The organism is Klebsiella sp. 28, from assembly GCF_018223905.1.
Lineage (GTDB): Bacteria > Pseudomonadota > Gammaproteobacteria > Enterobacterales > Enterobacteriaceae > Klebsiella > Klebsiella pneumoniae.
This window is the reverse complement of the sequence record NZ_JAGRQY010000009.1, coordinates 1-111,693: the sequence shown is the minus strand read 5'-3', so window position 1 is coordinate 111,693 and position 111,693 is coordinate 1. Positions and strand designations below refer to the sequence as shown.

The following is a 111,693-nucleotide window of genomic DNA, read 5'->3' as shown; positions in this document are numbered from 1 at the left end:
ATCAGGCTGTACAGCGAATAGAAGCCGCAGATCATCAATAACATGCCGGTTACTGTGGCGAGATACCAGCCGGCGACCAACGGCCAGGCCAGACAACAGGCTCCGCAGATAAACAGCAATACCGCCATCAGGCAGGCATGCCGTTTATATCGAATGAAGACGCGTGGGCTAAACGCATTTAAGGTGTAATGGCTAAACATAAACATAATTGCTCCGCAGATCCCGGTTGGCGGCCTGACGCTGAATAAAAAGCGTGAGGGTTTATTCAGCGGGCCAAAAGAAAGGTCTGAGGAAAATAGTAGGCCGCGCGATCGGCAGGCGTAAATAAGAGCGCCGAGGCCACTTTATACGCCTGGTCTGACAGCTGTCAGACCAGGCCCGCAATATTACTTCCGGGCTCTGATTCTCAATGCCCACGATATTTTTTAAGCTGGCTGCGTTTGGTGATGCTTACCGATTTTAATCAGGAGTCAACGATGAAAAAAGTCATTCTGGCGAGCCTGCTGGCAACCATGATGAGTACCTCTCCGGTATGGGCAACAGATAGCGCGACGGCAGCGCCAGCCGCGGCAGCCACGACGCAGGTACAGAAAGAAGCCGCCGATGTGCTGCAGGTGGCGGTGCAGGGCGCGAATGCGATGCGCGACATCCAGTTCGCCCGTCTGGCGCTGTTCCATGGCCAGCCGGATAGCGCCAAAAAACTGACAGACGACGCCGCCGCGCTGCTGGCCGCCGATGATGCCAGCTGGGCGAAGTTTCTGAAAACTGATGCTAAAGCCAAAATGATCGCCGATCGCTATGTGATCATTAACGCCTCTATCGCCCTGTCTGAAGACTATGTGGCCACGCCGGAAAAAGAGAGCGCTATCCAATCCGCCAACGAAAAGCTGGCGAAAGGCGATCAGAAAGGGGCTATCGATACCCTGCGTCTGGCCGGTATTGGCGTGATTGAGAACCAGTATCTGATGCCGCTTAACCAGACCCGTAAGGCGGTAGCGCAGGCGCAAGAACTGCTGAAAGCCGGTAAATATTACGAAGCGAATCTGGTGCTGAAGGGCGCTGAAGAGGGCATTGTGGTGGATAGCGAGATGCTGGTGGCAGGCAACTGATACTTGTTCCACCCTGAGAGAGCGCAGAGGAAAAAACTGACAAGGATGTCCCCTTAACGCTCGGGCAGGCGGACTGCCCGAGCGGAACGGCTAGCGGCCGATCAGGGCGTCGATTTCGCCATCGATCTCGCGCATGATGCCGGTGATGCGCTGTACCACCTCCAGACAGCTTGCCGGCGTCAGCGAATCAGGCCGCTTTGCCTCAAAAGGGGCGCACAGTTGTTGTAGCGCAGTAATCCCCAGAATTTGTGCTGAACCGTGCAGACGGTGCAGCGCCCGCAGAAAGATCTGCGGCTCATGCCGGGCGATTGCCTGTCCGGCAGCCTGTAAATCCGCGGCCGACGCATCGCGGAACGTCTCCAGCATCTCATTCATCAGCGCCTGGTCTCCCCCCGTATTCTCGCTCAGCACGCTGAGCTTCAGGTGCCGGGTAGCGTGAGGTGATGCGCGGCCCACCGCTAAACGGCTGAGCTCATGACTCAGCGTCTGGACCGACACCGGCTTAAACAGACACATATTCATGCCGCTGGCCAGACACGCCTCCCGCGACTGCGGCAGCGCGCTGGCAGTCACGCCCCAAATTACCAGGCCCGGATAGCGACGGCGTAGCGAGGCCGCCAGCGCCAGGCCATCTTTCTTCGGCATATTGAGGTCCGTTATCAGCAGATCGTAATGTTTGCTGGCGAGCTTATTCTCTGCCTCTTCACCGTCGCAGGCTTCATCGACGCTATAGCCGATAGTGCTGAGCTGGCGCTTGAGCAGTAGCCGGTTGGTGGGGTGATCGTCCGCTATCAGTATCGCCAGCCCGGGTAGAGCCTGCGGTCTGGCGGGCGACGCCTGCGGCGCGTGGATCGCGCAGCGGCTCGCCTTGACCGGCAGCGTGATGGTGAAAGTGGTCCCCACACCCGGACGGCTGACCATCTCCAGGCGACCCTGCATCAGCGCAACCAGCTCTTTGCAAATGACCAGCCCCAGTCCGGAGCCGGTCTGCTGGCGTCCCTGGCGCGCCTGGACATAGCGGTGGAAGAGGGTGGCCTGCTCTGCTTCACTGATCCCGCAGCCGCTGTCGCTAACCATGAGGGCCAACTCTCCCTGTGTCTCATTCGCCGGCGTCAGCCGGCAGGAGACCTGAATTGCGCCTTCGACGGTAAACTTCAGCGCATTGCCGATGAGATTATTGAGGATTTGCCGTAGCGCCTGCGGGTCGACCCACAGCATGGTCCCTTCCTGCAGCGCGTTATGGTAGTGCAGATCGATGCCCTTTTGCTGCGCCAGCGCGTCGAAGGTATGACACTGCTGCGACACTAACTGTGCGACATCGCTCCACTGCGGGGTAACCTGGTATTTTCCCGATTCAATCTTGTCGATATCAAGAATATTGCCGATAAGTCCCAGCAGGGTTTGCGCCGTCGACCCCGCCAGCTCGATCGCCTCTTTACGCTGGCCGACGTTCAGCTCAGGTTTCGCCAGCAGCTCCAGAAAGCCGACGATGGCGCTCACCGGCGTGCGCAGCTCGTGGCTCATGCTGGCCAGAAAGCGGCTCTTGGCTTTTGTCGCCTGAATCGCTTTGTCTTTTTCGCGCTCCAGCGCACAGGAGAGGGCCTCCTTCTGCGCCAGCTCCTCCTCGAGCCGCTGCTGGGAGTCTTTACGTTTGCGCACTTCCCGACACAGAGAGAGTCCCCAGCCGAGGCTGATGGCGATCAGCACCAGCGCAAAGGCGATCAGCTGGTAAAACTGGCGGCTGTACTGGCTCCAGTTCTCTATTTGCTGACTGGAGATTTTCGACCACTTCTCGGTCATCTGCAGAATATCCCGTGGCGGAATAACCTGCAGCGCTTTGTTAAGAATGGCGGCCAGCACCGGTTCATCGCGCGGGATGGCCAGCCGAATGGCCGCGACGGGGAGTCCATCAATGCGGGTGTAGTGCAGACCCTGTGGATAGTAGTGGTCGATCATATAGCGGGCGGAAAGCTCCGAGGCTACGGCGGCATCCACTTCGCCTTCCTCTACCATCTTCATGGCGACGCCAACGTTATCCGTTTCCACCCAGTTAATCAGCGGAAAACGCGCTTTCAGATCATGGGCGGCGATAGGCCCGACCGGCAGGGCGATCCGTGCCGAGCGCGTCAGCAGATGCTGGTCGGGGGCGCTGCCGCGGGCGACCAGCACAAAGGCCACGTTAATGAGCGGATCGCTGAGGGTGACGTAGGCCTGCGGCTGTGGGGTCAGGGTGGCGGCGGGCATGATCGCCCAGTCCTCTTTTTCCATGCGCTTTGCCAGAGCCTGACGGTTGCGCACCAGAATAGGGTCAAACTGCAGGCCGGTCTGGAGTGAGACAATATTCAGCATATCGGCCATGATGCCGCGCAGTTCATCCTCGTTATCCACCAGGGTAAATGGCGGAAAATAGGGGTTCACCAGCAGGCGGACGCGACGATGCTTCTGCAGCCAGCGCTGCTCTTCGGGGCTAAAGGTAAGCGGGGTATTGAGAAACGACAGATCGCCACGGTTGAGCCAGTTTTGCATGATCCGCATCGCGGTGTCGCTGTCCACGGCATGGATAAAACGGTCGAAGAGTTGATGCAGCTCTGGCCGATCGTCACGGGTGACAAAGCGGTTGTGTTGCTCCTGCTGACGAAAATAGTGCGCGATAACCAGCGATTGCGAGAAATATTTCGAGATGCAGTGGCCAGTGGTGATGTTGTTGCCGATAAAATACTGATTCTCGCCGCTGACCACCGAGGCGAGAGCCTGATAGTCGCTATCATAAAGGGTGATTTTGGCGTTGGGAAACGCCTGCTGAATAATATCGAAAAAAGCGCAATCGCGGGTGCAGGCCAGCGTGACGCGGCGGTCAGTGGTCAGCGGCGGCAGAGGGGATTTCAGCGAGGTGACCAGCGTCGGCCAGGTTTTAAGCAGCGGCGCGGATTGATCCAGGCCCGGGGCGAGCGCATCCCGGTGCGCCACCTGAGTGAGCAGGGTATCCACCTGGCGGTCGGCCAGGGCGGTGAGCGCCTGCTGCTCGGTGTCATACTGGCGGATAATCACCTTCAGTCCGAGGCTGTGCGCCATCAGCGCCAGATAGTCGGCGTTAATGCCCTGATAACTTTTCTCGTCGCCGTCATAGACGATGGGCGTCCTCTCGGGAAGCCAGGTCCCGACGGTCAGCGTAGGCTGCGCCGCCAGCCATGCTTTCTCCTTACCGCTAAGCGGGATATCGATCGCCGCGATATGAGAATGGCTCTTCAGCTCCAGCTGTTTCATGGCATACGCGGCAGGCGAGAGGCTCAGCGCCAGCCCGACAACGACGGATAAAATAAGACGAACCGCCATGCCATCACCCTATTTTATTGCGTTGCGCAAAGTCATATAGCTCAAGCAGGGTGCTGCAGCCTAATTTATCCATCAGACGGACCTTATAGGTACTTACCGTTTTATTGCTGATATTCATTTTGCTGCCGATGGTGGTGTAGTCGACGCCGCTGAGAATATAGCGGAACACCTTCATCTCCTGCGTTGACAGCGTATCCAGCCGGTCCTGATCGGTGATGCCGTGGGTGCAGAAGCGTTCCAGTGAAAAGGGGAAATAGCTGTAGCCATTATTGGCTGCGTCGATTGCGGCGAGGATATTATTCATTCCCTCTTTTTTACTCACAAAACCATTTGCTCCGCAGTCGGCGCTGCGTTTGCCGTAGAACAGTTCATTCTTAGCGGAAATGATGATGATTGTTCCCTGGTAGCGGCGTTTGCGCAGCTGCTCCAGCACCTCGATACCGCTGAGCTCCGGAATATCGACGTCGACGATGAGCAGGTCAGGCTGCATGCTTTCCGCGGTCTGCACGGCATGAGCGCCGCTGTCGAGCTCTGCCGCGACGGTAATACCGTTGCTGTCGAGAAGGTTGCGAATGGCGATACGTGCCAATGGATGATCGTCAATGATTATCGCATTCATGGGGGCGTAAATCCTGATATGAAAAAAGAAGGGCGATGCCTGGTGCAGGTGCGGCGGGGGTTATTTTTATCGATGCCGTTATAAGGCGTAATTGTAACACAAATCGTTTTGGGCCAGGGAAATATTGTGGAGCTGAGCCAGACGAATATATTTGCATAGCTGGATGACAGCTGTAGGAACGGGCGTTCACTTGCTTCAGCGCGGTCTGCTGTTAAAAAAAATGCAAACGATTAATCTGCTCTTATTAAGGTGAGTTCTCGGGAATATCGTCCGGCGACAACTGGCAGGTAAAATAATAACAATGGCGAAAGAAAAACGCGCCTTCTGGCGAAAATGGGTTTGGAAACATCTGATGGTAGGAATAACAGTACTGGCAATGAGTAGCGCCGCGGTGGGAAAGGATGTCGTCCCCGATGAGGCGCGGACCCGAGATATGATGCGCTGTCAGGATTATCTGCAACTGGATCCGCGCGCCTGGACGCCGATGGTGATTTGGCTGATGAACGATCCTTTTTCACTGGAGCCGCCGGAGTGGACCGACTTCCATGAAGCCGAGCTGGTGCTGACGCCGATCCTCACCGAAATCTGCCGTCAGGAGCCGGATGTCTGGCTCACCTCGCTGCGGGAACGGCTCAATTCTTATCAGCAGGTGCGGTCACTGAACTAAGCGACCGCGGTAAAACGGCAGAAAAAGTGACTAAATGGGCAGTTAGCGGCCTTCTTCTGCGCAAAGGCTCAGCAGCGGCCCGCTTTCTGCGACAGGGCGTCGCAGGTTTTGCTCGCTAGCGTCGGGTTGGCGCCGGCGCAGATGGCATTCAGAGGCGCTGTCATCTGCGCGCTTTCACATTTATTTCCCGGTGGCAGAAAAATTCAGCGTTAATCCAACGCCGACCTCGTTAATTTTGATAAAACGCGCCAGGCTAACCTTCGCCGCAAGATCGGTACAATGGCACGGATAGACGGAGTCTGGGGACAATACTTTAAGGTAATCCCCTGTCTGCGTGAGGCGATCTTCATCAGCATTTTGCAAATGGAACCCGCCAATGACCGAAACAATGTGTTTTTCTCCGGTAACCTGTTTTGCATATTCAATAATGTTAGCTATTCCCGCGTGAGAACAGCCTGTGACTACCACCAGTCCATCTTCTGTTTTTATTGCCAGCGCAGAATCATCCATAACGTAATCATCTGTAATTTCGCTTTTATCATCCACCGTTTGGCCTACCGGTGTCAGCATCTCAAATTTATTGTCCCTTGGTATTTGACCGAGGAAGATAATGTTTTCAGTGAGTGGATAAGGTTTTTTGCTGCAAATTTTGTCAAAAAAGGGATCATTTTGATCGAATCTGTAGTTTATCCCGATGGCTTTTGCATCAAAGTATTTTGGGGTTAATGCATCTGGGTGACAGATTAAGTTTATCTTTCTTTCAGGAATGAAATTTATCCGGTCATAATATTGAACTAAATGATTTAGCCCCCAGGTATGATCGTTATGCCCATGAGAAAAAACGATGCTATCGATACTGGTTAAATCAATTTTCAGCGTCTGCGCATTCTTCAGGAAAACATCCGAATATCCGGTATCGAAAAGGATTTTTTGACCATCATACTCAATCAGATAAGACACACCAGGTTCACCGATAAGGTACCTGTCAATTAATGTATTATTATCAACCAGAACCGTCAATCTCATCAGCCAATCCTCGATGTGGAGCCAATAATATAAAAAACTACATCTTTCTATTCTGGACTGGTGTTATGCCACATTCATTGCGGATAAGCAATTCACCAACATTTGTCATGAAAGACAGGGCTGACCAGATACCGCCGGGAAAAGAATGAGCTTAACTAAAAAAGTTGCATAGTGCCGTTTCTCGCTTGCGTTAGCCTTTTATGCAACCGCGGCCATGCTCATCACAAGGGAGACGGTAGTCATGCAATCGCTGTCTTTCATCCCTGACAACATAACCGGTCTAAGGGCATACCGATATCGCGCCATGCCCTCATAGTCGACCGATGGAACGCTACCGTCAAGCCGAACCGTTCGACATCAACGCTCCTGAGGGCAGTAGGAATAGGAATGCGCAGTTATCCGCATCGCTGACCTGACTTGAGAAACGTCGTATCCAGTAGCCTTGCTAATACTGATATATCTTATTTCCATTAGTTATTAATGAATCATTGACAGTGTTTTGCTGAACTGATTCAGCTAATGGCTCGCAGGATAATGTTTTGTAAAAATTATGTGATTAAAATTTAAGGGTTTGTAGTAAGCTCTAAAGATAGAAAGATCGTCTGGATTTTATCCGCTACCTTGAAGGGATTAATAAATCTGCGTTATAAATTAATCGCACTATTTAGAATACAATGGAAATATCTGAATGAACAATTCAGATAAATAGTGAAATAAATCTTATTATGCTGGTAGCTTCAGGACAGGGTATGTTTATGAAGAATGGAATTATTCTATCAATCGCAGATCGTATCAAAGACGCGTTTCCCATACCAACAGACGAATTCAGAAAAAGGCTTGAAGAGGACTGTTATGTAATATGGAAGTTGCCGCAATTTTATACCTGGCAAATCACCCTATCCTCCATCATTCCCGCCTGTACTGATTATATTGAAGCAATAAATGCAGAGGTACATGGCGCTTATGGTTCTGCCCGCCATTAAAACCAATGGTGAAATCATTCGCAAAGTTCTGTTTGTCACCGTGGGTGCGATGATGGTGACGCTTTCAGTAAAATATTTTACAGGAGTATGAAATGGCAATGGTCAATGAAAATATCGTCATTCGTCTGGCGCAAGACGTAGACATCCCTGAGGTGAAACAACTGCTGGAGCGCTATCACGCAAAAAATCTTGCAGGCGAGCAACGGGCGAATGGATTTGTCACCACCGATATGACGGAGCAGCAATTAAGCGAACTAAGTTCAGCCGAAAGTGGTGTGGTGATCGCCGTTGATCGTTCATGTGACAAGGTCATTGGTCTGCTGCTCGGCGGATCGTGGGAATTTCTCAGCCCGTGGCCCATGTTTAAATACATGGCAAGTATTCTCAACGAATATCGCTACCAGGGGGAAAAACTGGATGCAGTAAGCTCATATCAGTATGGCCCTATCTGCGTCGCAGAAGAGTATCGTGGCCGGGGCGTGGGCGAGATGCTGCTTGAGTATCAGCGCAAGGTGTTTGCACCGCGTTATCCCGTCATCGTTACCTTTGTCAATGTGCTGAACCCGCGCTCGTATGCGTTTCATACCCGCAACCAGTTCGAAGACGTCGGTTTCTTTAACTTCAATGGCAATAAGTACCACATGATGGCATTACCGACCTCCTGAGCGTTGGGCTGAAATAGTGCGGTATACCCGGCGGGCGTCTTCGGCGCCTGCCGGTATAAGCATAGGTCCAGGTTTGGCCGGTGGCTGACCGATCTCTGCTATTTTGAGGGCGTCTGGAAAAGGAAAAGGGCCTACGTTTGCACATAAACCCTTGATATCTGGGGGCCCCTGTTGGGTTTGAACCAACGACCAAGCGATTATGAGTTCCTACCGGAACAACCGAAAATCAATAGGTTGCGTTATTTATCATTGACATAGATTGCCACTATTTACCAATGATTACCAATTATTCGCCATTTCTACCGCCCCTTAATTTAGCCATCAAGTTGCAATTTGTTATTAGTCTTATGTGACTTAATACATACCGGCTTTTACTGTGCTCAAAGTGATTGACCTGTAAGGCTCGCTCCAAGAATAGATTCAAAGTGAGAGAACTAGGTATGCGGGAAAGAAAATGGCTATCAATGATTCAGGCGATTATACCAATATGAACTCCTCCCTGAAAACAGTGCCAAGCTAAACCAGAAGTCTCCGGAAAGACGAAGATCTCTGATTTAGCACTACACTGAATTTGGGCCAGGGTCAGAAAACTTGAGCAATTAAAAATAGCGTGCAACTAAAACAGGGATTCTTACATTAGCTACTCAACCCATAAATAACATTGCTATTCAAACACTAACTGATATATCCCGTATTTTCATCCTATTGTGCGAGTCAGTAGTTGTATCTATGAGGGACACAAGGGATTCATTATGCACTGGTTTCATGAAAGGGTAACTCAGCCTATCCGAACAAGTCTTTAGAAATCTTGAACGCATTTTAGTTTAGTTGAAGTCTAATTTTTGATCGATTCAAAAAGGCTTTTTCAGGGTGAAAAAGCCTTTGTAAAGCTGAAAAAATGCAAATACTGGGACTATAAGATCTCGCCTACAGGGAGTGGCATCATATTCTGTTAACGAAGTTTACTTATTGTTCTGTGCAGTAAAAAGCAGGAGTAAATTCTTTAACAAAAATGTACCCACCGGGTTTTTGTGCGTATACTTGAAAACTGGTGCGGGCCCCATGTTCAGTATAGAATTCTGGAAGCAACTTTTTTAGACCATCTGGGCCTGCAGTATCTTGTAATGATATAGTAGTGGTTGTATTTTCAAGATAAACTCCCTCATTAATACGCTTATATTTGAAAAGAACAGTTCTGCTTATACTAAAAATACCTTTATTACCGTTATTCAGCACGCCAGATAAATTTGCTACTCCTTCATGACCAAGGAAAGAGTATTTCAAACGAATGGACAGTAGTTGATGCTCTTTATGAACATTAATGATAGCATCACAAGTCATTGTATCTGAGTGTTGTGCCTTCCATTCAGTCCAGTTGTCGATTGCCAACGAAACAAAAGTGATAAATAGGATAATTGCGGTAATTGAACCGACTATATTCATTCGAGATAGTAATCTGATTCGCATTCTTCCCCCGGCAGGAAAGTCCCGATACAGCGTATTACTGACATCCTTTGTATCGGATAGACTGAAGATAAGTATAAAGTTTCTCCTTCTTCACAGTCAGGAGGGTTCTGTTTTAGCAATTCATTTAATTCATGTTCATTCAGCAGGGCTGGATCTGTATATATGTCGCAATTTTTAACTTTAAGCTTTGTTTTTGTATAATGACTAAAGTAATTTTCCCTCTTTAAATTGTGAGCAGTATAGAACATCAGGATGCAGAAAAACAAAAGTAGCAGATTAGTTATCAGTATCATACCGTGCTTGTACCGGTTTTTTTTGATGATACCTTTTTCTTCTAACTGCTTAAAGTTATTTAGAAAGTGCTCATCAGCAGTGTTAATAGCTTCAGATGTGCTGAAAGGTATGTTCTTGGTGCCATTTATAGGTTCCAGGCAATTACTCACTGAAGTTACTATTGGGGTTATATCTAACCCATTGTCTATAGTTACACCTTTCCCATAATGAGTTGAAATTAGGCGTTTACCGGCACCTACTTTTTCCAGGCCTCTTCTGAGGTTCAGCATGTTTTGATAAAAAGTATTACTGCTAACAATCACTCCACGCTTACCCCACACTAGCTCTTTCATTTCATCTCTTGAGATCACTCTACCTTGATTCTCTATCAGGATCTTAAAACATTCTGATGCTGTACTCAGGAGGGTTACAGTTCGCCCATCAATTACATTACGAAGAGTATTTTCATTAGGACAAAAATGAATGTTACCTTCAATTGTGTATAAAGTCGGTTCTGAATGACACACCGACTCCTCTTCAAGCATGTTGCGCTCCTGTTAAGCAAAAAGAGAGGTTTTACTTAGTAAATCTTGTAATCAGGTTAATATAAGGAAAAATCTTAATCAAGATCAAGTTTAACCAGTTGATTTATCTAGGTAGTTGTGTTGGTTCTTAAGATTCTTTATCGCTTTTTCATATCAGCATCCTTATTACAAATGAGTTGTGTTGCAAAATTGTTAAATTTTATGTGTTGTACAAAGTCTATCGTCAAGGGATAAGAATCTCAATTTAAACTTAAGACTATTCTTTCATTTTTTTGGGGAGCTATCCGAGGGTAATCTTTGGGAAAGCCATCGTACAGATGATGCCAATTTCCATCTGCTGAGTTCAGCAGTGCTTATTTGTGACATAAGGAACATCCTGCGTTGAGGATAGCTGAAGGCGGTTAAATGAAGATAGTCGTTATTAGTGACAACTTTTTTTTTCGGAACGCGTTCGCTACGACTATTAAATCTAGTAAGACGGTAATGTCTGAGGATGCCTTTATTGTGAGCTCAAAGAGTTATGATGGAGCTATTGTGATCATCAGTATCGCAAATAAAGATGTCATGCTTAAAATTCTGGGTGAAGTAATGAAAATGAATGTGCTCAAAATATTTTTAGAACCGTTGCATTGGCCATCTAGAATGAATGTATTTAAAATGCACAATGTATATATAGTTCCCTACAGAATGAAACTAAATCAGTTTATAGAGACTATAGAAAGTTGTATGTTGGCATTGGCAAGCGTGATAAGCATCAATCCAGAAAAGATAAGAGGTTCGGAATGGAGCACGATGCTATATTTAATGAGCGGTATTTCAAACCGTCAACTTGCTTATATGCTTAAGACTTCAGAAAAAACCCTAAGCGGGAGAGTAAACAACTTAGCTATCAAACTCGGTTTGGTTGGTTTTAATAAAGCTTTGCAATTGAGAGCAATGAATTTGTTTTACCTGATTTATACCTTAAATAAGCCAGCTGAAAAAAGAAACTATTTTATGAAACAGCAAAAGGCCATTTTAGAATCTGTCAAAAAATGGTTTGCAATTGTGTAGTTTTTTATATTGGTTATGTGGCTGTTTTTTGATTTTTATTAATAAGCCATACTCAATTCATTTGTTGTGTATGGGATCCGTTGATATTGGCAAAAGGAAAAAGATGACATTAATTATACGATGATTTTTATTGTTAAGTAACATGCAGTTATTGAATTAGATGAAATTGAGTACATGACTAATTTTACTGAAAATAAGGGTTTTTTATGAATGCAAAAATTTTTGTAATTGCAGCGATGTCTGCTCTATCTTTAAGCTCCGCCGCGGCTTTGGCTAATACCACCACCGTTAATGGCGGTACAGTGCATTTTAAAGGCGAAGTCGTTAACGCAGCTTGTGCAGTAGATGCTGGTTCCATCGATCAAACTGTTCAGCTTGGCCAAGTTCGTTCGGCGAAACTGGCTACGGCAGGTAGCACTAGCTCCGCTGTTGGCTTCAATATTCAGTTAGACGATTGCGATACTTCCGTTGCTACCAAAGCGTCTGTTGCTTTCTCCGGTACCTCAGTTGATACAACTAACACCAGCGTTCTGGCGCTTCAGAATTCTGCTGCTGGTAGCGCTACCAATGTAGGCGTACAAATCCTTGATAAAACCGGTACCCCGCTGGCACTAGATGGAGCATCCTTCAGTGCAGCGACCACGTTGAACGACGGCACCAATATCATTCCTTTCCAGGCTCGTTATTACGCCACTGGCGCGGCGACAGCGGGTACTGCTAACGCTGACGCCACCTTCAAAGTGCAATACGAGTAATTTCAATATCAGACAGGGATGCGTTTTGGGCCAGGACGGCCCGTTATCCACAACGGGATTGGGGTAATAACGTGCAAGGAATGAAAACAGGTTTCCTGATGTTTCTGCTACCCCCGCTGGCGCTAGCTGGTGATCACTGGAACGTCATGGTAGCTGGGGGAAGTTTGCAATTCCATGGGGTCATTATTGCAGAGTCTTGCCGCGTGGAAGTAGGTGATCAGCAGATGACTGTGAATATGGGGCAAGTCAGCAGTAATCGCTTTCATTCAACAGGGGAGGATGCCAGCCCTGTGCCATTCGATATACACCTTCAAGATTGTAGTACAAAGGTCAGCCAGCAAGTCGGAGTATCGTTTCGCGGCGTAGCTGATGGAAAAAATCCAGATGTGCTCTCTGTAGGGGAGGGGCCGGGCATCGCTACTGGCATAGGTATCGCGTTTTTTAATAAAGAAGATCAGCTGATTCCCTTGAATGGTCCACCTTCCCTCTGGCAGAGGCTCTATACCGGTCCAACCACACTACATTTTGTAGCCAAGTATCGGGCAACTGGTAAGCAGGTCACTGGGGGGATGGCAAACGCACAAGTATGGTTTTCTCTCACCTACCAGTAATAAACCTGCGGACATTTGACAAATAGGTAATACCGTAAGCACAAAAGGAGTGAATGTGAATAAAAGATTGCGAATTACAAGAAGATTTTGGGTGGGGCTCTTTTTACTAGCCACAAGCAGTTATTCGACCATGGTACAGGCTGGTGTCGCGCTCGGTGCTACCCGGGTTATTTATCCAGCTGGACAAAAACAAGTGCAGTTGGGTGTAACAAATAATGATGATAGTAATACCTATTTGATCCAGTCTTGGATAGAAAATTCTGAAAATGAAAAAGATGGTCGTTTCGTCATTACACCACCACTTTTCGCTATGCAAGGAAAAAAAGAGAATATTTTACGGATTATTGACGCTACTAATAACCAGTTGCCGCAGGATCGGGAAAGTTTATTTTGGGTTAATGTTAAAGCCATCCCATCAATGGACAAATCCAAACTTAGCGATAATACCTTACAGTTAGCGATTATCAGTCGCATTAAACTCTATTATCGTCCGGCGAAATTAGCGCTAGCGCCTGATCAAGCAGCGGAAAAGCTCACTTTTAGCCGCAGTGGATCATCGTTGACGCTTACGAATCCTACTCCTTATTACCTGACGGTGACCGAGCTCAACGCCGGAACCCGGATACTGGAAAACGCGTTGGTGCCGCCGATGGGTAAAACTTCAGTTAAATTGCCTCCAGATGCTGGTAGCCGCATCACTTATCGCACAATTAATGATTACGGAGCACTGACTCCAACGATGAATGGTGTATTGCGTTAATGTCGGAGCGGTCCGTTGGCGGGCCACGTCACAAATAACAATAAGAACTGACAACCGGGCGAATTCAGACCGGAGGGACTATGTCACATCTCAAATATGGACTGGACCGTTTTGGTTCCTCTAGCACAAGGTTTCTTCCTTGCGCTATCTCTGCTATGGCTAAACTCTTTATGGCGTTCTTTTTTATTCTGTCGGAGGGGCATGCGCAGACAGAGATCTATTTCAACCCGCGCTTTTTAGCTGACGATCCTGCTTCAGTGGCGGATCTGTCTGACTTTGAAAATGGACAGGAGGTACCGCCCGGCACTTACCGCGTCGATATCTACCTGAACGATGGATTTATTACCACGCGCGATGTCACCTTTAACCTCGGCGAAAAAGGTCATGGATTAGATCCTTGCCTGGCCCGCAGCCAGCTGGCTGGGATGGGCGTGAACATCGAGGGGATAAAAGGAATCGATCGCCCTACCGCCGATACCTGCGTTCCGCTAACCAAACTTATAAACGGTGCGACGACTCATTTTGATGTTGGTCTGCAACGGTTATATCTCACCGTACCTCAGGCTTTTATGGGCAATCGTGCGCGTGGCTATATTCCGCCCGAACAATGGGATGCCGGCATTAATGCTGGATTGCTCAACTATAACTTCACTGGTAACAATGTGCATAACGATACCGGCGGCGGCAGCAATTATGCTTGGTTAAACTTGCAAAGTGGACTTAACCTCGGTGCCTGGCGGCTACGCGATAATACTACCTGGAATTACACTAGTGACGACGGTACTTCACGCAACAAAAATAAGTGGCAACACGTTAATACTTGGCTGGAGCGCGATATTACGCCCCTACGTTCACGCCTGACCCTAGGAGATAGTTATACCAATGGAGATATTTTTGACGGCTTCAATTTCCGTGGTACTCAACTCGCCAGTGATGACAACATGTTGCCGGATAGCCAGAGAGGCTTTGCGCCAGTAATCCATGGTATTGCCCGTAGCACTGCTCAGGTCTCTATCAAACAAAATGGCTATGAGATTTATCAGAGTACAGTACCGCCTGGTCCCTTCGCAATTAACGATCTTTATGCTGCGAGTAGTGGTGGCGACCTACAGGTCACAATTAAAGAAAACGATGGTACCCGTCAGGTCTTTAGCGTGCCGTGGTCAACGGTACCCGTGCTACAGCGTGAAGGGTATACCCGCTATGCGTTGACAGCCGGAGAGTATCGTAGTGGCAACGTTCAGCAGGAAGAGCCTAAGTTCTTTCAGGGGACTGTTTTACATGGTTTACCCACCGGATGGACAATTTATGGTGGCGCTCAACTTGCTGAACGTTACCGAGCCGTGAACCTCGGCATGGGAAAAAATATGGGTGATTTTGGTGCCCTTTCACTGGACATTACTCAGGCGAACGCCACGTTGTCTGACTACAGCGATCATCAGGGACAGTCAATTCGCTTTCTGTATAACAAGGCGCTGAGCGATGTAGGTACTAATATCCAGTTAGTGGGTTATCGCTATTCTACAAAAGGTTATTACAATTTTGCTGATACTGCCTATCGCCGGATGAGCGGTTACGACGTACAGACTCAGGATGGCGTTATTCAGGTGAAACCGAAATTCACTGATTACTACAACCTTACCTGGAACAAGCGCGGCAAAGTACAGGTGAATGTTACCCAACAGTTAGGACGTACTGCCACGCTTTATTTGAGCGGCAGCAATCAAACCTACTGGACAACAGGTAAGGCAGACCAGCAGTTGCAAGCAGGACTGAGCGCCGCGGTTGAAGATATCAACTGGACGCTAAGTTACAGCCTGACCAAAAACGCTTGGCAGCAAGGACGTGACCAGATGCTGGCGGTTAACGTCAATATTCCATTTAGTCATTGGCTTCGTTCTGACAGCCAATCCTTATGGCGCCACACCTCCGCTAGCTACAGTATGTCACACGATCTTAATGGCCGAATGACCAATCTGGCCGGGATTTACGGCACTCTTCTGGAAGATAACAACCTGAGCTATAGCGTACAAACTGGCTATGCCAATGGAGGAGAAACCGATACTAGCAGCACTGGCTATGCCGCACTGAACTACCGTGGCGGCTACGGTAGTGCCAATCTTGGCTACAGTCGCAATGATGGATTCAGGCAACTCTATTATGGCGTCAGTGGAGGCGTGCTGGCTCACGGGGACGGTGTGACCTTAAGCCAACCGCTGAATGATACAGTGGTACTAGTGAAAGCGCCGGGTGCGGATGGGGTCAAAGTGGAAAACCAGACCGGTGTGACCACCGACTGGCGTGGTTATGCGGTTGTGCCTTACGCCACTGAGTATCGGGAAAACCGAGTGGCTCTTGATACCAATACACTTGCAGATAATGTTGACCTTGATGATGCAGTAGTCAGCGTGGTGCCCACCCACGGCGCGATTGTGCGAGCAGATTTCAAAGCCCATGTTGGTGTCAAGTTGCTGATAACCCTGACCCGTAAAGGTAAACCGGTACCGTTCGGTGCAATGGTGACTTCAGGCAGCAGTCAGAGCGGCAGTATTGTAGCTGATAACGGTCAGGCCTATATGAGTGGCATGCCGCTTGCTGGAAGCCTACAGGTTAAATGGGGTGAAGGGGTGGGAGCTAGCTGTGTGGCCCGTTACCGCTTGCCGGAGGAGAGTCAGCGGCAGTCGCTGAGCCAGCTATCGGCAGAATGCCGTTAAGGAACGCATGATAATGGATACACCACTTAACCTTCTGAGAGCTGCACTGATCTTAATCTGTGCGAACGCTTTTGCGGCTGACAGTACCATATCAATCAGCGGCTATGTGCGCGATAACGCTTGTGCGGTCGCCATCGAATCGAAAGAATTTACCGTCGACCTGATGAATAATGCTGTGAAACAGTTCAGTGCCGTTGGATCTGTCACTCCAGCGTTACCGTTTCGCATCGTGTTATCACCTTGCGGCAGCTCGGCTACGGCAGTGAAAGTTGGCTTTACCGGCACTCCGGATAGCAATAATGACAAACTTTTAAAAATCGATAGTGATGCTTTTGCCGCATCGGGGATGGCGGTACAGATCCTGGACAATCAGCAAACGATGCTGCCCATAAATGCGGCTGCATCATCAATCGCTTGGACGAATTTGACACCTGGGCAGACCAATATCTTGGGTTTTTATGCGCGGCTGATGGCAACCCGTGTACCAGTCACCGCTGGCCATGTTTATGCGACAGCAACCTTTACCCTTGAATTCCAGTAACCGGAGGTTTTAATGAAATATCGATTTGCAGGAGCGCTACTGGTGGGGTTACTGTCCATGAGCGTCAGCACGTCACAGGGCGCCGATATCAACATTACGGTGAACGGTCGAGTGGTGGCCAGGCCGTGTAATATCGCAACTACCAACGCTAGTATAGATCTCGGCGATCTCTTTACCTTCAGCCTAAAGTCAGCTGGTTCCACTTCAGCGTGGCACGACACGGCGCTTAGTTTAACCAACTGTCCAATTGGCACCTCGCGGGTGGTCGCTACCTTTAGCGGTATGGTGGACAATACAGGTTATTATAAAAATCAGGGAACAGCGGGCAATATTCAGCTCGAATTGCAGGACGACAGCGGTAGGAGACTTAATAATGGGGCAGCGAAGTTAGTACAAGTTGACGATAGCTCTCAGTCGGCGAGTTTTCCGCTCAAGGTACGGGTACTATCTGTGAAAGGTGGTGCTACCCAGGGAACTATTCAGGCGGTTATTAACGTCACCTACAGCTATGCTTGAGCAAGGAGAATATGTGAATGAATAAACTTATCCCTCAGTTTACCGTCTTGCTATTAGCAGGCTGGTCTATCAATGTTTGGGCATTTTCTTGTATGGATGCTTCAGGCCAAACTCTTCACAGTATGGCTGGTCCTGGTTCTGTGAATGTATACGTCAATCTTCAGCCCACTATTGCAGTAGGGCAGAACTTAGTTGTTGATATTTCCCGTTCAGTGGTGTGTAGGAATGATGCTCCTACACATCGTAATGATAATGTTATGATGCTTTTTGGTTCGATGTATGGTGGGGCTCTATCTAACTTTACTGGTACTCTTCGATACTATGGCTCTTCCTATACTTTTCCATTGAGAAGCGCTACATCTCCTCATAATTTTACATCAGGTAGTTATGTACCCTGGAATACTCAGCTTTACTTAACTCCAATTTCTGCAGCGAGTAGTGTCGCGATTAAAGGTGGTACGAGATTCGCACAGTTAGTAATGTATCAGGTAGGGTCTGATATTACGAGCGGAGGTAATATTCAGACCGTAAAATTTACATGGAACTTATACTCAATGAGAGATGTAGTCGTCCCTACTGGTGGCTGCGATGTTTCTGCCAGAGATGTCACAATGACGCTTCCTAATTATCCGGGATCGATGGCCGTGCCGGTTACCGTTCATTGCGCACAGAATCAAAATCTTAGTTACTATCTCTCCGGTACGACTACAGATAGTGCAAATTCGATATTTGCTAACACTGCTTCTGCCTCTCCAGCACAGGGCGTTGGCGTGCAAATGACACGTAATGGAGCGATTGTTTCTGCAAACAACACTATCTCTTTGGGGACGGTAGGCCCTTCACCGGTGAATCTCGGTTTAACTGCGAATTATGCCCGTACCATAGGTCAGGTTACTGCGGGAAATGTTCAGTCCCTCATCGGAGTAACATTTATCTATCAGTAAATTTACGGTCAGTGAAAGATATATAATATTCTGTTTTACAGCTTGAAAAATTCAATGTCGCCATTTGGATATATATATTTACGGCGTCGTCCAAACTCTACTTTAAGTAAAGATCTTCAGGATTAATAATGATGGTTGAGTCTTTTACGCAGCAGGTCAACTGCTTTACGGATAGCCGAAAAGAATGCCAGGCAGTGCAAGCTTTGGCCACGCCCACCCCTTTTGAAAGCGAGCTAGTTCATGCCATTCAGAACGGTCAGGTCTATCCTGTCTTCCAGCCCATTGTCGATATCCATCTGCATATTAAAGGCATTGAAGTGCTCTCGCGTTGGCGAAAGGACGGCGTCGTTCTGCTACCAACCGAGTTTCTGCCGAACATACAGTCAGAAGCCATTTGGTTCTCGCTTACAGCTTTCGTTCTGCAAGAAGCGGTGCAGGGTATCAATCGCTATCAGGGCGAATTTTATTTTACCGTCAATATACCGACCTGCATCGCGCACCATCACCATCTTATCTGTTTGATGGAAACTGCATGGTTGCAGTTGCATAATCCGCTGTGGGCCGATTGTCTGGTGTTAGAATTTGCTGAAACTGTCGACCTCACACAACAAGGAAATACGATAGCGAATATGCGGAAAATTCAAGAACGAGGCTTTCGTATCTTTCTTGATGACTGTTTTTCGCAAAACAGCGTGATTTTTCCGATAAGGTTGGCACGTTTTTGCGGTTACAAACTGGATAAGAGTATTATTAACGATTTCCAACGCGACCCACATGCTATGGCATTGATAAAAAGTCTTATCTATTACTGCCAGTTAACGCAGAGCGATTGCATCGCAGAGGGGGTAGACAGTTTGGAAAAGTTCAATAAATTGAAGGGGATGGGGTTGGTTTTTTTCCAAGGCTATTTGTTTTCGCAGCCGGTTGAACTTGAACACATGATGTGCATGATAAAGAAATCTAAAGATTGTTTTAATATTCAATAAATTGATAAAAGTAATTGTTGTATGTGCATATTGCCAGACTTTTCTTGTTAGTTTTAACGATACCGGAGTTATCTTTTATCGATTGCTGCGCTGAAAATGGGAATAAAGGACGAGTTATTCTGGTTTTGTTAACTTAACGGGATGTTTACAAAGCATCAATGTCAGAGAATTGCCTGGCGGTTTGTGCAGCTGTCCTGTCGCCATCCCATTACGAGGCAACAAAAAAGCCACTCGAAAAAGTGGCTTTTTTGTTTGATTTTAAAGCTAAAATTTGGTGGCCCCTGTTGGGTTTGAACCAACGACCAAGCGATTATGAGTCGCCTGCTCTAACCACTGAGCTAAGGGGCCGTGGCGAGGGATTATAAAGTAACTGGCGATTGCAATCCAGCGTAAAGCGCGCAGCTGCTGTTTTTATAAGCAATGCATTTTCAATCCTTTATAATCATGTTTTAGCCATACAGCCGGAGAAAACATGATTAGCGATATCCTTGCGCCGGGCCTGCGCGTTGTCTTTTGCGGTATCAACCCGGGGAAGTCCTCCGCCCATACCGGCTTTCATTTTGCCCATCCTGGCAATCGCTTCTGGAAGGTCATCCATCAGGCCGGGTTCACCGATCGGCAGCTCAGGCCGGAAGAGGAGCTGCAGCTGCTGGATACGCGCTGCGGCATCACCATGCTGGTAGAGCGTCCGACGGTGCAGGCCAGCGAGGTCGCCTTGCAGGAGTTACGCAGCGGCGGCCGTGAGCTGGTGCGGAAAATTGAGGAGTATCAGCCGCAGGCCCTGGCGGTGCTCGGCAAGCAGGCCTTCGAGCTGGCCTTTAACCAGCGCGGCGCGAAGTGGGGGAAACAGGCTATGAGCATCGGGACGACCCAGGTGTGGGTGCTGCCTAATCCCAGCGGCTTAAACCGGGCGACGCTCGATAAGCTGGTGGCGGCCTATCGTGAACTGGACGATGCCCTGGCAACCCGCGGCCAGTAGCGGAGAGAGGCGACTTTCCCGGGATGGCCACCTGAACGCCATAAAAAAAGCTCCCCGCAGGGAGCTTTTTAACAGGCTGTAGACGATGCCCCGCGACGATTAATCGTCGAGGAAGCTACGCAGCACTTCAGAACGGCTCGGGTGGCGCAGTTTACGCAGCGCCTTCGCTTCGATCTGACGGATACGTTCGCGGGTAACGTCGAACTGTTTACCCACTTCTTCCAGCGTGTGGTCGGTGTTCATGTCGATACCGAAACGCATACGCAGCACTTTCGCTTCACGAGCGGTGAGGCCGGCCAGCACGTCATGCGTTGCCGCGCGCAGGCTCTCGGTGGTAGCAGAATCCAGCGGCAGCTCGAGGGTGGTATCCTCGATGAAATCCCCCAGATGCGAATCTTCATCGTCGCCGATCGGCGTTTCCATGGAGATAGGCTCTTTGGCGATCTTCAGCACTTTACGGATTTTGTCTTCCGGCATCAGCATACGCTCAGCCAGCTCTTCCGGGGTCGGTTCACGGCCCATCTCCTGCAGCATCTGACGGGAGATACGGTTGAGCTTGTTAATGGTCTCAATCATATGCACCGGAATACGGATGGTGCGCGCCTGGTCCGCGATAGAGCGGGTGATGGCCTGACGGATCCACCAGGTGGCGTAGGTCGAGAACTTGTAGCCGCGACGGTATTCGAACTTATCGACCGCTTTCATCAGACCGATGTTGCCTTCCTGAATCAGGTCGAGGAACTGCAGACCGCGGTTGGTGTATTTCTTGGCGATAGAGATAACCAGACGCAGGTTCGCTTCAACCATCTCTTTCTTCGCACGACGGGCTTTCGCTTCGCCGATGGACATGCGACGGTTGATATCTTTAACCTGCTCGATGGTCAGGCCGGTCTCTTCTTCAATCTGCTGCAGCTTCTGCAGGCCGCGCTGCACATCTTCTTTCACTTCCAGCAGCTTCTCAGACCACGGCTTGTTCATTGCCACCGCGGCGTTGAACCAGGTTTCGCTGGTTTCGTTGCCGGTGAACAGGGTGATGAAGTTTTTCTTCGGCATTTTGCACTGCTCAACGCACAGCTTCATGATGATACGTTCCTGAGTACGAACGCGATCCATCATGCTGCGCATGCTGTTGACCAGGTAATCGAACTGCTTCGGCACCAGGCGGAACTGCTTGAAGACTTCAGACAGCTTCAGGATCTCTTCCTGGGCGGCGGCATGGCTACGACCTTTGGCTTTGATGGTGTCGCGCGTCAGCTCGTACTGGGTACGCAGCTCGGCGAATTTCTCACGGGCCAGCTCTGGGTCGATGCTGTTGTCGTCATCGCTGTTGTCGTCGGCGTCTTCATCTTCGTCTTCGTCTTCGTCGTCATCCATCTCTTCCTGAGACAGCTCGGAGCCAACGTGGGTGGCGGTTGGCGCCATATCTTCTTCGGCGTTCGGATCGACGAAACCGGTGATCAGATCGGACAGACGGGCTTCTTCCGCTTCAACGCGGTCGTACTGCTCAAGCAGGTAGGTGATCGCTTCCGGATATTCGGCAACGGAGCACTGCACCTGATTGATGCCGTCTTCGATGCGTTTGGCGATGTCAATTTCGCCTTCACGGGTCAGCAGCTCTACGGTACCCATTTCACGCATGTACATACGCACCGGGTCGGTCGTGCGCCCGATTTCGGATTCCACGCTGGAGAGCACCTGCGCGGCGGCTTCGGCAGCATCTTCATCCGCGGTGTTTTCGGCAAGCATCAGATCATCGGCATCCGGTGCTTCTTCCATCACCTGAATACCCATGTCGTTGATCATTTGGATGATGTCTTCGATCTGATCGGAATCGACGATATCTTCCGGCAGATGGTCATTGACCTCGGCATAGGTCAGATAGCCTTGCTCCTTACCACGTTGGACAAGAAGCTTCAGCTGTGACTGCGGGTTTTGCTCCATAAGACGGTATCCACACTTAATTCGTTTGATTGGTGTCGGCAGACGGGCTGTCGACATTTAAAGCGAGGGCGTACTTATATTATTGCCGCTGCGCCTCTGCGCGGCTGTCGGGGGCTTCCCGATCGATACTCGGCACTTAAGCCGTTAAATACTTTTCCTTCACGTTGTTCTGCGTTTTCTTACTGCTTTGATACAACGTGAAGGATATTGTCTGTCATTTATTTTTTCGCCAGCTCCTGGCTGATGGTCCAGAGCTCCCGGCGTTCTTCACTGCTTAAACCGTGTGTGCGATCGCGAGCTATCAACTCTTCCTGTCGCAGTTCCAGCAGTGAATCAAACATATGGTTGAGCGAGTCGGTGAAGGTTTGTTCAGCGATGTCTTTATCTGCTATATCGTCCCACATCGACAGTTTTTCAAGGGTTGCCGCCTCTTTTGTGCCGCGATATTGCTCTAAAAGTTGCCCGGTTGTCAGACCAGGCTGCGCCAGACAGCTCTTCACCAGTTCGCTGAACAGGCTCAGTCCCGGCATTTTGCGCGAGTCCAGTCCCTCCAGCGGCGGGACTAACGGCGCCAGATCCGGGTTTTGCACCAGCAGTCCTATCAGTATACGCATGGTCGTGCGTTTTAGCTGCGGTGCGGGACGCGGCGCGCCATTTTCCGCCTGTTTTGGCATTAATCGTTCAAGCTGCGCGTCATCTAAAATGCCCAGCTTATTGCCCAACTCCTGACGCAAATAGATGCGCAGCGTTTCGCCCGGGACCTGGGTTATCAGCGGCAGCGCCAGCGTGCTCAGCTGCGCGCGCCCGTCCGGAGTACTCAGATCGACCTGCGGCAGCAGGCTGTTAAACAAGAACGTGGAGAGCGGCTGAGCCTGCTCCATCCGCGCCTCGAACGCCGCTTTGCCCTCTTTACGCACCAGCGTATCCGGGTCTTCGCCGTCAGGCAGAAACATAAAGCGTAGCTGGCGACCATCGGTCATGTACGGCAGCGCCGTCTCCAGCGCGCGCCAGGCGGCATCGCGGCCGGCCCGGTCGCCGTCGTAGCAGCAGATGACGTTATTCGTCACCCGGAACAGCAGCTGGATATGGTCGGCCGTGGTCGAGGTACCCAGCGAGGCCACGGCATAATTAATGTCGTACTGCGCCAGCGCCACGACGTCCATATACCCTTCGACAACCAGCAAACGCGGTGGTTCGGGGTTATCCTGCTGCGCTTCATACAGGCCATACAGCTGGCGGCCTTTATGGAATATGTCGGTTTCCGGGGAGTTCAGATACTTCGGCAGGGCATCGCCCAGCACCCGTCCGCCAAACCCAATCACCCGGCCTCGCTTATCGCGGATGGGGAACATCACCCGTTCGCGGAAGCGGTCGTAACTGCGTCCCTGATCGTTGGTGACCAGCATGCCGGCATCAATAAGCGACTGGCGGTTTTCCTGATTGCCGCCAAACCGTTTTAAAACGTTATCCCAACCTGGGGGAGCATAGCCGATGGCAAAGCGCGTAATCACCTCGCTGCTTAACCCCCGTTTCGCCAGGTACTGGCGCGCAGGATCGGCGGCGGGCTGCATCAGAGACTGTTGATAAAACGCATTCAGACCATCCAGTAACTGGTAGAGGTTCTGCCGTTGATGGCGCTCTATCTGGCTGGGTCCGTTGCCTGCTTCATAAGGCACTTCGAGGTTGTGCATGGCGGCCAGCTCTTCGACCGTTTCCACGAACTCGAGCTTGTCGTAGTTCATCAGGAAGTCGATAGCATTGCCGTGCGCCCCGCAGCCGAAGCAGTGGTAAAACTGTTTTTCACCGTTGACGGTGAAAGAGGGGGTTTTTTCGTTATGGAACGGACAGCACGCGTGAAAATTTTTGCCCTGCTTTTTCAGCTTTACCCGCGCATCGATCAGATCGACGATGTCGGTTCTGGCAAGCAGATCGCTAATAAATACACGTGGAATTCGTCCAGCCATAAGCCCCGTTATTTCTGATGACTATAAACGAAAATAAGCCGCGCATTCCTTTCGGAAGCACGGCCTTACAACTACAACTCGGTCTGAATTGAGAGCGTCGCTCTCAACAGATTAGTACAGACGAGTACGGCGTGCGTTTTCGCGAGCCAGTTTCTTCGCGTGACGTTTCACTGCAGAAGCTTTAGCGCGCTTACGTTCGGTAGTCGGTTTTTCATAGAACTCACGACGACGAACTTCCGCCAGAACACCTGCTTTTTCGCAGGAACGCTTGAAGCGACGCAGAGCTACGTCGAACGGCTCGTTTTCACGTACTTTAATTACCGGCATGTGCCTCTCACCTTTGATTAATTCGGTTTGCCGCTGGCCGCAATGCCAGCTTATTTCAAAATGGTGCGGAATTTTACTGCAACTACTGCTGCTTTGTAAAGCACCGGCGCCTTTTTTGAAAGGGACTTTTATAAGGGTGAGGAGTATACACGAAGAGAGCACCGGGGGTGAGCAAAGTTTTACATCGCCGGTCATTGGACCTACACTGCGCGGTATTGAAGCGAGGTAAAACAACTCATGCGTGTACTGGGCATTGAAACATCCTGCGATGAAACCGGCATCGCGATTTATGACGACCAGCAAGGTCTGTTAGCCAACCAATTGTATAGTCAGGTGAAACTGCATGCGGATTACGGCGGCGTGGTGCCGGAGCTGGCATCGCGCGACCACGTGCGCAAAACGGTGCCGCTGATCCAGGCGGCGCTGAAAGAAGCCGGTCTGACGGCGAAAGATATCGACGCCGTCGCCTATACGGCGGGTCCAGGCCTGGTCGGCGCGCTGCTGGTCGGGGCGACCGTTGGCCGGTCGCTGGCCTTCGCCTGGAACGTGCCGGCGATCCCGGTACACCATATGGAAGGGCATCTGCTGGCGCCGATGCTGGAAGATAATCCGCCGGCGTTCCCGTTCGTCGCGCTGCTGGTTTCCGGCGGCCACACCCAGTTGATTAGCGTCACCGGTATTGGTCAGTATGAACTGCTGGGCGAGTCGATTGACGATGCGGCGGGCGAAGCCTTTGATAAGACGGCGAAACTGCTGGGACTGGATTATCCCGGCGGGCCGATGCTGTCGAAAATGGCGTCCCAGGGCACCGAAGGCCGCTTTGTCTTCCCGCGGCCGATGACCGACCGTCCGGGGCTGGACTTCAGCTTCTCCGGCCTGAAGACCTTCGCCGCCAACACCATTCGCAGCAACGGCGACGATGAGCAAACCCGCGCCGACATCGCCCGGGCGTTTGAGGATGCGGTCGTCGATACGCTGATGATTAAATGTCGCCGCGCGCTGGAGCAAACCGGCTTTAAGCGTCTGGTGATGGCGGGAGGCGTGAGCGCCAACCGTACCCTGCGGGCGAAGCTGGCGGAGATGATGCAAAAACGCGGCGGCGAGGTGTTCTACGCCCGCCCTGAGTTCTGTACTGACAACGGCGCGATGATCGCCTACGCCGGCATGGTGCGTCTGCAAACCGGCGCCAAAGCCGAGCTCGGCGTGACGGTTCGCCCGCGCTGGCCGCTGGCCGAGCTGCCTGCCGCCTAACGCATCCTGAAACAGGCCGACGTCACGTCGGCCTGCCTTCCTGACTACTCCATACTTTTACATAGCGAGCAGATGGCTCCCTGATGCTTGTGCGAGTGCATCACGTCCGGGCGCTCGTACTCTTCCTCACAGCTAACGCATTGATACACGGTGGTGGAGGCGTTCCCCGCCGCGTCATAGCGCGGCTCGGCGATGCCGTCATCCACCTGCTTAATATAGTAGCGCCCGCGGGTAAGGAGCCCCATCAGCGGGGTCATGACAAAGGCGACGACCAGCGCAATCAGCGGCGAGAACGGCGCCAGCGTCGCCCCCAGCAGACCGAAGAAGGCGCAGATCGACAGCCCGGCGGCCAGACCAAAGGAGACCACGCCCACCGGGTTAACGTTGTAGATCATGCCGCGACGATACTCCGGCTGCGCCGGCGCCAGCTTGAGCAAGCCTTTATTAAAGGTGATGTCGGTCGCCACCACCACGACCCAGGCGATGGCGAAGTTGGAGTAAAAGCCGAGGATCCATGACAGGGCGCTGAACATATCGCCCTCCATCAGCGCCAGGGCAATCGCCAGGTTGACCACCACAAAAATAATCCGTCCCGGATAGCGTTTGGTGGTGCGGGTCCAGGCGCTGGTCCACGCCAGCGAGCCGGAGTAGGCATTGGTGACGTTAATTTTGATCTGCGAGATCACCACCAGCACCACCGCCAGCGTCAGGGCCAGCCAGCCGGGCACCAGGTTATCGAAGACGCTGACGAACTGCTGCACCGGTTCGGTATTGTGCACCGCCGGGAAACGGGTCAACAGATAGAAGCCGAGGAAGGCGCCGATGATCTGTTTGATCGCCCCTAACACCACCCAGCCCGGGCCGGCGGAAAAGACCGCCAGCCACCAGCTTTTACGATTCTCCGCGGTCTTAGGCGGCATAAAGCGCAGGTAATCAATTTGCTCGCCAATCTGCATGATCAGCGACAGGCATACCCCGGCGCCGAGCATGATGGCGGTAATATCCACCGTCGACGCGCTGTTTTTACCGGCGAAATGCAGGAAGCCGTCCACCAGCTGCGGATCTTTGACAATCAGCCACACCACCGGCACCACCATCAGCACCAGCCACAGCGGCGTGGTCCACACCTGCAGGCGGGTCAGGGCTTTCATGCCATAGACCACCAGCGGGAGCACCATCAGGGTGGCGATCAGATATCCCATCCACAGCGGGATCCCGAGGCCCACCAGCAGGCCCTGGGCCATGATCGAGCCTTCGAGGGCGAAGAAGATAAAGGTGAAGCCGGCAAAAATAATGCTGGTGATCACCGAGCCGAAATAGCCGAAGCCGGCGCTGCGGGTGATCAGGTCAAGGTCAATGTTGTAGCGCGCGGCAGTGATCGCCAGCGGAATGCCGGTGAGGAAGATCACCAGCGCCGCCACCAGGATCGAATAGATGGCGTTGCTGGTGCCCCAGGCCATACCGATGCTGGCGCCGATGGAAAAGTCGGCCAGATAGGCGATGCCGCCCAGCGCGGTGACCGCGACGACGCCCGGACCCCAGCGGCGAAAGCTCAGCGGGGCGTAACGTAAGGTGTAATCTTCTAAGGTTTCCCGGGAGCCGGAAGTCCGCGTTGTCGCGGGTAATTCAGGGTTAAGATCCAGTGATGACATAGTCATTCCTTAATGGTTAGGCATGACTTGAATTAGCAAACCTTATGCCATATTGCAGGGCAGGCGTGGCGCGGAGGTGGAGGCAGGATGATATAAAGAGAGAGCAGAGGCTGCACCATCCGGACGCGCTTGCGCCCGGCTGGTGCAACAGGCCTATTTGCCAAGCATGCCTTTGTCTTCGAGGAAGGCGATAATGGTGCTCAGGCCGTCGCCCTGCTTCAGATTGGTGAAGGTCCATGGGCGATCGCCGCGCATACGCTGGGTATCGCTCGCCATCACCTCCAGCGACGCGCCCACATAGGGGGCAAGGTCGGTTTTATTGATCACCAGGAAATCGGATTTGGTGATCCCCGGTCCGCCTTTGCGCGGGATCTTCTCCCCTTCGGCCACATCGATGACGTAGATGGTCAGATCCGCCAGCTCCGGGCTGAAGGTGGCGCTCAGGTTATCGCCGCCGCTTTCCACGAAGATAAGGTCGAGGTTACCGAACTTTTCACTCAGCGCTTCCACGGCGGCGAGGTTCATTGAGGCATCTTCGCGGATCGCCGTATGCGGGCAGCCGCCGGTTTCCACACCGACGATGCGTTCAGGCGCCAGCGCGCCCGCTTCGGTGAGGATGCGCTGATCTTCTTTGGTATAGATGTCGTTAGTGACCACCGCCAGCTGCCAGGTATCGCGCATCGCTTTACACAGTGCTTCCAGCAGAGCGGTTTTACCGGAACCGACCGGGCCGCCGACGCCGACGCGCAGCGGGTGTTTATAAGAGTTCATGGCTTCTCCTAGGAACGGAATAATCGAGAGTATTGGGTTTCATGCCGGGCAGAGGCGATGGCGGCGAGCGGGGTGGCCGATCCGATATCGCCGTCCGGCGCGGCCAGCGCGCGGGGCATCTCGGCCGCGTAGTGGTCACAAAGACGTAAAATCAGCTGCTGGGCGGCCTGCTGGCCGAAGGGGACCAGCTTGACGCCGGCCATCACGGCGCTCTCAATCCAGCTATAGCCCAGGCTGAGGGCCATCTCGGGCAGGGCGATACGCCAGCGCACGCCGAGCCAGGCCATCCCGGCGAGCTGACTTTGCTGGCACAGGGAGCGCCACGGCGGCGGACAGTCCGGCTGCCAGTCGCTCAGCAGACGGGCAAACGCCGCGCCGCGGTTGCGCTCTTCCTCCCGCAGTTCACGAGTTTCCCGGCAGGCCAGCAGATAGGCGGTCCAGCGCTGGGCCGCAGCGATATCGCCTTGTTCGCAGGCGCGGTACAGGCGGGCGAACAGCGGCAGGTCAACGGTAAAAAAGCCTTCCGTCATCTGGCGTCGCTGCCAGCGCTCGAAGGCCGCGACGTCCGGCACCCAGCCGGCTTCCACAGCCCACTCCAGCCCCTGGGACCAGCTGTAACCCCCTACCGGCAGGTTGCTGCTGGCCAGCTGCATCAGCCGCAGGCGTTGTTCCGCTGTCGACATGCTAGTGGCTGTGAGCGTGGTGGTCATGATGAGCATGATGATGACCGTGGCTCTCGCTGGCGTAAGCGCCGGCTTCCGGCTCGAACGGCAGCTGGCCAAAGGTCACCGTCAGGCCGAACTGGCGCAGCATATCGTCCAGCACGTGATCGTGATGGTAGCGCAGCTCGCCCGGCATAATCTGCAGCGGCACGTGACGGTTGCCGAGGTGGTAGCAGGCCTTCGCCAGCATAAAGGGATCGTCGCAGCGCACTACCGACACCCCTTCATCAGCGGCAATCACCTGCACAAACTCGGTGCCTTCTTCGTTGCTGAGCACATCGCCGCCGCGCAGCAGCAGGCCGCGGGGCAGCAGCAGGCCGGCTTCCCGGCCATCGTTGAGGGTGACCTTAACCCGGCTTTTGACGCGAACATCAATCGGCAGCGTAACGCTGGCGGTCGCGGCGGCGGGGATCTCCAGACGTTGAGTTAAATAAAGCATCCGCTCTCCTTAAAACAGAATCTATGGTCACTCCCGTTTTTGCAACACCGATTTTGACGACAAGTTGGCTTGCTTGAATCTATCCGGCGTCTGAATGGGATTTTATTCCCGCGCCTCGATGAGTTCCGCGCCTGATGAACCTCCAGAAAATATACGGCTTCAATGAGCCTTTCCGTTTTACAGGTTCCTCAACAGGCCGGTGGGCCGTTAGTATCATCAATATCAGTATTCGCAAAACCAGATGAATGATTGTTTAAACTGGTGTATTTCTGCCTTTATGCTTCGTAAGTTTGCTGTCGCGCCGTCAGTGCCCAGGCTATTCTGGCCAGCTTGTTTGCCAGAGCACAGGTGACGACAAAGTTGCTTTTCCGACACAACAACTCCCTGACCCAGTCGGCCAACTTGCCAGACTGGTGTTCCAGTTTTTGTATGAATACCCTGGCACACTGAACCAACAAAGTTCGGATCTTTTTGTTGCCCCGCTTGCTAATCCCTAACAATGTCGTCCGACCTCCCGTGCTGTACTGTCGGGGTACCAGCCCTGTTGCCGCCGCAAAGTCACGGCTGCTGGCGTACTGCTTCCCGTCGCCAATCTCAGTTGAAATAGTACTGGCAGTCAGCGTTCCAACGCAGGGAATACTCAGCAAGCGCTGTCCAACCTCATCTTCGTCCAACTTTCGTTTCAACTGAGATTCCAGATCTTTAATCTGCTCAACAAGATAGTGATAATGCTGTTGTAATTTCAGCAGTAACTGGCTGAGATAAAGAGGCAAACTACTGTCCTCAAGAAGGGTACTCAGTCGACTAATAACGGCAGCACCTCGCGGAACGCTGATACCAAATTCCAGCAGAAAAGCATGCATCTGATTAGTTGTTTTCACCTTATCCTGAACCAGGGATTCACGGACACGATGCAGAGCTCGCATTGCCTGCTGAGATTCGGTTCTGGGCTGCACGAAACGCATAGATGGACGTGATGCTGCTTCACAGATAGCTTCAGCATCAACGAAGTCATTTTTGTTGCTTTTAACGAATGGGCGGACAAATTGCGGTGATATCAGCTTTGGAAAATGCCCTAACTCTTCCAGCTTGCGTGCCATAAAGTGAGAACCGCCACAGGCTTCCATCGCGATGGTTGTTGCCGGGCATGTCGCCAGAAATTCGATTAGCTTTGGTCGGGTGAATTTTTTACGGTAAACGGCCTTCCCACGATGATCCTGACAATGAATATGGAAAGAGTTCTTACCCAGATCGATACCAATAAGCGCAATGTTTTCCATGATGGTTCTCCGAATGAAAGCCTGTCCTCAGCATAGTACTGGGAAGGAGGGAGTGACCATCTCATTAAATATCGTTGCGCCATCGGCAGAACGTCTGCCGGCTCGCTGGTGATAAGTTCGCCATCCACCCGCACCTCATAGGTCTGGGCGTCGACGGTGATGTTAGGCTGCAGGCTGTTGTGCACCATGTCGGCTTTCTGCACCGTACGGCAGCCTTTCACCACGGCGATCGCGCTGCGCAGGTTCAGCCGCTCGGCAACGCCATTGGCTGCCGCCGCCTGCGACAGGAAGGTGAGGCGGCAGTGATGGCGGGCGCTGCCCAGCGCGCCAAACATCGGGCGGTAGTGCACCGGCTGCGGGGTCGGAATAGAGGCATTGATATCGCCCATCGGCGCGATGGCGATCATGCCGCCTTTGATCACGGTGGCCGGTTTCACGCCGAAGAAGGCTGGTGACCAGACCACGAGGTCAGCCAGCTTACCCACCTCAATGGATCCGACTTCGTGTGCGATGCCGTGGGTCAGCGCCGGGTTGATGGTGTATTTGGCGATGTAGCGCTTCACGCGGAAGTTGTCGTTATCCCCGGTCTCCTCCGCCAGCGCTCCGCGCTGCACCTTCATGCGATGCGCCACCTGCCAGGTGCGGAGAATCACTTCTCCGACGCGGCCCATGGCCTGCGAATCGGAGGAGGTGAGCGAGAAGGCGCCGAGATCGTGCAGCACGTCTTCCGCAGCGATGGTTTCCCGGCGAATGCGCGACTCGGCAAAGGCCACGTCCTCGGCGATGTCCGGGTCCAGATGGTGGCAGACCATCAGCATATCGAGATGTTCATCGATGGTGTTGAGGGTGTAGGGCAGCGTTGGGTTGGTGGACGACGGCAAAATGTTCGGGTGGGCGCAGGCGGTGATGATGTCCGGCGCATGGCCGCCGCCGGCCCCTTCGGTATGGAAGGTGTGGATGGTGCGCCCGCCGATGGCGGCGAGGGTGTCTTCCACAAAACCGGATTCATTCAGGGTGTCGCTGTGCAGGGCGACCTGGACGTCCATTTCATCGGCGACGGTTAACGCACAGTCGATCGCCGCCGGGGTGGCGCCCCAGTCCTCATGGATCTTCAGGCCAATAACGCCCGCCGCCACCTGCTCGCGCAGGGCATCCGGCTGAGAAACGTTTCCCTTGCCCAGCAGGCCGATATTGACCGGCAGGCTGTCGGCCGCCTGCAGCATGCGTGAGATATACCACGGGCCCGGGGTGCAGGTGGTGGCATGGGTGCCCGCGGCCGGGCCGGTGCCGCCGCCGACCATGGTGGTCACGCCGGAGACCAGCGCCTCTTCCGCCTGCTGCGGACAGATCCAGTGAATATGGGTATCGATCCCGCCGGCGGTGACAATTTTTCCTTCGGCGGCAATCGCTTCCGTCGCGGCGCCGATGGGGATGGTGACGTTGGGCTGGATGTCGGGGTTACCGGCTTTGCCGATGGCGAAGATCCGGCCGTCCTTCACGCCGATATCGGCCTTAACGATCCCCCAGTGATCGACGATCAACGCGTTGGTGAGCACCAGGTCGACACAGTCGGCGGCCAGCATCTGCCCCTGGCCCATGCCGTCGCGGATCACTTTGCCGCCGCCGAATTTGACCTCTTCCCCGTAGGTGGTCAAATCGTCCTCCACCTCGATCCACAGCTCGGTATCCGCCAGGCGCACCTTGTCGCCGACGGTTGGGCCGAACATATCGGCATAGGCCTGGCGTGAAATATTACTCATCGTTTACCTCCAGAGGGCCCATAACCTCGCCGCGGAAGCCGAAGACGGCGCGGTGACCAGCGAAGGCCACCAGCTCGACCTCGCGTTTCTGGCCGGGTTCAAAGCGTACCGCCGTGCCCGCCGGGATATTCAGGCGATAGCCGGCGGCCTGCTGACGGTCGAACTTCAGCGCCGGGTTAACCTCGGCGAAATGGTAGTGCGAACCGACCTGAATCGGCCGATCGCCGTGGTTCTCAACGACCACGCGACAGGTTGCCCGGCCGGTATTCAGGGCTATCTGACCGGGCTTAACGTGATATTCACCGGGGATCATGGCGCTACCTCAGATAATCGGGTTGTGAACGGTGACCAGCTTCGAGCCGTCCGGGAAGGTGGCTTCGACCTGGATATCCGGGATCATTTCCGGGACGCCCTCCATCACCTGCTCGCGGGTCAGGACGTGACGGCCTTCCTCCATCAGCGAGGCCACGCTTTTGCCGTCCCGAGCGCCTTCCATAATAAAGGCGCTGATCAGGGCCACGGACTCCGGATAGTTGAGCTTCAGGCCGCGGGCCAGGCGACGCTCCGCCACCAGCGCGGCGGTAAACAGCAACAGCTTGTCTTTTTCTCGGGGGGTCAGTTCCATAACGTTCTCTTAAGTCAGCCAGATTCGGGGAAGTACGGGAGATTTGCCGGTAAGATGAGGGCGCAGAAACTGCCATACGTCGCGCATCACCCGCTGGCAAATCAGATTATCGTCACTGAGGAAACGCACCGTCAGCAGGCGGTCGGTCAGGCTGGCGCCGGCGTAGAGACCGAGCGGCGCCAGCGCGTCGCGCACCCCGTCGAGCAGGGCATCGGTAGCCGGATAGCACAGCAAAGTGCCGACCCAGGGACGTTCGGCGACGCTGGAGAGCTCTCCCTCCTGCAGCTGCAGGCGCTCGACCAGCAGCGGCTCATCGTCCACCCATACCTCCAGCCGGTTGCTGAGGGTGCCGTGGCTGAAGGTTTCGCCAATCACCGGGCGGCCAAGGCAGAGCAGATCCCAGGCCAGCAGCCTGCTGGAGGCGCAAAGATGAAAGGTAGTGAACAGCCGGGCATTCGCCCCGGGAAAGAAGATGGCATCCTGCGGGAGCCACTCCAGGGTCGCCTGCGGGGCAAGGGTCAACTGCTGGCGAACTAGCGCTTGCGCGCCGCTGCTGCGGTAAAACTTGCTGGCGCCAGGCATGGTTATCAGCGTATGGCAGCCGGGGGCAAGGTGCGCGCTAATTGTCAGCTCATCACCGCCGACGATGCCGCCGGGCGGGTGAAGCAGATAGAGGTGACAGGTCTCTTCTTCCGGGTAAAACGGGCGCTGGACGGTCAGCGGGCCGACGTGTTGGGCGCTGGCGAGAACGGTCTTGCCGCCGGCCTGCTGAAAGCGGAGATCCAGCGTGGCCTGCCAGCCTTTTTTGAGTGGTGGTAACACGGTGCCGTGCAATGTTGCGCCCCTGCAAAATCAAGATAAAACAGCAGCAATGAGTATTGATCGGCGGGAGTTTATCCCGGTCATACGAAACGCTTATGTCATCCGTAACCCGGAGCGTCGCGACGGGCGCGAGGGGAAAGCGGCATAACCGCTCCGGATTATTCACCCGGATAATCTTTGCCGTCAATATCCTGATCCGCAGCCTGGGCGCGGCGGAAAAGGCGGCGGATCGGGTTGCGCTGCGCCGCCAGCCGCCAGCGCAACTTTTGCCTTTCCATGCTGCTAACGTATTGTTACAAAAGGGGGAGGCGGCGATGATCGCCTTTGATGGCGAGGAGGCGTAAAAGGGCGGATGAAAGGCGCGATTAGCGCAGGGGAGTTCCCCGGCTGGCGGAGCCAGGAGGGGAGATTACTTCTGCTCTGGCGTTTTTTTCTTCTTCACGCGGGTCCAGATTTTGCTCTCCTGGCGGCGCCACAGACGCTGAATGTTGTCGTGATGGCGCAGGAGGATCAGGCAGGAGAGCATCGACACCGGAAAGGTGTACTGCGGTTTGAACCACCAGACGTAGAACGGGGCGATCAGCGCGCTGACGATAGCGCCCAGGGAAGAGTAACCGCTGAGCAGGATGGTCAGCAGCCAGGTCCCGGCCATCACCCCGGTCAGATCGAGCCCGATGGGGGCGATAGCGCCGAAGGCCGTGGCGACGCCTTTACCGCCGCGGAAATGAAAGAAGACTGGCCAGATATGGCCCACGCAGGCGGCAATCGCCACTAACCCCAGCCAGAACGGCGTAAGGCCCAGCGCCCAGGCGCCCCACACCGGGAGCATGCCCTTCAGCACATCAAAAATAAGTACCGCTACGGCCGCCCCTTTTCCGCCAATTCGTAGTACGTTAGTGGCCCCGGGGTTGCCTGAGCCGCTGTCGCGTGGGTCGGGCAGGCCAGCAAGGCGACATACCAGAATGGCGCTGGAAATGGAGCCGCAGAGGTAGGCGAGGAGTACCAGTCCAGGCGCGATTGCACTCATAACGCTGTTCCGTTTTGAAAATGTCGTTGTATTCTCTGCATCTGTGGATAATACGCATAATTCGCCGGAAGTGGTATCCGGTTTAGCTAAAAAGCAGGCAGGGCGTGATGGATATTGTATTTATAGAGCAACTTTCGGTAATCACCACCATTGGTGTTTATGACTGGGAACAAACCATTGAGCAGAAGCTGGTGTTCGATATCGAAATTGCATGGGATAACCGCAAGGCGGCCGCCAGCGATGATGTCAGCGATTGCCTCAGCTATGCTGATATCAGCGAGCGCGTGATCGCGCATGTGGAGGGGGGGAAATTTGCGTTAGTGGAGCGGGTGGCGGAAGAGGTGGCCGACCTGCTGCTGGAAACATTCCAGTCGCCATGGGTGCGCATAAAAGTCAGCAAACCTGGCGCCGTGGCTCGCGCGGCAAACGTCGGGGTGATTATTGAACGTGGCCTTAATCTGAAACAAAACTTTTCAGGTCATACTTGTTAAACAAATTGCGTTTATACCGGTCATAGCATCCGGTCATCAGGCAATTTTACTGGCGATGTCCTTCCAGAACGGTGGACGAATCCGTGTGTACTTCCTGTACGCTGCGGATTACGCGCGCTCTGGCAGCCGGGTTATGCCTGTTGAACGATACCGTGTTCCTGGTTTTTTTCATTTTACTTTTTTAAAGGGTTTAATTGGATGAGCGATATACACTCGCTGCTGGTGGCGGCAATATTGGGTGTGGTTGAGGGTTTGACAGAGTTTTTACCTGTTTCCAGTACCGGTCATATGATTATTGTTGGTCACCTGCTGGGGTTTGAAGGTGATACCGCAAATACCTTTGAAGTGGTGATTCAGTTAGGTTCGATACTCGCCGTGGTGGTGATGTTCTGGCGTCGCCTGTTCGGCCTGATCGGCATCCATTTCGGGAAACCGCCGGCGCATGAAGGCCAGGGCAGCGGCCGTTTGTCGCTTATCCATATCCTTCTCGGCATGATCCCCGCGGTGGTGATGGGGCTGATTTTCCATGACACCATTAAATCCTTGTTTAACCCGGTGAACGTGATGTACGCCCTGATTGTCGGCGGCGTATTGCTGATTGCAGCGGAAGTGCTGAAGCCGAAACAGCCGCGCGCGGTCGGGATTGACGATATGACCTACCGTCAGGCGTTCGTCATCGGCTGCTTTCAGTGCCTGGCGCTGTGGCCAGGTTTCTCCCGCTCGGGGGCGACTATCTCCGGCGGCATGCTGATGGGCGTCAGCCGCTATGCGGCCTCGGAGTTCTCTTTCCTGCTGGCGGTACCGATGATGATGGGCGCCACCGTGCTGGACGTCTACAAGAGCATCGGCTTCCTGAACATGGGCGACGTCCCGATGTTCGCCGTCGGCTTCGTGATGGCGTTTATCGTGGCGCTGATTGCGATTAAAACCTTCCTGCAGCTGATCAAACGGATCTCGTTCATTCCGTTCGCTATCTACCGCTTTATCGTCGCGGCAGCGGTGTACGTGGTCTTCTTCTAAGGCCTGCGCCCTCAGCCTTGCGGCTGGGGGCAACGCTGTTCCTTCCACTGCGCTACCGCCGCAATTCTCCGCCGCGTCAGCTCCTCGCGAATTTCCGCCCCTTTAAAGCCCGCCGCCACGACCTCTTTAGTGGAGACCGACTGCGCCACTTCCCAGGCCTCCAGCAGCAGGCGCCCCTGCGGGTAATCGCTGGCCTCGAAACCGGTGCGTCCGCGGACGTCGGCTTCGCTGGTGAGCGCGATCTGCTGCACGCGCTGCGGTTTGCGCCACGCGTCAATGTTGTCGAAGAGTTTGACGAGGGTTTTCGGCTGCAGAATCGGCAGGGTGTGGATTAGGTCATGGTACTCCGCCACCAGTTTCGCGAGATCGCGGATATCGTTCGGCACCCGCAGACGCGCGCAGAGCTGCTCCACCAGCTTGACTCCCGCCGGACCATGGCCGTGGTGACGCGGCCAGAGCGCCTTCGGCGTCAGCCCTTTGCCGAGGTCATGGCACAGGGTGGCGAAACGTACGTCGACATCCGGCGACAGCATCGCGGCCATCGTGACGGTCATCAGGGTGTGCAGGCCGGTGTCGATTTCCGGATGCCATTTCGCCGGGGCCGGCACGCCGTACAGGGCGTCAATCTCCGGGAACAGCACCTTGAGAGCCTGACAGTCGCGCAGCGTCTGGAAAAAGACCTGCGGGTTGCGAGTAGTTAATGCGCTTTCCGTCTCCTTCCACACCCGCTCCGGCGTTAAATGCGCCAGCTCGCCGGCCTCAACCATCGCGGCCATCAGGGCCTGGGTCTCTTCGGCAATGCGAAAACCGAGGTGGGCGTAGCGGGCGGCAAAGCGCGCGACGCGCAGCACGCGCAGCGGATCTTCACTAAACGCGGGAGAGACATGGCGCAGCAGGCGCTGACGGAGATCGTTCTGTCCGCCGTAGGGGTCGATAATTGCGCCGTCGGCATCCTGGGCGAGGGCATTGACCGTCAGGTCGCGGCGCAGCAGATCGGCTTCGAGGGTGACGTCCGGGGCGGCATAGCAGGTAAAACCGGTATAGCCCGCGCCGGATTTGCGCTCGGTGCGGGCCAGGGCATACTCTTCCCGGCTTTGCGGATGGAGGAACACGGGAAAATCGCGGCCTACCTGTTGATAGCCCGCGTCTAGCATCTGTTGCGGGGTGGCGCCCACCACCACCCAGTCTCGGTCTTTGACCGGCAGCCCTAACAGCGCGTCACGCACCGCGCCACCGACCAGATAACTCTTCACGCCTGATTCTCCCGTATCCGTTTTTCGCAAGATGATACGTAAGTCTGGCAGAGAAGACGAATTAGTTCATCCACCGGTCTTTACGTTTGCGGCTTGGCACCAGATGCGGCAGCACCAGACCGAGCAGCAGACCGACGCCCAGCACACCGCCGCCGTACATAAACCACTGCATGATAATGGTGCGCTGTTTATCATCAAGCTGCAGATTTGCCGCATTCACCTTCTTCTGCGCGACAACCAGCTCGTTTTTCAACTTTTGGTTCTCGTCCTTCAGCGCGTTAATCACGCTGTCGCTGCCGGCGACTTTCTTCTGCATATCCGCCGTGCGCTGGTTCCAGGTGGCATCGATGTTATTCAGCTTATCGGTCAGCGTTTTGACCTGGTTTTCCAGATCCGGGACGCGGGTGCGCAGGCTGGGCTCGTTGCTCAGCTCTTTCAGCGGGATCCAGGCGGTACGGCCGTTGCTGTCGCGAATTTGCGCGTAACTGGTGCTGTCGTTCGTTTGCAGTACCGACACTTCTTCCCCGGCGTTGATGGTGCCGACCAGACGATAATTATCGCCCGGGCCGCTGCGAACCCAGGTGTTCAGCTCATCGGAAACGTAGCGCTTTTCTTCTGCGTGAACCGCCGTAGCGGCGCTAAGCGCGAGCAAAGTAAAAGTAATCAGGCGTAATTTTGGCATCAGGTCATCGTTTGGTCATAAAAAGTGGAACGATAGTAGAGGCATCGCCAGAGCGACGCAAAGTTTTCCGCCACAATCGGAATCATCCAGGAGGTGGCCCGGCAAAAAGCGCGTTGCATGGCGATTCACCGCAAAATACTATCTACTGACAAAAAATATTGTCGTAAGTTCGCCGCAATTTGTCGGCGCAGCACAGAAGCGGAAGAATTCAGTCATGGCTCAAGAAATCGAACTCAAGTTTATCATCGCTCAGGATGGGGTAGAGACGCTGCGCGAGCAGCTCAATGCGCTCGAGGCGAAACATACGCCCGCGGGCCAGTTGCTGAACATTTATTACGAAACCGCCGATAACTGGCTGCGTCGTCACGATATGGGGCTGCGCATCCGCGGCGATCAGGGGCGTTATGAGATGACGCTGAAAATCGCCGGTCGGGTGGTCGGCGGCCTGCACCAGCGCCCGGAATATAATATTCCACTGGATAAACCGGAGCTGGCGCTTGAGCGCCTGCCGGCGGAGGTCTGGCCGCAAGGGGAACTTCCGGCCGCGCTGGCGGAGCACGTCCAGCCGCTGTTCAGCACCGATTTTGCCCGTGAACGCTGGGTGATCCAGGAAGGAAAGAGTGAGATTGAGATTGCCCTCGATCGCGGCGAAGTCAAGGCGGGCGAACATCAGGAGCCGATCTGCGAACTGGAGCTGGAGCTGCTCGCCGGGGAGACCGCCGATCTGCTGCGCCTCGCGCATCGTTTGCTGGAGAGCGGCGTCCTGCGTCAGGGGAGCCTGAGCAAAGCCGCGCGCGGGTATCATCTGGCGCAAGGTAACAATGAGCGTCCGGTGACCCGGCTGGCGGTGCTGCCGGTGGCAGCGAAGGCCAGCGTGGAGCAGGGGCTGGAGGCGGCGCTGGAGAGCGCCCTGGCGCATTGGCTGTATCACGACGAGATCTGGCTGCGCGGCAACGCAAAAGCCAAAGCGGAAATTCTGCTGGCGATAGCCCGCGTGCGCCATGCCCTCGTGCTGTTTGGCGGCATCGTGCCGCGTAAGGCGACCACCCACCTCCGCGCGTTGCTGAACGACGCCGACGCCGTTCTGCTGGCTGCGGACACCGCCGACGAAGCGTTATTCCGCACCGAGGTCGTTGGCGCCAAACTGGCCCTGACCGAATGGCTGGTCCAGCGCGGGTGGCGTCCGTTCCTCAACGAGGCGGGAGAGAAAAAAATAGCCGGCTCGTTCAAACGGTTTGCCGATATTCACCTCTCGCGGGTGGCGGCCGAGCTGCGCAGCGCCGTGCAGCATCTGGCGGTAGAAGATGCCGCTGACCAGTTGCCGAAGCTGTCCCGCGACATCGACAGCGTCCAGCTGCTGGCGGGCGCCTATGGCGACGCCGTCGCGCCCTGGCTGGAGAACTGGCAGGAACTTCAGCGTGCGATAGAGCATGACGACCGCAGCGTGTTTGAATATTTCCGTCGCCAGGCGCTGGCTGCCGAGCCGTTCTGGCTGCATAGTGGAAAACGATAATTACAGGCCAGGGAGCCCTTATGATGCCGCTTTCTCCGCAGTTACAGCAGCACTGGCAGACGGTCGCTGACCGTCTGCCAGCGGATTTTCCCGTTGCCGAACTGAGCCCACAGGCCAGGTCGGTGATGGCGTTCAGCGATTTTGTCGAACAGAGTGTGATCGCTCAGCCGGGCTGGCTGAATGAGCTTGCGGACTCCGCGCCGGCGGCGGAAGAGTGGCGGCATTACGAAGCCTGGCTGCAGGAGCGCCTGCAGGCCGTCACTGACGAAGCGGGGTTGATGCGAGAGCTGCGTCTCTTCCGCCGCCAGATGATGGTCCGCATCGCCTGGGCGCAGGCGTTGTCGCTGGTGCGCGAAGAAGAGACGCTGCAGCAGCTGAGCGTCCTGGCGGAGACCCTGATTGTCGCCGCCCGCGACTGGCTGTACGCCGCCTGCTGTAAGGAGTGGGGAACGCCATGCAATGCCGAAGGTCAGCCGCAGCCGCTGCTGATCCTCGGCATGGGAAAGCTGGGCGGCGGCGAACTGAACTTCTCTTCCGATATCGATCTGATCTTTGCCTGGCCGGAGCATGGCGCCACCCGCGGCGGCCGTCGCGAGCTGGATAATGCCCAGTTCTTTACCCGCCTGGGGCAGCGGCTTATCAAGGCGCTGGATCAGCCGACGCAGGACGGCTTTGTTTATCGGGTGGATATGCGCCTGCGGCCGTTTGGCGACAGCGGGCCGCTGGTGCTCAGCTTTGCGGCGCTGGAAGATTATTACCAGGAGCAGGGGCGGGACTGGGAACGCTACGCGATGGTGAAAGCGCGGATCATGGGCGATAACGACGGCGCCTACGCCAGCGAACTGCGCGCGATGCTTCGCCCCTTCGTCTTCCGCCGCTATATCGACTTCAGCGTGATCCAGTCGCTGCGTAACATGAAAGGCATGATCGCCCGTGAAGTGCGGCGTCGCGGGCTGAAAGACAACATCAAGCTCGGCGCCGGCGGCATTCGTGAAATTGAATTTATCGTTCAGGTCTTTCAGCTGATCCGCGGCGGTCGCGAACCTGCGCTGCAGCAGCGCGCGCTATTGCCGACACTGGCGGCGATTGATGAGCTGCATCTGCTGCCGGAAGGCGACGCGACGCTGCTGCGCGCGGCCTATCTGTTCCTGCGCCGGCTGGAAAACCTGCTGCAAAGTATCAACGATGAACAGACCCAGACCCTGCCGCAGGATGAACTGAACCGCGCCAGACTGGCGTGGGGGATGCATACCGATGACTGGGAGACGCTGAGCGCGCAGCTGGCGAACCATATGGCCAACGTACGGCGGGTGTTTAATGAACTGATCGGCGATGACGAGGCTCAGTCGCCAGATGAGCAGCTGGCCGAGTACTGGCGCGAGCTGTGGCAGGATGCGCTGGAAGAAGATGACGCCAGTCCGGCGCTGGCGCATTTAAACGACGCCGACCGCCGCAGCGTGCTGGCGCTGATTGCCGATTTCCGCAAAGAGCTGGATCGGCGCACCATCGGCCCGCGCGGCCGCCAGGTGCTGGATCAGCTGATGCCGCATCTGTTGAGCGAAATCTGCTCGCGCGCCGATGCGCCGCTGCCTCTGGCGCGGATCACGCCGCTGTTGACCGGGATCGTCACCCGCACCACCTATCTTGAACTGCTGAGCGAATTCCCCGGCGCGCTGAAACACCTGATTACGCTCTGCGCGGCATCGCCGATGGTCGCCAGCCAGCTGGCGCGCCACCCGCTGCTGCTGGATGAGCTGCTGGATCCCAACACCCTCTATCAGCCGACGGCGACCGATGCCTATCGCGACGAGCTGCGTCAGTATCTGCTGCGGGTGCCGGAAGAGGATGAAGAGCAGCAGCTGGAGGCGTTGCGCCAGTTCAAGCAGGCGCAGCAGCTGCATATCGCGGCGGCGGATATCGCCGGCACCCTGCCGGTGATGAAGGTCAGCGATCATTTAACCTGGCTTGCCGAAGCGATCCTCGACGCGGTGGTGCAGCAGGCATGGGGGCAGATGGTGGCTCGCTACGGCCTGCCGACCCACCTGCACGATCGCCAGGGGCGCGGCTTCGCCGTCGTCGGCTACGGCAAGCTCGGCGGTTGGGAGCTGGGCTACAGCTCCGATCTCGACCTGGTGTTCCTCCATGACTGCCCGGCGGAGGTGATGACCGACGGCGAGCGGGAGATTGACGGCCGTCAGTTCTACCTGCGGCTGGCCCAGCGGATCATGCATCTGTTCAGCACCCGCACCTCGTCCGGTATTCTTTACGAAGTGGACGCCCGGCTGCGCCCTTCCGGCGCGGCGGGGATGCTGGTTACCACCGCTGACGCGTTTGCCGACTATCAGCAGAACGAGGCCTGGACGTGGGAGCATCAGGCGCTGGTGCGCGCCCGCGTGGTCTATGGCGACCCGGCGTTGCAGGCGCGCTTTGACGCCATTCGTCGCGATATCCTGACCACCCCGCGGGAGGGCGCAACCCTGCAGACCGAGGTTCGCGAGATGCGCGAGAAGATGCGCGCCCACCTCGGCAACAAGCATCCCAATCGTTTTGATATCAAAGCCGATGCCGGCGGGATCACGGATATTGAATTTATTACCCAGTATCTGGTCCTACGCTATGCCAGCGACAAGCCGAAGCTGACCCGCTGGTCTGATAATGTGCGTATTCTCGAGCTGCTGGCGCAGAACGACATCATGGACGAGGAGGAAGCGCGCGCCTTAACGCACGCGTACACCACCTTGCGTGACGCGCTCCATCACCTGGCCCTGCAGGAGCTGCCGGGACACGTGGCGCCAGAGGCCTTCAGCCGGGAGCGCGAGCAGGTCAGCTCCAGCTGGCAGAAATGGCTGATGGCTTAACTATAAAATCGGGTGTGCTATTATCGCGCGCAAAGTTTGCGTCTCGCAGGAGAGAGTCATGAAAGTAACGCTGCCGGAGTTTGAACGTGCAGGAGTGTTGGTGGTGGGTGATGTGATGCTGGACCGCTACTGGTACGGCCCCACCAGTCGTATTTCCCCGGAAGCCCCGGTGCCGGTGGTGAAGGTGGAAAATATCGAAGAACGTCCTGGCGGCGCGGCAAACGTAGCGATGAACATTGCCTCGCTGGGGGCAACCTCGCGCCTGGTGGGATTGACCGGGATTGATGACGCCGCCCGCGCGCTGAGCCAGGCGCTGGCCAACGTCAATGTGAAGTGCGACTTCGTCTCCGTCCCGACTCACCCGACTATCACCAAGCTGCGGGTGCTGTCGCGCAATCAACAGCTGATCCGCCTCGACTTTGAAGAGGGCTTCTCCGGCGTCGATCCGCAGCCGATGCACGAGCGCATTCAGCAGGCGCTGGGCTCTATTGGCGCGCTGGTCCTTTCGGACTATGCCAAAGGGGCGCTGACCAGCGTCCAGACCATGATCCGACTCGCACGTGAAGCGGGCGTGCCGGTGCTGATCGATCCGAAAGGCACCGATTTCGAACGCTATCGCGGCGCGACGTTGCTCACCCCGAACCTCTCTGAGTTTGAAGCGGTGGTGGGCAAGTGCCAGGATGAAGCGCAGATCGTTGAGCGCGGCATGAAGCTCATCGCCGAATTCGAACTGTCGGCGCTGCTGGTGACGCGCTCTGAGCAGGGGATGACGCTGCTGCAGCCGGGACGTCCGCCGCTGCATATGCCGACCCAGGCCCAGGAAGTGTACGACGTGACCGGCGCCGGTGACACGGTGATTGGCGTGCTGGCGGCGACCCTGGCGTCCGGCAACACCCTGGAAGAGGCCTGCTATTTCGCTAACGCCGCGGCGGGCGTGGTGGTCGGTAAGCTGGGTACATCCACCGTTTCCCCTGTCGAGCTGGAAAACGCGGTCCGCGGCCGGGCTGAGACCGGCTTTGGCGTGATGAGCGAAGAGGAGCTCAAACAGGCGGTTGCGGCGGCGCGCAAGCGCGGCGAGAAAGTGGTGATGACCAACGGCGTCTTCGACATTCTGCATGCCGGTCATGTCTCCTATCTGGCGAATGCGCGCAAGCTGGGCGACCGTCTGATCGTGGCGGTCAACAGCGATGCCTCCACCAAACGTCTGAAAGGCGAAACCCGCCCGGTGAACCCGCTGGAACAGCGGATGATCGTGCTGGGGGCGCTGGAGGCCGTCGACTGGGTGGTATCATTTGAAGAAGATACTCCGCAGCGCCTGATCGCTGGCATCCTGCCGGATCTGCTGGTCAAAGGCGGCGACTACAAACCGGAGCAGATCGCCGGCAGCGAAGAGGTCTGGGCGAACGGTGGCGAAGTGCTGGTGCTCAACTTTGAAGATGGCTGCTCAACTACCAATATTATTAAGAAAATACAAAAAGATAGCGACAAATAAGCTTTTCGCTATTCACCGGTTTGTACGGTGAAGCATCACGGCCTGCGATAGACGTATCGCGGGCCGTTTTTATTTAATCATGTGGAAAATGATTTAGCGCAATAAATAATCATGTTAAGCGCATTTTTCGTACAAATCGCGTTAAGGTAAGCGTAAATACTGAAGTGAGTAAAAGGCATATGACTGATCAGAACATCCACCGCTGAAGGAGTATGCGCATGAACCATAACGATATGTATTCAATGAAGAATTTTGATTTTTTGGCGCGGAGTTTCGCCAGAATGCACGCCCAGGGCCAGCCAGTTGATCTTCAGGCCATTGTCGGCAATATGGATGAAGAACATCGTGAATGGTTTTGCCAGCGCTATGAACTGTACTGTCGCCAGGTGAGTAGTCAGGCGGAAGCCGCCCATTAAGCCAAACGCAAAACGGGCCCCCAGGGGCCCGTTTTTTACTGCTGCTCTTCGCTGCCCGGCGTCGTCGCCGGGCGGTTTTCGAGGTCATTCAGGCGCTGCTCCAGCAGCGCCAGTTTTTCCCGGGTCCGCAGCAGCACCTGAGTCTGCACGTCAAACTCTTCGCGGCTAACCAGATCCAGACGGGTCAGCTGCGACTGCAGCGCCTGGCGGATTTTCTTCTCAACATCCTCACCCAGATCGCGAAGTCCTTTTGGCATCGACTCATGGACCTGGCGGGCGATTTGTTCAATTTTTTTCGGGTCAATCATGGTGGTTTCCTGCTCGGGTCGGATGATTGATCATTGTAGTGCGAACCAGGCCGCCTATAAACCAGAAATGTTTGAAGCTTATGCATTGCCGAGGATAGTCAATAGCGTTATAGTTATCTCGCTTATTCTCAGGGCGGGGCGAAATTCCCCACCGGCGGTAAATCAACCATGGCGTTGAAAGCCCGCGAGCGCTTCCCGTGACTACGGGAAGGTCAGCAGATCCGGTGTAATTCCGGGGCCGACGGTTAAAGTCCGGATGGGAGAGAGTAACGGCACAGTCGGGCCCAGGCCCGCTCGCGTTGACTTTTGCCGCTAAACCGGCGCTCCTAAGACTGCCCTGATTCTGGTAACCATAATTTTAATGAGGTTTTTTTACCATGAATCAGACGCTCCTTTCTTCTTTTGGTACCGCTTTTGAACGTGTGGAACACGCTTTGAACGCCCTGCGCGAAGGCCGCGGCGTGATGGTGCTTGATGATGAAGACCGTGAAAACGAAGGCGATATGATCTTCGCCGCTGAAACCATGACCGTTGAGCAGATGGCGCTGACCATTCGTCACGGCAGCGGCATTGTGTGCCTGTGCCTGACCGAAGATCGCCGCAAACAGCTGGATCTGCCGATGATGGTAGAGAACAACACCAGCGCCTACGGCACTGGCTTCACCGTGACCATCGAAGCGGCCGAAGGTGTGACCACCGGCGTCTCCGCTGCCGACCGCGTGACCACCGTCCGCGCGGCCATCGCCGACGGCGCGAAACCTTCCGATCTTAACCGTCCAGGTCACGTCTTCCCGCTGCGTGCGCAGCCGGGCGGCGTACTGACCCGCGGCGGCCACACTGAAGCCACTATCGACCTCGTGACCCTGGCTGGCTTTAAACCGGCAGGCGTGCTGTGCGAGCTGACCAATGACGATGGCACCATGGCCCGCGCGCCGGAGTGCATCAAGTTCGCTCAGCAGCACAATATGGCGGTAGTCACGATTGAAGATCTGGTGGCCTATCGTCGCGAACATGAGCGTAAAGCCAGCTAAATAGCGGTTCGCTACGCCCGAGCACAGCCCACTTGTTAGTGGGCTGTGTTGTTTCTGCGCTTTAACCGATGCCCATCGTCTGGAGTACCACCAGGCTCAGCCCCATGACCGACATCCCGCACAGGACGCCGTAGCTTGGATTGCTTTGCGGATCGATCTCTTTCGCCAGCGGCATCAGTTCATCGACCGACAGCGCCACCATAATCCCGGCGACGGCAGCCATGATCGCGCCCATCACCAGCGGCGAGACCAGGCTCCCCAGAATCAACCACGCCAGCACGCCGCCCAAAATTTCCGCCATGCCGGAAAGCCCGGCCCAGAGCACCGCTTTGCTGCGCGAGCCGGTGGCGGCATACACCGGTCCGGCAACCGCCAGTCCTTCCGGAATATTGTGCAGGGCGACGGCAAGGGCGACGCCCATGCCAAGCTCGAGGTTGTTGCTGGCCGTGACATAGGTGGCGATCCCTTCCGGAAAGTTATGCAGGCTGATCCCCAGCGTCAGAAGAATAGCGGTGCGGCGTAAGTTGCGCGGGCGCGGCATGGCGGGAGTCATCAGATCCTGCGGGTGGGCGTGCGGCAGCAGGCGGTCAAGGCCAAAGTAGCCCAGCAGGCCGACAACAAACATTCCGTAGCCGAGCAGCGGCGACATGCCCTCGGCGGCCAGCGCGGCAGGCAGCATTTCCATCAACGAAATCAATAGCATAATCCCGGCGGCAAAGCCGAGGGAGAAGCCAAGCAGGCGGTTAGAGGGTTTCTGGCCAATCACGCCGAATATGGCGCCAATGAAGGTTGCGCTACCGGCTAACAGCGTCAATATTAAGGGTGATGACATCGCTTCTCTCCCTGTGAAAATAATTACATACGAGTATATTGCCTGAGGATGCGCGTACGGGACACGTCCTTTTACCGCGAATTACATTCAAATTTTCTGACGATCATCATCATGGTTATCTGAGTTTATCTTGGCGCAAAAGCGCGTAATGTGAGCACATCACATTGACACCCTAAGGATATCATCATGTCCCGTACCCGAATGCCCGCGTTGTTTCTCGGCCATGGCAGCCCAATGAACGTGCTGGAAGACAACCGTTATACCCGCGCCTGGGCTCAACTGGGCGAAACCCTGCCGCGTCCGAAAGCGATCGTGGTGGTCTCTGCGCACTGGTTTACGCGCGGTACGGGCGTAACGGCGATGGAGGCGCCGAAGACCATTCATGACTTCGGCGGTTTTCCGCAGGCGCTGTATGACACGCATTATCCGGCGCCGGGCTCTCCGGCGCTGGCGCAACGGCTGGTGGAGCTGCTCTCGCCGGTGCCGGTCACCCTCGATACAGAAGCCTGGGGATTTGACCATGGCTCGTGGGGCGTGCTGATTAAAATGTATCCGCAGGCGGATATCCCGATGGTTCAGTTGAGCATCGACAGCACCAAACCGCCGGCCTGGCATCTCGAAATGGGGCGGAAACTGGCCTCGCTGCGTGATGAAGGCATTATGCTGGTGGCCAGCGGCAACGTGGTGCATAACCTGCGCACCGCCCGCTGGCATGGCGAGAACACGCCGTACCCTTGGGCAGAGTCCTTCAATAACTACGTGAAGGCGAATCTGCAATGGCAGGGGCTGGACGAGCAGCACCCGCTGGTTAACTACCTGGCACACGAAGGGGGCTCGCTCTCCAACCCGACGGCGGAGCATTTCCTGCCGCTGCTGTATGTCCTGGGGACGTGGGATGGCGTTGAGGCGATAACGATCCCAGTCGATGGCATCGAGATGGGCTCGCTGAGCATGCTGTCGGTGTTGGTTGGCGCCTGATGATAGCGCGCTCCGGCGGCATTTACCGTCGCCGGAGCGCGGCATTATTCGACGAAAATGTGCGGATAGAAGCGCGACAGATCCTGGGTGATCAGCGCCCGGTCTTCGCGAATACCGATCCCTGCAGGCTGGTCGTTGATGAGCCAGCTGCCAATCAGCGTATAGCTATCGCCAAACTTCGGCAGCGGGTAAAACGCCTGCACGATGGTGCCTTCTTCCCCGTACGGGCCTTCTACTGCCTCCACCACTTTGCCATTTTCAACGATCGACACGTTAGCGCCTTCGCGGGAGAAGATTGGCTTAATGACGTACTTCTCCATCTCCGGGTGAGTATCTTCGCTGAAGTAGGCCGCCAGCAGATTAGGGTGATTGGGGAACATCTCCCACAGCATCGGCAGCAGCGCCTTGTTGGAGATAATGCTTTTCCACGCCGGCTCCAGCCAGCGGACGCCAGCGTCTTCCAGCTTGGTGGAGAACATCTCCCGCAGCATAAACTCCCACGGATAGAGCTTGAACAGATTGCCAATCACCTGATCCTGCAGATCGGTAAACTGGCCTTTTTCGCCCAGGCCGATATCTTCAACGTAGAGGAATTCCGTCGCCAGCCCCGCTTCAGCGGCGCAGTCCTGCAGATACTGCACGGTACCGCGATCTTCAACGGTATCGCGGCAGCAGGCCATATGCAGCAGCTGAAAGCCAAACTGCTCGCGCAGCTCGCCGAAGCGATCGATCAGCTTTTCCTGCAAACTGTTGAACTGGTCGCTGCCCGCCGGCAGCTTGCCGGCGTTGAGCTGATCTTCCAGCCAGATCCACTGGAAGAAGGCCGCTTCATACAGCGAGGTCGGGGTGTCGGCATTGTTCTCCAGCAGCTTCGGTTCGCCGACGCCATCCCAGGCCAGGTCGAGACGTGAGTAGAGCGACGGCTGGTTGGTTTTCCACGACTGGCGCACAAAACCCCAGGTGTGTTTAGGGATGCGGAATTTGGTCATCAGCTCATCGCTGGCGATCACTTTTTCCACCACCTGGAGGCACATCTGATGTAGCTCAGCGGTGACCGCTTCCAGCTTTTCCACCTGCGCGAGGGTCAGCTTGTAATACGCCTCTTCGCTCCAGTAGGGCTCGCCGTACATGGTATGGAAGTTGAAACCGTACTCGGTCGCTTTCTCGCGCCAGTCCGGGCGCTCGGTAATACTGACTCTTTCCATGTTGCTTAGCCGCCCATTGAGCGAGAAGAGGACGTTGAGCCTGCGGCGCTACGCTGCATGGTCGACTGTTTCGCTACCGACTCGCCAAAGCCGCCGCGGGTGACGGTGGTGGTGGTGGCTGGCTTCGGCGCCATCGCGGTTTTCGGCACGTTCATGGTGCGGCCCGGCTGGGCGGCGCCATAGCTCTTGCCGCTGGCGTCAGTGTACTGACCGTAGGCCGGGCTGGCCGGATTTTTCGAGCTGAACAGCGGCTGCTGTTGCGCCATGCCGCCGCCCATCAGGCGGCCCATCATGTAGCCAGCCATCAGCGGCATCCAGAAGCTGCCGCTGCTTTGCGCCTGCGCCTGGTTTTCCGGGGCGACGCCCGCCTGGGCTGGCGTCTGCTGGCACTGGCCTTCGCCAAACTCGGCGACGCAGTCTTCGCGGGTGGCATACTTCGGCGCAGTGCGCTCTGCCTCTTTTACCGCGTTGGTGTAGGCCGTGGTGCATTCGGCTGCTTTGCCCGGGTTGGCGGCGGAGCAGTCATCGGCGTTCTGGTACAGCGACACCGTTTCGTCGCTTTTTTCACAACCGGCGAGCATAAAGACCGCGGTGACGGCCAGCGCGACCGGCGTCAGATGGCGTGCGCTCCAGCTTTTGCGGAACGACGAATGATTAATATTTTTTGTCCGTTTCATATTTGTCTTCCAGGACCCAGTGGTATGGCGTGTGTTAACGCTCAGGATAGAGGATGAGTGGTGGAAAATGAAGCGAAGAGGGGCGCTAAGCGGGGGATCTTTACGTTGCCTTACGTTTAACGCATCGCCTGTCCGACGGACAGGCGATGCGCATCACAGTATGAGAATTACTGACGGAACGGATTGCTGCCGCTGCTCTGGGTGGTCCGTGCGGACGCCGGCTTCACCGCCGCGGTAGTGTTGCCGTAGCCATCAGCGGTGGCATCCTGTTGCGGATTTTCCGGCGCGACGCTATCTGCGGAGGTGGAGATGGGTTTACCCAGCGTGTTGTTCAGGGCGACCAGATCCTGCTCGTTCAGGGTACCTAACGCCGACTTAATGTTCAGCTCGTTGATCAGGTAGTTGTAGCGCGCATTCGAGAGCTGCTGCTTAGCGTTATACAGCGTAGTGGTGGCGTCGAGGACGTCAACGATAGTACGCGTACCCACCGAGTAGCCAGCTTCCATGGCATCCAGGGAGCTTTGCGCAGAGACCACCGCCTGTTTGTAGGCGTTGATGCTGCTGATGGAGGCGTTCACGTTGTTAAACGATGAACGCACAGTCTGCACGACGCTGCGGTGGGCGCTTTCCAGCTGCTCGCTGGCGCCAACGAAGTTGTATTGCGCCTGCTTGACCTGCGAGGTCACCGCGCCGCCCTGGTACAGTGGCAGAGAGAAGTTCAGGCCGATTTGGTTCTGCCCGTTATCACTGTCGTTGTAGGCGAGCGGGGTATTGGTTTTCGAACCGTTGTAACGCGTATTCGAGACCCCGGTAGAGGCGGAAAGGTTCAGGGTCGGCAAATGGCCGTCCTGCGCCTGACGAATCTGCTCGCGGGCCAGGTCCTGGCTCAGACGCGCCTGCAGCAACGACAGGTTGCGGTTCTCCGCTTCCTTCAGCAGGGCGTTGACCGCCTGCGGCTTGTTGGTTTTAAAGCCATTCACGTTCAGGGAGGCCAGCTCCGGATAGTAATTACCGGTGACCTGACGCAGTCCTTCGACGGCGTTGTCGAGATCGTTACGCGCGGTGACTTCGTTCGCCAGCACGGCATCGTATTGTGAACGGGCGTTCTGTACGTCGGTGATCGCCACCAGGCCTACGTTAAAGCGCTGCGTGGTTTGATCCAACTGGCGGTAAATAGCCTGTTTCTGCGCTTCGGTATAGGAAAGCGTGTCGATGGCGGCCAGCACTTTAAAATAGGCCGTCGCGGTATTCAGAATCAGTGTTTGCTGATCGGTCTGATACGTGACATCCTGAATCCCTGCCGTTTTTTCCTGCAGCGTCAGGGCGCGCCATTTCGACATATCAAACAGAACCTGCGTTAACTGCAGCGAACCGCTGGTGACGTTAGAGTTGACGCCGTTGCTGTCGCGATAGCCATTGGTATAGGTATAATCCGCTCCCAGCCCAAGCTGAGGCAGTAATGGACTGCGCGCTTCGTTGATCTTTTCGAACGCGGCGTCACGATCGGCTGCCGATTTACGCAGATCGGGGTTGCTGATGCGTGCCTGCTGGTAAACCTGAAGCAGGTTTTCCGCCTGGCTCATGGCGCTGAACCCGGTCAGGCTCAGGCCGATAAGAATGGGGAGCAATTTCTTCATTTGCATTCCTTGTTGTGAAGCATTTAGCGCTGGTCTAATTCTAAGAAAAATTCCGCTGATTGTATCGATTCTGCCGCCGTAAAAAGTTGGCGTTACGTGCCATCCGGCGGTAATTTGCACCAATCTAACATACGGACCGTAAAACGGTAGCCAAACGGTTTGGAAATCCCTAATTTCAGATTCGCAGGACATGACAATGAGCAAACCCACGCAGCAGGGAATTACCTTCTCCAAAAATGATGTAGAAATTATTGCACGCGAAACGCTATATCGTGGTTTTTTTTCGCTCGATTTATACCGTTTTCGCCACCGCCTGTTTAACGGCGGCATGAGTGGCGAAATCACCCGTGAAATTTTTGAGCGCGGGCACGCCGCCGTCTTGCTACCCTTTGACCCGGTGCGCGACGAAGTGGTGCTGGTCGAACAAATCCGTATCGCCGCCTATGATACCAGCGAGAGCCCGTGGCTGCTGGAGATGGTCGCCGGCATGATTGAAGCGGGTGAAACGGTGGAAGATGTTGCCCGTCGGGAAGCGCTGGAGGAGGCCGGGCTTGAAGTTGGGCGGACGAAACCAATATTAAGCTATCTGGCCAGTCCCGGCGGCACCAGCGAACGGTTATCGATCCTGGTGGGAGAAGTTGATGCATCGACGGCAAAAGGCATTCACGGCCTGGCCGAGGAAAACGAGGATATTCGGGTGCATGTGGTGAGTCGGGAGCAGGCTTACCAGTGGGTAGAAGAGGGGAAAATCGACAACGCAGCCTCTGTCATCGCCTTGCAATGGCTGCAATTGCATTATCACAATTTACGAAATGAGTGGACAAAATGAAGCGTTATACACCTGACTTCCCTGAGATGATGCGCCTGTGCGAGACCAATTTCGCGCAGTTGCGCCGCCTGTTGCCGCGAACGGATGCAGCGGGTGAGAAGGTAAGCTATCAGGTGGGAAGCGCGCAGTATCGGTTAACGATAGTTGAATCGACCCGCTACACTACTCTGGTGGCAATAGAGCAGACTCTGCCTGCAGTGAGCTACTGGAGCCTGCCATCGATGACCGTCCGCCTCTACCATGACGCCATGGTGGCCGAAGTGTGTTCGAGTCAGCAGATCTTTCGCTTCAAAGCGCGATATGATTATCCTAATAAAAAGTTGCATCAACGCGACGAAAAGCATCAAATTAACCAGTTTTTGGCCGACTGGCTGCGTTACTGTTTAGCACATGGAGCGATGGCGATTCCGGTTTGTTAGCGTCGTTAAACCTAAGGACACCATTTGGAAAGCCTGTTAAACCTACCTCTGGCTGGTGAGGCCAGAGTCAGGATATTACAAATTACTGATACTCACCTGTTTGCTGAAAAGCATGAAACGTTGTTAGGCATCAATACCTGGGATAGCTATCAGGCCGTACTGTCGGCCATTCATGCCTCACAGCGTCCATGCGATCTGATTGTCGCAACAGGCGATCTGGCGCAGGACCACTCCTCCGCGGCCTATCAGCATTTTGCTGAGGGCATCGCGAGTTTTGCTGCACCCTGCGTCTGGCTACCGGGCAACCATGATTTCCAGCCGGCGATGTACAGCACCCTGCAGGAGGCGGGCATTTCCCCTGCCAAGCGCGTGTTTCTCGGCGATCGCTGGCAGATCCTGCTGCTCGACAGCCAGGTGTTTGGCGTTCCCCATGGCGAGCTGAGCGACTTCCAGCTGGAGTGGCTCGAACATAAGCTGGCGGAGGCGCCGGAGCGCTATACCTTACTCCTGCTGCACCATCATCCGCTGCCGGCCGGCTGCAGCTGGCTGGATCAGCATAGTCTGCGCAACGCCGGCGCGCTGGACAGCGCGTTGAGCGCCTGGCCGCGGGTGAAGCATCTTTTGTGCGGCCATATTCATCAGGAACTGGATCTCGACTGGAATGGCCGGCGCATGATGGCGACGCCGTCGACCTGCGTCCAGTTTAAACCGCACTGTGCCAATTTCACTCTGGATACGGTGTCACCGGGCTGGCGCTGGCTGGAGCTTCACCCTGACGGGACGCTGACCACCGAAGTGTGCCGCCTGGAAGGCGCCGCGTTTCATCCGGATATTGCTTCAGAAGGCTACTGATGGCGACGCTCCTTTATCTGCATGGCTTTAACAGCTCTCCGCGCTCGGCGAAGGCGACGGCGTTAAAGACCTGGCTGGCGCAGCACTATCCAGAGATCACCATGGTGGTGCCGGAGTTGCCGCCTTACCCGGCGGAAACGGCGGAGCTGTTGGAGTCCATCGTGCTGGAGCACGGAGGCGAGCCGCTGGGGGTCGTAGGATCGTCGCTGGGCGGCTACTACGCGACCTGGCTTTCGCAGTGCTTTATGCTGCCGGCGGTGGTGGTTAACCCGGCGGTGCGGCCGTTTGAACTACTAAACAATTTTCTCGGCCACAATGAGAATCCATACACCGGGCAGCAATATGTGCTAGAGTCTCGCCATATTTACGATCTCAAAGTCATGCAAATCGACCCGCTCGAAGCGCCGGATTTACTCTGGCTGCTGCAGCAGACCGGGGATGAAGTGCTTGATTACCGCCAGGCCGTTCATTACTACGCCTCTTGCCGGCAGACGGTAGAGGAGGGCGGTAATCACGCATTTGTCGGCTTTGACGATCATTTCACTCAGATTATCGAATTTCTCGGCCTGCGCTAAACGGCCCTGAACGACCTACGAATACACACCATGACGCAATCTTCATATAATGCTGATGCCATTGAGGTACTCACCGGGCTAGAGCCGGTGCGCCGCCGTCCGGGCATGTATACCGACACCACTCGTCCTAACCATCTTGGTCAGGAAGTTATTGATAACAGTGTGGATGAAGCGCTGGCAGGCCACGCCAAACGCGTGGAAGTTATCCTTCATGCCGACCAGTCCCTGGAGGTCATTGACGATGGTCGTGGGATGCCGGTCGACATCCACCCGGAAGAGGGCGTGCCGGCGGTTGAGCTGATCCTCTGCCGGCTGCATGCGGGCGGTAAGTTTTCCAATAAAAACTATCAGTTTTCCGGCGGCCTGCACGGGGTGGGGATCTCGGTGGTCAACGCCCTGTCAAAACGCGTGGAGGTCAACGTGCGTCGCGACGGTCAGGTCTACAGCATCGCCTTTGAAAATGGTGAAAAAGTGGAAGACCTGCACGTCACCGGCACCTGCGGCAAACGCAATACCGGGACCAGCGTCCATTTCTGGCCGGACGAAAGCTTCTTCGACAGCCCGCGCTTTTCCGTTTCACGTCTGACCCACCTGTTAAAAGCGAAAGCGGTGCTGTGCCCGGGCGTGGAAATTGTTTTCCGCGACCAGGTGAACAACAGCGAGCAGAGCTGGTGCTATGCCGATGGCCTGAACGATTACCTGAGCGAAGCGGTGAACGGCCTGCCGCTGCTGCCGGAAAAACCATTCGTCGGCGCCTTCTCCGGCGAGACGGAGGCGGTGGACTGGGCGCTGCTGTGGCTGCCGGAAGGCGGCGAACTGCTGACCGAAAGCTACGTGAACCTGATCCCGACTATGCAGGGCGGGACGCACGTTAACGGTCTGCGTCAGGGGCTGCTCGACGCGATGCGTGAGTTCTGCGAGTACCGTAATATCCTGCCGCGCGGCGTGAAGCTGTCAGCGGAAGATATCTGGGATCGCTGCGCGTACGTGCTGTCGGTGAAGATGCAGGATCCGCAGTTCGCCGGGCAAACCAAAGAGCGTCTGTCGTCGCGCCAGTGCGCGGCGTTCGTCTCCGGCGTGGTGAAGGACGCCTTCAGCCTGTGGCTGAATCAGAACGTGCAGGCCGCGGAGCTGCTGGCGGAGATGGCCATCTCCAGCGCCCAGCGCCGTCTGCGCGCGGCCAAAAAAGTGGTGCGCAAAAAGCTGACCAGCGGTCCGGCGCTGCCGGGTAAGCTGGCGGACTGTACCGCCCAGGATCTGAACCGTACCGAGCTGTTCCTTGTCGAAGGGGATTCGGCGGGCGGCTCAGCCAAGCAGGCGCGCGATCGCGAATATCAGGCGATCATGCCGCTGAAGGGCAAGATCCTTAATACCTGGGAAGTCTCCTCCGATGAAGTGTTAGCTTCGCAAGAAGTGCACGACATTTCGGTGGCGATTGGTATTGACCCGGACAGCGATGATTTAAGCCAGCTGCGCTACGGTAAAATTTGTATTCTGGCGGATGCGGACTCCGATGGTCTGCACATTGCCACCCTGCTGTGCGCGCTGTTCGTAAGACATTTCCGTACCCTCGTGAAAGAGGGGCACGTCTATGTGGCGCTACCGCCGCTGTACCGTATCGACCTCGGTAAAGAGGTTTACTACGCGCTAACGGAAGAAGAAAAAACCGGCGTGCTGGAGCAGCTAAAGCGCAAGAAGGGCAAGCCAAACGTCCAGCGCTTTAAAGGGCTCGGTGAGATGAACCCGATGCAGCTGCGCGAAACCACCCTTGACCCGAATACCCGCCGCCTGGTGCAGCTGGTGATCAGCGATGAGGACGAGCAGCAGACCACGGCGATAATGGATATGCTGCTGGCCAAAAAGCGTTCGGAAGATCGTCGCAACTGGCTGCAGGAGAAGGGCGATATGGCGGATCTGGAAGTGTAAGTCTGTACGCTGCGCCAGACGTAAAAGGGAGCCTCAGGCTCCCTTTTTCATGGCATTACTGAGTCGGCGGACTTAAACGCCAGCCTGCAGAATACGGATGCTGGTCTCCAGCACATCGCCTTTGACCGCTTCCGACCAGGCTTTCATGTGCGGGGTTTGCAGGTGTGCTTCAAGATGCGCGACGCTTTCCCACTGCTCGACCATGACGATAGAGTCGGGCGCTGTGGTCTGGAAGCTGACGCCGGCGGCATGATCCACCAGCGGGGCATAGCCGTGGCAGCCGGCCTCCTGCAAAACGGTCGGAATAATTTTCGCGAACTGATCGAGAACCGCCTGGCGGTGGTGCTGGCCCGGGCGGGTACGGATTTCTGCAATCACTGTTAACATGGTTAACTCAACTCCTTCTGTGTGGATCTCGTCATACTCCAGGTTCGAATAACTCGAAATATGTAGAGCTAGACCCCTAGTTAACCAAAAATTTCCGCCAGATGCTTGCGATATTCTGCGATATACCGTGGGACATCAGGCATTTTAATCACGTCGTTGGCGATAAAGGTCGGCAATGCCTCCATGCCGAGGAACTGATTGGCTTTATGGAACGGCAGGTAAACGCCGTCAACGCCGACGCCGTGGAAGAACTGGTCTTTGTCGGTGAAGGCTTCCATCGGCGCGTTCCAGGTCAGAGAAAGCATATATTTTTTCCCCTGCACCAGGCCGCCTGAGCCATATTTTTTGCTGGCGTCGGAGCGGGTACGGCCATCGCTGGCGTACAGCGAGCCGTGGCCTTCGGTAAAGACGTCATCCATATATTTTTTCACCGTCCACGGAGCGCCCATCCACCAGCCCGGCATCTGCCAGATCACCACATCGGCCCACAGGAAATTCTGTACTTCTTCTTTTACGTCGTACTCGCTTTCGGCGCGAACGCTTTTAACATCGTGCCCGGCGTCGCGCAGATAACTCTCCGCGACCTCGGTCAGGGTGTCGTTCAGTTGACCATTAGAGTGCGCGAACTTTTTCGCCCCATTGATAATCAGGATGTTGCTCATTTTTTACCCTCATATATGAAAATTTGCCGACGATCTTACCCCGCGAAGCGGGGCAGTAAAATGAGCAAAATGTGCAAAGTCTTTTGCCAAATGAGCAATAATCTCGCTACCAGTACACGCGGGCCTCGAAGCCGCCGTCGCGCGCGTTGGCAAAATCAACCTGCATGCCGTGCAGCGAGGCGATGCGCCGGACGATCGACAAGCCCAGGCCGCTGCCCGGCGCCTCCTGCCCCGGCGGACGATAAAAACGCTCGCCAATGCGCGAGAGCGCCTGCGGGCTAATGCCTGGGCCGTTATCGCGCACCCGGAACTCGCGGGCGTTGAGCGTGATATCGACCTGGCTGCCGCGAGGGCTATAGCGTACGGCGTTATCCAGCAGATTGCGCACCAGCAGACTGAGCAGCAGCGGCTGGCCGGTGCGGACGATATGGCTGGCATTAAGATGCAGGCGCAGCTCAATCCCGGACTGCTGCGCCGGGTGATACATCTCCATCACTGCCGACTGCAGCAGATCGGCGATAGCGACCTGCTGCACATCATCCAGTTGGGCGAGCGAGTCCAGCCGCGACAGCGTCAGCAGCTGATCCACCAGTCGGGTGGCGCGATCGATCCCCTGGTGGAGCTGATCCAACGCTTTCTCACGCCCTTCGGGATCGTCCAGGGAGAGTTGGGCGACTTCGGTCTGCACCTTCAGCGCCGCCAGCGGGCTGCGTAACTCATGGGCGGCATCAGAGGTAAACCGACGCTCGCGCAGCATGGCGTCGTGAGTGCGTCGGAACAGCTGATTCAGCGCTTCGACCAGCGGGCGAACTTCGGCGGGGATCTTCTCCACGCTGAGCGAATCCGCCGAGTCCGGCGCGCGCAGGCGCAGCGTGCGCGCCAGATTTTTCAATGGCGCCAGCTCGCGGCTTAACAGCACGATGAGCAGCACGAACATCAGCGGCAGGGCAACCATCCACGGGGTGAGCTGCGAGGTCACGATATCCATCGCCATTTCGCGCCGGTAATCCCACTCCTGGCCGACGGCGATGCGGTAGCGGCCGTCGGCGGTGGTTAACCACAGGAAACGCCACTCGTCATCGTCGTCACGCAGATAGCCATCGCTGAATCCCTCGCGCTGCGAATTCCACTGAATATCCTCTCCGTTCTCGCCGTCATTAAGCACCATTTTGCCGTCGCGGGTGAAGATGGCGAACGCCAGCGCGTCGTCGTCGATGTGCCCGTGGCGTACCTTTTTCTTTTCCCCGAGCAAGGCGGACGGGGCGCGCAGTTCATCGAAATGCATGACGCTCAGGCGGCGAGCGAACAGCAGCTGCTGGGTATCGAACAGCTTATCCAGCTTTTTGCTGGTCTGCTGCCAGGCGATAACGCTGGCCATCCCCCAGGCGGCGGTGGTCAGTACGGCAAACAGCAGCGTCAGGCGCAGGCTCAGGCGGGCAAGTCGTTTCATGCGTCACCCAGGGTATAGCCGATGCCGTGGACGGTACGGATAAAGTCGCTGCCGAGCTTGCGGCGCAGATGATGGACGTGAACTTCCACGGCGTTGCTGGAGACCTCGTCGTCCCAGGTGTAGAGCTTTTCCTCGATAAGCTTACGCGGCAATACGCGCCCGGCGTTGCGCATAAGCAGTTCCAGCAGGGCGAACTCCTTCGGCTTCAGCGCCAGGCTTTCGCCGTCGAGGCTGGCGGTTAAGCGGTTCGGATCGAGGATCACCTTGCCGTGGCGCAGTTCGCTGCTGCTCTGGCCGTGCGCGCGGCGGATCAACGCTTCGAGGCGCGCTGCCACCTCAATCAGGGCGAAAGGTTTGCACAGGTAGTCATCGGCGCCCAGGCGCAGGCCCTCCACCCGCTGGCTGAGGGCATCGCGGGCGGTGAGGATCAGCACCGGCTCATGGCGGCCTTTATCGCGCCATTCGCGCAGAATATCGAGGCCATCGATGCCGGGTAGGGTGAGGTCAAGGATTGCGGCGTCGTAGGGGGCGCTGTATAAGGCATTTTTGCCCTCCAGCCCGGCGGTAAACCAGTCAATGCTAAAGCCCATTTTGCTCAGCCCGGCTTTGATGCCGTCGCCGATAAGCTTGTCATCTTCCACCAGTAATATGCGCATGTTTCCCTCCGACGATCCCGTTTCTTTGCGCAGTAAACCGCGTTGAAGCGGGTGATGTACAGCATTAAAATTTCTTTTTTCCGCTTAAGAAGTCGTTAAGTTTTGTCGGGCGTAATAGGAGCCATACCAACACAAAAGGGAGAATATAAGATGAAAAAAATTGCTGCGATGACCGCGATTATTGCTTTGGTTTCCATGCCGGTACTGGCCGCCGGGCAGGGAGGATTCACCGGACCGTCTACTACCACTACCACCCAGGCTGGCGGCTTCACCGGGCCGAGCGGCGCGGTGACCACCGTGGCGAACGCCAAGTCGCTGCGTGATGACACCTGGGTGACCCTGCGCGGTAAAATCGTCGAGCGCATCTCTGATGACCTGTATAAATTCCAGGATGCTTCCGGGGTGATCAATGTCGATATCGACCACAAGCGCTGGAACGGCGTGACCGTCGGCCCGCAGGACACAGTAGAAATTCAGGGGGAAGTCGATAAGGACTGGAACTCGGTAGAAATCGACGTTAAACAGATCCGTAAAATCGCGCCATAAGTCTCCGTCGGATAAGCGCAAGATCGGTCAGGAATCGCGATCCTCGCTCTGTCAGAGTATGACGCGAGGAGGAGACGATGAACGATATTAAGGCCAGCCCGGCGTATGTCGGGCGCTTCCAGCGCGTCTGTAGGTACATTGCGCGCCATCTTGATGAGCCGCTGTCGCTGGAGACGCTGAGCGCGATAGCGCACAGTTCGCCTTACCATTTTCACCGGCAATTTAGCGCTTATACCGGCATTCCATTGTACCGGTATATTCAGTGGTTGCGTCTGCGACGCGCCTGTTGGCGCCTGGCGTTCAACCCCCGCGATAAAGTCATCGATATTGCCCTTGATGCCGGATTTCAGAATGCGGAGTCGTTCAGTCGTGCCTTCCGTACCGCGTTTGACCAAAGCCCGACCCAATTCCGTCAACAACCGGACTGGGCCGAGTGGCATCGACGCGTACCGAAACATACGCTACAGGAGCAAACGTCGATGGACGTCAACATTATTTCGTGCCCCTCCACCCGGATAGCCGTACTGCAACATCGCGGTAGCCCGGACCTTGTCAACGCCACCGCCGCGCGTTTTATCGCCTGGCGTAAGACGAGCGGATTATCGCCCGTCGCCACCAGCGATACCTGGGGGATCGCCTGGGACGATCCGCAGACCACCCCGCAGGAGGCATTTCGTTTTGATATCTGCGGTACGGTCGATCGGCCGGTTGGTGAAAACGCCTTTGGCGTGATTAACGGCGAAATCCCCGGCGGACGCTGCGCCGTCGTGCGCCATCACGGCTCGCTGGACACGCTGGCGAACAGCGTTTGGTTTCTCTATCGCGACTGGTTACCCGCTTCAGGCGAGACGTTACGGGATTTTCCGGTGTACTTCCGTTACCTCAATTTTGTCCATGAGGTGGCTGAGCATGAACTGCAAACCGATATTTATCTGCCGCTGGCCTGATTAAGCGTGACGGAATCCTCAGCCGATCTCACGGCCTGTGACTCAGGGCGTGAGATCGGGTATTATCGCGGGTAGTTTTGCCGTCCGAACGGTCGGTACCCAGATTGAGGATCCACGATTAATGAGCGATATGGCAGAGCGCCTTGCGCTGCATGAATTTACGGAAAATGCTTACCTGAACTACTCCATGTACGTGATCATGGACAGGGCATTACCGTTTATTGGCGATGGCTTAAAACCGGTCCAGCGTCGCATCGTCTATGCGATGTCCGAGCTGGGGCTGAACGCCAGCGCGAAATTCAAAAAGTCCGCCCGCACCGTCGGCGACGTGTTGGGTAAATATCACCCGCACGGCGACATCGCCTGCTATGAAGCGATGGTGCTGATGGCGCAGCCGTTCTCTTACCGCTATCCGCTGGTGGATGGTCAGGGAAACTGGGGGGCGCCGGACGATCCCAAATCTTTCGCCGCCATGCGTTACACCGAATCCCGCCTGTCGAAGTATGCCGAGCTGCTGCTCAGCGAGCTGGGGCAGGGGACGGTCGACTGGGTGCCAAACTTTGACGGCACGCTGCAGGAGCCGAAAATGCTGCCAGCGCGTCTGCCGAACATCCTGCTGAACGGCACCACCGGCATCGCGGTAGGCATGGCGACCGATATTCCTCCGCACAACCTGCGGGAAGTGGCCAAAGCGGCGATTACGCTGATTGAGCAGCCGAAAACCACCCTCGACGAACTGCTAGATATCGTACAGGGGCCGGATTTCCCGACCGAGGCGGAGATCATCACCTCGCGGGCGGAAATTCGCAAAATCTACCAGAACGGGCGCGGCTCAGTGCGCATGCGCGCGGTGTGGAGTAAAGAGGACGGCGCGGTGGTGATCAGCGCGCTGCCGCATCAGGTCTCCGGCGCCAAAGTGCTGGAGCAGATTGCGGCGCAGATGCGCAATAAAAAGCTGCCGATGGTTGACGATCTGCGCGACGAATCGGACCACGAAAACCCGACCCGTCTGGTGATTGTCCCGCGCTCCAGCCGGGTGGATATGGAACAGGTGATGAACCACCTGTTCGCCACCACCGATCTGGAGAAGAGCTACCGCATCAACCTCAATATGATCGGCCTTGACGGCCGCCCGGCGGTGAAAAACCTGCTGGAGATCCTCAGCGAGTGGCTGGTGTTCCGTCGCGATACCGTGCGTCGCCGTCTAAACCATCGGTTAGAGAAAGTGCTGAAGCGCCTGCATATCCTCGAAGGTTTGCTGGTGGCGTTTCTTAATATCGATGAAGTGATTGAGATCATCCGCACTGAAGATGAACCGAAGCCGGCCCTGATGTCGCGCTTTGGCATCAGCGAAACCCAGGCGGAAGCGATTCTGGAATTAAAACTGCGCCACCTCGCCAAACTGGAAGAGATGAAGATCCGCGGCGAGCAGAGCGAGCTGGAAAAAGAGCGCGACCAGCTGCAGGCGATTCTGGCGTCTGAACGTAAGATGAACAACCTGCTGAAAAAAGAGCTGCAGGCCGATGCCGATGCCTTCGGCGACGACCGTCGCTCGCCGCTTCACGAGCGTGAAGAAGCGAAAGCGATGAGCGAACATGACATGCTGCCGTCTGAGCCGGTGACTATCGTTCTGTCGCAGATGGGCTGGGTGCGCAGCGCCAAAGGACACGACATTGACGCCCAGGGCTTGAGCTATAAGGCGGGCGACAGCTGGAAAGCCTCGGCGAAGGGCAAGAGCAACCAGCCGGTGGTGTTTATCGATACCACCGGACGCAGCTATGCCATCGATCCGATTACTCTGCCTTCCGCGCGTGGCCAGGGTGAACCGCTTACCGGCAAACTGACCCTGCCGCCGGGCGCGACCGTGGAGCATATGCTAATGGAAAGCGACGATCAGAAACTGCTGATGGCTTCCGACGCGGGCTACGGTTTCGTCTGTACCTTCAACGATCTGGTGGCGCGCAACCGTGCCGGGAAAGCGCTAATCACCCTGCCTGACAACGCGCACGTGATGCCGCCGCTGGTGATTGAGGATGAGTCCGATATGCTGCTGGCCATCACCGCCGCCGGGCGGATGCTGATGTTCCCGGTCAGCGATCTGCCGCAGCTGTCGAAAGGCAAGGGCAACAAAATTATCAGCATTCCGGCGGCGGAAGCCGCAGCCGGCCAGGACGGTCTGGCACATCTGTTTGTTCTGCCGCCGCAGAGTACGCTGACCATTCACGTCGGCAAACGGAAGATCAAACTGCGTCCGGAAGAGCTGCAAAAAGTCACCGGCGAGCGCGGCCGCCGCGGTTCGCTGATGCGCGGGCTGCAGAAAATTGACCGCGTGGAAATTGACTCGCCGCGTCGTGCCGCGGCAGGCGATAGCGAAGAGTAAGCGCGTCTCCTCCCGTCTTTGACGGGAGGAGACGAAAAAATGCCGCAAAATCGTTGTTTATTCAGGCGTTGCGATTAACAATGTCCATCATCAGGGACCCAGGAAGAACGGTCCCGGCCTGCGCAGAACTTGTGAGCCTGCCTTCTGCCAGCAGCGAATAATTCTAAGCGGTTTGGGTTTTAGAGGTAGCTATGCTATTCATTTTTCGAGTAATTTTCGTGGTCATTTATTGCATCGTAGTGTGCGTACTTGGCTGTCTGTACTGCTTGTTCAGCCCACGTAATCCAAAACACGTTGCCACTTTCGGCCATCTGTTTGGCCGTTTATCTCCGGTATTTGGCCTCAAGGTAGAGCTACGCAAACCCGCCGACGCGGAAAGCTATGGCAACGCGATCTACATCGCTAACCACCAGAACAACTATGATATGGTGACGGCGTCGAATATCGTGCAGGCTCCGACGGTCACTGTAGGTAAAAAGAGCCTGCTGTGGATCCCGTTCTTTGGCCAACTGTACTGGCTGACGGGCAATTTGCTGATTGACCGTAATAACCGAACCAAAGCGCACGGCACTATTGCCGAAGTCGTCAACGCTTTTAAAAAGCGTAAAATTTCGTTCTGGATGTTCCCGGAAGGGACCCGTAGCCGCGGCCGCGGCCTGCTGCCGTTTAAAACCGGGGCTTTTCACGCGGCTATTGCCGCTGGGGTGCCGATTATTCCGGTGTGTGTCTCGAATACATCGAATAAAATAAAGCTCAATCGCTGGAACAACGGTCTGGTGATTGTGGAAATGCTGCCGCCGGTAGATACCACTCAGTTTGGTAAAGACAACGTGCGCGCGCTGGCGACGCATTGCCGCGAGCTGATGGCCGCCAAAATCGCTGATCTGGACAACGAAGTGGCCGAGCGCGAAGCGGCTGGAAAGCAATAAGACAGGAAACGCCGCCAACGCGCGCGTATTGCTGGCGGGAAACGAATTCCCTTTTTCATTTGTCAGTATGTCATGGAGTTAATATGTCACTCAGTCGGCGTCAGTTTATTAAGGCTTCCGGCGTAGCGCTGTGCGCTGGCGCCGCGCCGCTGAAGGCCCATGCCGCCGGCCAGCAGCCTGCGCTGCCGGTTCCGCCGCTGCTGGAATCTCGTCGCGGCCAGCCGCTGTTTCTGACGCTGCAGCGTTCCCACTGGTCGTTTACCCCCGGCACCCGCGCCCCCGTCTGGGGGATCAATGGCCGCTATATGGGGCCGACGATCCGCGTCTGGAACGGAGACGACGTCAAGCTTATCTACAGCAACCGCCTGACGGAGAACGTGGCGATGACCATCCGCGGTCTGCAGGTGCCTGGCCCGCTGATTGGCGGCGCGGCGCGCATGATGTCGCCGAACGCCGACTGGGCGCCGGTGCTGCCTATCCGCCAGAGCGCGGCGACGCTGTGGTATCAGGCCAACACGCCGAACCGGATGGCGAAACAGGTTTACAACGGTCTGGCGGGCATGTGGCTGGTGGAAGACGAGGTCAGCAAGAACCTGCCGATCCCTAACCACTATGGCGTCGATGACTTCCCGGTGATTATTCAGGATAAACGGCTGGATAACTTCGGCACGCCGGAATATAGCGAACCGGGCAGCGGCGGCTTTGTGGGCGACACGCTGCTGGTTAACGGCGTGCAGAGCCCGTATGTTGAAGTGTCGCGCGGCTGGGTGCGCCTGCGCCTGCTGAACGCTTCCAACTCCCGGCGCTATCAGCTGCAGATGAGCGATGGCCGACTGCTGCATGTGATTTCCGGCGATCAGGGATTCCTGCCGGCGCCGGTTTCGCTCAAGCAGCTATCGCTGGCCCCGGGGGAGCGGCGTGAAATTCTGGTCGATATGACTAACGGCGATGAAGTATCCATTACCTGCGGCGAAGCGGCGAGCATCGTCGACCGTATCCGCGGTTTTTTTGAACCGTCAAGCATCCTGGTCTCCACGCTGGTGCTGACGCTGCGTCCGACCGGGCTGCTGCCGCTGGTGACCGACAGTCTGCCGGTGCGCCTGCTGCCGACCGAGCTGCTCTCCGGTACGCCGATCCGCAGCCGGGATATCACCCTTGGCGACGATCCGGGCATCAACGGCCAGCTGTGGGATCCGCAGCGTATCGATATCACGGCGCAGCAGGGGACCTGGGAGCGCTGGACGGTGCGCGCCGACCGCCCGCAGTCGTTCCATATTGAAGGGGTGATGTTCCAGATCCGTAATGTCAACGGCTCGTCTCCTTTCCCGGAAGATCGCGGCTGGAAGGACACCGTGTGGGTCGACGGGCAGGTTGAGCTGCTGGTCTATTACGCTCAACCGTCGTGGCCGCACTTCCCGTTCCAGTATCTGAGTCAGACGCTGGAGCTTGCCGATCGCGGCTCGATCGGCCAGATGTTGGTGAATCCCGCGCCGTAATCTCTTTGACCCTGGCCGGCGCACGGTCAGGGTTTGAGAAAATCCTCCTTCATTTCCACTATCATTCCGGCTTATAATCCACGCCCTTTTGGTTATTTTTTTATCATTTTCCCCGGAAGCAATATGAGCGCAATATCCCTGATCCAACCGGATCGTGACCTTTTTTCCTGGCCGCAATACTGGGCTGCCTGTTTTGGCCCTGCGCCCTTTTTACCGATGTCGCGTGAAGAGATGGATCAACTTGGCTGGGATAGCTGCGACATTATTCTGGTCACCGGCGACGCCTATGTCGACCACCCGAGCTTCGGGATGGCTATCTGCGGCCGCATGCTGGAAGCGCAGGGTTTCCGGGTAGGGATCATCTCCCAGCCGGACTGGAACAGCAAAGAGGACTTTATGCGTCTGGGCAAACCGAACCTGTTCTTCGGCGTGACCGCCGGCAACATGGACTCAATGATCAACCGTTACACCGCCGACCGTAAACTACGTCATGACGATGCCTATACGGCGGGTAACGTGGCGGGCAAACGTCCGGACCGCGCTACCCTCGTCTACACCCAGCGCTGTAAAGAGGCGTGGAAAGATGTGCCGGTGATCCTCGGCGGCATCGAAGCCAGCCTGCGTCGTACCGCTCACTATGATTACTGGTCCGACACCGTGCGCCGCTCGGTGCTGGTGGACTCCAAGGCCGATATGCTGATGTTCGGCAACGGCGAGCGTCCGCTGGTGGAAGTGGCTCATCGCCTGGCGATGGGCGAAACCATCGACCAGATCCGCGATGTGCGCAATACCGCCATCATGGTGAAAGAGGCGCTGCCGGGCTGGAGCGGCGTGGATTCCACCCGTCTGGATACGCCCGGTAAAATTGACCCCATCCCGCATCCGTACGGTGAAGATCTGCCGTGCGCCGATAACAAACCGGTCGCGCCGAAAAAACAGGAAGCGAAAAGCATTACTGTGCAGCCGCCGCGGCCCAAACCGTGGGAAAAAACCTATGTGCTGCTGCCCTCCTTCGAGAAGGTGAAAGGCGATAAGGTCCTGTACGCTCACGCCTCGCGCATTTTGCACCACGAAACCAACCCCGGCTGCGCCCGGGCGCTGATGCAAAAGCACGGCGAGCGCTACATCTGGATCAACCCGCCGGCAATCCCGCTCTCCACCGAAGAGATGGACAGCGTCTTCGCGCTGCCGTACAAGCGGGTGCCGCATCCTTCCTATGGCGATGCGCGTATTCCGGCGTATGAGATGATCCGCTTCTCAATCAACATCATGCGCGGCTGCTTCGGCGGCTGTTCGTTCTGCTCGATCACCGAGCACGAAGGACGCATAATCCAGAGTCGTTCTGAGGATTCGATCATTAATGAGATCGAAGCCATTCGCGACACCGTGCCCGGCTTTACCGGGGTGATCTCCGATCTCGGCGGGCCAACGGCCAACATGTATATGCTGCGCTGTAAATCGCCGCGCGCTGAGCAGACCTGCCGCCGTCTCTCCTGCGTCTATCCGGATATTTGCCCGCACATGGATACCAACCATGAACCGACGATCAATCTTTATCGCCGCGCTCGCGAGCTGAAGGGCATCAAGAAGATCCTTATCGCCTCCGGGGTACGCTATGACATCGCGGTCGAAGATCCGCGCTATATCAAAGAGCTGGCGACCCACCACGTCGGCGGCTATCTGAAGATCGCCCCGGAGCATACCGAAGAGGGACCGCTGTCGAAGATGATGAAGCCGGGAATGGGCAGCTACGACCGCTTTAAAGAGCTGTTCGACACCTATTCGAAGCAGGCGGGTAAAGAGCAGTATCTGATCCCGTACTTTATCTCCGCTCATCCGGGCACCCGTGATGAAGATATGGTGAACCTGGCGCTGTGGCTGAAGAAGCATCGCTTCCGTCTCGACCAGGTGCAGAACTTCTATCCGTCGCCGCTGGCGAACTCGACCACCATGTATTACACCGGCAAGAACCCGCTGGGTAAAATTGGTTATAAGAGCGAAGAGGTGGTGGTGCCGAAGGGCGATAAACAGCGCCGTCTGCACAAAGCGCTGCTCCGCTACCACGATCCGGCAAACTGGCCGCTGATCCGTCAGGCGCTGGAGGCGATGGGCAAGAAGCACCTGATTGGCTCCCGCCGCGACTGCCTGGTGCCAGCGCCAACCCTGGACGAAATGCGTGAAGCGCGTCGCCAGAACCGCCATACTCGTCCGGCGCTGACCAAGCACACGCCGATCGCCCATCAGCGCCAGACGCCTGCCGCTGCGGGCGCGAAAAAACGCGTTAAGCCGAAGGCCGTATCACGCTAAGCGGCTGGCCCGGCGGGATCGCTCGCCGGGAACATCTGTGAAAAAAGGAGAGAGGTGATGACGCCGGTCATCCTGTCGCGACAACAACTGGACCAGCTCTGGGAGATAGACCGCAGCGAAATTATCGATACGCTCTACCGTCTCGATAACGGTCAGCTGCGGGCTTATCGGGAATATTATGACGTGCGTGGCTGGGACCCTCACGATCGTCAGGTTTATACTCCGATTCACGAGGCCTGTTACGATCGCGGCGGTATTTTTTTCGCCTTTTTTGACGATGAGCAGATGATTGCCGCAGCGGCGCTGGATACGCTGCCTCGCGGCATGAATGGCGAGCTGCGCCAGCTATTATTCTTTTATGTCGGGGCGGGAAAGCGCGGCCAGGGCTGGGGGCGGCGACTGTTTCAGTATGCCCTGCACCAGCTGCCAGAAATGGGGGCGTCCGGCCTCTATATCTCGTCGATCCCCAACAAAAACACCGTCGATTTTTATCTGGCTCAGGGATGTCGCTTAGCGGATAAGCCCGACCCGGCGCTGTTTGCGCTGGAGCCAGAGGATATTCATCTGGTCTGCCATCGCCTTTAACGCCGAGGCGCTAAAGGCGATGGCAAGAGAGAGCATTATCCGCCGAACTGATCCGGGTCAGGACCGAGACGTTTACCCTGGTCCAGCTTCGCGATCGCTCCCAGCTCATCTTTGTCGAGACGGAAGTCCCAGACGTCAAAGTTTTCCGCGATACGCGACGGCGTGACGGATTTCGGGATCACCACCAGACCGCTATCAAGATGCCAGCGGATGACGATTTGCGCCGGCGTTTTGCCGTACTTATCGGCGAGCTGGTGGATGACTTTTTGATCGAAGACGCCTTCGCCGCCCTGGGCCAGCGGGCTCCAGGATTCGGTCTGGATCTTGTGGGTGGCGTTCCACGCGTGCAGCTGACGCTGCTGCATAAGTGGATGGAGTTCTATCTGATTGATCACCGGGGCGACGCCGGTTTCATCAATCAGCTTCTGCAGATGCGGTACCTGGAAATTACACACGCCAATGCTTTTGGTCAGCCCCTGCTGCTGCAGCTCGATCAACGCCTGCCAGGCCTCGACGTAATGGCCGATAGCCGGTACCGGCCAGTGGATTAAATAGAGATCCACATAGTCCAGCTTCAGTTTGCTGAGGCTCTCTTTCAGCGCCTCGTGCGGCCGTTTTTGATCGTCGTTCCACAGCTTGGTGGTGATGAAGAGCTCATCGCGGTTGACGCCAGCGCTGTGCAGCGCATTGCCGACGCCGGTCTCATTTTGGTACGCGGCGGCGGTGTCAAAAGAGCGATAACCGACTTCCAGCGCCTTATGAATGGCGGAGACGACTTCCTCGTTGCCAGCTTTCCACACGCCGAGACCCAGCTGCGGCATCAGGTTGCCGTCGTGCAGTTTTATAACGGTTGGATGTGTCATGCCTTCCTCCTGTTAATGAACTCGGCGAAGCAGGATCCGCCGAGGGGTAGCATTAAGTCTGGACGAAATAGCTAAAAACGGTAGTAAAAACACCTCTCCCCGGCGTTTGTTTAACGTAAGGAGAGGTGAATCAGGCGGGGAGCGCTTAGCGTGCAGCCTCGTAAATACGGCGGCTGACGTCCAGGGTGATATCCTGATGTTCGCCAAGTTTAGTCATGCCGTGCTCTTCCAGTTTCGCCAGCAGCGCCGGGATGGAGCTACCGTCGAGACCGTAATCGGAAAGGCGGGTCGGCACGCCCATCTGCTCGAAGAACTGACGCGTTGCGGCGATGGCGGCATCGATACGTTGGTCGTCAGAGCCTTCGGTAATATTCCACACGCGCTCGGCATACTGCAGCAGCTTCTCGCGCTTGGCATCGCGTTTCTCATTCCACAGCGCCGGCAGCACGATAGCCAGCGTCTGGGCGTGATCCAGGCCGTGCATCGCCGTCAGCTCGTGGCCGAGCATATGCGTCGCCCAGTCCTGTGGCACGCCTGCGCCGATCAGGCCGTTCAGCGCCTGCGTCGCCGCCCACATAATATTGGCGCGCACGTTATAGTTCTCCGGTTCCTGCAGGGCTTTCGGGCCATCCTCGATCAGGGTCAGGAGAATGCCTTCGGCGAAACGGTCCTGGATTTTTCCGTCTACCGGGTAGGTCACGTACTGCTCGACGGTATGGACGAAGGCGTCAACCACGCCGTTCGCGACCTGGCGCGGCGGCAGGGTATAGGTATAAACCGGATCGAGGATCGCGAACTGCGGCTGGACGTGCGAAGACATAAACGCGCGTTTGTCGCCGGTGGTTTTCCGCGATATGACCGCGCCTTTGTTGGATTCAGAACCGGTCGCCGGCAGAGTCAGTACCGAGCCCATTGGAATGGCGCTGGCAATTTTGCTGCCATAGGTTTCCAGAATTTCCCACGGATCGATATCCGCGTCGTAGTGGGCTGCTGCAGCGATAAACTTGGTGCCATCCAGCACCGAACCGCCGCCGACCGCCAGCAGGAAGGTCACTTTCTCTTCCCGGGCGAGTTTCACCGCATTCATCAGGGTTTCGTAAGACGGGTTCGGCTCGATGCCGCCAAATTCAAGGACATCCAGGCCATTCAGAGCGGTGAGGACCTGATCCAGGACGCCTGTTTTTTTGACGCTGCCGCCGCCGTAGGTGATCAGTACGCGGGCTTCCGCCGGGATCTGTTCACGCAGCTTTTCAATCGCGCCTTTGCCAAACAGAATGCGGGTTGGGGTATGCAGGTCGAAATTATTCATTGCTTAAGTCCTCCAAAGAGTAAAACCGTCGACAGGGACCATACCGCTGCCCGATGAAGGTTATTGTGGTCCTGGCGCCGTTGACCCTCAATGCACATTCCTGCCGATGTCTTGCCTATTTCTCCATATGGCTGGAGAATTTGTAGCGGCCTGCGCACAATGTACAGGTGAAGAAACATCGGGAGAGACGGTGGCAATGCAACACGCAGAGATATGTCGGACATTAACGGAGAAGATTAACCTGCTGAAAGATAAGCACGAAATGTTAAGTTCGTTGCTGCCTGACGTCCGTTTGCTGTACGGAACGCAACCGGGGCCCCGGACGCCGGTGATGTATCAGCCGGGGATCGTTTTTCTCTTTTCGGGCCATAAAATTGGTTATATCAATGAGCGGACTTTTCGCTACGATACAAACGAATATTTACTGCTGACCGTGCCGCTACCTTTCGAGTGCGAAACCTTTGCCACCCCGGAGGTGCCCCTCGCCGGGATGCGCCTGAACGTCGATATCCTGCAACTGCAAGAGCTGCTGATGGATATTGGCGAAGATCCGCTGTTTCAGCCCGCGGTCGCCTCCAGCGGGATAAACTCCGCGGTACTCTCGGAGGATATTCTGTGCGCTGCCGAACGGCTGCTTGACGTGATGGAGCGGCCGCTGGACGCACGGATCCTTGGCAAGCAAATCGTCCGCGAAATTCTGTATTATGTGCTGACGGGGCCCTGCGGCGGCGCGCTGTTGGCGCTGGTCAGCCGGCAGACCCACTTCAGCCTGATAAGTCGCGTGCTCAAGCATATCGAAAGCCAGTACACCGAAAACCTCAGCGTCGATCGGCTGGCGGCGGAAGCGAATATGAGTGTGTCAGCGTTTCACCATAATTTTAAAGCGGTGACCAGCACTTCTCCTTTGCAGTATCTGAAAAACTACCGTTTGCATAAAGCACGAATGCTGATGATCCATGACGGCATGAAGGCCAGCGCGGCGGCGATGCGCGTGGGATATGAAAGCCCTTCGCAGTTCAGCCGCGAGTTTAAGCGCTACTTCGGTTTGACGCCGGGAGAAGACGCCGCGCGTATTCGCACGATGCAGGGGATGTAATACCGGGAAAGGGCGGCCGGGCGGGCGCAGGCCCCCCGGCAGGTAAGCGTCAGGCGCTGCAATATTTCTTTTTAATGACCACGAACAGCGTGCCGAGCAGGCCAGCCAGCAGCAGGGCAATCGGCAGGATCATCAGACAGGTCATCACCTGATCTTCATGGCGCTTCACAAACGGGATCATGCTCAGCGCATAGCCAAGACCCGTCACCACACAGACCCACAGCAGGGCGCTCAGCCAGTTGAAGAACTGGAAGCGGCGGTTCGGCAGGCCAGAAATCCCGGCCATGGTTGGCAGCAGGGTGCGGACAAACGCCAGAAAACGGCCCGCGAGCAGCGCCAGCAGGCCGTGGCGGTCAAACATGCAGGTGGCGCGCTGATGGTACTTATGCGGCAGATGCGCCAGCCAGCCTTTCACCGTTTGCGTATTGCCCAGCCAGCGCCCTTGCACATAGCTCAGCCAGCAGCCGAGGCTGGCGGCGGCGGTCAGAATGGCGATAGTGGGCACAAAGTCCATGACGCCTTTAGCAATCAGCGCGCCGGCGAGCAGCAGCAGGCTGTCTCCCGGTAAAAAGGAGGCGGGCAACAGCCCGTTTTCCAGAAACAGGGTCGCGAACATAACCAGATATACAACGCCCACAACGTGAGGGTTCGCCAATGCGGCAAAATCATGTTGCCACAGCGCGGCGACAATCTCTTGAATGACAACCATGGACTTTCCTAAGTGGTACCGTATTTTTGACTAGTGTACTCCTGAAGAGGCCCGAGCACCTTGATCCCGGGCGCAACAAAAGCGGCCGCTTTGCTAAAAAGCGTCCGCTATTGTTGCCACTGACTGTCACTTTACACGATACGCGCGAAGCCCGCTGCTAAATCCGCCTGCAGATCGTCAACATTTTCGAGACCAATGTGCAGGCGGATCAGCGTGCCGCTGAAGTCGACTTCAGCATCCGGTCGAATGTGGGCGATTTGCTCCGGCTGGTTGGCGAGAATCAGCGACTCAAAGCCGCCCCACGAATAGGCCATACTGAACAGGCTGAAATTGTCGAGGTACTCCGCCAGTTCGGCATCATTGAGGCGCTTGCTGAGCACAAACGAGAATAGCCCGCTGCTGCCGGTGAAATCACGTTTCCAGAACTCATGACCTTTACTGCCGGGCAGGGCGGGGTGGTTTACCCGCGCCACCTGCGGGTGCTGCGCCAGCCACTCGGCGATGCGCAGGCTGCTTTCATGATGCTGACGCAGGCGCACGCCCAGGGTGCGCAGGCCGCGGCTGGTCATATAGGCAGTATCGGCGTCCAGCATTTGCCCCATCAGGTAGGCATTTTCACGCAGCTGCGGCCAGCAGCGCGCATTCGCCACCGCGGTGCCCACCATGGCGTCGGAATGGCCGATCAGGTATTTGGTGCCTGCCTGAATGGAAATATCAATGCCAAAATCCAGGGCTTTAAACAGGATCCCCGCCGCCCAGGTGTTATCGATCATGATAATCGCTTCCGGGGCGACCTGACGCACGGCGGCGACTATCGCCGGCACATCGTGCACTTCCATGGTGATCGAGCCGGGCGATTCGAGGAACACCACGCGGGTCTCAGGGCGAACCAGACGGGTGATATCGGCGCCGATTAAGGGATCGAACCAGCTGGTGGTGACGCCGAGTTTGGCGAGAATTTTGGTACAAAAGTCCTGGCTTGGCTCATAGGCGGTATTGGTCATCAGCACATGGTCGCCTTGCTCGACAAACGCCAGGATAGTGTTAGCCACCGCCGCGGCGCCGCAGGGGAAGAGGGCGCAGCCGGCGCCGCCTTCCAGCTCGCACATCGCTTCCTGCAGCGAGAAATGGGTCAGGGTGCCGCGACGACCGTAGAACAGCTCGCCGTTGGCCCGATTGCGGGTGGCGTGCTTTTTGGCCTCGACGGTGTCGAAAACCAGCGATGACGCGCGCTGGATAACGCTGTTCACTGAGCCCTGGGTGTACTTTTTGCTCCGCCCGGCGTTGACCAGCGCGGTATCAAGATGTTTATCAGCCATGTTGACGAACCTGTTTTTATACGTCTGGACGTCTAAACTAACATGAATCTGCTTTTCTGTACCAGCGCACCGCCGATACAGGCGAAAATTTTACCAGGCCCGCGGTTAGCCGCTTTTTTACTGCGTAAGCGCAAGGAAAATAAACGTGATTTGCTGCACAGTGTAAATACTAATGAGAACCACTATCAATTCGATGTCGTTTTGATATTATTGTGGGCAGATTTTGTGATTATCGTCGTGGAGATAGAGCGTGGGTAATAATTTGATGCAGGCGGATCTCTCCGTTTGGGGTATGTATCATCATGCCGATATTGTCGTTAAGGTGGTGATGATTGGCCTGATTCTGGCGTCGGTCGTCACATGGGCCATCTTCTTCGGTAAAGGGGCGGAAATCCTCGCCAGCAAGCGTCGCCTCAAACGTGAACAGCAGCAGCTGGCGGAAGCCCGCTCTCTCGATCAGGCCAGCGATATCGCCAGCGCCTTTGAGGCGAAAAGCCTCACCACCCAGCTTATCAATGAAGCGCAGAACGAACTCGAACTCTCTGCCGGTGCCGAAGACAATGAAGGCATCAAGGAACGAACCGGTTTTCGCCTTGAGCGCCGCGTTGCGGCGGTTGGTCGCCATATGGGGCGCGGTAACGGCTATCTGGCGACCATCGGCGCCATTTCCCCGTTTGTGGGCCTGTTTGGTACCGTCTGGGGCATCATGAACAGCTTTATCGGCATCGCCCAGACCCAGACCACCAATCTTGCGGTGGTAGCGCCGGGCATCGCAGAAGCGCTGCTGGCGACGGCCATCGGCCTGTTCGCCGCCATCCCGGCGGTGGTCATCTATAACATCTTCGCCCGCATGATCGGCAGCTACAAGGCCTCGCTCGGCGACGTCGCCGCTCAGGTACTCCTGCTGCAAAGCCGCGATCTGGACCTCAGCGCCAGCGGCGTGAAGCCGGTGCGCAGCGCGCAGAAATTACGGGTAGGTTGATCGGCTATGGCGATGCGTCTTAATGAAAATCTGGACGATAACGGCGAAATGCATGAGATCAACGTGACGCCGTTTATCGACGTCATGCTGGTTCTGCTGATTATCTTTATGGTGGCCGCGCCGCTGGCGACGGTCGACGTGAAGGTCAATCTGCCGGCCTCCTCCAGCCAGCCGCAACCGCGACCGGAAAAACCCATCTACCTGTCGGTGAAGGCGGATAAGAGCATGTTCCTCGGCAACGACCCGGTTACCGAAGCGAATATGATTAACGCCCTGGATAGCCTGACCGCCGGCAAAAAAGATACCACCGTCTTCTTCCGCGCGGATAAAACCGTCGATTACGAGACGATGATGAAAGTGATGGATACCCTGCATCAGGCGGGCTATCTCAAGATCGGGCTGGTGGGCGAAGAGACCGTCAAAGCGAAGTAACCTCCCCCTTTCCACTTTTCTCCTCAGGCTGGCCTTGCGCCAGCTTTTTAATAGGTGACGCAATAACTTGTAAGACCAATCTTATAGATGTGTGACAACTTTCTCAGTTAACAGAAAACATAAACCCGATGCGAAAAATGACAATAGGATAGTTTTTATCCTGCCTCTACAGTGAATACCACTTCATCTGAGAGGGATTATATTGTGAATCACGATAATAAACTGTCATTTGCGGAGAAGCTGGGATATGGCATGGGGGATGCAGCCTGCGGTATCGTTTACTCTTCGGTAACCATGTTTCTGACATGGTTTTATACGGATATTTACGGGCTTTCTGCTGCCGCAGTCGGAGTGATGTTCCTGGTGACGCGGGTTCTGGATGCGATTACCGATCCGCTAACCGGCATTGTTGCAGACCGTGTAAAGACCCGCTGGGGCCATTTTCGCCCGTGGCTTATCTGGTTTGCCGTACCTTATGCCGTGCTGGCGGTAATGACCTTCACGACTCCGGAATTTGGCGCATCGGGTAAACTGGTTTATGCCTACCTGACCTACACCTTACTCATGCTGTGTTACACCTTTATCAATATTCCCTACTGCGCATTGGGCGGAGTCATTACGCGTGATGAGAAGGATCGCCTTTCAGCCCAGTCATATCGTTTTACGATCTCATCTCTGGCCGGTCTGATGGTTTCTGTCGCAACCCTGTTCCTGGTGGATTTTTTCGGTAAAGAAAATAAGCAGTTTGGTTTTCAGGCGACAATGGGAATCATGGGCGCGATCGCTATTGTAATGCTGGCTTTTTGCTTCTTCTCTACCAAAGAACGCGTGGCTCCAGCTGTTGAACAGCAGGGGAGCATACGCGAAGACCTCCGTCAGCTGCTGGCGAATGACCAGTGGCGTATTGTGGCGATAATTACTTTTTTCTCCAGTATGGCCGGGGTTATGCGCAGCGCCGCCACGCTCTATTATGCAACCTACCTGATGTTAGGCGGTGTGGAGTCAGCGGCGGGAACGGCCATGAAATCAGCATTTGTTTCCACCAGCGTCGTTGGCACGATTATCGGCAGCATCGCCGCCGGATGGCTGGCCAAGCGCTATCGCGCGGTATCGCTGTTTAAAAATATCAACCTCCTGCTGGTCCTGGTTGGCGTCGTAATGTTCTTTGTGCCGCCGACCTGGCTGCCGGTGGTGTTCCCTTTATACTTCCTGGTCGGCTTCTTCCATCAGATGTACCAGCCGTTTAAATGGAACATGATGGCCAACGCTGCCGATTATGGCGAATGGAAGTTTGGCCGTCGCATCACGGGATTATCCTATTCCGGTAATCTGTTTGCTTTGAAAATGGGCATGGCGGTTGCTGGCGCCGCCGTAGGTTTTTCGCTTGGGCTATTTGGCTATCAGGCGGGCGTAACGGCGCAGACTCCGCTGGCGACAATGGGAATTGTGGGGCTGTTAACCCTCGGTCCATCACTATCTTACCTGCTCCTGTGGTGGCTGGCGCGTTTCTATAAGCTGGATGACAAAATGATGCAGACAATTCAGCGCGAGCTGTCCATGCGTCAGCAGCAGGGGCATTCAGAGACGCATTTGCCGCTAAACGCCGTTCCGGAAAAGGCCTGAGGAGATGCGAAATATGACCCCTTCTGAATACCAGAATCCTATCTTATGCGCCGATTATTCCGACCCGGATATCGTGCGCGTAGGCGATGATTTCTTTATGGTCTCTTCCAGTTTTAACCATGTGCCCGCTTTACCGATCCTGCATTCAACGGACCTGGTTAATTGGACTATCATCAACCACGTTATGGATGAACTGCCGCTACCTGGTTATGACCGGTATCAGCCGGGTAAGGGCGTATGGGCGCCGTCGATTCGCTGGCACGATGGCAAGCTGTGGGTCTGCTTCAGCACGCCAGATGAAGGTATTTTTATCTGCCATACCGAGGATCCGTGGGGGAAATGGAGCGCTCCGCACTGCCTGCGCGAGGCCAGAGGTTGGATAGATCCCTGCCCGTTCTGGGACGACAATGGTCAGGCCTGGTTGGTACATGCCTTCGCCCATAGCCGCAGCGGCATCAAGCATAAACTGCAGTTGTTTGCGATGGCGCCGGACGCCAGCGAATTGCTGGGCGAAGGGCAGATTATCTATGACGGCTGCTGCGATTTACCTACCCTTGAGGGGCCAAAGGTTTATCAACGCGCCGGTTGGTACTACATCTTTGCTCCTGCGGGCGGGGTTGAAAATGGCTGGCAGACGGTACTGCGCGCGCGCCAGATGACGGGGCCCTGGGAAGCCAAAAACGTGCTTTTCCAGGGAAACACCTCGATAAATGGACCACATCAGGGCGGCTGGGTGGAGGGTGAGGAGGGCGAATGCTGGTTTGTTCATTTCCAGGACTTACACCTCTATGGCCGCGTGGTTCACCTCCAGCCGATGTCCTGGGGTAACGATGGCTGGCCGCGTATCGGTGAGCAGATTGGCAACGGCGGCGTCGGACAGCCGGTTTTACGTTGGCCGCGTCCTAAAGGGTTAACGCCTTCACCGGCATTGGCGCCGCAAACCAGCGACTATTTTGCGCAAGGCCAACCGGGAATACAGTGGCAGTGGCAGGCTAACCCCAGCCCTGAGTGGCTGCTGCCGGCGGAAGGCGAACTTCGATTACGCTGCGTCCCATTATCCGAAGTCGATGGACAGAGAGCGTTATACTGGGCGCCGCAGCTGTTGCTGCAGAAATTCCCGGCGCTAACTTTTAGCGCGAAAACAAGCGTAACGTTATATGCCGCTCAGGACGGTGATGCCGGAGGCCTGATCGTATACGGCGAACGCTACGCCGCTTTGCTGGTGGAGTTTGGGCAAGGGAGTTACCGGCTCGTGTGGCGACACGGTTGGATGAGCGATGCGGGCGTGGTGCGCGAAACTCGTCAGGTTCTTGCTGAGCTTAAGTGCGGCAAGTGTCAGCTGCAGGTGGCCGTAGGCGAAGGCGGCCTGTGTCAATTTTCCTGGCGAGCCGAGGAGGAGTGGCGGAAGGTTCCTCTTTGTTTTGCTGCCGGGAAGGGAAAATGGGTCGGCGCGAAATTTGGCCTGCTGGCTGCTTCAATGGTTGGCCTACAAAGCGAGGGCTACTCCGCTTTGCAGGACTTTGAGGTCATACTTTAAAGAAACCGTTTCTGGCCGCCTGCAGATGACGCTGGCGGCTGATGTTGCATAAGCGTTACCCTGTTGCGATATAATGGCGGCCGTTTATGTTAACTGACAGGATCTTATGGAACGCTTTCTGGAAAATGCTATGTACGCCTCGCGCTGGCTGCTGGCGCCGGTTTATTTTGGCCTCTCGCTCGGTCTGATTGCGCTGACCATCAAATTTTTTCAGGAGATCTTCCACATACTGCCGCATATTTTTAGCGTCAGCGAGTCGGATATGATTCTGACCCTGCTGTCGCTGGTGGATATGACCCTGGTGGGCGGTTTGCTGGTGATGGTGATGTTCTCCGGGTATGAAAATTTTGTCTCGCAGCTGGATATTAACGAGGGTAAAGAAAAACTCAGCTGGCTGGGCAAAATGGACGCGACTTCGCTGAAAAATAAGGTTGCCGCCTCCATCGTGGCGATCTCCTCTATTCACCTGCTGCGGGTGTTTATGGATGCGAAAAACGTCCCGGACAATAAGCTGATGTGGTACGTGATTATCCACCTGACCTTCGTGCTTTCGGCCTTTGTGATGGGCTACCTTGATCGTCTGACCAAAGTGAAACACTGATCCCTTCTCTCCCGGCGGTGTTAGCCGCTGGGCTGTTTCTCCCCGTTTCATGCTTTTCTGGGCTGGCGTATGTCCGGGCTTCTGCTTTGCTTAAAGAGCGCTTAACAACGGAGGCAGGGTGATGACGCGATTAACGGCCAAAGATTTCCCGCAGCAGTTGCTCGAATATTATGACTACTATGCCCACGGCAAAATCAGTAAACGCGAGTTTCTCCAGCTGGCGGGGAAATATACTGTCGGCGGGATGACCGCGCTGGCGCTGTTTAATCTGCTGAAGCCCGACTATGCCCTGGCAGAGCAGGTACCGTTCACCGACCCGGATATCCGCCCGGAGTATATTCATTATCCCTCTCCTGACGGTCACGGCGAAGTGCGGGCTTACCTGGTGACGCCGACAAAAATAGCCGACAAAGCGCCCGCTGTGGTGGTGGTGCATGAGAACCGCGGCCTGAACCCCTATATTGAAGATGTAGCCCGGCGGGTAGCGAAAGCGGGGTACATCGCGCTGGCGCCGGATGGCCTGAGCGCCGTCGGCGGCTATCCGGGGAATGATGATGAAGGCCGCGCCCTACAGCAGAAAGTCGATCCCGTGAAGCTGATGAATGATTTTTTTGCGGCGGTCGCGTTTATGGCGAACTATCCACAGGCGACGGGGAAGGTCGGTATCACCGGTTTTTGCTACGGCGGCGGCGTCAGCAACGCGGCGGCGGTGGCGATCCCGGAGCTGGCCTGCGCGGTGCCGTTTTACGGTCGCCAGCCGCCGCTGAAGGAGGTTGATAAAATTAAAGCGCCGCTGCTGCTGCACTATGCCGGCCTCGATAGCGGCATTAATGAAGGCTGGCCTGCCTATGAACAGGCGTTGAAGGAACACCATAAAGTCTACGAGGCCTATTTCTATCAGGGCGTGAATCACGGCTTTCATAATGATTCCACGCCGCGCTACGATCGGGCTGCGGCTGATCTGGCCTGGCAACGCACGCTGGCATGGTTTGAGAAGTATTTACGCTAGCGCAACAGTCATAAATAGCGCTACCGCTCGCTCAAAAAAACGCTATATAATTTATTATATAACGATTGGGAGGGCGCGATGGAAAATCATTTTGGCAAAGGCTTAATGGCGGGGCTACAGGCATCCTATGCTGACACCGCCGCGCATGCGGCGAATTTTTGCGCCGACTATAAACGCGGGTTTGTGCTCGGCTACTCGCACCGCATGTTTGAAAAAACCGGCGACCGCCAGCTCAGCGCCTGGGAAGCGGGGATCCTCACCCGTCGCTATGGCCTGGACAGGGATATGGTGATGGATTTCTTCAAAGAAGGTGGGTCGGGTATGGCGATGCGCTATTTTCTGGCGGGCTATCGGCTGGAAAGCTAAACAGGACGGCTTCGCAGGCGGAACCGTCCTGTAGTGGGAACCCTTTCCCGTCAACGGGAAAGGGTGAAGACCTTACGCCTGGCGCTTATCTTCCGTTTGGGTGTCAAAGTCGCGGGCGTCATGGCGCTCATGCAGCTGCTCATTGAGCGGGCCGTTGGTGCGGTTGACGATGCGTCCGCGCTTGACGGCCGGGCGGTTGCCGACATCCTGCGCCCAGCGCAGCACGTTTTTATAGCTCCCGGCGTCGAGGAACTCCGCCGCGTTATAGACATTGCCCAGCACTACGTTGCCATACCACGGCCAGACAGCCATATCGGCGATGGTGTACTCCTCGCCGGCCACATAGCGACCGCGGGCGAGCTGTTTGTCCAGCACGTCGAGCTGGCGTTTGGCTTCCATCGTAAAGCGGTCGATCGCGTACTCGATCTTCACTGGCGCATAGTTATAGAAGTGGCCGAAGCCGCCGCCGAGGAACGGCGCCGCGCCCTGCAGCCAGAACAGCCAGTTGAGGGTTTCGGTGCGACCGGCAGGATCTTTCGGCAGGAAGAAACCAAATTTTTCCGCCAGATAGAGAAGAATGTTGCCGGACTCAAATACCCGGGTCGGCGGCGTGGTGGAATGGTCGCTGAGGGCCGGGATCTTCGAGTTCGGGTTGATCTCGACAAAGCCGCTGGAAAACTGATCCCCTTCGCCAATGCGTATCAGCCAGGCATCGTACTCCGCGCCGCTGACGCCCAGCGCCAGCAGCTCCTCCAGCATGATCGTCACCTTCTGGCCGTTGGGCGTGCCGAGTGAGTATAGCTGGAGCGGATGGGTTCCCACCGGCAGGACGCGTTCATGAGTCGCGCCGGAAACGGGACGGTTGATGTTGGCGAACGCGCCGCCGCTGTTTTGCTTCCATTCCCACACTTTTGGTGGCTGGTAGTTTTGCTCTGACATGCTGGTTTGCCTTTTTCGTGGATGTACAAAAAGTGTAGCAGGTGACCTCAGGCCATAATCCGCGCGGCCCACACGCTGACATCATCGCCGCTGCCCAGATCCGGCTGCACCAGGCCGTTGACCATAAAGGTCGGCGAGACATGGATGCCGTTCTGACGGGCGTATTTACTGTGCCACTTGATCACGTCCTGCAGCTCCGGGCGGGCAAAGGCGGCCCCCAGCAGCACGTGACTATAGCGTTCAATGCGCTCAATGATTTGCTGCGGCGTGGCGTTCATGTTCGGCCCGCTGCAGTGATCGGTAAACTCAAACTCTTCCCGATGGTCGGCCACGGCCTGCATCACCTTATGCGCCTGCTCTCTGCCGTGCGGCAGGGTGGACGCGGCGAGGATACAGCGGACGATAACCCCGGAGAACAGATGCCACGGCTGCGACTGCAGGCGTATCTTGATGGTCACGTTATCGGCGCCGACCTCATCGAGCAGATCGTCGAGTTTATTAAACGCGCGGACAGAGTAGGGGCAGGTGGGCTCAAGGAACACCTCAAACGTCCGCGGGCCGTGTCCCCAGACCAGCGGTTGGGCATTCAGATGCGAGGGTGTGCTCATTGTCGACTCCTGATGTTGCGTTGTTTTTTTGTTATATCACCGATAACGATATCACTTTTGTTTCCGGCTGCAGGGTTATTTTCCTTAACGGCACGATTAGCGAAACGAATGAGTGGTATCATCGTTACACCTCTGTCTGGTAAGTGCCTGCGGCAGGATAAGAAGAGGGAGTTTTGTTTCGCCAACTGCCCGGGCTGCATTAATTTGAGGTCAGGCTAAATGAGCAAAGGATCGACAAGCAGTGACGCCCCGTTTGGGACATTGTTAGGCTATGCACCCGGTGGCGTAGCGATTTATTCATCGAATTACAGTAGCTTAAATCCGCAGGACTACCCGGATGACGCGACGTTTCGCAGCTACATCGGTAATGAGTATATGGGGCATAAATGGCAGTGCGTGGAGTTTGCGCGCCGCTTTCTGTTCCTGACCTATGGCTTTGTCTTCACCGATGTGGGGATGGCTTATGAAATCTTCTCCCTGCGTTTCCTGCGCGAAGTGGTCAATGACAATATTCTGCCGCTGCAGGCCTTCGCCAACGGCTCCCGCCGTCCGCCTATCGCTGGTTCGCTGCTGATCTGGCAGAAGGGGGGCGAGTTTAAGCACACCGGCCATGTGGCGGTGATCACCCAGCTTGTCGGCAATAAGGTGCGTATCGCCGAGCAGAACGTGATTCACTCGCCGCTGCCGCAGGGCCAGCAGTGGACCCGCGAGCTGACCCTCGAGGTCAACGACGGCCGGTACACCATCAAAGATACCTTTGCCGATACCGAAATTTTAGGCTGGATGATCCAGACCGCTGATACCGAACACAGCCTGCCGCAGCCGGTGCTGCCGGGCGAGGCGATGGCCATCAAAGGCGCGCGGCTGCCAAACAACGGCCAGTTTCGCGGTAAATGGCTGAACGAGAAAGACCCGCTGCAGAAAGCCTATGTGGCAGCCAACGGTCATTTCATCAACCAGGATCCCTATCAGTATTTCACCATCAGCGAAAGTGCCGAACAGGAGCTGATCAAAGCCACCAACGAGCTGCACCTGATGTATCTGCACGCCACCGATAAGGTGATGAAGGATGACAACCTGCTGGCGCTGTTCGATATTCCGAAAATTCTCTGGCCTCGTCTGCGCCTCTCGTGGCAGCGCCGCCGTCATCATATGATCACCGGGCGCATGGATTTTTGCATGGACGAGCGCGGGCTGAAGGTGTACGAGTACAATGCCGATTCCGCTTCCTGCCATACCGAAGGCGGGCTGATCCTCGAACAGTGGCTGAAGCAGGGCTACTACGGCACCGGCCACAATCCGGCGGAAGGTCTGCTCGATGAGCTGGCGGGGGCGTGGAAACACAGCCGGGCGCGGCCCTTCGTCCACATCATGCAGGACAAGGATCTGGAAGAGAACTACCACGCGCAGTTTATTCAGCGTTCGCTGACCCAGGCCGGTTTTGAGAGCAAAATTCTCTTTGGCCTTGATGAGCTGCGCTGGGACGCTGCCGGTCAGCTGATCGACGCCGACGGGCGGCTGGTCAACTGCGTCTGGAAAACCTGGGCATGGGAAACCGCCATTGAGCAGGTGCGCGAAGTCAGCGCCGAGGAGTACGCGGCGGTACCGATTCGTACCGGACATCCGCAGAATGAGGTGCGGCTGATTGACGTCCTGCTGCGTCCTGAAGTATTGGTATTCGAACCCCTGTGGACGGTGATCCCCGGCAACAAAGCCATTCTGCCGGTGCTGTGGTCGCTGTTCCCGCATCATCGCTATCTGCTGGATACCGATTTTGAGGTTAACGACGAGCTGGCGAAAACCGGCTATGCGGTGAAGCCTATTTCCGGGCGCTGCGGCAACAATATCGACCTGATCGGCCCTCAGGATGAACTTCTGGATAAGACCAGCGGCCAGTTTGTCGATCGCAAGAATATCTACCAGCAGCTGTGGTGCCTGCCGAAAGTGGACGGTAAGTACATTCAGGTGTGCACATTTACCGTCGGCGGTAACTACGGCGGTACCTGCCTGCGCGGCGATTCGTCGCTGGTGGTGAAAAAAGAGAGCGATATCGAGCCGTTAATCGTTTTGAAAGACAAAGCATGACGTGCGAAACCCGGGTAGCGGCATACCCCTGTCCGGGTGACAACGTACTGAAAAGGATAGCCCCGGCATGGTAAGCGCCGCCGGGGAGCACCTGCAACAAAGCCAAGATAATTAACACAACAACAAGACAGAAAAGGAAAATAGTATGCACGATCGGCGTCTCGCCGCCCGCGCGGGTGAACTCAAGCCCTCCGCCGTCCGCGAACTTCTCAAGCACAGTAAACTGCCCGGCGTGATTTCGCTTGGCGGCGGCATTCCGGCCCCGGAACTGTTTGATACCGAAGGCCTGGAGCTGGCGGTGCAGAAGGTGATGAGCGAGCGTTTTAATGACGCATTCCAGTACGGTCTGACGGAAGGCTACCCGCCGCTGCGCCAGGCGGTGAGTGAAATTTGCCACTCCCGTGGCGTCGCCTGTTCAGCCGCCCAGGTCTATATCACCTCCGGCTCCCAGCAATCGCTGGATATCGTTGCCCGTACGCTGCTCGATCCGGGCGATACTATCGTCGTTGAGCGTCCCACTTATCTGGCGGCGCTGCAGGTATTTCAGCTGGCGCAGGCCAATATTCTCAGCGTTGACACCGACGATGACGGGATGCTGGTGGAGCAGCTGGCCGACCTGCTGGAGACCACCCGCGTCAAAGCTGTTTACCTGGTGCCGACGTTCGGCAATCCCGGCGGCAAAACGCTGAGCGAGGCGCGTCGTCGCCGGTTGGTTGAGCTGGCGAAAAAATATGATTTCGTCATTCTGGAAGACGATCCCTACGGCGAAATTAGCTTTACAGACGCCGTTAGACGCCCGCTCTATCAGCATGCTGTCGAGCTGGGCTGTGAAGATCAGGTGGTTTACACCTCGACTTTTTCGAAAATCCTCGCGCCAGGGATGCGTATCGGCTGGATCGTCATGCCGGACTGGCTGGCGCAGCAGACGGTGATTGTGAAGCAGGCGGCGGATCTGCATACCAATATGCTGTCGCAGGTGATCACTGCGGAATACCTCAGTCTGAACCGGCTGGATAACCAGATTGCGTTGATTCGCGAAGACTACCGCAAGAAGTGCGTGGCGCTGGCCGATGCGCTGGAAAGCCGCCTTGGCGAGCACCTGGAATTCAGCCGCCCGCAGGGGGGGATGTTCCTGTGGGCGCGTTTCCGCTATCCGTTCGATACCATGGAATGGATGAAGAAAACGCTGGAAAACGGCGTGGTGTACGTCCCGGGTGAAGCGTTCTATCACGATAAGCCGGATACCCGTACCCTGCGTCTTTCTTACTCCACGGTGTCAGAAGCCGGATTGCTGACGGCCGTTGAGCGGCTGGCGGCCTCCCTGTAACGTCTCTGCTGTGCGCCGCTTTTCGGCGGCGCGCAGCCCTGCGTGACGTTAACGTCCAGCGCAGGGTCAATCCGTTTCGGCGATCCGGTCATCGAGCCAGACCAGCATCAGCGCTGCGAGAAAAGCCAGCGCAAAGGTTCCAATAAACAACCACATAGACGTCCCTCGCGGGTTAATTATTTTGCTGATTCTACCGGAGAGCGATCGTTGCGGTCGGCGATGGAGATTTTAGTTCCGGCGGAATGGCTGGCGAGAGAGAAAAAGTCATCGGCATCAATATCGAAGTTAAGAATAATTTCCCTGTATTTTCCACCGTTAATTAACGCTTTGGCTTCTTTAACACTACTGGCAATAATGACAGGCATCAGTTTTATCTCATTTTGAAAACTGTGAAGCAAAATAAGAGTTAGTTCGTACCAGATCAACTACTTTTTATCGTATTCCGCCGCAGAAAAAACGTCGTACTGTGACGCGACGACGACCGGATATTTTGTGACAGCGATCCGGTCATCAACAGCACAATCTTATTCGACGCTGGCGATATGCTGCAATTTTGCCAACTCGTCAGGATGATTTCCCCTGTTGTTTTTCGCGCAATATCTCGCCGCAGCGCTGCTTGTCCTGACGCAGCGCCTGCTGTTCCTGCGGGCTGAGCTGGCGCCAGGTATCCAGCATCCGCTGCCCCAGCGCCGGAAGGTAATGGGTTTTATGCAGCGCGTAGTCAGAATTTCCCCCCTCGACGATATTCTGCATATCGTGGAGGAACTGGCGGCTGTCGTCATGATCGATTATGCAAAATACCGCCCGGTAGTAAGCTTCATCTTCCTCGGTGTAATGCGGGGTGAACCACCAGACCAGCAGCGCGATAAGCGCCAGTAGCGGGATAATTAAGGATAATTTTTTCAACATCAGTTTTTCGGCCGGAGACAATCAGCCGTCAGTGTACCTGCAACGACGGCCTGATGTAAGCGCCGGCCCCGGCGGGCCGGCACAGGCTAGTAGCCGACCGGGTAGATGCGGCCGGTCTGAACGCCTTCAATGCTGCGGCGATAGGCCTGCGCCACGGCGGCGGCGGGAACGCTGGGGAAGCCCGGGAAAAAGTCGCCGTAGGCCGCCAGCGACTCGCTGAGCACGGTGGGGCTGATGAGATTGATGCGGATCCCGCGCGGTAGTTCGCAGGCGGCGGCGCGGACAAAGCCTTCCAGACCGGCGTTGACCGTCGTGGCATTGACCCCCTGAGCAATGGGTTCCTGCGCGACGATACCGCTGACCAGGGTAATCGACCCGCCGTCGCGCAGAAAATGCTGGCCGACCAGCGCCAGGCGAATTTGCCCCAGCAGCTTGTCCTGCAGACCGAGGTTGAACTGGCTGTCGGTCATGGTGCTTAACGGCCCAAAGTGCAGATTGCCGGTGGTGGAGACGATGGCATCTACTTCACCCGTTTGGGCAAATAGCGCCTCGACGCTCTCCTGCGAGGTGATATCCACCTGATAATCTCCCCGGGTGCGGCCGACGCGGATAACCTCATGTCTCTGACTCAGTTCTTCGCTGACCGCGCGACCGATGGTGCCGCTGGCACCGATAACGATAATTTTCATGGCAGACTCCTGATGAGGTGAGAGGCTATTTTTTAATAAAAGTAATCTCGGATAAACTGGCTAAAAGTTAGAACATTACTAACCAGAGGTTAGCAATATGGACAAATTACGAGGGATGGAGACGTTTATTGCCGTGGTGGAGTGCGGCAGCTTTACCGGGGCGGCGTCGCGCCTGGGGCTGTCGGCGGTGATGGTTGGGAAATATATCGCCCAGTTGGAAAGCCAGCTGGCGACGCGTCTGCTGGAGCGTAACACCCGACGCCAGAGCCTCACCGACGCCGGGCGAGTCTATTTTGACGAAGCGAAACGGGTGATGGAGCAGGTCTCCATCGCCGAAAGCGCGGTCGAGCGGCTGCGGCTGGCGCCGGCCGGCACCCTGCGGGTGAGCGCTCCCACCTCGTTCGGCGCCAGCGTGATCGCGCCCCTGACCGCCACCTTCCTGCAGGCCTGGCCTGCGGTCCGGGTGGAACTGGATCTGACTAACCGGATGGTCGATCTGGTGGATGAGGGGTTCGATCTGGCGATCCGTATCGGCGAGATCCATCAGGAGGATCTGGTGGCTCGCTACCTGGCGCCGTATCGGATGGTGATCTGCGCCGCGCCGGCTTATCTGGCGCGTTACGGGACCCCCGGGACGCCAGAGGATCTCGCCGATCATCTCTGCCTGTCCCATACGGTCTGGACCGCCCGCAACGAGTGGCGGCTGCCGGGCGTAGAGGGAGAAGTGCGCTGGAAACGCGATGCGGTTTTGCGCTGCAACGATGGCTACGCGCTGCGCCAGGCGGCGATCGCCGGGGCCGGGCTGCTGATGCAGCCGGAGGTACTGCTGGCCGATGCGCTGGCCAGCGGCAGCCTGGTTCGGGTGCTGGAGGCGTGGACTCCGCAGCCGCGGCCTGTGCATCTGCTCTGGCGCCAGGATCGTCGGCCCCTGCCGAAGCTGACGCAGTTTATCGCCCACCTTCAGCAGGGAATGGCCGACGCGCTGACAACGACCCGCGCGTCGGAATAATCACTCCGCCCGCAGCGCCTGCTGCCAGTCGGCAATCAGATCGTTGGGATCTTCGATCCCCACCGACAGGCGGATCAGCTGCGGTGTGATACCGTTCGCCAGGCGTTTCTCCAGCGGGATCGAGGCATGGGTCATGCTGAAGGGCTGGCTCACCAGACTCTCCACGCCGCCCAGGCTCTCCGCAAGCGTAAACCAGCGCAGCTTGCTGATGATGCGCTCGGCGTAACCTTCATCGCCCTTCACCACCACCGAAATCATGCCGCCGGGCAGGGCCATTTGCTGGCGCGCCAGCTGATGATGCGGGTGCGAAGCCAGCCAGGGAAACCAGACTCGCTCCACTTCCGGCTGCTGTTCCAGCCATTCGGCGAGCTGCAGCGCGTTCGCGCTGTGGCGCTCCATCCGCAGCGCCAGGGTACGGATGCCGCGCAGCGTCAGGAAGCTGCTGAACGGGTCAAGCACGCCGCCTACCGCATTCTGCAGATAGCCAAGCTTTTCCGCGAGCCCGGAGTTATCGCCAACCACCGCCAGGCCGGCGACGACATCGGAATGGCCGTTGAGGTACTTGGTCGCGGAGTGCACCACAATATCAAACCCATGCTCCAGCGGGCGATGGATCGCCGGCGAAGCAAAGGTGTTATCGGCGACGCTGATCAGGTTATGGCGGCGCGCGATGGCGGCGATGGCGCTGAGATCCGCGAGCTTCAGCAGCGGGTTGGTGGGCGTTTCCACCCAGATCATGCGCGTATCGGGGCGGATCGCCGCTTCAATTCCCGCCAGGTCGTCGGGTTTCACCCAGCTCACCTGCAGACCAGCGCTACGGCGGCGAACGTTTTCCAGCAGGCGGTAAGTGCCGCCATACACATCATCGACCGCCACCAGATGACTGTCCTTATCCAGCAGCTCCAGCACGGTGGAGATGGCGGCCAGCCCGGAGGCGAACGCGTAGCCGCGCGTGCCGTTTTCCAGGTCGGCGATCGCCGTCTCCAGCGCGTGACGGGTGGGATTCCCGCTGCGGGAATATTCATAACCGGTATGCTGCCCCGGCGCTGGCTGAGCAAAAGTGGAGGTGGCATAAATCGGCGGCATCACTGCGCCATGGCTGTCGGTGAAGGTTCCGCTATGTACACTCAGGGTGTGGATAGATGACATAAAAAATTCCTTATTGTGCGACTCGGTTACGCCAGGCGGTCAATACATCGCTGCGGGTGACCAGGCCAAGAAAACGCGTGTTGTCAGCGATCACCGCCACCAGACCGCGATCGAGAATGGCCTGCAGTTCACTCTCTGGCGCACGCTTATCGAGAGTTTCAACATGGCGGCTCATCGCTTCGCTGACCGGCAGGGAGAAGCGTTGGCGATCGCCCTGTACGTGGCGGATCAAATCCCACTCATCGACGATGCCGACCACGCGGCCATCCTCCAGTACCGGCAGTTGGGAGATGTCATACAGCCGCATGCGGGTAAAGACCGCGGCCAGGGTGTCGTCCGGCGCGGCCGTGACGGTAGCGCCTTCGTCATGGCGCAGGGCGATAAAATCACTGAGATCGCCCTGTTCGGGGCGGGCGATCAGTCCTTGCTGGCGCATCCAGTCGTCGTTGAACATTTTGGACAGGTATTTATTGCCGCTGTCGCAGGCGAAGGTCACCACCCGCTTCGGACGGCTTTGCGTCCGGCAGTAGCGCAGCGCGGCGCTGAGCAGGGTGCCGGTGGAAGAGCCGGCCAGCACTCCTTCGACCTGCAGCAGCTGGCGCGCGGTGTGGAATGCTTCGCAGTCGCTGACGCGATACGCGGTATGTACCCCCTCCAGCCTGGCCAGCGGCGGGATAAAATCTTCGCCGATCCCTTCGACCAGCCAGGATCCCGTTTCGCCGTAGCGTCCGGTATCGACCTGATCGGCAAGGATCGAACCCGCCGGATCGGCGAGAATAAATTCCGTTTTCGGCGAGTGCTCAGCAAACCAGGCCTGAAGCCCACCCAGCGTGCCGCCGGAGCCGACGCCGACGACGATGGCGTCGATGTCGCCCTCCAGCTGCTGATAAAGCTCCGGCGCAGTGGAGGTGGCATGGGCCAGCGGATTGGCGTCGTTATTAAACTGGTCGATATAAAAGGCGCCCGGCGTTTCATCGGCAAGGCGGCGGGCATAATCCTGGTAGTAGGCCGGGTGGCCTTTATTGACGTCGGAGCGGGTGAGCAGCACCGTCGCGCCCAGCGCCCGAAGGTGAAAGATTTTCTCGCGGCTCATTTTGTCCGGCACCACCAGGATCAGGCGGTAATTTTTCTGCGCCGCAATCAGCGCCAGACCGAGGCCGGTATTGCCGGCGGTGGCTTCGATAATCGTTCCCCCGGGCGCCAGTTTTCCCTGGCGCTCGGCTTCATTAATCATCGACAGCGCAACCCGATCTTTAATTGACCCGCCGGGGTTCTGATTTTCCAGTTTTAAAAACAGACTGCAGGGCCCGGTATCCAGTTTGTGCAACTGGAGCAGGGGAGTATGACCGATCAGGTCGCTCACGGAATGAAACAGTGACATAACCATTTACCCACTCGTTTAAGATATTTTTGCATGCTAGAACTGTGAAAACAGTTATTTAAAGAATATTTCTCTGTCATTTAGCGCAAAATGGAATATAAGATGCTATTTGGCCATCTGGAGGGAAAGCAGGGCAGCCACCTGGGCGGATCGATTGCCAGAAAAGAGCGTTTTTAGCCGCTTTTAGCGGGAAAATGGCGATTTTGATCAGTGTGTTATCTGATATCTGAAAATGTATTTGCGAAAAGATTCTATGGAGAATAGGCCTGCGCTTGTCGTTAACTAGCAGCGGGCTGGCCAGGAGAAAAACGCAGCAGGGAAATCACGGGTTAACGCAGTTCGATGGAGAGTCCGGCTACAGAAAAGCAAAAACCCGCCTTTTGGGCGGGTTCTTTAAATAGTGGTGCCCGGACTCGGAATCGAACCAAGGACACGGGGATTTTCAATCCCCTGCTCTACCGACTGAGCTATCCGGGCAACGGGGCGCATTAAACCGTAATCGCCGCGCCTCGTCAACGAAATTTATCTGTTTTGCAGCAGACTGAACAATCTATCACCACATTGCGCTAAAAGCACGCGTTTTCAGGCAAAAAACAGCGTCCAGGCCGCGGAAATCGGCATCGCCAGCACCAGCGCAGGCAGCATATTCACTACGGCAAACATTTTTATCCCGCAGATGCGCAGCCCGGTGGCCACCAGCAGCATGCCGCCGACGGCGCTGAAATCCGCCAGCATCATCGGCGTGGTAAGCGGCATAATGATCGCCGCGCAGGCTGCAAGAGTCAGCTGGATAAGCAGCATCGGTACGCTGATGGCGGCGACGGCAATGCCCAGGGTGCAGGCGAAGATGGTGGCGGTGAAAAAGTCGAGAAACGCTTTGGCAATCAGAATGCTGGCGTCGCCGGTCATCCCTTCGCGCATGGCGCCGAAGACGCCGGTGCCGCTGGCGCAGAACAGGACGATAATCGCCACATAGCTCTGAATATAAGACTCATGAGCCGAAGCCTTTTTCTTGCCTTTCGCTGACATCAACTGCTGGAGTTTACTGACCAGCGTATTGATGCCTTTTTCCATATTGCATATTTCGCCGAGCAGCGTCCCTACCAGGGTCGACAGCACCATCACCGGCAGATTGGCGCACTTAATGACCAGTAAAATGCCGATGCCCAATGACGCCAGGCCAAAAATAGAGGTCATTGCGGTGCGGATCCGTTCCGGCAACCGTTGGCTGAGTAAGGCGCCCAGCACACCGCCGACCAGCACCGCGCTGGCGTTAATAAAAGGTCCTGTAACCACGCTGACTCCTGTTAAAAATCCCTGATAACCGCATTATTATGGCGTTAACTTACCGGGAAAGCTTGTGTATCCGTGATATAAGTGCATACGGTTTTCATCTTGCGCCTGTTCGGGAAAGGTGCCATGATTGCGCGAATTTTCTCCTCCCTGATATGAGGCCGCCGATGACGACACAGCCATTATCTCGCCAGCGACGCCGCGCCCAGATGCGCGGGCTGCCTCATCTTGCTACGCTTACCCCTCTGTTCACCATGCGGTGAAGGACACGTATGCTCACTGTAGGGCAACAGTAAGATCGGACGCGTCTGCTTTTACTGATGTCCGGCGGTCGGAGCTGAATCCGTCAGACCCGGACACATCGTTGGGCAAGGTCTCCCTTGTCTGAGGTTTTTACACTCCCGATACGGGCATTTGCGCTTATGAAATCCATGCACATTGCCGCCAGCTGCGAGCTGGTCACCCGCTTGTCCACCCACCGTCGCGTTGTGGCGCTGGACAGTACCGATTTTACCGATGTGGCGGCAGTCGTCATCTCCGTGGCCGACAGTCGCAGCGGCATCCTTACTCTCCTCAGGCGTAGCGGATTTAACCTGCCGGTCTACCTGCTGAGTGAGACGGCGGTCGACAAGCCGGAGGGGGTGCAGGCGGTGATCGCCGGTAAAGATCAGGAGTGGCTGGAGCTGGAGGCGGCGGCCTGTGATTATGAAGCGCGTCTGCTGCCGCCGTTTTTCAATACCCTGACCCAGTACGTCGAGATGGATAACAGCACCTTTGCCTGTCCGGGGCATCAGCACGGGGCGTTTTTCAAAAAGCACCCTGCAGGCCGTCAGTTCTATGACTTTTTTGGCGAAAATGTCTTTCGCGCCGACATGTGCAACGCCGATGTGAAATTAGGCGATCTGCTGATCCACGAAGGATCGGCCAAGCACGCGCAGAAGTTCGCTGCGAAGGTGTTCAACGCGGATAAAACCTACTTCGTCCTCAACGGCACCTCGGCGGCCAACAAAGTCGTGACCAACGCGCTGTTGACCCGCGGCGATCTGGTGCTGTTCGATCGCAACAACCACAAGTCAAACCATCACGGGGCGCTGATCCAGGCGGGGGCGACGCCTGTTTACCTGGAAGCCGCGCGCAATCCGTTCGGCTTTATCGGCGGCATTGACGAGCGCTGCTTTGATGAGCATTACCTGCGGGATCTCATCCGCGAAGCGGCGCCTGAGAAAGCCAATGCCTCCCGCCCGTTTCGTCTGGCGGTGATCCAGCTGGGGACCTACGACGGCACGGTCTATAACGCCCGCCAGGTGGTGGATAAGATCGGCCACCTCTGCGATTACATCCTGTTCGACTCGGCGTGGGTGGGCTATGAGCAGTTTATCCCAATGATGGCCGACTGCTCGCCGCTGCTGCTGGAGCTGACCCCCGACGATCCGGGTATTTTTGTCACCCAGTCCGTGCACAAGCAGCAGGCCGGCTTCTCACAGACGTCGCAGATCCATAAAAAGGATAACCATCTGCGCGGCCAGGCGCGTTTCTGTCCGCACAAGCGGCTGAATAACGCCTTTATGCTGCATGCCTCCACCAGCCCGTTCTATCCGCTGTTTGCCGCGCTGGACGTCAACGCCAAAATTCATGAAGGTGAGAGCGGCCGCCGCCTGTGGGCCGAGTGTGTGGCGCTGGGCATTGAGGCGCGCAAAGCGATCATCGCCAACTGCAAGATGATCCAGCCCTTTATTCCGCCAGTGGTGGCGGGGCGTCCATGGCAGGATCACCCGACCGAGGCGATCGCCCGGGAGCGCCGCTTCTTCAGCTTCGAACCCGACGCGCGCTGGCATGGTTTTGAAGGCTACGCGGACGACCAGTATTTTGTCGACCCGTGCAAACTGTTGCTGACCACCCCGGGCATTGACGCTGAAAGTGGGGAGTACAGTGAGTTTGGCATCCCGGCAACCATTCTGGCGCATTATCTGCGTGAAAACGGCATCGTGCCGGAGAAGTGCGATCTCAACTCGATTCTGTTCCTGCTGACGCCGGCGGAGAGCGCCGAAAAAATGGCGCAGCTGGTGGCGATGCTGGGGCAGTTTGAACAGCATATTGAAGCGGATACGCCGCTGGCCGATGTGTTGCCGACCATCTATAACAAATATCCGGTGCGTTATCGCGACTATACCCTGCGCGAGCTGTGCCAGGAGATGCACGATCTGTACGTTAGCTTTGACGTGAAGAGCCTGCAAAAAGAGATGTTCCGTAAACGGAGCTTCCCAAGGGTGGTGATGAATCCCCAGGATGCCAACCACGAGTTTATTCGCGGCAACGTTGAGCTGGTGCGTCTGAGCGAGGCGGAAGGCCGCGTCGCGGCGGAGGGGGCGCTGCCGTATCCGCCGGGCGTGCTGTGCGTGGTGCCCGGCGAGGTCTGGGGCGGCGCCGTGCTGCGCTATTTCCTCGCGCTGGAGGAGGGGGTCAATATGCTGCCTGGCTTCTCGCCGGAGCTGCAGGGGGTTTACAGCGAGACGGATCCGGACGGCATTAAGCGGCTGTATGGCTACGTGCTGAAGGGATAAAAAAACGCCCCGCCGAACAGGCGGGGCGTTTTACTTTTGCCGATCACACGCTCTGCTGGGCGGCGGTCGGTTGTCTGACGTGTTTGTATTTGAACAGCGCCACGAAGGCAAAGGCCAGCACCAGCGAATAGCCGGCGAAAATCAGCCACACGCTCTGCCAGTCAGTGATCCCCTCGACGGTAAAGTGTTCGACGACTTTGCCGCTCACCATCCCGCCGAGAATACAGCCGAAGCCGTTGGTCATCATCAGGAACATCCCCTGAGCGCTGGCGCGGATTTCCGGGCGCACCTCTTTCTCAACGAACACCGAACCGGAGATGTTAAAGAAGTCGAAGGCGCAGCCGTAGACGATCATCGACAGCACCAGCAGTACAGTGCCGAACGGCGTCGGGTCGCCAAAGGCGAACAGGCCGAAGCGCAGCATCCACGCCACAATACTGATAAGCATCACGTTCTTAATGCCGTAGCGGCTAAGGAAGAATGGGATGGTCAGGATAAACAGCGTTTCGGAAATCTGCGAAATCGACATCAGCACTGACGCGTGCTCGACGATAAAGCTGCCGGCAAACAGCGGATCTTTATCGAAGCTGTGCAGGAAGGTGTTACCGAACATGTTAGTGATTTGCAGCTCGGCGCCGAGCATCATCGAGAAGATAAAGAAGATAGCCATACGCTTGTTTTTAAACAGCGCAAAAGCGTTCAGGCCGAGCATCTCCGTCCAGCTTTGATTGCGCTGGGCGTTGGCGACCGGAATATGCGGCAGCGTCAGGGTGAACAGAGTCAGCAGGACCGACAGCGTCGCGCCAATGTACAGCTGCATATGGCTCAGTTCAAAGCCGGAGAAGCTCACGCCCCACATGGCGAGGATAAAGCCGATGGTGCCCCAGATACGAATTGGCGGGAAATCGGTGACAATATCCAGCCCCGCCGACTGCAGGCGGTAGTAGGAGATGGTATTGATCAAGCCAAGCGTCGGCATATAGGCCAGCGAGTTAAGCAGGATCACGAGGAACATCTCGCCCGGCGTGGTGACCTGCGCCGCGAGGTACAGCGTTAACGCGCCGACCAGGTGGCAGATGGCGTATACCCATTTGGCGCTGATCCACTTATCGGCGACGATGCCGAGCAGCGTCGGCATCAACACCGCGGCGATACCGAGCGAGCTATACACTGCGCCGATTGCCGCGCCGTCAAACTTCAGCGTGACAAACATGTACGAGCCAAGCGTGGTGAGCCAGCTCCCCCAAAGGCAGAACTGCAGGAACGACAGTATTTTGAGCTGCAGCTTAAGATTCATGTAGTTATCCTCACGAATGTGGGCTTGTTATGTTTTTAAAATAACATTAATCCCGTTATTTTGATGCGATTCTATCATTCACTAGCTTAATGCTTCTGTTAACTGCCGCAGAAAACCGAAAGATATTACAGAGTATGGCGGAGAATAAGCGCGGCCTCAGCGCGGGGCTGAGGCCGGAGTCGGGAGGAGGGCTATTTACGGCGGTAGCTTTTCTGCGCCGTATTAACTTTGTACAGATAGCGGCGCGATTCCGCCGACGGATGGCGGGTGGTCAGCGTCTGGTAGACGTCCCCTGGCGCCATGCTGTTGATAATATTGGCCGCCTGCACTTTATCGCTGGAGAAGACCCGCAGTACGCTGCCGGCGCCGCCGTTATAGGCAGTGATCACCGCGTAGCGACGCGAGGTGGGGTTATCGATGCCGGCGAGGTAAACATTGTTCAGCATCGCCAGGTAGGCGGTACCGGTGTCGATATTATTCGCCGGGTCAAACAGATAGCTGCGGCTTGGCAGGCCGGATTTACCCTGGGAGCGGAAGACGTCTCTGCCGGCGCTGTGCTGGACCACCTGCATCAGCCCCATGGCGTCGGCATGGCTGACCGCATAGGGGTTAAAGGAGGATTCGGTCTGCATAATCGCGAGGATCAGCGACTCATCAACCCCATACTTACGCGAGGCCTGACGCACCATGCCGAGGTATTTATGCGCACGTTTGTCGAGGTGGTTCGGCACCAGGTTAATGGTGATGCTGTAGACCACGCGCAGGCCGTTGTTGCGGCTCTTCAGACGGGTTTGCAGCAGATAGTCGGCAAAGCGCGCGGCGCGCCACTCCCAGCGAATCGACGCCCCGGTGTTATCCACCACCTGGCCATAGAGGAACGGCTCTTTGGAGATCTGGATGTCATCGACATCGGAATAGAGGTCAATGGAGTTGGGGTCATCGCCCATCAACAGGGTTTTGACGATCGCCTGGCGCAGACGTCCGCGAGGGTCGGTGCCGGCAATGGTCTCGACGGTGATCGTCCCTTCATCGAAGTTGATGTGGCTGCGGGTTTGATACTGGTCGGTGTACTTGACGTAGTCCTTTGGCCCGGCGAGCAGGACTTCGTTGTACCCCCAAATGTTCTCGATGTTGTGGGCGAACTGGCCCATCAAAATATCGAATCCGTTCGTGTCCTTGACCCAGGCCTCGTTGTATTCGGCGCCTTTTTTATTGGAGCTGGAACACGAAACGAGCAACGGCGCAATCAGCGCGAGCGCTAAGTATTTTTTCATCATTCCGGGCGTGCGTGTTGTGTTTGTTTTTTTAAAGGCCGCAGGGCCCTTACTGTTTTTCCGGCGGCGTGTAGCCTTCGATGTGCACGTCTTTCCCTTCAAACAGGAACTGCACCATCTCCTGCTCAAGCAGTTTGCGGTGCTCCGGGTTCATCATGCTGAGCTTTTTCTCGTTGATCAGCATGGTCTGCTTGTGCTGCCACTGCGCCCAGGCTTCTTTGGAGATTTCGTTGTAAATACGCTTTCCGAGCTCGCCCGGATACAGCTGGAAATCCTGGCCGTCCGCTTCACGCTGCAGGAAGGTACAAAAAATGGTTCTGCTCATAATTAATCCTCTTTGATAGCCGAAAAATTTATACCGGCGCTCCGGCTTTTAGCTGTTGCAACAAGCGCTCCACGGGGGCCGCCAGACCGACCGACGGCGGCTGCGCTAAGTTATACCAGAGTGCGTTGCCTTCATCCATGCATGCGCCAGATGAGTGCACTGTAAGCCACATCGGCACAATATCCAGGTGGAAATGACTGAAAGTGTGGCGAAAAGCGGTTAATTGCGTCAGATTATCGGCCTTAATCTGGCGCTGCGCCAGCCACTCGCGTAGCTCCGCTTCGTCTGCAAACTGCGGAAAACAGAACAACCCGCCCCACAGACCCACCGGCGGACGCTGGGAAAGAAACACCTCGTCGCCGTGCTGCATCAGCAGGAAGTAGCCGGTGCGTTCCGGGAGGGTCTGCTTCGGTTTTTTGCCCGGGTATTCCGCCCATGAATGGTTCGCGTAGGCCACGCAGCCGTTGCTCAGCGGACACAGCTCGCACTTCGGCTTCGAGCGGGTGCAAACCATTGCCCCGAGATCCATCATCGCCTGGTTGAAGCGCTCGACGCCCTCTGCCGGGGTGACCTCTTCGCTGATGTCCCACAGCCGTTTTTCCACCTCTTTTTTCCCCGGCCAGCCGCTGACAGCATAGCAGCGGGCGAGCACGCGCTTCACGTTGCCGTCGAGAATCGGATAATGCTGACCGAGCGAAAGGGATAAAATCGCCCCCGCCGTTGAGCGCCCGACGCCGGGCAGCGCCGCCACTTCGTCAAAGGTCCGGGGGAATTCCCCGCCGTGCAGTGTGGCGACTTGCTGTGCGGCTTTATGTAAGTTGCGCGCCCGCGCGTAGTAGCCCAGACCGGTCCACAGATGCAGCACTTCATCCAGCGGCGCGTTGGCGAGATCCACCACCGTGGGGAAACGCGCCATAAAGCGTTCAAAATAGGGGATTACCGTGGTCACCTGGGTTTGTTGCAACATCACTTCGGAGAGCCATACTTTGTAGGGCGTCTTGGCGATTTGCCAGGGCAGGGTTTTACGCCCGTATTTGTCGTACCAGTCCAGAACCTGGGCTGAAAATTGCGTGGCGAGAAAAGTCAAAGCTACGGCTCCGGGATCGCGATTACAGGGGGGCAGATTGCAGCATAAGGGCGAGTGGCTGTAAACCCTTGCATCCGCCGGGTAACTTTGGATAATGCCCGTTTTCCGAACACATTCACAAGCAGACCAAACTTTTATGAAAAACGACGTCATCTCTCCGGAATTCGATGAAAACGGTCGCCCGCTGCGCCGTATTCGTAGCTTCGTCCGTCGCCAGGGCCGCCTGACGAAAGGGCAGCAGCATGCGCTGGATAACATTTGGCCGGTGATGGGCGTTGAATTCAACGATGCGCCGCTCGATTTCGCCGCCCTGTTTGGCCGTGACGCGCCGGTCACCTTAGAAATTGGCTTCGGGATGGGCGCCTCGCTGGTGGCGATGGCGAAAGCCAAACCGGAACAGAATTTCCTCGGCATTGAAGTACACTCCCCGGGCGTTGGCGCTTGTCTGGCTTCTGCGGAAGAAGAAGGCGTACAAAACCTGCGCGTAATGTGTCACGATGCAGTGGAAGTGCTACATACCATGATCCCGGATAACTCGCTGAATATGGTGCAACTGTTTTTCCCTGATCCGTGGCATAAAGCGCGTCATAATAAACGTCGTATCGTGCAGCCGCCTTTCGCTGAGCTGGTGAAAAGCAAGCTGAAGCTCGGCGGCGTCTTCCATATGGCGACCGACTGGGAAGCTTATGCCGTGCATATGCTGGAAGTCATGTCCTCGCTGGAAGGCTATCGTAACCAGTCGGCAAGCAACGATTACGTACCGCGCCCGGAATCGCGCCCGGTAACCAAATTTGAACAGCGTGGCCATCGTCTCGGCCACGGCGTATGGGACTTAATGTTCGAGAGGGTGAAATAATGGCCAAGAATCGTAGCCGTCGTCTGCGTAAAAAAATGCATATCGATGAGTTTCAGGAGTTAGGCTTCTCCGTCGCCTGGCGTTTCCCGGAAGGGACCAGCGAAGAGCAGATCGACCAGACGGTCAACGATCTGATCGAAGAGGTGATAGAGCCGAACAAGCTGGCCTTCGACGGCAGCGGTTATCTCTCCTGGGAAGGGCTCATCTGCATGCAGGAGATTGGTAAGTGCACTGAAGAGCATCAGGCTATCGTACGCAAATGGCTGGAAGCGCGTAAGTTAGAGGATGTGCGCACCAGCGAACTTTTTGACGTCTGGTGGGACTAAGTTTGACAAGGGTCGGCAATTGCCGGCCCGTTTTGTCTTAAGGGAGTTTTATGATGCGTAAAACGCTGCTGGCGGTGGCGCTCTCCGTCACCGCTTTGTCTGCCCATGCGGACTACCAGTGTAGCGTCACGCCGCGTGACGATGTGATCCTCAGCCCGCAGCAGGTGCAGGTGAAAGGGGAAAACGGCGATCTGGTGATAAAGCCGGACGGCAATCTGACCTTTAACGGCAAGGCCTATGCGCTCAGCGCCGCCCAGCGCGAACAGGCGCAGGATTATCAGGCCAGCCTGCGCAGCAGCCTGCCGTGGATTGACGAAGGCGCGCGTTCGCGAGTCGAAAAAAGCCGCAAGGCGCTGGATAAAATCATTACCGAACAGGTTGGCGCCAACAGCAGCATGCACGGTCGCCTGACCAAACTGGATGCGCAGCTGAAAGAACAGATGAACCGCATTATCGAACGTCGCAGCGATGGCCTGACTTTCCACTATAAAGCTATCGACCAGGTACGCGCCGATGGCCAGCAGCTGGTGAATCAGGCGATGGGCGGCATTCTGCAGGACAGCATTAACGAGATGGGGGCGAAAGCGGTGCTCAAAGGCGGCGGTAATCCGCTACAGGGCATTCTCGGCAGCCTCGGCGGCCTGCAAACGGCGATTCAGGAGGAATGGAAAAACCAGGAGGCCGATTTCCAGCAGTTTGGTAAGGACGTCTGCAGCCGGGTGGTATCGCTGGAGGACAGCCGCAAAGCGCTGGTTGGCTCGCTGAAATAATGCCATGGCGGTCCGCTTCCCGGCAGGACCGCCGCAGCGTTTACTCGTTCAGAAACAACTCAAGCAGGGAATTCAGGAACAGCTTACCGTGCTCGGTAATCTGCCAGTTCTGCTCGTCTTCCTGCAGGTAGCCCTGGGCTATCGCCGCGTCCAGCTGCGGGCGGATCGCCGCTTCCTCAAGTCCGGTATAGCGGCTAAATTCAGCGCGCGGCGCGGCCTCCAGCAGGCGAAAACGGTTCATAAAGAACTCAAACGGTTTATCCGCTTCTTCCACATCATGCTGACGCTCAAGGTAACGGCCTTCCATATACCCGCGCGGGTGGCGGGTTTTGGCGGTTCGCAGAATGCGTCCGTCAGGGAAGGTGATCTTGCCGTGCGCGCCGCAGCCGATGCCGAGGTAGTCGCCAAAGCGCCAGTAGTTGAGATTATGCTGACACTGGAAGCCTGGCTTAGCATAGGCGGACGTCTCGTACTGCTGATAGCCGGCGGCGCTCAGCAGCTGATGCCCCTGCTCGAAAATATCCCATAGCGCGTCGTCATCCGGCAGCACCGGCGGCCGGGAGCCGAACAAGGTGTTCGGCTCAATGGTCAGCTGGTACCACGACAGGTGCGGCGGGTTGAGGGCAATCGCCTGACGCAGATCGTCCAGCGCCTCCTCCAGCGACTGGTCCGGCAGACCGTGCATCAGGTCGAGGTTGAAGCTGCGCAAGCCGAGGCCGCTGGCGAGACGTGCTGCGCGCTTGGCCTCCTCCGGGCCGTGGATCCGCCCCAGGCGCTGGAGCTTCGGTTCGCTAAAGCTTTGTACGCCGATGGAGATGCGGTTCACCCCGGCGCGCTGATAATCAACGAAGCGATCGGCCTCCACGGTACCCGGGTTGGCTTCCATGGTGATTTCCGCCCCGGCGGCCAGCGGCAGGCAGGCGCGGACGCCATCCAGCAGGGTTTGCATGGCCGGGCCGGACAGCAGGCTCGGCGTTCCGCCGCCGATAAAAATAGTGCCTATTTCCCGTCCCTGGGCATATTGCGCATCAGCCTGCAGATCGTTCAGCAGATGCTGGACGTAGTCATCATGCGGCACCTCGCCTTTCAGCGCATGCGAATTAAAATCACAGTACGGGCATTTCTGCACGCACCAGGGAATATGGATATAGAGACTCAGCGGCGGCAAATTAGCCATTACGTAATGCTTCCAGTAACAGTTTCAGCGCCTGCCCGCGATGGGAAATGGCGCTCTTTTCTTCACGGCTCAGTTCGGCCGCGGTTTTCCCTTCTGACGGGACGAAGAAGATCGGGTCGTAACCGAAGCCGCCATGACCGGCGGCTTGTCGGATGATTACCCCAGGCCAGCTGCCGTGGCACACCAGCGGCGTGGGATCCTCGGCATGGCGCAGATAGACCAGCACGCAGTGGAACTGGGCCTGACGCTGGTCGTCCGGCACGTCCTTTAACGCGTCGAGCAGCTTCTCAAGATTCTGCTGGTCGCTGGCATCGACGCCGGAATAGCGGGCGGAGTAAATACCCGGCGCGCCGCCAAGAGCATCGACGGCCAGACCGGAATCGTCAGCGATGGCCGGCAGGCCGGTGATCTGCGCCGCGTGGCGCGCTTTCAGAATCGCGTTTTCAATGAAGGTCAGGCCGGTCTCTTCCGCAGAGTCCACGCCCAGCTCGGTCTGAGCGACGATATCGAGACCAAAATCTTCCAGCAGCGAGGCCAGTTCGCGCACTTTTCCGGCGTTACCGGTAGCGAGGACGACTTTTTGCATGATAAATCCTGTTTATTCAGTTAGCGCCGCGACCGCAGTCGGGATCTGTTGTGGGGCGATGATTTTAACTTGCTTATGGCGGCCCAGCTTGCCTTTTTCAATCAGTACCTGGCTTTTGGCGACGCGGAACTGTTTGGCGAGAAATTTCACCAGGTGGGCATTGGCCTGGCCATCAACGGGCGGGGCGGTAATGGCGACTTTAAGCTCGTCGCCATGTACGCCCACGATGCTATCGCGGCTGGCCTTAGGCTGAATGTACAGCCTCAGCACCAGCCCGTCAGCGCAGGTTTCAACGGCACTCATAGCGCCATCCACAGCCCCGGCAGCAGTACATTACCGGTGGCCTGCAGCACTTCGGCAATGCCCATATTGATTACGTACAACAGCAATACCAGCACCATCGGCGAGAAATCGATACCGCCCATCGACGGCAGCAGGTTGCGGATAGGGCGCAGCAGCGGGTCCGCCAGCTGCATCAGCACATACTCCACCGGGCTACGGCCTTGGCTGACCCAGCTCATGATCGCCATCAATAGCAGTACCCAGAAGATCAACGAGCCGATGGTTTTCAGCAGAATAAGCAGAGCGGAGATCCAGATGATCGGCTGGAAGGTGATCACCATAAACAGCACGATCGCTTTGATGACGCAGAGAATAAATGCCACCAGCAGCGAGGCGCTGTCAATCGGCCCCATTGCCGGGATAATCCGGCGCAGCGGTCCGACAATCGGCTGCGTGGCTTTCACCACAAACTGCGAAAACGGGTTGTAAAAGTCGCAGCGCGCCCACTGCATCCAGACGCGTAACAACACGACCATCGTGTAAAGCTCAATGACCGTTGAAAGTAGGAAAGTCAACGTCTTCATGGCGTTCCTCAGATTCCTTATTATTTGCTGTAGTCGCGCGCACCAAAAATGGCTGTACCGATGCGCACCATCGTGCTTCCCGCCGCGATTGCGGCTTCCATATCGTCCGACATTCCCAGAGACAACGTATCGACCGTGGGGTACCGCGTTTTTAATCGCGCAAATGCTACCGCCATTTGCCGGGCGACGGCAAACTGCCTTACATATTCTGACTCAGGCGCGGGGATGGCCATCAGGCCGCGCAGTTCCAGATGAGGTAACTCAGCGATCTCCGCCGCTAAGCCGTCGAGCGCTTCCAGCGGGATGCCGGATTTGCTCTGCTCATCGCTGATGTTAATTTGAATCAGCACCTTCAGCGGCGGCAAATGCGCCGGGCGCTGCTCGTTCAGGCGGGTGGCGATTTTCAGCCGATCGACGGTGTGGCACCAGTCAAAATGCTCTGCCACCAACCGGCTTTTGTTGGACTGCAGGGGGCCAATAAAGTGCCACTGCAGCCCGCTGACGCCAGCCTGCTGGAAATGGTTAATCTTCTCCACGCCCTCCTGGACGTAGTTTTCACCAAATGCCCGCTGGCCTGCCGCAATGGCTTCTTCGATCGCGCTCGCAGGTTTCGTTTTACTCACTGCAAGCAATGTCACTTCTTCTGGCGCACGCCCGCATCGGGCGGCAGCACCGGAGATTTTGTCCCGGACCTGTGCCAGGTTATGCGCAATATCGTTCATATTCCGAGGATGAGTTATGAAGCTGGAAGAAATCGTAGCCCTTAGTGTAAAGCATAATGTCTCCGATCTACACCTGTGCAATTCCGCCGCACCGCGCTGGCGGCGGCAGGGCAGGCTGCAGCCCGCGCCCTTTCCCGCGCCGGATATTGCAAATTTACTCAACGACTGGCTCGATGCCGCACAGTTACTGCACTGGCAGGAACACGGCCAGATTGACTTTGCGCTGACCCTGGCCTGCGGTGCGCGGCTGCGCGCCAGCGCCTTCGCCCATACGCGTGGGATATCGCTGGTGCTGCGCCTCCTTCCTGAACAGTGCCCGCGTCTGGACACGCTCGGCGCCCCGCCTGCGCTGAGCGAACTGCTGGCGGAAGAGAGTGGTTTGCTGTTGGTCACCGGAGCGACGGGCAGCGGCAAGTCGACCACCCTGGCGGCAATGGTGGGGCACCTCAATCAGCATCTTGATGGCCATATTCTGACGCTTGAAGATCCGGTGGAATTTATTCATCACAGCGAGCGCTGTCTGATCCAGCAGCGGGAAGTTGGCCGTCACTGTCCTTCGTTCGCCGCGGCGCTCCGCGTGGCGCTGCGCCAGGATCCGGATGTGATCCTGCTCGGGGAGCTACGCGATAGCGAAACCATTCGCCTGGCGTTAACCGCGGCGGAGACCGGGCACCTGGTAATGGCGACATTACATACCCGCGGCGCGGCGCCGGCGGTGGAGAGATTGATCGATGTCTTTCCGGCGGAGGAGAAAGATCAGGTTCGTAGCCAGCTTGCCGGAAGCCTGTGCGCGGTGCTGGCGCAAAAATTGTTACCTGCACGTCAGGGCGGGAGAGTTGCGCTATACGAGCTTCTGGTCAACACGCCAGCGGTGGCGAATTTGATCCGTGAAGGAAAAGTACATCAATTGCCTGGTGTGATGCAGACCGGGATGCAGGCCGGAATGTTGACCTTTACCCAGAGTTTTCAGCAACGTGTCGCTGCAGGCGCGCTATAAGATGAGAAAGAGATTGATATGACAGGTTAAATGATATGTTAGATGAATGTTTATTTGTTGTTTATTAATATTATTTGGTAATACAAATAACTTTTGATTATAAATTCAAATAACACATTCAGATTAGATATGTCGACAGTGAATACGCATTTCCAGGAAAAAAGTTTGATTATCTTTTGACAGCTTTGAGTCATTCGATTTATGCTGTTTGTGGGAATAGGATGATTCTCATGGAATAACGTTTCAGTTTGTAAATTACCTTGGTGATTTATAAATTCACGACTGTTTGTATCTTTTTTTATTCATTTAACCACCATGGCGGTGGGTAACAGCTAAGGAGAGTTTTAAGTGATTAATTTAAATGGAAATTCATCATCTTCTCGTCAGGTAACCTTTATTACCCACCCGTCTATTCAAAGCAAAGCCTTTGCTAGCTATCTGAGCGAAACCCTGATGGCACCGGTGGTTTTACAAAATATTAATAAACCGCTGGCGCAGCGTTTGGCAAAAGATTCTGTAATATTATTTGATATTGCAGTGTCAAATAAGAAATTAAACGGGGTGTGGCGGGATATTATTCGCCTGCAGGCAGATAATCCTCGTTTGTTGATTATTAATAGCGCACAAAAGTATGAGCTATACGAAATGGCGCAGTGGCCGGCTTTATATGGCGTGTTCCGTCATGACGATGATGAATCGCGCTTAATTGAGGGCGTTAAGGCCGTGCTGAACGGCGAGCAGACGGCTGAATTGAGCGTGATGCACCCGGCGATGTACGCTGCGGACCATGCATCGACTCCAGTAGAGAACTCGCCGCTGACCGAGCGGGAATGCGAGATCCTCAACGAACTACGCTGCGGCGCGACGAACCTGGATATCGCCCGCGCGCTGTTTATCAGCGAGAACACGGTGCGGACGCACCTGTACAATGTGTTTCGTAAACTGAGCGTGAAAAATCGCACCCAGGCGGTGAGCTGGGCTAACGAACATCTGCGCCACTAAGCGGGTAAACGTGCGCCGTCAGCGGTCCGCCGGCGGCGCAGGAGGGCAGAGCTTAAAAGCTCTGCTCGAAGTAGCTTTCCAGTATGACTACGGCAGAGGCCGAATCGACGCTGCCTTTATTCAGCGCCCGGTAGCCGCCGTGTTCAAACAGGCCCGCGCGGGCCTCAACCGTACTCAGTCGTTCATCGTGGAGAAGGATCGCGACGCCAAAGCGGCCATGAATTTTATTGGCGAAATTACGCGCGCGCGCCGTCAGCGGTTGCTCGGTGCCGTCCATATTGAGCGGCAGGCCGACGATTACCGCCTCAGGCTGCCACTCTTTAAGCAGTTTTTCGATGACGTTCCAGTCCGGTTTACCGTCCTGCGCCTTCAGCGCCGGTAATGGTCGTGCGGTCGCGGTGATGCGTTGTCCCACCGCCACGCCGATGCTTTTGGTGCCAAAGTCAAAGCCGAGAAAGGTTCCGCTCATCACGCATGCCCCGCGACGCCTGGCATCGTCACAATGTCGATACCAATCAGTTTAGCCGCCTCGCGCCAGCGATCGGCGATCGGCGTACGGAAAAGAATATTCTGATCCGCCGGGGCGGTGAGCCAGGCATTATCTAAAATCTCCTGCTCCAGCTGCCCTTTCTCCCACGAAGAGTAGCCCAACGCAACCAGCACGTTGCCCGGCTGCCGATCGGTACCTAAGGTTTCAAGAACATCCCGCGAGGTGGTAATCACCGTGTTATCCGAGATGCGAATGCTCGAGGAAAAGTCAGAGGGCGGGGTATGCAAAATGAAGCCGCGGTCTTCCGCCAGCGGGCCTCCCAGCATCACCGGTTTATCCAGACGGATCTCTGGATTGCGCGGCTCCGGGACAATTTTGAGCTTCTCAAGGATCCCTTCCACCTGCAGATTTTCCAGCGGCTTATTGATAATAATGCCCATGGCACCCTCGTCGTTGTACTCGCAGATATAGACTACGGAGCGGCGGAAAATGGGGTCCTGAAGCGCGGGCATGGCAATCAGAAAGTGATGCTGTAAATTCATTGTCAGAGGTTCGTTCCTGGTTCAAAAAAGCAACACCCAGTATGCGGGCAAAGTAGAATGGTGTCGATGCACTTTATCTGGCTGGCGCCCGAGTGGCGTCAGGCTGGCAACGTTTCACGAGCGCGGTAATCCGCGCTCGCTGCGCCAAAAGCGGACGTTGGTCCGCCGTCGTGCTTATTTATCGATACGTCTTTCGATAGCGTCCATCAGCATACCGGTGATCGAAATATCCGGGAAGGCGGCTTCGATTTCGCGTACGCAGGTGGGGCTGGTGACGTTAATTTCCGTCAGACGGTCGCCGATGATATCCAGGCCGACGAAGATAAGGCCTTTGGCCTTCAGCGTCGGGCCGACGCGGCGGGCGATTTCCCAGTCGCTTTCGGTCAACGGGCGGGCTTCGCCGCGGCCGCCGGCGGCCAGATTGCCGCGGGTCTCGCCACCCTGCGGAATTCGAGCCAGGCAGTAAGGCACGGGCTCTCCATCCACTACCAACACGCGCTTGTCGCCATCTTTAATGGCCGGCAGATAGTTCTGCGCCATGCAGTAGCGGCTGCCCAGTTCGGTCAGCGTCTCGGCAATCACCCCAAGGTTTGGATCGCCGGCTTTAACACGGAAAATAGAGGCGCCGCCCATGCCGTCGAGCGGTTTCATGATGATATCGCCGTGCTTTTCCCAGAAGGCTTTCAGCTGGGCTTTATTGCGGGTGACCAACGTTTCCGGAGTCAGTTCAGAGAACCAGGCGGTGAACAGCTTCTCGTTACAGTCGCGCAGACTCTGCGGCTTGTTGACGATAAGCGTGCCTTTCTCTTCCGCTCGCTCCAGGATGTAGGTGGCATAAATAAATTCGGTATCAAACGGCGGATCCTTACGCATCAGGATGACGTCAAGGTCCGCAAGCGGCAGATCCTGCTCGCCGGTGAAGTCATACCATTTATCGTAGTTCTGTTCGACGCTCAGCGTGCGCGTCCGGGCGCGGGCTTCGCCGTTGATCAAATAGAGGTCGTTCATCTCCATATAATGGAGTTCATAGCCGCGACGCTGCGCCTCCAGCAACATAGCGAAGCTGGTGTCTTTCTTGATGTTGATGGTTGCGATGGGATCCATCACGATGCCGAGCTTGATCATGGTTCTTCTCCGTTAACGCCTCAACCTAAGTCGCCAAAACGCACCTGTAGGGCGGTGATGGCGGTGAGCGCAGTAGTCTCTGTACGCAGAACGCGCGGTCCCAACAGGATATCAGTAAACTGGTATTGCGCGGTCATCGCTATCTCTTCAGCCGACAGCCCGCCTTCCGGGCCAATCAGCAGACGGACGCGTTCAACCGGCAGCGGCAGCGTGTTAATGCTGGCGCTGGCGCGCGGGTGCAGGTTGAGCTTCAGCCCGCTGTCCTGCTCGGCGCACCACGCCTCCAGCTGCATCGCCGGACATATTTCCGGTACCACGTTACGACCGCTCTGTTCGCAGGCGGCAATAGCGATTTTCTGCCACTGCTGGATCTTTTTCTGCAAACGTTCGGCATCCAGTTTAACGCCGCAGCGCTCGGAAAACAGTGGCGTTATGAGGCTTACCCCGAGTTCGATCGATTTCTGGATGGTGAATTCCATTTTTTCGCCGCGGGACATCACCTGGCCTAAATGGATATGCAGCGGCGATTCCCGATCGTCAGGTTCGCCACTGAGTACCTCAACCGTAACGTTTTTCTTACCGGCCTCGGTGATGACCGCGTCAAACACCTGGTTACTGCCGTCAAAAAGCTGTAGGTGCTGACCGGCGGTCATGCGCAGGACGCGGCCGACGTGGTTGGCCGCGTCATCGCTCAGCGCGATCTGGCTGCCGACAATGAGGCGTTCTGGATGATGGATGCGAGGAATGCGCATGCTTGATATTCCGTTCGTTGCGCAGATGCCAGCTTCCCGCCATCGGGCGGGAAGCACAGGGCTGCAAATTAACAATTGCCGCTAGTGTAGGTTAGCTCTTTTGCGCCTGGCAAGCCTGCTGGACATACGGATTATGGTTGCCCTGCACTTTCGCGATGCGCTCATCACGTTCACATTCCCAGGCGGTGACCGGGTACTGTTTATTCCAGGCGGTAAACAGCTGAGTTTGCTGGCGGGAAAGATTCAGCTGATAGCGGTCGCGCATATAGAAGTAGGTGCGGGCGATGGCGCCGCGAGCGCGGGCAGGGGGCTCGGCGATTTTATCTTTAAAATCGACCTTCATGGTGCACTGGCCGTACTGGCCTTCACCGCCGTTCCACTGGCTGTACATAAAGTTGCCGCGATCGCCATTCACTTCTCCCACCGCCGGCTGCAGGTTGTGCATATCGCTTTCCATCTTGCGGTATTCCGGATCTTTGGCGCAGTTTTTACGTCCACCCTCCTGCCAGCACTGACGCTGATGCCCGAACTGCCATGCCGGCACTACGTGCTCCCATTCAACCCGGCTGGCGCGGTTCTCATTTTTACGCACTTTATAGCCGCAGGATTCCAAATCGATAACGCCTTTTTTCCCCTGCCAGTCGATTTTACAGCCGCAATAAAAATCGCCCGGAACGTCGGCATTCACTTTGACGCCAGCGGCTTTGGCCTGGGAAAAACTATTAATACCAGCGGCCGCAAGCGGACCACTGACTGCCGCGCTCAATACCGCTACGGCTAAAACATGCATACGGGACATCGTTAACTCCGTGTCAAAACGAGCCCGCAACGTAGCGAATGAGGGTGCCGGATGCAATCAGTCAGATCAGAAAGTTTCTAATTAATTCCGATGGTTATTTTTCAGCCACCAGCAGATCGCCGCAGCGAACGCAGCGGTAGGTGGCCTCGCCGCGTACCACCCGGTTATGGCGACGGACGGTGAGCTGGTGCTGCTGACAGCGACAGCGATAGGGGAAGGTGTTCTGGCGGACCGAAGCGAGTTCAAAGCGGTGGGTGCGACGCGCGGGAACGCCAAGGACGCTCTCCATCATCCATTTCCACTCTTTCCCGTGCGGCGCGACGCGGCCGAAATGCTGCCAGACCAGCAGGTGCGCCAGCTCATGCGGCACCACTTCATCGATAAACTCCCGCTGATTTTCCAGCAGCAGCACCGGGTTTAAACGAATTTCGTTTTTCTCCAGCCAGGCGGTGCCGGCGGAAGTACCACGCTGCTGGTAGACCAGCGTCGGTTCCGCATAGCGGCGTTCCAGCTTGCGATTCGCATTGGCGAGATGTTCCCGCAGGCTGCGCATGACGGCCTGCTGAATAGCGATGGGAATACGGGGCGTTTTCATAGCGCCAGAGGATAGTGCGGCGGAGGGGGGAGAGCAAGAGGAAGCTTCCTCCCGGGATGGGAGGAAGCTCAGGAAGGTTAATCGCGGGCACCGATCTCGCGCAGTGGACGACCCTGCATCAGGTTACGTTCAATATGTTCCAGCGAGACGTTTTTGGTTTCCGGGATCAGCCACAGCGTCAGCAGGATAAACAGCACGTTCAGACCTCCGTACACCCAGAAGGTATTGGCGCTGCCCAGCGAGTTGAGCATGGTCAGGAAGGTGGCGCCGACAATCATGTTGGCAATCCAGTTGGTCGCTGTGGAGCAGGTGATACCGAAGTCGCGGCCTTTCAGCGGCTGGATTTCGGAGCACAGTACCCAAATCAGTGGGCCGGCGCTCATGGCGAAACCGACGATGAACATCAGCAGCATCAGGACGGCGATGTACTGGGCGGTAGAGGAGTGAATGCCGATGTGCATCATGGTACCCAGGACGCCCATACCCGCGGCCATCACGATAAAGCCAAGGATCAGCGTCGGTTTACGGCCCCAGCGGTCGACCAGACCGATGGCGATAAAGGTGGCCAGCACGTTAGTCAGACCGACGATCACTGTCCCCCACATTTGCTCAGTGGTGTTGGCATAACCCGCCAGCTCAAAGATCTTCGGCGCGTAGTACATGATGACGTTCATCCCGGTGAACTGTTGCATCACCTGCAGCAGGATGCCGAGGAACACCGCGCGGCGGAAGTTGCTGTTGTCTTTAAACAGCGACCAGCCGGACTGTTTTACCTTCAGGCTTTCACGGATTTCATCGAGCTCGCGTTTCGCTTCGGCGCTGGTATCGCGCAGGCGCAGCAGCACGCGTTCCGCATCGACAAAGCGACGTTTGGCGGCGAACCAGCGCGGGCTGTCCGGCAGGAAGATAACGCCGATCAGCAGCAATACCGCCGGAATGATGATAACCCCGAGCATCCAGCGCCATGCGCCGCTGTAGCTGAAAGCGGTGTCAGAGAGATAGGCGCCAAGGATCCCGATGGTGATCATCAGCTGGTACATGGAAATCATACTGCCGCGAATTTTTTCTGGCGCGATTTCCGATAGATACAGCGGAGCCGTATATGAGGCGACGCCCACCGCCAGGCCGAGCAGCACACGGGAAACCAGCAGGATCTCGACGTTTGGCGCGGCGGCAGAGAACAGCGAACCGGCGACGAAGAGGATGGCGCCGATCATCAGGCTCTTTTTCCGGCCCAGTTTGAAAGAGAGCCAGCCGCTGCCGACCGCGCCGACGGCAGCTCCGAACATCATGGAGCTGACCACCCACTCCTGGGTGTGGGCGGAAATCTGGAACTCATTGGCAATAAAGGGTAAGGCACCCGCAATAACACCGATATCAAGGCCGAACAGCAGGCCAGCCAGCGCGGCGAGGAAACAGACGAAGAACGTCATAGTCTTGTTCGAACGCCCTTGTTTTTTGTTGTCAGGCATAACGCCCTCCAGTTGAGTTATTGATTCTGTCGATGGTTAGGGTAGGACACTCGTCGGTAAAAAAACGTGACTATAATCACGGCTGTGTAATCGTTTCCACAAAGGTAAAGAAACGTAATTCATTAAATGCTTTTTAAATCAGCAATATAAACAAGGATAGACGACATTTTGAAAAACGGTAATCAGAGTTGACCGAAACAATATGTAACATTGTGAAAAATGGGTACAGGAGATAGCGTCTTTGGGCAGAAGGTGACAGTCTTTACTATGTAATCGCTTTCATTTTTTGGCGGCCGCGCGTTGAAATGGGGGCGCAGAAAAGGGGGGGGGGAGGCGTAAATAAAAATGCCAGCGCGAGGCTGGCCTTGAAG

General features: G+C 56.2%; 112 protein-coding genes, 2 tRNA genes, 3 pseudogenes and 1 riboswitch (1 of these 118 only partly in view). Of the genes and pseudogenes, 54 read left to right on the top strand and 63 right to left on the bottom strand.

The window, feature by feature from the left end; genetic code table 11:
• Positions 1 to 206: the beginning of an HdeD family acid-resistance protein gene (locus KHQ28_RS01815; protein ID WP_032418346.1), read on the bottom strand. It extends 370 nt beyond the left edge of the window; 206 of the gene's 576 nt are visible here — the first part of the coding sequence; its start codon is at positions 204 to 206; its stop codon lies beyond the left edge, outside the window.
• Between the two features lie 240 nt (positions 207 to 446).
• On the opposite strand from KHQ28_RS01815, the gene KHQ28_RS01810 reads away from it, so the two are divergent.
• A complete protein-coding gene (locus KHQ28_RS01810; protein WP_072198350.1) occupies positions 447 to 1,109 on the top strand; it encodes a YfdX family protein in 663 nt (220 codons plus the stop codon).
• A 90-nt stretch (positions 1,110 to 1,199) separates the two neighbouring features.
• On the opposite strand, the gene KHQ28_RS01805 is transcribed toward KHQ28_RS01810, so the two are convergent.
• Both KHQ28_RS01805 and evgA read right to left on the bottom strand, forming a co-directional pair.
• Positions 1,200 to 4,442, bottom strand: a complete 3,243-nt coding sequence (locus KHQ28_RS01805) for a transporter substrate-binding domain-containing protein (RefSeq protein WP_032418348.1) — start codon at positions 4,440 to 4,442, stop codon at positions 1,200 to 1,202.
• A gap of 4 nt (positions 4,443 to 4,446) precedes the next feature.
• On the bottom strand, positions 4,447 to 5,061 hold the full coding sequence (gene evgA / locus KHQ28_RS01800) for an acid-sensing system DNA-binding response regulator EvgA (protein ID WP_004174237.1): 615 nt from the start codon (positions 5,059 to 5,061) through the stop codon (positions 4,447 to 4,449).
• A 301-nt stretch (positions 5,062 to 5,362) separates the two neighbouring features.
• Here evgA and KHQ28_RS01795 point away from each other — a divergent pair, with 301 nt between their 5' ends.
• Positions 5,363 to 5,728 carry an HdeA/HdeB family chaperone gene (locus tag KHQ28_RS01795; RefSeq protein WP_072198349.1) on the top strand — a complete coding sequence of 122 codons (366 nt, stop codon included), beginning with the start codon at positions 5,363 to 5,365 and terminating at the stop codon, positions 5,726 to 5,728.
• Between the two features lie 68 nt (positions 5,729 to 5,796).
• On the opposite strand, the pseudogene KHQ28_RS29050 reads toward KHQ28_RS01795, so the two are convergent.
• Positions 5,797 to 5,877 (bottom strand): annotated as a pseudogene (locus KHQ28_RS29050) (hypothetical protein); the annotation flags it as partial.
• 31 nt (positions 5,878 to 5,908) lie between these two features.
• Positions 5,909 to 6,754 (bottom strand): MBL fold metallo-hydrolase, encoded by an 846-nt coding sequence (locus KHQ28_RS01790; RefSeq protein ID WP_032418349.1) that lies wholly within the window; start codon positions 6,752 to 6,754, stop codon positions 5,909 to 5,911.
• A gap of 749 nt (positions 6,755 to 7,503) precedes the next feature.
• Between KHQ28_RS01790 and KHQ28_RS01785 the strand changes: the two genes are divergently transcribed.
• A complete protein-coding gene (locus KHQ28_RS01785) occupies positions 7,504 to 7,737 on the top strand; it encodes a hypothetical protein (RefSeq protein WP_071579674.1) in 234 nt (77 codons plus the stop codon).
• Positions 7,738 to 7,829: 92 nt separating this feature from the next.
• Positions 7,830 to 8,402, top strand: a complete 573-nt coding sequence (locus KHQ28_RS01780) for a GNAT family N-acetyltransferase (protein WP_022631436.1) — start codon at positions 7,830 to 7,832, stop codon at positions 8,400 to 8,402.
• Positions 8,403 to 9,368: 966 nt separating this feature from the next.
• On the opposite strand, the gene KHQ28_RS01775 is transcribed toward KHQ28_RS01780, so the two are convergent.
• Entirely contained in the window at positions 9,369 to 9,845 is a 477-nt protein-coding gene (locus KHQ28_RS01775) for a hypothetical protein (protein ID WP_048337905.1), read from the bottom strand.
• Complete coding sequence (locus tag KHQ28_RS01770; protein WP_077261138.1) at positions 9,842 to 10,687, bottom strand: winged helix-turn-helix domain-containing protein; 846 nt, start codon at positions 10,685 to 10,687, stop codon at positions 9,842 to 9,844. The genes KHQ28_RS01775 and KHQ28_RS01770 overlap by 4 nt, the downstream gene beginning before the upstream one ends.
• A 483-nt stretch (positions 10,688 to 11,170) precedes the next feature.
• Between KHQ28_RS01770 and KHQ28_RS01765 the strand changes: the two genes are divergently transcribed.
• The 9 genes from KHQ28_RS01765 (at position 11,171) to KHQ28_RS01725 (ending at position 19,567) form a co-directional block, all read left to right on the top strand.
• Entirely contained in the window at positions 11,171 to 11,740 is a 570-nt protein-coding gene (locus KHQ28_RS01765; RefSeq protein ID WP_153591501.1) for a hypothetical protein, read from the top strand.
• 206 nt (positions 11,741 to 11,946) lie between these two features.
• Positions 11,947 to 12,495, top strand: a complete 549-nt coding sequence (gene fimA / locus KHQ28_RS01760; RefSeq protein WP_020325031.1) for a type 1 fimbrial major subunit FimA — start codon at positions 11,947 to 11,949, stop codon at positions 12,493 to 12,495.
• A gap of 71 nt (positions 12,496 to 12,566) precedes the next feature.
• Entirely contained in the window at positions 12,567 to 13,106 is a 540-nt protein-coding gene (locus KHQ28_RS01755) for a fimbrial protein (protein ID WP_022631439.1), read from the top strand.
• Positions 13,107 to 13,236: 130 nt separating this feature from the next.
• Positions 13,237 to 13,866 carry a fimbria/pilus periplasmic chaperone gene (locus KHQ28_RS01750; RefSeq protein WP_020806202.1) on the top strand — a complete coding sequence of 210 codons (630 nt, stop codon included), beginning with the start codon at positions 13,237 to 13,239 and terminating at the stop codon, positions 13,864 to 13,866.
• Positions 13,867 to 13,946: 80 nt separating this feature from the next.
• Positions 13,947 to 16,580, top strand: coding sequence for a fimbrial biogenesis usher protein (locus tag KHQ28_RS01745; protein WP_032418350.1), 2,634 nt, complete (start codon positions 13,947 to 13,949; stop codon positions 16,578 to 16,580).
• 13 nt (positions 16,581 to 16,593) lie between these two features.
• Entirely contained in the window at positions 16,594 to 17,121 is a 528-nt protein-coding gene (locus tag KHQ28_RS01740; protein ID WP_031281108.1) for a fimbrial protein, read from the top strand.
• 12 nt (positions 17,122 to 17,133) lie between these two features.
• Positions 17,134 to 17,637, top strand: coding sequence for a fimbrial protein (locus KHQ28_RS01735; RefSeq protein ID WP_022631404.1), 504 nt, complete (start codon positions 17,134 to 17,136; stop codon positions 17,635 to 17,637).
• A 17-nt stretch (positions 17,638 to 17,654) separates the two neighbouring features.
• Complete coding sequence (locus KHQ28_RS01730; RefSeq protein WP_020806166.1) at positions 17,655 to 18,581, top strand: fimbrial protein; 927 nt, start codon at positions 17,655 to 17,657, stop codon at positions 18,579 to 18,581.
• 128 nt (positions 18,582 to 18,709) lie between these two features.
• Complete coding sequence (locus KHQ28_RS01725) at positions 18,710 to 19,567, top strand: EAL domain-containing protein (protein WP_032418351.1); 858 nt, start codon at positions 18,710 to 18,712, stop codon at positions 19,565 to 19,567.
• A gap of 272 nt (positions 19,568 to 19,839) precedes the next feature.
• On the opposite strand, the gene KHQ28_RS01720 is transcribed toward KHQ28_RS01725, so the two are convergent.
• Positions 19,840 to 19,915: transfer RNA gene (locus tag KHQ28_RS01720), tRNA-Ile, on the bottom strand.
• Between the two features lie 124 nt (positions 19,916 to 20,039).
• Here KHQ28_RS01720 and mug point away from each other — a divergent pair.
• A complete protein-coding gene (mug, locus tag KHQ28_RS01715; protein WP_032418352.1) occupies positions 20,040 to 20,546 on the top strand; it encodes a G/U mismatch-specific DNA glycosylase in 507 nt (168 codons plus the stop codon).
• A 99-nt stretch (positions 20,547 to 20,645) separates the two neighbouring features.
• On the opposite strand, the gene rpoD is transcribed toward mug, so the two are convergent.
• From rpoD to rpsU, 3 genes are all read right to left on the bottom strand, one after another.
• Positions 20,646 to 22,487 (bottom strand): RNA polymerase sigma factor RpoD, encoded by a 1,842-nt coding sequence (gene rpoD / locus KHQ28_RS01710; RefSeq protein WP_004174339.1) that lies wholly within the window; start codon positions 22,485 to 22,487, stop codon positions 20,646 to 20,648.
• A gap of 218 nt (positions 22,488 to 22,705) precedes the next feature.
• Entirely contained in the window at positions 22,706 to 24,451 is a 1,746-nt protein-coding gene (dnaG, locus tag KHQ28_RS01705) for a DNA primase (RefSeq protein WP_004149864.1), read from the bottom strand.
• Between the two features lie 111 nt (positions 24,452 to 24,562).
• Positions 24,563 to 24,778, bottom strand: a complete 216-nt coding sequence (rpsU, locus tag KHQ28_RS01700; protein WP_001144069.1) for a 30S ribosomal protein S21 — start codon at positions 24,776 to 24,778, stop codon at positions 24,563 to 24,565.
• 237 nt (positions 24,779 to 25,015) lie between these two features.
• Between rpsU and tsaD the strand changes: the two genes are divergently transcribed.
• Positions 25,016 to 26,029 (top strand): tRNA (adenosine(37)-N6)-threonylcarbamoyltransferase complex transferase subunit TsaD, encoded by a 1,014-nt coding sequence (gene tsaD, locus KHQ28_RS01695; RefSeq protein ID WP_002916879.1) that lies wholly within the window; start codon positions 25,016 to 25,018, stop codon positions 26,027 to 26,029.
• A 44-nt stretch (positions 26,030 to 26,073) separates the two neighbouring features.
• Here tsaD and KHQ28_RS01690 read toward each other — a convergent pair whose 3' ends face one another.
• The 9 genes and pseudogenes from KHQ28_RS01690 to KHQ28_RS01650 form a co-directional block, all read right to left on the bottom strand.
• Complete coding sequence (locus KHQ28_RS01690; protein WP_004181356.1) at positions 26,074 to 27,681, bottom strand: cytosine permease; 1,608 nt, start codon at positions 27,679 to 27,681, stop codon at positions 26,074 to 26,076.
• A 153-nt stretch (positions 27,682 to 27,834) separates the two neighbouring features.
• The gene (gene ureG, locus KHQ28_RS01685) at positions 27,835 to 28,452 is read right to left on the bottom strand and encodes an urease accessory protein UreG (RefSeq protein ID WP_002916877.1); all 618 of its coding nucleotides are present in this window, start codon (positions 28,450 to 28,452) and stop codon (positions 27,835 to 27,837) included.
• A gap of 8 nt (positions 28,453 to 28,460) precedes the next feature.
• Positions 28,461 to 29,135, bottom strand: coding sequence for an urease accessory protein UreF (locus KHQ28_RS01680; RefSeq protein WP_016532672.1), 675 nt, complete (start codon positions 29,133 to 29,135; stop codon positions 28,461 to 28,463).
• Between the two features lies 1 nt (position 29,136).
• On the bottom strand, positions 29,137 to 29,613 hold the full coding sequence (gene ureE, locus KHQ28_RS01675) for an urease accessory protein UreE (RefSeq protein WP_002916875.1): 477 nt from the start codon (positions 29,611 to 29,613) through the stop codon (positions 29,137 to 29,139).
• A gap of 275 nt (positions 29,614 to 29,888) precedes the next feature.
• Positions 29,889 to 30,893, bottom strand: a complete 1,005-nt coding sequence (locus KHQ28_RS01670; protein WP_000427619.1) for an IS110-like element IS5075 family transposase — start codon at positions 30,891 to 30,893, stop codon at positions 29,889 to 29,891.
• Positions 30,894 to 30,961: 68 nt separating this feature from the next.
• A pseudogene (ureC, locus tag KHQ28_RS01665) lies at positions 30,962 to 32,653 on the bottom strand (urease subunit alpha); the annotation flags it as partial.
• Positions 32,646 to 32,966 carry an urease subunit beta gene (locus tag KHQ28_RS01660; protein ID WP_002916872.1) on the bottom strand — a complete coding sequence of 107 codons (321 nt, stop codon included), beginning with the start codon at positions 32,964 to 32,966 and terminating at the stop codon, positions 32,646 to 32,648. The gene KHQ28_RS01660 and the pseudogene ureC, both read right to left, overlap by 8 nt.
• Before the next feature lie 9 nt (positions 32,967 to 32,975).
• The gene (locus KHQ28_RS01655; RefSeq protein ID WP_002916871.1) at positions 32,976 to 33,278 is read right to left on the bottom strand and encodes an urease subunit gamma; all 303 of its coding nucleotides are present in this window, start codon (positions 33,276 to 33,278) and stop codon (positions 32,976 to 32,978) included.
• Positions 33,279 to 33,287: 9 nt separating this feature from the next.
• Positions 33,288 to 34,112 (bottom strand): urease accessory protein UreD, encoded by an 825-nt coding sequence (locus tag KHQ28_RS01650; protein WP_004174349.1) that lies wholly within the window; start codon positions 34,110 to 34,112, stop codon positions 33,288 to 33,290.
• On the opposite strand from KHQ28_RS01650, the gene KHQ28_RS01645 reads away from it, so the two are divergent.
• Positions 34,102 to 34,248, top strand: a complete 147-nt coding sequence (locus tag KHQ28_RS01645; protein ID WP_004144529.1) for a short-chain dehydrogenase — start codon at positions 34,102 to 34,104, stop codon at positions 34,246 to 34,248. The genes KHQ28_RS01650 and KHQ28_RS01645 overlap by 11 nt on opposite strands.
• 10 nt (positions 34,249 to 34,258) lie before the next feature.
• On the opposite strand, the gene KHQ28_RS01640 is transcribed toward KHQ28_RS01645, so the two are convergent.
• Both KHQ28_RS01640 and plsY read right to left on the bottom strand, forming a co-directional pair.
• On the bottom strand, positions 34,259 to 34,378 hold the full coding sequence (locus KHQ28_RS01640; RefSeq protein ID WP_004217172.1) for a hypothetical protein: 120 nt from the start codon (positions 34,376 to 34,378) through the stop codon (positions 34,259 to 34,261).
• 131 nt (positions 34,379 to 34,509) lie between these two features.
• Positions 34,510 to 35,127, bottom strand: coding sequence for a glycerol-3-phosphate 1-O-acyltransferase PlsY (gene plsY / locus KHQ28_RS01635; RefSeq protein ID WP_004144530.1), 618 nt, complete (start codon positions 35,125 to 35,127; stop codon positions 34,510 to 34,512).
• 107 nt (positions 35,128 to 35,234) lie between these two features.
• Here plsY and folB point away from each other — a divergent pair, with 107 nt between their 5' ends.
• Positions 35,235 to 35,618 (top strand): bifunctional dihydroneopterin aldolase/7,8-dihydroneopterin epimerase, encoded by a 384-nt coding sequence (gene folB / locus KHQ28_RS01630; RefSeq protein WP_004150923.1) that lies wholly within the window; start codon positions 35,235 to 35,237, stop codon positions 35,616 to 35,618.
• A gap of 198 nt (positions 35,619 to 35,816) precedes the next feature.
• Positions 35,817 to 36,638: an undecaprenyl-diphosphate phosphatase gene (gene bacA / locus KHQ28_RS01625; RefSeq protein WP_004144532.1), complete on the top strand. Its 822-nt coding sequence runs from the start codon at positions 35,817 to 35,819 to the stop codon at positions 36,636 to 36,638.
• 11 nt (positions 36,639 to 36,649) lie between these two features.
• Here bacA and KHQ28_RS01620 read toward each other — a convergent pair whose 3' ends face one another.
• A complete protein-coding gene (locus tag KHQ28_RS01620) occupies positions 36,650 to 37,891 on the bottom strand; it encodes a multifunctional CCA addition/repair protein (RefSeq protein WP_004185671.1) in 1,242 nt (413 codons plus the stop codon).
• Between the two features lie 61 nt (positions 37,892 to 37,952).
• A complete protein-coding gene (locus KHQ28_RS01615; RefSeq protein WP_002916862.1) occupies positions 37,953 to 38,573 on the bottom strand; it encodes a TIGR04211 family SH3 domain-containing protein in 621 nt (206 codons plus the stop codon).
• Positions 38,574 to 38,787: 214 nt separating this feature from the next.
• Here KHQ28_RS01615 and KHQ28_RS01610 point away from each other — a divergent pair, with 214 nt between their 5' ends.
• From KHQ28_RS01610 to hldE, 3 genes are read left to right on the top strand one after another with little or no spacing between them, the layout of a single operon-like run.
• Positions 38,788 to 40,086, top strand: a complete 1,299-nt coding sequence (locus KHQ28_RS01610; RefSeq protein WP_032418353.1) for an inorganic triphosphatase — start codon at positions 38,788 to 38,790, stop codon at positions 40,084 to 40,086.
• Positions 40,087 to 40,106: 20 nt separating this feature from the next.
• On the top strand, positions 40,107 to 42,944 hold the full coding sequence (gene glnE / locus KHQ28_RS01605; RefSeq protein WP_032418354.1) for a bifunctional [glutamate--ammonia ligase]-adenylyl-L-tyrosine phosphorylase/[glutamate--ammonia-ligase] adenylyltransferase: 2,838 nt from the start codon (positions 40,107 to 40,109) through the stop codon (positions 42,942 to 42,944).
• A gap of 58 nt (positions 42,945 to 43,002) precedes the next feature.
• Positions 43,003 to 44,436, top strand: coding sequence for a bifunctional D-glycero-beta-D-manno-heptose-7-phosphate kinase/D-glycero-beta-D-manno-heptose 1-phosphate adenylyltransferase HldE (gene hldE, locus KHQ28_RS01600; RefSeq protein ID WP_002916858.1), 1,434 nt, complete (start codon positions 43,003 to 43,005; stop codon positions 44,434 to 44,436).
• 77 nt (positions 44,437 to 44,513) lie between these two features.
• Here hldE and KHQ28_RS01595 read toward each other — a convergent pair whose 3' ends face one another.
• Positions 44,514 to 44,663, bottom strand: a complete 150-nt coding sequence (locus KHQ28_RS01595) for a hypothetical protein (protein ID WP_004144536.1) — start codon at positions 44,661 to 44,663, stop codon at positions 44,514 to 44,516.
• Here KHQ28_RS01595 and glgS point away from each other — a divergent pair.
• Positions 44,655 to 44,852: a cell surface composition regulator GlgS gene (gene glgS, locus KHQ28_RS01590; protein ID WP_002916857.1), complete on the top strand. Its 198-nt coding sequence runs from the start codon at positions 44,655 to 44,657 to the stop codon at positions 44,850 to 44,852. The genes KHQ28_RS01595 and glgS overlap by 9 nt on opposite strands.
• 35 nt (positions 44,853 to 44,887) lie before the next feature.
• On the opposite strand, the gene KHQ28_RS01585 is transcribed toward glgS, so the two are convergent.
• Positions 44,888 to 45,160, bottom strand: coding sequence for an accessory factor UbiK family protein (locus tag KHQ28_RS01585; protein ID WP_004174355.1), 273 nt, complete (start codon positions 45,158 to 45,160; stop codon positions 44,888 to 44,890).
• Positions 45,161 to 45,280: 120 nt separating this feature from the next.
• A riboswitch (FMN riboswitch) is annotated at positions 45,281 to 45,432 on the top strand.
• A gap of 105 nt (positions 45,433 to 45,537) precedes the next feature.
• Here KHQ28_RS01585 and ribB point away from each other — a divergent pair.
• Positions 45,538 to 46,191 carry a 3,4-dihydroxy-2-butanone-4-phosphate synthase gene (gene ribB, locus KHQ28_RS01580; protein WP_023159075.1) on the top strand — a complete coding sequence of 218 codons (654 nt, stop codon included), beginning with the start codon at positions 45,538 to 45,540 and terminating at the stop codon, positions 46,189 to 46,191.
• Between the two features lie 61 nt (positions 46,192 to 46,252).
• Here the strand turns inward: ribB and zupT are convergent, their stop codons facing one another.
• Positions 46,253 to 47,023, bottom strand: a complete 771-nt coding sequence (gene zupT / locus KHQ28_RS01575; RefSeq protein ID WP_002916852.1) for a zinc transporter ZupT — start codon at positions 47,021 to 47,023, stop codon at positions 46,253 to 46,255.
• 186 nt (positions 47,024 to 47,209) lie between these two features.
• On the opposite strand from zupT, the gene ygiD reads away from it, so the two are divergent.
• Positions 47,210 to 48,001, top strand: coding sequence for a 4,5-DOPA dioxygenase extradiol (gene ygiD, locus KHQ28_RS01570; protein WP_004181331.1), 792 nt, complete (start codon positions 47,210 to 47,212; stop codon positions 47,999 to 48,001).
• A 44-nt stretch (positions 48,002 to 48,045) separates the two neighbouring features.
• Here the strand turns inward: ygiD and KHQ28_RS01565 are convergent, their stop codons facing one another.
• The 3 genes from KHQ28_RS01565 to tolC all read right to left on the bottom strand — a co-directional run bounded on the left by KHQ28_RS01565 (position 48,046) and on the right by tolC (position 51,520).
• Positions 48,046 to 49,206, bottom strand: a complete 1,161-nt coding sequence (locus tag KHQ28_RS01565; protein ID WP_004144540.1) for a glutathionylspermidine synthase family protein — start codon at positions 49,204 to 49,206, stop codon at positions 48,046 to 48,048.
• A gap of 5 nt (positions 49,207 to 49,211) precedes the next feature.
• Positions 49,212 to 49,883, bottom strand: a complete 672-nt coding sequence (locus KHQ28_RS01560) for a DUF1190 family protein (protein ID WP_002916849.1) — start codon at positions 49,881 to 49,883, stop codon at positions 49,212 to 49,214.
• A gap of 167 nt (positions 49,884 to 50,050) precedes the next feature.
• A complete protein-coding gene (tolC, locus tag KHQ28_RS01555) occupies positions 50,051 to 51,520 on the bottom strand; it encodes an outer membrane channel protein TolC (RefSeq protein ID WP_004150921.1) in 1,470 nt (489 codons plus the stop codon).
• Between the two features lie 196 nt (positions 51,521 to 51,716).
• Here tolC and nudF point away from each other — a divergent pair, with 196 nt between their 5' ends.
• Genes nudF through parE form a run of 5 tightly spaced genes read left to right on the top strand, consistent with a single transcriptional unit; the run spans position 51,717 to position 56,121 of the window.
• Positions 51,717 to 52,349 (top strand): ADP-ribose diphosphatase, encoded by a 633-nt coding sequence (nudF, locus tag KHQ28_RS01550; protein WP_002916848.1) that lies wholly within the window; start codon positions 51,717 to 51,719, stop codon positions 52,347 to 52,349.
• Positions 52,346 to 52,768 (top strand): DUF1249 family protein, encoded by a 423-nt coding sequence (locus KHQ28_RS01545; protein ID WP_002916847.1) that lies wholly within the window; start codon positions 52,346 to 52,348, stop codon positions 52,766 to 52,768. Before nudF ends, KHQ28_RS01545 begins: the two co-directional genes overlap by 4 nt.
• A gap of 24 nt (positions 52,769 to 52,792) precedes the next feature.
• On the top strand, positions 52,793 to 53,620 hold the full coding sequence (gene cpdA, locus KHQ28_RS01540) for a 3',5'-cyclic-AMP phosphodiesterase (protein WP_002916846.1): 828 nt from the start codon (positions 52,793 to 52,795) through the stop codon (positions 53,618 to 53,620).
• Entirely contained in the window at positions 53,620 to 54,195 is a 576-nt protein-coding gene (gene yqiA, locus KHQ28_RS01535) for an esterase YqiA (RefSeq protein WP_002916845.1), read from the top strand. The genes cpdA and yqiA overlap by 1 nt, the downstream gene beginning before the upstream one ends.
• Before the next feature lie 30 nt (positions 54,196 to 54,225).
• Positions 54,226 to 56,121 carry a DNA topoisomerase IV subunit B gene (gene parE, locus KHQ28_RS01530; protein WP_002916844.1) on the top strand — a complete coding sequence of 632 codons (1,896 nt, stop codon included), beginning with the start codon at positions 54,226 to 54,228 and terminating at the stop codon, positions 56,119 to 56,121.
• 72 nt (positions 56,122 to 56,193) lie between these two features.
• Here parE and KHQ28_RS01525 read toward each other — a convergent pair whose 3' ends face one another.
• The 4 genes from KHQ28_RS01525 to qseB form a co-directional block, all read right to left on the bottom strand.
• Positions 56,194 to 56,508, bottom strand: a complete 315-nt coding sequence (locus KHQ28_RS01525) for a putative quinol monooxygenase (protein ID WP_002916842.1) — start codon at positions 56,506 to 56,508, stop codon at positions 56,194 to 56,196.
• 80 nt (positions 56,509 to 56,588) lie between these two features.
• Positions 56,589 to 57,170 carry an NAD(P)H-dependent oxidoreductase gene (locus tag KHQ28_RS01520; RefSeq protein ID WP_002916840.1) on the bottom strand — a complete coding sequence of 194 codons (582 nt, stop codon included), beginning with the start codon at positions 57,168 to 57,170 and terminating at the stop codon, positions 56,589 to 56,591.
• A 106-nt stretch (positions 57,171 to 57,276) separates the two neighbouring features.
• The gene (qseC, locus tag KHQ28_RS01515; RefSeq protein ID WP_032418355.1) at positions 57,277 to 58,620 is read right to left on the bottom strand and encodes a quorum sensing histidine kinase QseC; all 1,344 of its coding nucleotides are present in this window, start codon (positions 58,618 to 58,620) and stop codon (positions 57,277 to 57,279) included.
• On the bottom strand, positions 58,617 to 59,276 hold the full coding sequence (gene qseB / locus KHQ28_RS01510; RefSeq protein WP_002916836.1) for a quorum sensing response regulator transcription factor QseB: 660 nt from the start codon (positions 59,274 to 59,276) through the stop codon (positions 58,617 to 58,619). The genes qseC and qseB overlap by 4 nt, the downstream gene beginning before the upstream one ends.
• Before the next feature lie 150 nt (positions 59,277 to 59,426).
• Between qseB and KHQ28_RS01505 the strand changes: the two genes are divergently transcribed.
• The 7 genes and pseudogenes from KHQ28_RS01505 to KHQ28_RS01475 all read left to right on the top strand — a co-directional run bounded on the left by KHQ28_RS01505 (position 59,427) and on the right by KHQ28_RS01475 (position 68,466).
• Positions 59,427 to 59,822 (top strand): YgiW/YdeI family stress tolerance OB fold protein, encoded by a 396-nt coding sequence (locus KHQ28_RS01505; RefSeq protein ID WP_002916833.1) that lies wholly within the window; start codon positions 59,427 to 59,429, stop codon positions 59,820 to 59,822.
• 77 nt (positions 59,823 to 59,899) lie between these two features.
• Positions 59,900 to 60,769 carry a GyrI-like domain-containing protein gene (locus KHQ28_RS01500; protein WP_002916831.1) on the top strand — a complete coding sequence of 290 codons (870 nt, stop codon included), beginning with the start codon at positions 59,900 to 59,902 and terminating at the stop codon, positions 60,767 to 60,769.
• A 121-nt stretch (positions 60,770 to 60,890) separates the two neighbouring features.
• A complete protein-coding gene (parC, locus tag KHQ28_RS01495; protein ID WP_032418356.1) occupies positions 60,891 to 63,149 on the top strand; it encodes a DNA topoisomerase IV subunit A in 2,259 nt (752 codons plus the stop codon).
• Between the two features lie 191 nt (positions 63,150 to 63,340).
• The gene (plsC, locus tag KHQ28_RS01490; protein WP_002916826.1) at positions 63,341 to 64,078 is read left to right on the top strand and encodes a 1-acylglycerol-3-phosphate O-acyltransferase; all 738 of its coding nucleotides are present in this window, start codon (positions 63,341 to 63,343) and stop codon (positions 64,076 to 64,078) included.
• Positions 64,079 to 64,161: 83 nt separating this feature from the next.
• A complete protein-coding gene (gene ftsP, locus KHQ28_RS01485; RefSeq protein ID WP_004144547.1) occupies positions 64,162 to 65,574 on the top strand; it encodes a cell division protein FtsP in 1,413 nt (470 codons plus the stop codon).
• 33 nt (positions 65,575 to 65,607) lie between these two features.
• Positions 65,608 to 67,939: pseudogene (locus KHQ28_RS01480) on the top strand (YgiQ family radical SAM protein).
• Positions 67,939 to 68,466: a GNAT family N-acetyltransferase gene (locus KHQ28_RS01475; protein WP_004150920.1), complete on the top strand. Its 528-nt coding sequence runs from the start codon at positions 67,939 to 67,941 to the stop codon at positions 68,464 to 68,466. Before KHQ28_RS01480 ends, KHQ28_RS01475 begins: the two are co-directional and overlap by 1 nt.
• 35 nt (positions 68,467 to 68,501) lie before the next feature.
• Here KHQ28_RS01475 and dkgA read toward each other — a convergent pair whose 3' ends face one another.
• Positions 68,502 to 69,329, bottom strand: coding sequence for a 2,5-didehydrogluconate reductase DkgA (dkgA, locus tag KHQ28_RS01470; protein ID WP_002916796.1), 828 nt, complete (start codon positions 69,327 to 69,329; stop codon positions 68,502 to 68,504).
• Positions 69,330 to 69,474: 145 nt separating this feature from the next.
• A complete protein-coding gene (yqhD, locus tag KHQ28_RS01465; protein ID WP_004144551.1) occupies positions 69,475 to 70,638 on the bottom strand; it encodes an alcohol dehydrogenase in 1,164 nt (387 codons plus the stop codon).
• 196 nt (positions 70,639 to 70,834) lie between these two features.
• On the opposite strand from yqhD, the gene KHQ28_RS01460 reads away from it, so the two are divergent.
• Complete coding sequence (locus KHQ28_RS01460) at positions 70,835 to 71,734, top strand: AraC family transcriptional regulator (protein ID WP_004144552.1); 900 nt, start codon at positions 70,835 to 70,837, stop codon at positions 71,732 to 71,734.
• Between the two features lie 49 nt (positions 71,735 to 71,783).
• Here the strand turns inward: KHQ28_RS01460 and yghB are convergent, their stop codons facing one another.
• A complete protein-coding gene (yghB, locus tag KHQ28_RS01455) occupies positions 71,784 to 72,443 on the bottom strand; it encodes a DedA family general envelope maintenance protein YghB (RefSeq protein WP_002916791.1) in 660 nt (219 codons plus the stop codon).
• 131 nt (positions 72,444 to 72,574) lie between these two features.
• Entirely contained in the window at positions 72,575 to 73,762 is a 1,188-nt protein-coding gene (gene metC / locus KHQ28_RS01450; RefSeq protein ID WP_004889743.1) for a cystathionine beta-lyase, read from the bottom strand.
• 250 nt (positions 73,763 to 74,012) lie between these two features.
• Between metC and exbB the strand changes: the two genes are divergently transcribed.
• From exbB to KHQ28_RS01415, 7 genes are all read left to right on the top strand, one after another.
• The gene (gene exbB, locus KHQ28_RS01445; RefSeq protein WP_004174395.1) at positions 74,013 to 74,744 is read left to right on the top strand and encodes a tol-pal system-associated acyl-CoA thioesterase; all 732 of its coding nucleotides are present in this window, start codon (positions 74,013 to 74,015) and stop codon (positions 74,742 to 74,744) included.
• A gap of 6 nt (positions 74,745 to 74,750) precedes the next feature.
• Positions 74,751 to 75,176, top strand: a complete 426-nt coding sequence (exbD, locus tag KHQ28_RS01440; protein ID WP_002916785.1) for a TonB system transport protein ExbD — start codon at positions 74,751 to 74,753, stop codon at positions 75,174 to 75,176.
• A 204-nt stretch (positions 75,177 to 75,380) separates the two neighbouring features.
• Positions 75,381 to 76,799 carry a glycoside-pentoside-hexuronide (GPH):cation symporter gene (locus KHQ28_RS01435; RefSeq protein WP_002916782.1) on the top strand — a complete coding sequence of 473 codons (1,419 nt, stop codon included), beginning with the start codon at positions 75,381 to 75,383 and terminating at the stop codon, positions 76,797 to 76,799.
• Positions 76,800 to 76,812: 13 nt separating this feature from the next.
• A complete protein-coding gene (locus KHQ28_RS01430) occupies positions 76,813 to 78,336 on the top strand; it encodes a glycoside hydrolase 43 family protein (protein ID WP_023325357.1) in 1,524 nt (507 codons plus the stop codon).
• Positions 78,337 to 78,442: 106 nt separating this feature from the next.
• Complete coding sequence (locus KHQ28_RS01425; RefSeq protein ID WP_004105804.1) at positions 78,443 to 78,937, top strand: TIGR00645 family protein; 495 nt, start codon at positions 78,443 to 78,445, stop codon at positions 78,935 to 78,937.
• A gap of 121 nt (positions 78,938 to 79,058) precedes the next feature.
• A complete protein-coding gene (gene yghX / locus KHQ28_RS01420; protein ID WP_004144560.1) occupies positions 79,059 to 79,946 on the top strand; it encodes a YghX family hydrolase in 888 nt (295 codons plus the stop codon).
• A gap of 78 nt (positions 79,947 to 80,024) precedes the next feature.
• A complete protein-coding gene (locus KHQ28_RS01415; RefSeq protein WP_002916743.1) occupies positions 80,025 to 80,312 on the top strand; it encodes a DUF2623 domain-containing protein in 288 nt (95 codons plus the stop codon).
• A 72-nt stretch (positions 80,313 to 80,384) separates the two neighbouring features.
• On the opposite strand, the gene yghU is transcribed toward KHQ28_RS01415, so the two are convergent.
• A complete protein-coding gene (gene yghU, locus KHQ28_RS01410; protein ID WP_002916742.1) occupies positions 80,385 to 81,251 on the bottom strand; it encodes a glutathione-dependent disulfide-bond oxidoreductase in 867 nt (288 codons plus the stop codon).
• Between the two features lie 47 nt (positions 81,252 to 81,298).
• Positions 81,299 to 81,859 carry a thioredoxin domain-containing protein gene (locus KHQ28_RS01405; RefSeq protein ID WP_004150918.1) on the bottom strand — a complete coding sequence of 187 codons (561 nt, stop codon included), beginning with the start codon at positions 81,857 to 81,859 and terminating at the stop codon, positions 81,299 to 81,301.
• Positions 81,860 to 81,879: 20 nt separating this feature from the next.
• On the opposite strand from KHQ28_RS01405, the gene KHQ28_RS01400 reads away from it, so the two are divergent.
• The 3 genes from KHQ28_RS01400 (at position 81,880) to KHQ28_RS01390 (ending at position 85,271) form a co-directional block, all read left to right on the top strand.
• Positions 81,880 to 82,002 carry a hypothetical protein gene (locus tag KHQ28_RS01400; RefSeq protein WP_004217169.1) on the top strand — a complete coding sequence of 41 codons (123 nt, stop codon included), beginning with the start codon at positions 81,880 to 81,882 and terminating at the stop codon, positions 82,000 to 82,002.
• A 76-nt stretch (positions 82,003 to 82,078) separates the two neighbouring features.
• Entirely contained in the window at positions 82,079 to 83,944 is a 1,866-nt protein-coding gene (gene gss, locus KHQ28_RS01395) for a bifunctional glutathionylspermidine amidase/synthase (RefSeq protein ID WP_002916740.1), read from the top strand.
• A gap of 145 nt (positions 83,945 to 84,089) precedes the next feature.
• Complete coding sequence (locus KHQ28_RS01390; RefSeq protein ID WP_004149825.1) at positions 84,090 to 85,271, top strand: PLP-dependent aminotransferase family protein; 1,182 nt, start codon at positions 84,090 to 84,092, stop codon at positions 85,269 to 85,271.
• A gap of 176 nt (positions 85,272 to 85,447) precedes the next feature.
• On the opposite strand, the gene KHQ28_RS01385 is transcribed toward KHQ28_RS01390, so the two are convergent.
• The 3 genes from KHQ28_RS01385 to KHQ28_RS01375 all read right to left on the bottom strand — a co-directional run bounded on the left by KHQ28_RS01385 (position 85,448) and on the right by KHQ28_RS01375 (position 86,869).
• Entirely contained in the window at positions 85,448 to 85,636 is a 189-nt protein-coding gene (locus KHQ28_RS01385) for a hypothetical protein (RefSeq protein ID WP_002916738.1), read from the bottom strand.
• 199 nt (positions 85,637 to 85,835) lie between these two features.
• Positions 85,836 to 86,180, bottom strand: coding sequence for a hypothetical protein (locus KHQ28_RS01380; RefSeq protein WP_004185642.1), 345 nt, complete (start codon positions 86,178 to 86,180; stop codon positions 85,836 to 85,838).
• Between the two features lie 86 nt (positions 86,181 to 86,266).
• Complete coding sequence (locus tag KHQ28_RS01375) at positions 86,267 to 86,869, bottom strand: short chain dehydrogenase (protein ID WP_004174410.1); 603 nt, start codon at positions 86,867 to 86,869, stop codon at positions 86,267 to 86,269.
• Positions 86,870 to 86,966: 97 nt separating this feature from the next.
• Here KHQ28_RS01375 and KHQ28_RS01370 point away from each other — a divergent pair, with 97 nt between their 5' ends.
• Positions 86,967 to 87,878, top strand: a complete 912-nt coding sequence (locus tag KHQ28_RS01370; protein WP_004181308.1) for a LysR family transcriptional regulator — start codon at positions 86,967 to 86,969, stop codon at positions 87,876 to 87,878.
• On the opposite strand, the gene KHQ28_RS01365 is transcribed toward KHQ28_RS01370, so the two are convergent.
• The 4 genes from KHQ28_RS01365 to KHQ28_RS01350 form a co-directional block, all read right to left on the bottom strand.
• Complete coding sequence (locus tag KHQ28_RS01365; protein ID WP_020316731.1) at positions 87,879 to 89,027, bottom strand: PLP-dependent aspartate aminotransferase family protein; 1,149 nt, start codon at positions 89,025 to 89,027, stop codon at positions 87,879 to 87,881.
• A gap of 10 nt (positions 89,028 to 89,037) precedes the next feature.
• On the bottom strand, positions 89,038 to 90,414 hold the full coding sequence (locus KHQ28_RS01360) for a pyridoxal-phosphate dependent enzyme (protein WP_004174417.1): 1,377 nt from the start codon (positions 90,412 to 90,414) through the stop codon (positions 89,038 to 89,040).
• Between the two features lie 395 nt (positions 90,415 to 90,809).
• A tRNA-Phe gene (locus tag KHQ28_RS01355) sits at positions 90,810 to 90,885 on the bottom strand.
• Between the two features lie 105 nt (positions 90,886 to 90,990).
• Positions 90,991 to 91,704, bottom strand: a complete 714-nt coding sequence (locus KHQ28_RS01350; protein ID WP_002916694.1) for a DUF554 domain-containing protein — start codon at positions 91,702 to 91,704, stop codon at positions 90,991 to 90,993.
• A 419-nt stretch (positions 91,705 to 92,123) separates the two neighbouring features.
• On the opposite strand from KHQ28_RS01350, the gene KHQ28_RS01345 reads away from it, so the two are divergent.
• Entirely contained in the window at positions 92,124 to 94,262 is a 2,139-nt protein-coding gene (locus KHQ28_RS01345) for an ornithine decarboxylase (RefSeq protein ID WP_009484134.1), read from the top strand.
• 43 nt (positions 94,263 to 94,305) lie between these two features.
• Here KHQ28_RS01345 and KHQ28_RS01340 read toward each other — a convergent pair whose 3' ends face one another.
• The 4 genes from KHQ28_RS01340 to mutY form a co-directional block, all read right to left on the bottom strand.
• A complete protein-coding gene (locus tag KHQ28_RS01340; protein WP_004144787.1) occupies positions 94,306 to 95,559 on the bottom strand; it encodes a nucleoside permease in 1,254 nt (417 codons plus the stop codon).
• A gap of 191 nt (positions 95,560 to 95,750) precedes the next feature.
• Positions 95,751 to 96,833: a membrane-bound lytic murein transglycosylase MltC gene (gene mltC / locus KHQ28_RS01335; protein WP_002916629.1), complete on the bottom strand. Its 1,083-nt coding sequence runs from the start codon at positions 96,831 to 96,833 to the stop codon at positions 95,751 to 95,753.
• A gap of 49 nt (positions 96,834 to 96,882) precedes the next feature.
• On the bottom strand, positions 96,883 to 97,158 hold the full coding sequence (locus KHQ28_RS01330) for an oxidative damage protection protein (protein ID WP_004105744.1): 276 nt from the start codon (positions 97,156 to 97,158) through the stop codon (positions 96,883 to 96,885).
• A 28-nt stretch (positions 97,159 to 97,186) separates the two neighbouring features.
• On the bottom strand, positions 97,187 to 98,245 hold the full coding sequence (gene mutY, locus KHQ28_RS01325; RefSeq protein WP_002916628.1) for an A/G-specific adenine glycosylase: 1,059 nt from the start codon (positions 98,243 to 98,245) through the stop codon (positions 97,187 to 97,189).
• A gap of 136 nt (positions 98,246 to 98,381) precedes the next feature.
• Between mutY and trmB the strand changes: the two genes are divergently transcribed.
• The 3 genes from trmB to KHQ28_RS01310 are packed head-to-tail and all read left to right on the top strand — an operon-like array spanning position 98,382 to position 100,197.
• Positions 98,382 to 99,101 carry a tRNA (guanosine(46)-N7)-methyltransferase TrmB gene (gene trmB, locus KHQ28_RS01320; protein WP_002916627.1) on the top strand — a complete coding sequence of 240 codons (720 nt, stop codon included), beginning with the start codon at positions 98,382 to 98,384 and terminating at the stop codon, positions 99,099 to 99,101.
• Entirely contained in the window at positions 99,101 to 99,427 is a 327-nt protein-coding gene (locus KHQ28_RS01315) for a YggL family protein (RefSeq protein WP_002916620.1), read from the top strand. Before trmB ends, KHQ28_RS01315 begins: the two co-directional genes overlap by 1 nt.
• Positions 99,428 to 99,477: 50 nt before the next feature.
• On the top strand, positions 99,478 to 100,197 hold the full coding sequence (locus KHQ28_RS01310) for a DUF2884 domain-containing protein (protein WP_002916619.1): 720 nt from the start codon (positions 99,478 to 99,480) through the stop codon (positions 100,195 to 100,197).
• A 40-nt stretch (positions 100,198 to 100,237) separates the two neighbouring features.
• Here KHQ28_RS01310 and hemW read toward each other — a convergent pair whose 3' ends face one another.
• Genes hemW through KHQ28_RS01285 form a run of 5 tightly spaced genes read right to left on the bottom strand, consistent with a single transcriptional unit; the run spans position 100,238 to position 103,548 of the window.
• The gene (gene hemW / locus KHQ28_RS01305) at positions 100,238 to 101,374 is read right to left on the bottom strand and encodes a radical SAM family heme chaperone HemW (RefSeq protein ID WP_002916617.1); all 1,137 of its coding nucleotides are present in this window, start codon (positions 101,372 to 101,374) and stop codon (positions 100,238 to 100,240) included.
• Positions 101,367 to 101,960 carry an XTP/dITP diphosphatase gene (locus KHQ28_RS01300; protein WP_032418358.1) on the bottom strand — a complete coding sequence of 198 codons (594 nt, stop codon included), beginning with the start codon at positions 101,958 to 101,960 and terminating at the stop codon, positions 101,367 to 101,369. The genes hemW and KHQ28_RS01300 overlap by 8 nt, the downstream gene beginning before the upstream one ends.
• Before the next feature lie 12 nt (positions 101,961 to 101,972).
• Positions 101,973 to 102,263 (bottom strand): DUF167 family protein YggU, encoded by a 291-nt coding sequence (gene yggU / locus KHQ28_RS01295; protein ID WP_032418359.1) that lies wholly within the window; start codon positions 102,261 to 102,263, stop codon positions 101,973 to 101,975.
• The gene (locus KHQ28_RS01290) at positions 102,260 to 102,826 is read right to left on the bottom strand and encodes a YggT family protein (protein WP_002916613.1); all 567 of its coding nucleotides are present in this window, start codon (positions 102,824 to 102,826) and stop codon (positions 102,260 to 102,262) included. The genes yggU and KHQ28_RS01290 overlap by 4 nt, the downstream gene beginning before the upstream one ends.
• Before the next feature lie 20 nt (positions 102,827 to 102,846).
• Entirely contained in the window at positions 102,847 to 103,548 is a 702-nt protein-coding gene (locus KHQ28_RS01285; protein WP_004144780.1) for a YggS family pyridoxal phosphate-dependent enzyme, read from the bottom strand.
• 16 nt (positions 103,549 to 103,564) lie between these two features.
• Here KHQ28_RS01285 and KHQ28_RS01280 point away from each other — a divergent pair, with 16 nt between their 5' ends.
• Both KHQ28_RS01280 and KHQ28_RS01275 read left to right on the top strand, forming a co-directional pair.
• Complete coding sequence (locus tag KHQ28_RS01280; protein ID WP_004900568.1) at positions 103,565 to 104,545, top strand: type IV pilus twitching motility protein PilT; 981 nt, start codon at positions 103,565 to 103,567, stop codon at positions 104,543 to 104,545.
• Positions 104,546 to 104,893: 348 nt separating this feature from the next.
• Entirely contained in the window at positions 104,894 to 105,547 is a 654-nt protein-coding gene (locus KHQ28_RS01275) for a LuxR family transcriptional regulator (protein WP_002916607.1), read from the top strand.
• Positions 105,548 to 105,599: 52 nt separating this feature from the next.
• On the opposite strand, the gene ruvX is transcribed toward KHQ28_RS01275, so the two are convergent.
• The 7 genes from ruvX to KHQ28_RS01240 form a co-directional block, all read right to left on the bottom strand.
• On the bottom strand, positions 105,600 to 106,016 hold the full coding sequence (ruvX, locus tag KHQ28_RS01270; protein ID WP_002916605.1) for a Holliday junction resolvase RuvX: 417 nt from the start codon (positions 106,014 to 106,016) through the stop codon (positions 105,600 to 105,602).
• Positions 106,016 to 106,579 (bottom strand): YqgE/AlgH family protein, encoded by a 564-nt coding sequence (locus KHQ28_RS01265; protein ID WP_002916603.1) that lies wholly within the window; start codon positions 106,577 to 106,579, stop codon positions 106,016 to 106,018. The genes ruvX and KHQ28_RS01265 overlap by 1 nt, the downstream gene beginning before the upstream one ends.
• Positions 106,580 to 106,753: 174 nt before the next feature.
• Complete coding sequence (gshB, locus tag KHQ28_RS01260; protein WP_002916600.1) at positions 106,754 to 107,704, bottom strand: glutathione synthase; 951 nt, start codon at positions 107,702 to 107,704, stop codon at positions 106,754 to 106,756.
• Positions 107,705 to 107,724: 20 nt separating this feature from the next.
• Complete coding sequence (rsmE, locus tag KHQ28_RS01255; RefSeq protein ID WP_032418360.1) at positions 107,725 to 108,456, bottom strand: 16S rRNA (uracil(1498)-N(3))-methyltransferase; 732 nt, start codon at positions 108,454 to 108,456, stop codon at positions 107,725 to 107,727.
• Positions 108,457 to 108,547: 91 nt separating this feature from the next.
• A complete protein-coding gene (endA, locus tag KHQ28_RS01250) occupies positions 108,548 to 109,255 on the bottom strand; it encodes a deoxyribonuclease I (RefSeq protein WP_002916589.1) in 708 nt (235 codons plus the stop codon).
• Positions 109,256 to 109,349: 94 nt separating this feature from the next.
• A complete protein-coding gene (locus KHQ28_RS01245; protein WP_002916588.1) occupies positions 109,350 to 109,850 on the bottom strand; it encodes a SprT family zinc-dependent metalloprotease in 501 nt (166 codons plus the stop codon).
• Between the two features lie 77 nt (positions 109,851 to 109,927).
• Positions 109,928 to 111,322 carry a sugar porter family MFS transporter gene (locus KHQ28_RS01240; protein WP_002916587.1) on the bottom strand — a complete coding sequence of 465 codons (1,395 nt, stop codon included), beginning with the start codon at positions 111,320 to 111,322 and terminating at the stop codon, positions 109,928 to 109,930.
• Positions 111,323 to 111,693: the final 371 nt, after the last annotated feature.

What these genes read in the sequence shown, in the direction of transcription:
- KHQ28_RS01725 (WP_032418351.1), top strand. Translation starts at nt 18,710, where the DNA reads ATGATGGTTGAGTCTTTTACGCAGCAGGTCAACTGCTTTACGGATAGC.
- KHQ28_RS01460 (WP_004144552.1), top strand. Translation starts at nt 70,835, where the DNA reads ATGCAACACGCAGAGATATGTCGGACATTAACGGAGAAGATTAACCTG.
- KHQ28_RS01775 (WP_048337905.1), bottom strand. Translation starts at nt 9,845, where the DNA reads ATGAATATAGTCGGTTCAATTACCGCAATTATCCTATTTATCACTTTT.
- folB (WP_004150923.1), top strand. Translation starts at nt 35,235, where the DNA reads ATGGATATTGTATTTATAGAGCAACTTTCGGTAATCACCACCATTGGT.
- KHQ28_RS01430 (WP_023325357.1), top strand. Translation starts at nt 76,813, where the DNA reads ATGACCCCTTCTGAATACCAGAATCCTATCTTATGCGCCGATTATTCC.
- yghX (WP_004144560.1), top strand. Translation starts at nt 79,059, where the DNA reads ATGACGCGATTAACGGCCAAAGATTTCCCGCAGCAGTTGCTCGAATAT.
- KHQ28_RS01245 (WP_002916588.1), bottom strand. Translation starts at nt 109,850, where the DNA reads ATGAAAACGCCCCGTATTCCCATCGCTATTCAGCAGGCCGTCATGCGC.
- KHQ28_RS01310 (WP_002916619.1), top strand. Translation starts at nt 99,478, where the DNA reads ATGATGCGTAAAACGCTGCTGGCGGTGGCGCTCTCCGTCACCGCTTTG.
- mltC (WP_002916629.1), bottom strand. Translation starts at nt 96,833, where the DNA reads ATGAAAAAATACTTAGCGCTCGCGCTGATTGCGCCGTTGCTCGTTTCG.
- KHQ28_RS01795 (WP_072198349.1), top strand. Translation starts at nt 5,363, where the DNA reads ATGGCGAAAGAAAAACGCGCCTTCTGGCGAAAATGGGTTTGGAAACAT.
- KHQ28_RS01500 (WP_002916831.1), top strand. Translation starts at nt 59,900, where the DNA reads ATGAACGATATTAAGGCCAGCCCGGCGTATGTCGGGCGCTTCCAGCGC.
- bacA (WP_004144532.1), top strand. Translation starts at nt 35,817, where the DNA reads ATGAGCGATATACACTCGCTGCTGGTGGCGGCAATATTGGGTGTGGTT.
- KHQ28_RS01280 (WP_004900568.1), top strand. Translation starts at nt 103,565, where the DNA reads ATGAAGCTGGAAGAAATCGTAGCCCTTAGTGTAAAGCATAATGTCTCC.
- KHQ28_RS01285 (WP_004144780.1), bottom strand. Translation starts at nt 103,548, where the DNA reads ATGAACGATATTGCGCATAACCTGGCACAGGTCCGGGACAAAATCTCC.
- parC (WP_032418356.1), top strand. Translation starts at nt 60,891, where the DNA reads ATGAGCGATATGGCAGAGCGCCTTGCGCTGCATGAATTTACGGAAAAT.
- KHQ28_RS01560 (WP_002916849.1), bottom strand. Translation starts at nt 49,883, where the DNA reads ATGAAACGGACAAAAAATATTAATCATTCGTCGTTCCGCAAAAGCTGG.
- ribB (WP_023159075.1), top strand. Translation starts at nt 45,538, where the DNA reads ATGAATCAGACGCTCCTTTCTTCTTTTGGTACCGCTTTTGAACGTGTG.
- evgA (WP_004174237.1), bottom strand. Translation starts at nt 5,061, where the DNA reads ATGAATGCGATAATCATTGACGATCATCCATTGGCACGTATCGCCATT.
- qseB (WP_002916836.1), bottom strand. Translation starts at nt 59,276, where the DNA reads ATGCGCATATTACTGGTGGAAGATGACAAGCTTATCGGCGACGGCATC.
- KHQ28_RS01615 (WP_002916862.1), bottom strand. Translation starts at nt 38,573, where the DNA reads ATGCCAAAATTACGCCTGATTACTTTTACTTTGCTCGCGCTTAGCGCC.
- KHQ28_RS01745 (WP_032418350.1), top strand. Translation starts at nt 13,947, where the DNA reads ATGTCACATCTCAAATATGGACTGGACCGTTTTGGTTCCTCTAGCACA.
- KHQ28_RS01300 (WP_032418358.1), bottom strand. Translation starts at nt 101,960, where the DNA reads ATGCAAAAAGTCGTCCTCGCTACCGGTAACGCCGGAAAAGTGCGCGAA.
- plsY (WP_004144530.1), bottom strand. Translation starts at nt 35,127, where the DNA reads ATGAGTGCAATCGCGCCTGGACTGGTACTCCTCGCCTACCTCTGCGGC.
- KHQ28_RS01785 (WP_071579674.1), top strand. Translation starts at nt 7,504, where the DNA reads ATGTTTATGAAGAATGGAATTATTCTATCAATCGCAGATCGTATCAAA.
- KHQ28_RS01565 (WP_004144540.1), bottom strand. Translation starts at nt 49,206, where the DNA reads ATGGAAAGAGTCAGTATTACCGAGCGCCCGGACTGGCGCGAGAAAGCG.
- trmB (WP_002916627.1), top strand. Translation starts at nt 98,382, where the DNA reads ATGAAAAACGACGTCATCTCTCCGGAATTCGATGAAAACGGTCGCCCG.
- KHQ28_RS01405 (WP_004150918.1), bottom strand. Translation starts at nt 81,859, where the DNA reads ATGAGCACACCCTCGCATCTGAATGCCCAACCGCTGGTCTGGGGACAC.
- KHQ28_RS01660 (WP_002916872.1), bottom strand. Translation starts at nt 32,966, where the DNA reads ATGATCCCCGGTGAATATCACGTTAAGCCCGGTCAGATAGCCCTGAAT.
- mug (WP_032418352.1), top strand. Translation starts at nt 20,040, where the DNA reads ATGATTAGCGATATCCTTGCGCCGGGCCTGCGCGTTGTCTTTTGCGGT.
- tolC (WP_004150921.1), bottom strand. Translation starts at nt 51,520, where the DNA reads ATGAAGAAATTGCTCCCCATTCTTATCGGCCTGAGCCTGACCGGGTTC.
- KHQ28_RS01770 (WP_077261138.1), bottom strand. Translation starts at nt 10,687, where the DNA reads ATGCTTGAAGAGGAGTCGGTGTGTCATTCAGAACCGACTTTATACACA.
- KHQ28_RS01290 (WP_002916613.1), bottom strand. Translation starts at nt 102,826, where the DNA reads ATGAAGACGTTGACTTTCCTACTTTCAACGGTCATTGAGCTTTACACG.
- yqiA (WP_002916845.1), top strand. Translation starts at nt 53,620, where the DNA reads ATGGCGACGCTCCTTTATCTGCATGGCTTTAACAGCTCTCCGCGCTCG.
- rpoD (WP_004174339.1), bottom strand. Translation starts at nt 22,487, where the DNA reads ATGGAGCAAAACCCGCAGTCACAGCTGAAGCTTCTTGTCCAACGTGGT.
- KHQ28_RS01790 (WP_032418349.1), bottom strand. Translation starts at nt 6,754, where the DNA reads ATGAGATTGACGGTTCTGGTTGATAATAATACATTAATTGACAGGTAC.
- rsmE (WP_032418360.1), bottom strand. Translation starts at nt 108,456, where the DNA reads ATGCGCATTCCTCGCATCCATCATCCAGAACGCCTCATTGTCGGCAGC.
- KHQ28_RS01730 (WP_020806166.1), top strand. Translation starts at nt 17,655, where the DNA reads ATGAATAAACTTATCCCTCAGTTTACCGTCTTGCTATTAGCAGGCTGG.
- yghU (WP_002916742.1), bottom strand. Translation starts at nt 81,251, where the DNA reads ATGTCAGAGCAAAACTACCAGCCACCAAAAGTGTGGGAATGGAAGCAA.
- fimA (WP_020325031.1), top strand. Translation starts at nt 11,947, where the DNA reads ATGAATGCAAAAATTTTTGTAATTGCAGCGATGTCTGCTCTATCTTTA.
- ygiD (WP_004181331.1), top strand. Translation starts at nt 47,210, where the DNA reads ATGTCCCGTACCCGAATGCCCGCGTTGTTTCTCGGCCATGGCAGCCCA.
- KHQ28_RS01415 (WP_002916743.1), top strand. Translation starts at nt 80,025, where the DNA reads ATGGAAAATCATTTTGGCAAAGGCTTAATGGCGGGGCTACAGGCATCC.
- KHQ28_RS01345 (WP_009484134.1), top strand. Translation starts at nt 92,124, where the DNA reads ATGAAATCCATGCACATTGCCGCCAGCTGCGAGCTGGTCACCCGCTTG.
- KHQ28_RS01505 (WP_002916833.1), top strand. Translation starts at nt 59,427, where the DNA reads ATGAAAAAAATTGCTGCGATGACCGCGATTATTGCTTTGGTTTCCATG.
- rpsU (WP_001144069.1), bottom strand. Translation starts at nt 24,778, where the DNA reads ATGCCGGTAATTAAAGTACGTGAAAACGAGCCGTTCGACGTAGCTCTG.
- KHQ28_RS01265 (WP_002916603.1), bottom strand. Translation starts at nt 106,579, where the DNA reads ATGAATTTACAGCATCACTTTCTGATTGCCATGCCCGCGCTTCAGGAC.
- KHQ28_RS01680 (WP_016532672.1), bottom strand. Translation starts at nt 29,135, where the DNA reads ATGTCGACAGCGGAACAACGCCTGCGGCTGATGCAGCTGGCCAGCAGC.
- KHQ28_RS01375 (WP_004174410.1), bottom strand. Translation starts at nt 86,869, where the DNA reads ATGAAAATTATCGTTATCGGTGCCAGCGGCACCATCGGTCGCGCGGTC.
- ftsP (WP_004144547.1), top strand. Translation starts at nt 64,162, where the DNA reads ATGTCACTCAGTCGGCGTCAGTTTATTAAGGCTTCCGGCGTAGCGCTG.
- parE (WP_002916844.1), top strand. Translation starts at nt 54,226, where the DNA reads ATGACGCAATCTTCATATAATGCTGATGCCATTGAGGTACTCACCGGG.
- KHQ28_RS01595 (WP_004144536.1), bottom strand. Translation starts at nt 44,663, where the DNA reads ATGGTTCATGCGCATACTCCTTCAGCGGTGGATGTTCTGATCAGTCAT.
- tsaD (WP_002916879.1), top strand. Translation starts at nt 25,016, where the DNA reads ATGCGTGTACTGGGCATTGAAACATCCTGCGATGAAACCGGCATCGCG.
- KHQ28_RS01365 (WP_020316731.1), bottom strand. Translation starts at nt 89,027, where the DNA reads ATGTCATCTATCCACACCCTGAGTGTACATAGCGGAACCTTCACCGAC.
- KHQ28_RS01740 (WP_031281108.1), top strand. Translation starts at nt 16,594, where the DNA reads ATGGATACACCACTTAACCTTCTGAGAGCTGCACTGATCTTAATCTGT.
- KHQ28_RS01385 (WP_002916738.1), bottom strand. Translation starts at nt 85,636, where the DNA reads ATGCCTGTCATTATTGCCAGTAGTGTTAAAGAAGCCAAAGCGTTAATT.
- KHQ28_RS01765 (WP_153591501.1), top strand. Translation starts at nt 11,171, where the DNA reads ATGTCTGAGGATGCCTTTATTGTGAGCTCAAAGAGTTATGATGGAGCT.
- KHQ28_RS01690 (WP_004181356.1), bottom strand. Translation starts at nt 27,681, where the DNA reads ATGTCATCACTGGATCTTAACCCTGAATTACCCGCGACAACGCGGACT.
- ureG (WP_002916877.1), bottom strand. Translation starts at nt 28,452, where the DNA reads ATGAACTCTTATAAACACCCGCTGCGCGTCGGCGTCGGCGGCCCGGTC.
- hemW (WP_002916617.1), bottom strand. Translation starts at nt 101,374, where the DNA reads ATGGCTAATTTGCCGCCGCTGAGTCTCTATATCCATATTCCCTGGTGC.
- KHQ28_RS01585 (WP_004174355.1), bottom strand. Translation starts at nt 45,160, where the DNA reads ATGATTGACCCGAAAAAAATTGAACAAATCGCCCGCCAGGTCCATGAG.
- qseC (WP_032418355.1), bottom strand. Translation starts at nt 58,620, where the DNA reads ATGAAACGACTTGCCCGCCTGAGCCTGCGCCTGACGCTGCTGTTTGCC.
- KHQ28_RS01735 (WP_022631404.1), top strand. Translation starts at nt 17,134, where the DNA reads ATGAAATATCGATTTGCAGGAGCGCTACTGGTGGGGTTACTGTCCATG.
- KHQ28_RS01330 (WP_004105744.1), bottom strand. Translation starts at nt 97,158, where the DNA reads ATGAGCAGAACCATTTTTTGTACCTTCCTGCAGCGTGAAGCGGACGGC.
- KHQ28_RS01670 (WP_000427619.1), bottom strand. Translation starts at nt 30,893, where the DNA reads ATGGAAAACATTGCGCTTATTGGTATCGATCTGGGTAAGAACTCTTTC.
- dnaG (WP_004149864.1), bottom strand. Translation starts at nt 24,451, where the DNA reads ATGGCTGGACGAATTCCACGTGTATTTATTAGCGATCTGCTTGCCAGA.
- KHQ28_RS01750 (WP_020806202.1), top strand. Translation starts at nt 13,237, where the DNA reads ATGGTACAGGCTGGTGTCGCGCTCGGTGCTACCCGGGTTATTTATCCA.
- glgS (WP_002916857.1), top strand. Translation starts at nt 44,655, where the DNA reads ATGAACCATAACGATATGTATTCAATGAAGAATTTTGATTTTTTGGCG.
- KHQ28_RS01340 (WP_004144787.1), bottom strand. Translation starts at nt 95,559, where the DNA reads ATGAATCTTAAGCTGCAGCTCAAAATACTGTCGTTCCTGCAGTTCTGC.
- KHQ28_RS01370 (WP_004181308.1), top strand. Translation starts at nt 86,967, where the DNA reads ATGGACAAATTACGAGGGATGGAGACGTTTATTGCCGTGGTGGAGTGC.
- KHQ28_RS01640 (WP_004217172.1), bottom strand. Translation starts at nt 34,378, where the DNA reads ATGGAAAGGCAAAAGTTGCGCTGGCGGCTGGCGGCGCAGCGCAACCCG.
- KHQ28_RS01315 (WP_002916620.1), top strand. Translation starts at nt 99,101, where the DNA reads ATGGCCAAGAATCGTAGCCGTCGTCTGCGTAAAAAAATGCATATCGAT.
- KHQ28_RS01655 (WP_002916871.1), bottom strand. Translation starts at nt 33,278, where the DNA reads ATGGAACTGACCCCCCGAGAAAAAGACAAGCTGTTGCTGTTTACCGCC.
- ruvX (WP_002916605.1), bottom strand. Translation starts at nt 106,016, where the DNA reads ATGAGCGGAACCTTTCTCGGCTTTGACTTTGGCACCAAAAGCATCGGC.
- KHQ28_RS01520 (WP_002916840.1), bottom strand. Translation starts at nt 57,170, where the DNA reads ATGAGCAACATCCTGATTATCAATGGGGCGAAAAAGTTCGCGCACTCT.
- endA (WP_002916589.1), bottom strand. Translation starts at nt 109,255, where the DNA reads ATGTCCCGTATGCATGTTTTAGCCGTAGCGGTATTGAGCGCGGCAGTC.
- KHQ28_RS01780 (WP_022631436.1), top strand. Translation starts at nt 7,830, where the DNA reads ATGGCAATGGTCAATGAAAATATCGTCATTCGTCTGGCGCAAGACGTA.
- exbD (WP_002916785.1), top strand. Translation starts at nt 74,751, where the DNA reads ATGGCGATGCGTCTTAATGAAAATCTGGACGATAACGGCGAAATGCAT.
- zupT (WP_002916852.1), bottom strand. Translation starts at nt 47,023, where the DNA reads ATGTCATCACCCTTAATATTGACGCTGTTAGCCGGTAGCGCAACCTTC.
- yggU (WP_032418359.1), bottom strand. Translation starts at nt 102,263, where the DNA reads ATGAGTGCCGTTGAAACCTGCGCTGACGGGCTGGTGCTGAGGCTGTAC.
- gss (WP_002916740.1), top strand. Translation starts at nt 82,079, where the DNA reads ATGAGCAAAGGATCGACAAGCAGTGACGCCCCGTTTGGGACATTGTTA.
- metC (WP_004889743.1), bottom strand. Translation starts at nt 73,762, where the DNA reads ATGGCTGATAAACATCTTGATACCGCGCTGGTCAACGCCGGGCGGAGC.
- ureE (WP_002916875.1), bottom strand. Translation starts at nt 29,613, where the DNA reads ATGCTTTATTTAACTCAACGTCTGGAGATCCCCGCCGCCGCGACCGCC.
- KHQ28_RS01805 (WP_032418348.1), bottom strand. Translation starts at nt 4,442, where the DNA reads ATGGCGGTTCGTCTTATTTTATCCGTCGTTGTCGGGCTGGCGCTGAGC.
- yghB (WP_002916791.1), bottom strand. Translation starts at nt 72,443, where the DNA reads ATGGTTGTCATTCAAGAGATTGTCGCCGCGCTGTGGCAACATGATTTT.
- glnE (WP_032418354.1), top strand. Translation starts at nt 40,107, where the DNA reads ATGATGCCGCTTTCTCCGCAGTTACAGCAGCACTGGCAGACGGTCGCT.
- KHQ28_RS01390 (WP_004149825.1), top strand. Translation starts at nt 84,090, where the DNA reads ATGCACGATCGGCGTCTCGCCGCCCGCGCGGGTGAACTCAAGCCCTCC.
- KHQ28_RS01610 (WP_032418353.1), top strand. Translation starts at nt 38,788, where the DNA reads ATGGCTCAAGAAATCGAACTCAAGTTTATCATCGCTCAGGATGGGGTA.
- KHQ28_RS01380 (WP_004185642.1), bottom strand. Translation starts at nt 86,180, where the DNA reads ATGTTGAAAAAATTATCCTTAATTATCCCGCTACTGGCGCTTATCGCG.
- KHQ28_RS01525 (WP_002916842.1), bottom strand. Translation starts at nt 56,508, where the DNA reads ATGTTAACAGTGATTGCAGAAATCCGTACCCGCCCGGGCCAGCACCAC.
- KHQ28_RS01545 (WP_002916847.1), top strand. Translation starts at nt 52,346, where the DNA reads ATGAAGCGTTATACACCTGACTTCCCTGAGATGATGCGCCTGTGCGAG.
- dkgA (WP_002916796.1), bottom strand. Translation starts at nt 69,329, where the DNA reads ATGACACATCCAACCGTTATAAAACTGCACGACGGCAACCTGATGCCG.
- plsC (WP_002916826.1), top strand. Translation starts at nt 63,341, where the DNA reads ATGCTATTCATTTTTCGAGTAATTTTCGTGGTCATTTATTGCATCGTA.
- yqhD (WP_004144551.1), bottom strand. Translation starts at nt 70,638, where the DNA reads ATGAATAATTTCGACCTGCATACCCCAACCCGCATTCTGTTTGGCAAA.
- KHQ28_RS01425 (WP_004105804.1), top strand. Translation starts at nt 78,443, where the DNA reads ATGGAACGCTTTCTGGAAAATGCTATGTACGCCTCGCGCTGGCTGCTG.
- KHQ28_RS01810 (WP_072198350.1), top strand. Translation starts at nt 447, where the DNA reads ATGCTTACCGATTTTAATCAGGAGTCAACGATGAAAAAAGTCATTCTG.
- KHQ28_RS01240 (WP_002916587.1), bottom strand. Translation starts at nt 111,322, where the DNA reads ATGCCTGACAACAAAAAACAAGGGCGTTCGAACAAGACTATGACGTTC.
- KHQ28_RS01475 (WP_004150920.1), top strand. Translation starts at nt 67,939, where the DNA reads ATGACGCCGGTCATCCTGTCGCGACAACAACTGGACCAGCTCTGGGAG.
- KHQ28_RS01360 (WP_004174417.1), bottom strand. Translation starts at nt 90,414, where the DNA reads ATGGTTATGTCACTGTTTCATTCCGTGAGCGACCTGATCGGTCATACT.
- gshB (WP_002916600.1), bottom strand. Translation starts at nt 107,704, where the DNA reads ATGATCAAGCTCGGCATCGTGATGGATCCCATCGCAACCATCAACATC.
- nudF (WP_002916848.1), top strand. Translation starts at nt 51,717, where the DNA reads ATGAGCAAACCCACGCAGCAGGGAATTACCTTCTCCAAAAATGATGTA.
- hldE (WP_002916858.1), top strand. Translation starts at nt 43,003, where the DNA reads ATGAAAGTAACGCTGCCGGAGTTTGAACGTGCAGGAGTGTTGGTGGTG.